The 115,343-nt window shown below is 54.7% G+C and carries 96 protein-coding genes, 2 tRNA genes and 5 pseudogenes (1 of these 103 running past the window's edge); 44 read left to right on the top strand and 59 right to left on the bottom strand.

Annotation, left to right across the window (positions count from 1 at the left end):
* Together LEPIL_RS00610 and LEPIL_RS00615 are read right to left on the bottom strand one after the other, a co-directional pair.
* Window positions 1–11,461, bottom strand: an 11,461-nt coding sequence (locus tag LEPIL_RS00610; RefSeq protein ID WP_002768919.1) for a coiled-coil domain-containing protein, incomplete at its 3' end; no start/stop codon positions are given.
* A gap of 37 nt (window positions 11,462–11,498) precedes the next feature.
* Window positions 11,499–12,164 (bottom strand): hypothetical protein, encoded by a 666-nt coding sequence (locus tag LEPIL_RS00615; protein WP_246811964.1) that lies wholly within the window; start codon window positions 12,162–12,164, stop codon window positions 11,499–11,501.
* A 423-nt stretch (window positions 12,165–12,587) separates the two neighbouring features.
* Between LEPIL_RS00615 and LEPIL_RS00620 the strand changes: the two genes are divergently transcribed.
* Window positions 12,588–13,199, top strand: coding sequence for a CDP-alcohol phosphatidyltransferase family protein (locus tag LEPIL_RS00620; RefSeq protein WP_002768923.1), 612 nt, complete (start codon window positions 12,588–12,590; stop codon window positions 13,197–13,199).
* A 211-nt stretch (window positions 13,200–13,410) separates the two neighbouring features.
* Entirely contained in the window at window positions 13,411–14,523 is a 1,113-nt protein-coding gene (gene recA / locus LEPIL_RS00625; protein ID WP_002768925.1) for a recombinase RecA, read from the top strand.
* 87 nt (window positions 14,524–14,610) lie between these two features.
* Here the strand turns inward: recA and LEPIL_RS00630 are convergent, their stop codons facing one another.
* Entirely contained in the window at window positions 14,611–15,585 is a 975-nt protein-coding gene (locus LEPIL_RS00630) for an NAD-dependent epimerase/dehydratase family protein (RefSeq protein ID WP_002768927.1), read from the bottom strand.
* A gap of 189 nt (window positions 15,586–15,774) precedes the next feature.
* On the opposite strand from LEPIL_RS00630, the gene argC reads away from it, so the two are divergent.
* From argC to LEPIL_RS00645, 4 genes and pseudogenes are all read left to right on the top strand, one after another.
* Window positions 15,775–16,818, top strand: coding sequence for an N-acetyl-gamma-glutamyl-phosphate reductase (argC, locus tag LEPIL_RS00635; RefSeq protein ID WP_002768929.1), 1,044 nt, complete (start codon window positions 15,775–15,777; stop codon window positions 16,816–16,818).
* 139 nt (window positions 16,819–16,957) lie between these two features.
* A pseudogene (locus LEPIL_RS23860) lies at window positions 16,958–17,241 on the top strand (DUF1564 family protein); the annotation flags it as partial.
* 111 nt (window positions 17,242–17,352) lie between these two features.
* Complete coding sequence (locus LEPIL_RS00640) at window positions 17,353–17,922, top strand: hypothetical protein (protein WP_143464634.1); 570 nt, start codon at window positions 17,353–17,355, stop codon at window positions 17,920–17,922.
* Window positions 17,923–17,965: 43 nt separating this feature from the next.
* Window positions 17,966–18,706, top strand: a complete 741-nt coding sequence (locus LEPIL_RS00645) for a YwaF family protein (RefSeq protein WP_002768935.1) — start codon at window positions 17,966–17,968, stop codon at window positions 18,704–18,706.
* Here the strand turns inward: LEPIL_RS00645 and LEPIL_RS21395 are convergent.
* The 22 genes from LEPIL_RS21395 to LEPIL_RS23740 form a co-directional block, all read right to left on the bottom strand.
* Window positions 18,663–19,115 carry a DUF1569 domain-containing protein gene (locus tag LEPIL_RS21395; protein WP_002768937.1) on the bottom strand — a complete coding sequence of 151 codons (453 nt, stop codon included), beginning with the start codon at window positions 19,113–19,115 and terminating at the stop codon, window positions 18,663–18,665. The two genes, LEPIL_RS00645 and LEPIL_RS21395, sit on opposite strands and share 44 nt — an antisense overlap.
* Complete coding sequence (locus tag LEPIL_RS00655; RefSeq protein WP_002768939.1) at window positions 19,112–19,495, bottom strand: arsenate reductase family protein; 384 nt, start codon at window positions 19,493–19,495, stop codon at window positions 19,112–19,114. Before LEPIL_RS00655 ends, LEPIL_RS21395 begins: the two co-directional genes overlap by 4 nt.
* Window positions 19,496–19,548: 53 nt before the next feature.
* Window positions 19,549–20,820, bottom strand: coding sequence for a tryptophan synthase subunit beta (gene trpB, locus LEPIL_RS00660; RefSeq protein WP_002768940.1), 1,272 nt, complete (start codon window positions 20,818–20,820; stop codon window positions 19,549–19,551).
* Window positions 20,821–20,904: 84 nt separating this feature from the next.
* Window positions 20,905–22,686: a proline--tRNA ligase gene (locus LEPIL_RS00665; protein ID WP_002768942.1), complete on the bottom strand. Its 1,782-nt coding sequence runs from the start codon at window positions 22,684–22,686 to the stop codon at window positions 20,905–20,907.
* A gap of 55 nt (window positions 22,687–22,741) precedes the next feature.
* Entirely contained in the window at window positions 22,742–24,364 is a 1,623-nt protein-coding gene (locus LEPIL_RS00670) for a site-2 protease family protein (protein ID WP_002768944.1), read from the bottom strand.
* Window positions 24,365–24,427: 63 nt separating this feature from the next.
* A complete protein-coding gene (dxr, locus tag LEPIL_RS00675) occupies window positions 24,428–25,684 on the bottom strand; it encodes a 1-deoxy-D-xylulose-5-phosphate reductoisomerase (RefSeq protein WP_002768946.1) in 1,257 nt (418 codons plus the stop codon).
* Window positions 25,685–25,686: 2 nt separating this feature from the next.
* A complete protein-coding gene (locus LEPIL_RS00680) occupies window positions 25,687–26,604 on the bottom strand; it encodes a phosphatidate cytidylyltransferase (protein ID WP_002768948.1) in 918 nt (305 codons plus the stop codon).
* A 57-nt stretch (window positions 26,605–26,661) separates the two neighbouring features.
* Window positions 26,662–27,408, bottom strand: a complete 747-nt coding sequence (gene uppS, locus LEPIL_RS00685; RefSeq protein ID WP_002768950.1) for a polyprenyl diphosphate synthase — start codon at window positions 27,406–27,408, stop codon at window positions 26,662–26,664.
* Window positions 27,408–27,971: a ribosome recycling factor gene (gene frr / locus LEPIL_RS00690; RefSeq protein ID WP_002768952.1), complete on the bottom strand. Its 564-nt coding sequence runs from the start codon at window positions 27,969–27,971 to the stop codon at window positions 27,408–27,410. The genes uppS and frr overlap by 1 nt, the downstream gene beginning before the upstream one ends.
* Window positions 27,964–28,704: a UMP kinase gene (pyrH, locus tag LEPIL_RS00695; protein WP_002768954.1), complete on the bottom strand. Its 741-nt coding sequence runs from the start codon at window positions 28,702–28,704 to the stop codon at window positions 27,964–27,966. The genes frr and pyrH overlap by 8 nt, the downstream gene beginning before the upstream one ends.
* A 1-nt stretch (window position 28,705) precedes the next feature.
* Window positions 28,706–29,299, bottom strand: a complete 594-nt coding sequence (gene tsf / locus LEPIL_RS00700) for a translation elongation factor Ts (protein WP_002768956.1) — start codon at window positions 29,297–29,299, stop codon at window positions 28,706–28,708.
* A 102-nt stretch (window positions 29,300–29,401) separates the two neighbouring features.
* The gene (gene rpsB, locus LEPIL_RS00705; RefSeq protein WP_002768958.1) at window positions 29,402–30,283 is read right to left on the bottom strand and encodes a 30S ribosomal protein S2; all 882 of its coding nucleotides are present in this window, start codon (window positions 30,281–30,283) and stop codon (window positions 29,402–29,404) included.
* Between the two features lie 4 nt (window positions 30,284–30,287).
* Entirely contained in the window at window positions 30,288–30,545 is a 258-nt protein-coding gene (locus LEPIL_RS00710; protein ID WP_143464635.1) for a hypothetical protein, read from the bottom strand.
* 4 nt (window positions 30,546–30,549) lie between these two features.
* Window positions 30,550–32,265 (bottom strand): GMC family oxidoreductase, encoded by a 1,716-nt coding sequence (locus LEPIL_RS00715; RefSeq protein WP_002768962.1) that lies wholly within the window; start codon window positions 32,263–32,265, stop codon window positions 30,550–30,552.
* Between the two features lie 172 nt (window positions 32,266–32,437).
* Window positions 32,438–34,174, bottom strand: a complete 1,737-nt coding sequence (locus tag LEPIL_RS00720; protein ID WP_002768964.1) for an ArnT family glycosyltransferase — start codon at window positions 34,172–34,174, stop codon at window positions 32,438–32,440.
* Window positions 34,175–34,257: 83 nt separating this feature from the next.
* Window positions 34,258–34,524, bottom strand: a complete 267-nt coding sequence (locus LEPIL_RS00725) for a Cys-rich protein (protein ID WP_002768966.1) — start codon at window positions 34,522–34,524, stop codon at window positions 34,258–34,260.
* A gap of 114 nt (window positions 34,525–34,638) precedes the next feature.
* Window positions 34,639–34,854: a type II toxin-antitoxin system HicB family antitoxin gene (locus tag LEPIL_RS00730; protein WP_002768967.1), complete on the bottom strand. Its 216-nt coding sequence runs from the start codon at window positions 34,852–34,854 to the stop codon at window positions 34,639–34,641.
* Window positions 34,847–35,107 carry a type II toxin-antitoxin system HicA family toxin gene (locus tag LEPIL_RS00735; RefSeq protein ID WP_002768970.1) on the bottom strand — a complete coding sequence of 87 codons (261 nt, stop codon included), beginning with the start codon at window positions 35,105–35,107 and terminating at the stop codon, window positions 34,847–34,849. Before LEPIL_RS00735 ends, LEPIL_RS00730 begins: the two co-directional genes overlap by 8 nt.
* A 219-nt stretch (window positions 35,108–35,326) precedes the next feature.
* A complete protein-coding gene (locus tag LEPIL_RS00745; RefSeq protein WP_040918033.1) occupies window positions 35,327–36,094 on the bottom strand; it encodes a pentapeptide repeat-containing protein in 768 nt (255 codons plus the stop codon).
* A complete protein-coding gene (locus LEPIL_RS23735; protein ID WP_179117360.1) occupies window positions 36,095–36,241 on the bottom strand; it encodes a hypothetical protein in 147 nt (48 codons plus the stop codon).
* A gap of 117 nt (window positions 36,242–36,358) precedes the next feature.
* Window positions 36,359–36,721 (bottom strand): type II toxin-antitoxin system RelE/ParE family toxin, encoded by a 363-nt coding sequence (locus tag LEPIL_RS24145; protein ID WP_078123271.1) that lies wholly within the window; start codon window positions 36,719–36,721, stop codon window positions 36,359–36,361.
* Window positions 36,660–36,893, bottom strand: a complete 234-nt coding sequence (locus LEPIL_RS23740) for an addiction module protein (protein WP_002768976.1) — start codon at window positions 36,891–36,893, stop codon at window positions 36,660–36,662. Before LEPIL_RS23740 ends, LEPIL_RS24145 begins: the two co-directional genes overlap by 62 nt.
* Before the next feature lie 146 nt (window positions 36,894–37,039).
* Here LEPIL_RS23740 and LEPIL_RS00760 point away from each other — a divergent pair, with 146 nt between their 5' ends.
* The 3 genes from LEPIL_RS00760 to LEPIL_RS00770 all read left to right on the top strand — a co-directional run bounded on the left by LEPIL_RS00760 (window position 37,040) and on the right by LEPIL_RS00770 (window position 39,730).
* Window positions 37,040–38,551: a HEAT repeat domain-containing protein gene (locus LEPIL_RS00760; protein ID WP_002768978.1), complete on the top strand. Its 1,512-nt coding sequence runs from the start codon at window positions 37,040–37,042 to the stop codon at window positions 38,549–38,551.
* A complete protein-coding gene (locus LEPIL_RS00765; RefSeq protein WP_002768980.1) occupies window positions 38,526–39,113 on the top strand; it encodes a hypothetical protein in 588 nt (195 codons plus the stop codon). Before LEPIL_RS00760 ends, LEPIL_RS00765 begins: the two co-directional genes overlap by 26 nt.
* Before the next feature lie 125 nt (window positions 39,114–39,238).
* On the top strand, window positions 39,239–39,730 hold the full coding sequence (locus tag LEPIL_RS00770; protein ID WP_002768981.1) for a DUF4395 domain-containing protein: 492 nt from the start codon (window positions 39,239–39,241) through the stop codon (window positions 39,728–39,730).
* A 3-nt stretch (window positions 39,731–39,733) separates the two neighbouring features.
* Here LEPIL_RS00770 and LEPIL_RS00775 read toward each other — a convergent pair whose 3' ends face one another.
* Window positions 39,734–41,572, bottom strand: coding sequence for a GGDEF domain-containing protein (locus LEPIL_RS00775; RefSeq protein ID WP_169314785.1), 1,839 nt, complete (start codon window positions 41,570–41,572; stop codon window positions 39,734–39,736).
* 126 nt (window positions 41,573–41,698) lie between these two features.
* Here LEPIL_RS00775 and LEPIL_RS00780 point away from each other — a divergent pair, with 126 nt between their 5' ends.
* Both LEPIL_RS00780 and LEPIL_RS00785 read left to right on the top strand, forming a co-directional pair.
* A complete protein-coding gene (locus tag LEPIL_RS00780; protein ID WP_002768987.1) occupies window positions 41,699–43,090 on the top strand; it encodes a TldD/PmbA family protein in 1,392 nt (463 codons plus the stop codon).
* The gene (locus LEPIL_RS00785) at window positions 43,087–44,520 is read left to right on the top strand and encodes a TldD/PmbA family protein (protein WP_002768988.1); all 1,434 of its coding nucleotides are present in this window, start codon (window positions 43,087–43,089) and stop codon (window positions 44,518–44,520) included. The genes LEPIL_RS00780 and LEPIL_RS00785 overlap by 4 nt, the downstream gene beginning before the upstream one ends.
* Before the next feature lie 127 nt (window positions 44,521–44,647).
* Here the strand turns inward: LEPIL_RS00785 and LEPIL_RS00790 are convergent, their stop codons facing one another.
* On the bottom strand, window positions 44,648–47,200 hold the full coding sequence (locus tag LEPIL_RS00790; RefSeq protein ID WP_002768989.1) for a glycogen/starch/alpha-glucan phosphorylase: 2,553 nt from the start codon (window positions 47,198–47,200) through the stop codon (window positions 44,648–44,650).
* Window positions 47,201–47,264: 64 nt separating this feature from the next.
* On the bottom strand, window positions 47,265–48,260 hold the full coding sequence (locus tag LEPIL_RS00795; RefSeq protein WP_002768990.1) for a cation diffusion facilitator family transporter: 996 nt from the start codon (window positions 48,258–48,260) through the stop codon (window positions 47,265–47,267).
* Window positions 48,261–48,373: 113 nt separating this feature from the next.
* On the opposite strand from LEPIL_RS00795, the gene dusA reads away from it, so the two are divergent.
* Window positions 48,374–49,435 (top strand): tRNA dihydrouridine(20/20a) synthase DusA, encoded by a 1,062-nt coding sequence (gene dusA / locus LEPIL_RS00800; protein ID WP_002768992.1) that lies wholly within the window; start codon window positions 48,374–48,376, stop codon window positions 49,433–49,435.
* On the opposite strand, the gene LEPIL_RS00805 is transcribed toward dusA, so the two are convergent.
* The 4 genes from LEPIL_RS00805 to LEPIL_RS00820 form a co-directional block, all read right to left on the bottom strand.
* On the bottom strand, window positions 49,397–50,356 hold the full coding sequence (locus tag LEPIL_RS00805; protein WP_002768994.1) for a bile acid:sodium symporter family protein: 960 nt from the start codon (window positions 50,354–50,356) through the stop codon (window positions 49,397–49,399). The two genes, dusA and LEPIL_RS00805, sit on opposite strands and share 39 nt — an antisense overlap.
* A 1-nt stretch (window position 50,357) precedes the next feature.
* The gene (locus LEPIL_RS00810) at window positions 50,358–51,368 is read right to left on the bottom strand and encodes a response regulator (RefSeq protein ID WP_002768996.1); all 1,011 of its coding nucleotides are present in this window, start codon (window positions 51,366–51,368) and stop codon (window positions 50,358–50,360) included.
* Between the two features lie 2 nt (window positions 51,369–51,370).
* Entirely contained in the window at window positions 51,371–52,279 is a 909-nt protein-coding gene (locus LEPIL_RS00815; protein ID WP_002768999.1) for an adenylate/guanylate cyclase domain-containing protein, read from the bottom strand.
* A gap of 56 nt (window positions 52,280–52,335) precedes the next feature.
* Window positions 52,336–52,408, bottom strand: a tRNA-Ala gene (locus tag LEPIL_RS00820).
* 142 nt (window positions 52,409–52,550) lie between these two features.
* Here LEPIL_RS00820 and LEPIL_RS00825 point away from each other — a divergent pair.
* Window positions 52,551–53,387, top strand: coding sequence for an SDR family oxidoreductase (locus LEPIL_RS00825; protein WP_002769002.1), 837 nt, complete (start codon window positions 52,551–52,553; stop codon window positions 53,385–53,387).
* Window positions 53,388–53,395: 8 nt separating this feature from the next.
* Window positions 53,396–57,601: a hypothetical protein gene (locus LEPIL_RS00830; RefSeq protein ID WP_002769004.1), complete on the top strand. Its 4,206-nt coding sequence runs from the start codon at window positions 53,396–53,398 to the stop codon at window positions 57,599–57,601.
* Between the two features lie 87 nt (window positions 57,602–57,688).
* On the opposite strand, the gene LEPIL_RS23745 is transcribed toward LEPIL_RS00830, so the two are convergent.
* The 5 genes from LEPIL_RS23745 to cmoB all read right to left on the bottom strand — a co-directional run bounded on the left by LEPIL_RS23745 (window position 57,689) and on the right by cmoB (window position 61,854).
* Window positions 57,689–58,096, bottom strand: a complete 408-nt coding sequence (locus LEPIL_RS23745; RefSeq protein ID WP_002769006.1) for a hypothetical protein — start codon at window positions 58,094–58,096, stop codon at window positions 57,689–57,691.
* A 189-nt stretch (window positions 58,097–58,285) separates the two neighbouring features.
* Complete coding sequence (locus LEPIL_RS00840; RefSeq protein ID WP_002769008.1) at window positions 58,286–59,548, bottom strand: type II restriction endonuclease; 1,263 nt, start codon at window positions 59,546–59,548, stop codon at window positions 58,286–58,288.
* Window positions 59,549–59,552: 4 nt separating this feature from the next.
* Window positions 59,553–60,377, bottom strand: a complete 825-nt coding sequence (trhO, locus tag LEPIL_RS00845) for an oxygen-dependent tRNA uridine(34) hydroxylase TrhO (protein ID WP_002769010.1) — start codon at window positions 60,375–60,377, stop codon at window positions 59,553–59,555.
* A 63-nt stretch (window positions 60,378–60,440) separates the two neighbouring features.
* Entirely contained in the window at window positions 60,441–60,977 is a 537-nt protein-coding gene (locus tag LEPIL_RS00850; protein ID WP_002769012.1) for a TIGR00725 family protein, read from the bottom strand.
* Between the two features lie 34 nt (window positions 60,978–61,011).
* Window positions 61,012–61,854, bottom strand: a complete 843-nt coding sequence (gene cmoB, locus LEPIL_RS00855; protein WP_157135005.1) for a tRNA 5-methoxyuridine(34)/uridine 5-oxyacetic acid(34) synthase CmoB — start codon at window positions 61,852–61,854, stop codon at window positions 61,012–61,014.
* 164 nt (window positions 61,855–62,018) lie between these two features.
* Here cmoB and LEPIL_RS00860 point away from each other — a divergent pair, with 164 nt between their 5' ends.
* Complete coding sequence (locus LEPIL_RS00860) at window positions 62,019–62,237, top strand: hypothetical protein (protein ID WP_002769015.1); 219 nt, start codon at window positions 62,019–62,021, stop codon at window positions 62,235–62,237.
* 166 nt (window positions 62,238–62,403) lie between these two features.
* On the opposite strand, the gene LEPIL_RS00865 is transcribed toward LEPIL_RS00860, so the two are convergent.
* On the bottom strand, window positions 62,404–62,769 hold the full coding sequence (locus tag LEPIL_RS00865) for a VOC family protein (RefSeq protein ID WP_002769017.1): 366 nt from the start codon (window positions 62,767–62,769) through the stop codon (window positions 62,404–62,406).
* Between the two features lie 97 nt (window positions 62,770–62,866).
* Here LEPIL_RS00865 and LEPIL_RS00870 point away from each other — a divergent pair, with 97 nt between their 5' ends.
* Window positions 62,867–64,102 (top strand): OmpA family protein, encoded by a 1,236-nt coding sequence (locus LEPIL_RS00870; RefSeq protein ID WP_143464637.1) that lies wholly within the window; start codon window positions 62,867–62,869, stop codon window positions 64,100–64,102.
* 53 nt (window positions 64,103–64,155) lie between these two features.
* On the opposite strand, the gene LEPIL_RS00875 is transcribed toward LEPIL_RS00870, so the two are convergent.
* The 3 genes and pseudogenes from LEPIL_RS00875 to LEPIL_RS00880 form a co-directional block, all read right to left on the bottom strand.
* Complete coding sequence (locus tag LEPIL_RS00875; RefSeq protein WP_245826806.1) at window positions 64,156–64,602, bottom strand: apolipoprotein A1/A4/E family protein; 447 nt, start codon at window positions 64,600–64,602, stop codon at window positions 64,156–64,158.
* Window positions 64,603–64,665: 63 nt separating this feature from the next.
* Window positions 64,666–64,812: pseudogene (locus LEPIL_RS24150) on the bottom strand (hypothetical protein); the annotation flags it as partial.
* A 119-nt stretch (window positions 64,813–64,931) separates the two neighbouring features.
* Window positions 64,932–66,224: an AAA family ATPase gene (locus tag LEPIL_RS00880; RefSeq protein ID WP_002769023.1), complete on the bottom strand. Its 1,293-nt coding sequence runs from the start codon at window positions 66,222–66,224 to the stop codon at window positions 64,932–64,934.
* A 74-nt stretch (window positions 66,225–66,298) separates the two neighbouring features.
* Between LEPIL_RS00880 and LEPIL_RS00885 the strand changes: the two genes are divergently transcribed.
* The 7 genes from LEPIL_RS00885 to LEPIL_RS00915 all read left to right on the top strand — a co-directional run bounded on the left by LEPIL_RS00885 (window position 66,299) and on the right by LEPIL_RS00915 (window position 72,404).
* Window positions 66,299–66,826, top strand: coding sequence for a DUF4416 family protein (locus tag LEPIL_RS00885; RefSeq protein WP_002769025.1), 528 nt, complete (start codon window positions 66,299–66,301; stop codon window positions 66,824–66,826).
* Entirely contained in the window at window positions 66,823–67,353 is a 531-nt protein-coding gene (locus LEPIL_RS00890; protein WP_002769026.1) for a hypothetical protein, read from the top strand. The genes LEPIL_RS00885 and LEPIL_RS00890 overlap by 4 nt, the downstream gene beginning before the upstream one ends.
* A 77-nt stretch (window positions 67,354–67,430) precedes the next feature.
* Window positions 67,431–68,024 (top strand): bifunctional nuclease family protein, encoded by a 594-nt coding sequence (locus LEPIL_RS00895; RefSeq protein WP_002769027.1) that lies wholly within the window; start codon window positions 67,431–67,433, stop codon window positions 68,022–68,024.
* Window positions 68,025–68,157: 133 nt separating this feature from the next.
* Window positions 68,158–68,469 (top strand): thioredoxin, encoded by a 312-nt coding sequence (gene trxA, locus LEPIL_RS00900; RefSeq protein ID WP_002769028.1) that lies wholly within the window; start codon window positions 68,158–68,160, stop codon window positions 68,467–68,469.
* A gap of 4 nt (window positions 68,470–68,473) precedes the next feature.
* The gene (locus LEPIL_RS00905) at window positions 68,474–69,526 is read left to right on the top strand and encodes a suppressor of fused domain protein (protein ID WP_002769030.1); all 1,053 of its coding nucleotides are present in this window, start codon (window positions 68,474–68,476) and stop codon (window positions 69,524–69,526) included.
* A gap of 44 nt (window positions 69,527–69,570) precedes the next feature.
* Window positions 69,571–70,581, top strand: coding sequence for a potassium channel family protein (locus tag LEPIL_RS00910; protein WP_002769032.1), 1,011 nt, complete (start codon window positions 69,571–69,573; stop codon window positions 70,579–70,581).
* Between the two features lie 104 nt (window positions 70,582–70,685).
* Window positions 70,686–72,404 carry a putative bifunctional diguanylate cyclase/phosphodiesterase gene (locus LEPIL_RS00915; RefSeq protein WP_002769034.1) on the top strand — a complete coding sequence of 573 codons (1,719 nt, stop codon included), beginning with the start codon at window positions 70,686–70,688 and terminating at the stop codon, window positions 72,402–72,404.
* 50 nt (window positions 72,405–72,454) lie between these two features.
* Here the strand turns inward: LEPIL_RS00915 and LEPIL_RS00920 are convergent, their stop codons facing one another.
* The gene (locus LEPIL_RS00920; protein WP_143464638.1) at window positions 72,455–74,023 is read right to left on the bottom strand and encodes an OmpP1/FadL family transporter; all 1,569 of its coding nucleotides are present in this window, start codon (window positions 74,021–74,023) and stop codon (window positions 72,455–72,457) included.
* Window positions 74,024–74,111: 88 nt separating this feature from the next.
* The gene (locus LEPIL_RS00925; RefSeq protein WP_002769038.1) at window positions 74,112–76,379 is read right to left on the bottom strand and encodes a methyl-accepting chemotaxis protein; all 2,268 of its coding nucleotides are present in this window, start codon (window positions 76,377–76,379) and stop codon (window positions 74,112–74,114) included.
* Between the two features lie 260 nt (window positions 76,380–76,639).
* Here LEPIL_RS00925 and LEPIL_RS00930 point away from each other — a divergent pair, with 260 nt between their 5' ends.
* From LEPIL_RS00930 to LEPIL_RS00995, 14 genes and pseudogenes are all read left to right on the top strand, one after another.
* Window positions 76,640–79,111, top strand: coding sequence for a SpoIIE family protein phosphatase (locus tag LEPIL_RS00930; RefSeq protein WP_002769040.1), 2,472 nt, complete (start codon window positions 76,640–76,642; stop codon window positions 79,109–79,111).
* Between the two features lie 180 nt (window positions 79,112–79,291).
* Window positions 79,292–79,720, top strand: coding sequence for a Crp/Fnr family transcriptional regulator (locus tag LEPIL_RS00935; protein WP_002769042.1), 429 nt, complete (start codon window positions 79,292–79,294; stop codon window positions 79,718–79,720).
* Between the two features lie 4 nt (window positions 79,721–79,724).
* Complete coding sequence (locus LEPIL_RS00940; RefSeq protein WP_002769046.1) at window positions 79,725–80,138, top strand: cyclic nucleotide-binding domain-containing protein; 414 nt, start codon at window positions 79,725–79,727, stop codon at window positions 80,136–80,138.
* Between the two features lie 76 nt (window positions 80,139–80,214).
* Window positions 80,215–81,309, top strand: a complete 1,095-nt coding sequence (gene rsgA, locus LEPIL_RS00945) for a ribosome small subunit-dependent GTPase A (protein WP_002769050.1) — start codon at window positions 80,215–80,217, stop codon at window positions 81,307–81,309.
* Between the two features lie 148 nt (window positions 81,310–81,457).
* Window positions 81,458–82,900 (top strand): ATP-binding protein, encoded by a 1,443-nt coding sequence (locus LEPIL_RS00950; RefSeq protein ID WP_002769052.1) that lies wholly within the window; start codon window positions 81,458–81,460, stop codon window positions 82,898–82,900.
* Between the two features lie 203 nt (window positions 82,901–83,103).
* Window positions 83,104–85,920, top strand: coding sequence for a type I restriction endonuclease subunit R (locus tag LEPIL_RS00955; protein ID WP_002769055.1), 2,817 nt, complete (start codon window positions 83,104–83,106; stop codon window positions 85,918–85,920).
* A gap of 101 nt (window positions 85,921–86,021) precedes the next feature.
* Complete coding sequence (locus tag LEPIL_RS00960; RefSeq protein WP_002769056.1) at window positions 86,022–86,291, top strand: type II toxin-antitoxin system Phd/YefM family antitoxin; 270 nt, start codon at window positions 86,022–86,024, stop codon at window positions 86,289–86,291.
* Entirely contained in the window at window positions 86,288–86,566 is a 279-nt protein-coding gene (locus LEPIL_RS00965) for a type II toxin-antitoxin system RelE/ParE family toxin (RefSeq protein ID WP_002769058.1), read from the top strand. Before LEPIL_RS00960 ends, LEPIL_RS00965 begins: the two co-directional genes overlap by 4 nt.
* A gap of 168 nt (window positions 86,567–86,734) precedes the next feature.
* Window positions 86,735–88,216 (top strand): restriction endonuclease subunit S, encoded by a 1,482-nt coding sequence (locus tag LEPIL_RS21405; protein WP_002769065.1) that lies wholly within the window; start codon window positions 86,735–86,737, stop codon window positions 88,214–88,216.
* 80 nt (window positions 88,217–88,296) lie between these two features.
* On the top strand, window positions 88,297–88,551 hold the full coding sequence (locus LEPIL_RS00975) for a type II toxin-antitoxin system HicA family toxin (protein WP_002769067.1): 255 nt from the start codon (window positions 88,297–88,299) through the stop codon (window positions 88,549–88,551).
* A complete protein-coding gene (locus LEPIL_RS00980) occupies window positions 88,548–88,877 on the top strand; it encodes a type II toxin-antitoxin system HicB family antitoxin (protein WP_002769069.1) in 330 nt (109 codons plus the stop codon). Before LEPIL_RS00975 ends, LEPIL_RS00980 begins: the two co-directional genes overlap by 4 nt.
* Window positions 88,878–89,118: 241 nt before the next feature.
* Window positions 89,119–90,591 (top strand): GNAT family N-acetyltransferase, encoded by a 1,473-nt coding sequence (locus tag LEPIL_RS00985; RefSeq protein ID WP_002769073.1) that lies wholly within the window; start codon window positions 89,119–89,121, stop codon window positions 90,589–90,591.
* Window positions 90,551–91,087, top strand: coding sequence for an ASCH domain-containing protein (locus LEPIL_RS00990; RefSeq protein ID WP_179117361.1), 537 nt, complete (start codon window positions 90,551–90,553; stop codon window positions 91,085–91,087). Before LEPIL_RS00985 ends, LEPIL_RS00990 begins: the two co-directional genes overlap by 41 nt.
* A gap of 299 nt (window positions 91,088–91,386) precedes the next feature.
* Window positions 91,387–92,831: pseudogene (locus tag LEPIL_RS00995) on the top strand (class I SAM-dependent DNA methyltransferase).
* Window positions 92,832–93,011: 180 nt separating this feature from the next.
* Here LEPIL_RS00995 and LEPIL_RS01000 read toward each other — a convergent pair.
* Window positions 93,012–94,248, bottom strand: a pseudogene (locus LEPIL_RS01000) (IS256-like element ISLil1 family transposase).
* Between the two features lie 169 nt (window positions 94,249–94,417).
* On the opposite strand from LEPIL_RS01000, the gene LEPIL_RS01005 reads away from it, so the two are divergent.
* The gene (locus LEPIL_RS01005; RefSeq protein WP_245826893.1) at window positions 94,418–94,987 is read left to right on the top strand and encodes an HsdM family class I SAM-dependent methyltransferase; all 570 of its coding nucleotides are present in this window, start codon (window positions 94,418–94,420) and stop codon (window positions 94,985–94,987) included.
* 13 nt (window positions 94,988–95,000) lie between these two features.
* On the opposite strand, the gene LEPIL_RS21410 is transcribed toward LEPIL_RS01005, so the two are convergent.
* Window positions 95,001–95,777: a DUF429 domain-containing protein gene (locus tag LEPIL_RS21410; RefSeq protein WP_002769081.1), complete on the bottom strand. Its 777-nt coding sequence runs from the start codon at window positions 95,775–95,777 to the stop codon at window positions 95,001–95,003.
* Between the two features lie 118 nt (window positions 95,778–95,895).
* Between LEPIL_RS21410 and LEPIL_RS01015 the strand changes: the two genes are divergently transcribed.
* On the top strand, window positions 95,896–96,525 hold the full coding sequence (locus LEPIL_RS01015) for a hypothetical protein (RefSeq protein ID WP_002769083.1): 630 nt from the start codon (window positions 95,896–95,898) through the stop codon (window positions 96,523–96,525).
* An 11-nt stretch (window positions 96,526–96,536) separates the two neighbouring features.
* Here the strand turns inward: LEPIL_RS01015 and LEPIL_RS24230 are convergent, their stop codons facing one another.
* The 5 genes and pseudogenes from LEPIL_RS24230 to ftsZ form a co-directional block, all read right to left on the bottom strand.
* Window positions 96,537–97,103, bottom strand: coding sequence for a PIN domain-containing protein (locus tag LEPIL_RS24230; protein WP_002769084.1), 567 nt, complete (start codon window positions 97,101–97,103; stop codon window positions 96,537–96,539).
* The gene (locus tag LEPIL_RS01025; protein WP_002769085.1) at window positions 97,072–97,596 is read right to left on the bottom strand and encodes a toll/interleukin-1 receptor domain-containing protein; all 525 of its coding nucleotides are present in this window, start codon (window positions 97,594–97,596) and stop codon (window positions 97,072–97,074) included. The genes LEPIL_RS24230 and LEPIL_RS01025 overlap by 32 nt, the downstream gene beginning before the upstream one ends.
* Window positions 97,597–97,884: 288 nt before the next feature.
* A tRNA-Ile gene (locus tag LEPIL_RS01030) sits at window positions 97,885–97,958 on the bottom strand.
* A gap of 239 nt (window positions 97,959–98,197) precedes the next feature.
* On the bottom strand, window positions 98,198–98,635 hold the full coding sequence (locus LEPIL_RS01035; protein ID WP_002769086.1) for an NfeD family protein: 438 nt from the start codon (window positions 98,633–98,635) through the stop codon (window positions 98,198–98,200).
* A 503-nt stretch (window positions 98,636–99,138) separates the two neighbouring features.
* A pseudogene (gene ftsZ / locus LEPIL_RS01040) lies at window positions 99,139–100,098 on the bottom strand (cell division protein FtsZ); the annotation flags it as partial.
* Between the two features lie 261 nt (window positions 100,099–100,359).
* Between ftsZ and LEPIL_RS01045 the strand changes: the two are divergent.
* Window positions 100,360–101,367 (top strand): IS5-like element ISLil2 family transposase, encoded by a 1,008-nt coding sequence (locus tag LEPIL_RS01045; RefSeq protein ID WP_002769088.1) that lies wholly within the window; start codon window positions 100,360–100,362, stop codon window positions 101,365–101,367.
* A gap of 178 nt (window positions 101,368–101,545) precedes the next feature.
* On the opposite strand, the gene ftsA is transcribed toward LEPIL_RS01045, so the two are convergent.
* Genes ftsA through LEPIL_RS01060 form a run of 3 tightly spaced genes read right to left on the bottom strand, consistent with a single transcriptional unit; the run spans window position 101,546 to window position 104,831 of the window.
* Window positions 101,546–102,769 carry a cell division protein FtsA gene (gene ftsA / locus LEPIL_RS01050; RefSeq protein ID WP_002769089.1) on the bottom strand — a complete coding sequence of 408 codons (1,224 nt, stop codon included), beginning with the start codon at window positions 102,767–102,769 and terminating at the stop codon, window positions 101,546–101,548.
* A 28-nt stretch (window positions 102,770–102,797) separates the two neighbouring features.
* Window positions 102,798–103,340 carry a hypothetical protein gene (locus LEPIL_RS01055; RefSeq protein ID WP_002769090.1) on the bottom strand — a complete coding sequence of 181 codons (543 nt, stop codon included), beginning with the start codon at window positions 103,338–103,340 and terminating at the stop codon, window positions 102,798–102,800.
* 51 nt (window positions 103,341–103,391) lie between these two features.
* Complete coding sequence (locus tag LEPIL_RS01060; protein ID WP_002769091.1) at window positions 103,392–104,831, bottom strand: UDP-N-acetylmuramate--L-alanine ligase; 1,440 nt, start codon at window positions 104,829–104,831, stop codon at window positions 103,392–103,394.
* A 255-nt stretch (window positions 104,832–105,086) separates the two neighbouring features.
* On the opposite strand from LEPIL_RS01060, the gene LEPIL_RS01070 reads away from it, so the two are divergent.
* Together LEPIL_RS01070 and LEPIL_RS01075 are read left to right on the top strand one after the other, a co-directional pair.
* Window positions 105,087–105,797: an OmpA family protein gene (locus LEPIL_RS01070; protein WP_040919264.1), complete on the top strand. Its 711-nt coding sequence runs from the start codon at window positions 105,087–105,089 to the stop codon at window positions 105,795–105,797.
* A gap of 283 nt (window positions 105,798–106,080) precedes the next feature.
* On the top strand, window positions 106,081–108,363 hold the full coding sequence (locus LEPIL_RS01075; RefSeq protein WP_002769093.1) for a tetratricopeptide repeat protein: 2,283 nt from the start codon (window positions 106,081–106,083) through the stop codon (window positions 108,361–108,363).
* Here LEPIL_RS01075 and LEPIL_RS01080 read toward each other — a convergent pair.
* Genes LEPIL_RS01080 through LEPIL_RS01095 form a run of 4 tightly spaced genes read right to left on the bottom strand, consistent with a single transcriptional unit; the run spans window position 108,342 to window position 111,422 of the window.
* Entirely contained in the window at window positions 108,342–108,788 is a 447-nt protein-coding gene (locus tag LEPIL_RS01080) for a hypothetical protein (protein ID WP_002769095.1), read from the bottom strand. The genes LEPIL_RS01075 and LEPIL_RS01080 overlap by 22 nt on opposite strands.
* Before the next feature lie 22 nt (window positions 108,789–108,810).
* Entirely contained in the window at window positions 108,811–109,233 is a 423-nt protein-coding gene (locus LEPIL_RS01085) for an acyl-CoA thioesterase (protein ID WP_002769097.1), read from the bottom strand.
* A 2-nt stretch (window positions 109,234–109,235) separates the two neighbouring features.
* Entirely contained in the window at window positions 109,236–110,564 is a 1,329-nt protein-coding gene (locus LEPIL_RS01090; protein WP_002769098.1) for an SGNH/GDSL hydrolase family protein, read from the bottom strand.
* Between the two features lie 39 nt (window positions 110,565–110,603).
* Window positions 110,604–111,422 carry a hypothetical protein gene (locus LEPIL_RS01095; RefSeq protein WP_002769100.1) on the bottom strand — a complete coding sequence of 273 codons (819 nt, stop codon included), beginning with the start codon at window positions 111,420–111,422 and terminating at the stop codon, window positions 110,604–110,606.
* An 81-nt stretch (window positions 111,423–111,503) separates the two neighbouring features.
* On the opposite strand from LEPIL_RS01095, the gene LEPIL_RS23750 reads away from it, so the two are divergent.
* Together LEPIL_RS23750 and LEPIL_RS01110 are read left to right on the top strand one after the other, a co-directional pair.
* The gene (locus LEPIL_RS23750) at window positions 111,504–113,081 is read left to right on the top strand and encodes a TPM domain-containing protein (protein WP_002769102.1); all 1,578 of its coding nucleotides are present in this window, start codon (window positions 111,504–111,506) and stop codon (window positions 113,079–113,081) included.
* A gap of 35 nt (window positions 113,082–113,116) precedes the next feature.
* Window positions 113,117–113,950, top strand: a complete 834-nt coding sequence (locus tag LEPIL_RS01110) for an SDR family oxidoreductase (RefSeq protein ID WP_040918072.1) — start codon at window positions 113,117–113,119, stop codon at window positions 113,948–113,950.
* A 10-nt stretch (window positions 113,951–113,960) separates the two neighbouring features.
* On the opposite strand, the gene LEPIL_RS21420 is transcribed toward LEPIL_RS01110, so the two are convergent.
* Entirely contained in the window at window positions 113,961–114,587 is a 627-nt protein-coding gene (locus LEPIL_RS21420) for a rod-binding protein (protein WP_002769106.1), read from the bottom strand.
* A protein-coding gene (locus tag LEPIL_RS01120; protein ID WP_002769108.1) for a flagellar basal body P-ring protein FlgI crosses the window boundary here: on the bottom strand, window positions 114,584–115,343 show its 3' portion. 395 nt of this gene lie beyond the right edge of the window; only the last 760 of its 1,155 coding nucleotides appear in the window; its start codon lies beyond the right edge, outside the window; its stop codon occupies window positions 114,584–114,586. The genes LEPIL_RS21420 and LEPIL_RS01120 overlap by 4 nt, the downstream gene beginning before the upstream one ends.

The following is a 115,343-nucleotide window of genomic DNA, read 5'->3' on the forward strand; positions in this document are numbered from 1 at the left end:
CCATGCTGATGCCGGCGTTACTGGCTAACGTCTGCAGCTGGGTGTTGAATCCACCAAGCACCTCGGTTAATGCGGCTTCGCTGGCCGCTTCTGAGGCCTTCTTCTTGAGGTCGACCTCCCACTGCTCGCGGTCGGCCATGTGCTTCGCTATGCGTTCATCCCACTCTTTATTGCCGTCTTCTATCTTACGATCGAATTCTCGTTCCCAGTCTCGCCATTCGGTTAAATAGCGGTCCTCGGCGTCGGTCCACGAGCGTTTGCCGGCCTTGAGCATGGCGGCTACGCGGCTCTCCCATTCCTGACGGCGGTCGAGCAGTTCCTGTTCGCGAAGATCCCACTCCTTTTTCTGTACGTTGACTCTCTGCTGCAACTCCAGATCGAATACGGCCTGCTGGTTGGCTTCATAGTCGGCGTAGATCATCGTATAACCGGCATACTCCCGGCCGCCTTCTGCGTCGGTTTCATTGTCGGCTGCTTCCGTGAAGAGGTCCTTCATGGTGCGGTCGCGTTCTGCTAAGATAAACGACCAGTCGTTATCGCCTGCCTGCGCCTGTCCGGCGGCGAGGTAATCCTGCACGCGATCGTTTCTCAAGATGTTGCCGTGATCGACAAGAGAACGCAGGATGTTGCCGGCATGATAGACGGCCTTATCCTCGACGTCTTCATCAAAAAGGGCGAGCACATAGCTGATATTTCCGTGATGATCGGCTACGGGAATACGCGTATATTTCTTTCCGAGTAGCGATTGCAGAAAGGGGTCGGTGACCGGCGCTTCTACATACTTCTCCAATTCTTCGTCATAGATTTTCGGTGGCTTATACTGGTACACGCCGCCATCCCTTTTGAGATAAGGATATGCCGGATCACCAGCCCGTACGATCTGGTCGCGGTCATACTTGCGGCCGAAGGAATCCGTAAACTCGGCTTCTCCCTGCGAGGCTTTTGCGTCATATACCTCGGCCTTTTCTTCTTCGGTTAATTCTTGACTGCCCCCATTCGAGTCGACGCTTGTGATGTTGCCCTCTTCATCCATCTCGACGAGATAGCGCAGATCCTCTTCTGTGAGGCTGTAGAGCGAGTGGACAAGCTCCGGGTCTGGATCATCCTGCAATTCTCCGTATTTTTGCAGGCGTTCTTTGAGCGTTTTCATGTCAGGAATCTTCGTGAAATACTCAAGCTTCGCTTTTGATGCCTCATAGGTTCTCTGTCGCTCAACAACCTCGCCTATACCGAGTTTCTCTGCACCCGCTGCTTTGAGTGTATTGGCTGCTCCGATTGTCAGTAGGACATTCGCTATCAATACTTTCGCTGCCGCTGCTGACATCTGAGATGTCCCCTGACGAACGATAGCCATAAGTGGAGGAATTGCAGCCAGGCTTCCACCAAACGTAACAAAGGCGGCGGCCTGGGCGACGGCGATCGCCGCGTATGCTGCTGCAATAATCGGCGTCCAGATCATATTGACGATATCACGCTCCAGCATGGCAAGATCCCTTTGTCCGGCTGCCAGAATCATACCATAATACAGATTGGAGAAACCGGAAAATGAGCCAAAAACGGAACCGGATTTGTGAGATAACCACTCTCCAATAGAGGCGGCATCTTCTTGAGGAATGGCGCCGCCGATGAGCATGCCTGCTGCGGCGATAATGACCTGAGAGGGCGTGATCTGCGGAGCCTGCGTCATGGATTGCTGTCCGATGGAGCGCAGCCAGTCGCCACTCTTCCAGTACCATGCGGAAAGCTCTCCAAAATAATTCCCCACACCCGCTTCATACTGAGCGGCAAGACGCTGATAGACGGCGTTGCGGGCGGCTGTGGCTTCTTCGCGTTCCGCTTCATCTGCGATATTAGAAAAATCCCCGAAGTGATGAGCCAGCGAATCCTCGAACCTCTGCTTCTTCTCGGCCGTTTCCATCTCAAGTCGCCGGATCTCTGCCTGCACGAGCGTCTGCGCCTTCTGCAGGCGGATCATGCGCATCGTATGCTTGATGTAATCGGCGCGGGCTGCGATGAGCGTGCCGTATTGCTCGTAGATCTCCCGATTTTCGAGATCTTCGAGCCGGTCGATGTCTTCGTCTTTGATATCGGAATTGCGGGCCTGCCGGGCATCCTCGATCGACAGAAAGCGATACTGTCTGTAGACGAGATCGCGCAGTTCGGCGAGTTTTTTGCGCTCGTCATCGGTTAACGGTACCTTCACGGCGGCCGAGACGGCGGGATCGACGTTATCCAGAGCACCGAGCACGCGATCAAACTTCTCCATATTCGTGTCGATCTGTACGTTATAGCCGGCCGTTTTGAGCTGCGCATTGGCCTGCTCCAGTAAAAGACCCGCCCGACGGTATTCTTCGCGGGCGTCGGTGGCGTAGTCTTTGAGGGCGTCGAGACGGGCCTCTTCGCTCATAGAGGCCGAGAAGAGATACGGAGTCTCGGCATAGTCCTTCACGGCAAGACGCCGCTGTGCGTCGCCCTGCGCGCTTTCAAGGCGCCGCCACCAGGCGCTCATGTCATCGAGATGCCTTGTATACTGGCTGATGGCCGTGCTATAAGCGTCTTGCAGAACGCCGGCCTCTGTCGTCAGGGCGTCGTAGGCAAGGCGTGCGTTCTCGAACTTCTCTGCGATGGGAGTAAAGATCTGCTCCACAAAGAGGGTCTGCCCGAGCACCTTCAGATGCTTGCGACGGGCCGAGGCTCCGAACTGGTCCTCGGCCTTGCTCACCGCCTCTTCAAGACCGTCGATCTCACCTCTTTTCTCAAGCTGAGATTCGTCACCGGAGTCCGCACTGAGGGTGAGGGCCGCTGTACGGGCCGTTTCAAAAGAGGTGCGCAGCGACGCATAGTTACCCGACTGCGCCTTTGCAAGCTGGTCTTTCAGGCGATCTTCGGCGCTGCCCGTGGCGTCAACCTCCGAGGCGGCGCGGGAGAGTCCGCGCAGGGCGTCGCTCAGTCCGCTTAACGCATCCAGATAGTTGTTGGCGAGATGCGCATGATAGGCCTCAATCATCTGCTGCGCCGATGAGGCATTCCGGTTAAACGTGATACGCTGTACGGTGCGCAGCTCCACAAGACTGTCGTCTGTGGCATCGGTCGTATTCTGATCGAGAACGATGGAGTCGTAATCGCTGCGGATACGGTCGCTTACAAGGCGATTCACGAACGATCCGTCGGCAAACATGGCGGGAAGATTCGAAGCGACAAGCGCACCCTCCGTCGAATCGAGCGCACCTTCCGTCTCAAGGAGCATACCCTGACGGAATTCATGATACGTCTGCACGATCCTGCCGTCCTTATCCGTGGCCGGAGGATCCGTCTCGACGTTATAGAAGTTCACGTCAAGATAGCGATCGTCCTCTAAGACGTTCGCCAGATACTTGCGATAATCCGCTTCAAAAAAACCATTACCGTCGTCTGCATACGTGCGATAATTCACAAAACGACTCTGCGTGACGTTCGCTCCGCGAAGGGCGGCAAAAGAGGCAAGGCGGGCGGCTACGGCCTGCTTCAGACTGTAATCGGTCGCAAGATTTTCAAGGGCACGCCTGTCGGCATCGATGTGAGAGAGAAGGCCATACTGCGCCTCGGCCACGCCTTCCTGTGCAAGGGCGCGACGCTCTGCATGCATCGAACCGAAGTCGGTGAGGTCTGCCTCGCCTTTCAGGAAGTCGGCCAGATCGTTACGCAGCGCGTCGGCTTCCAGATACCTTGCGATGAAGCGTTCGAGAAGCGTCGTCTCTTTACGCAGCGTCTGCAAAAACGCCGGTTCAAGGTCCTGAAGCGTCCGGGCGATCGCCTGAGCGACGTCGTCACGCAGATCTGCGGGCACACTGTCGGGCAGGTTCGCCGCGACACCGGAAGCCGTCGGGTTATCCAGCGCCACAGACCGCATAAGCCCGACCATGAGGGCGCTCCTATGCCTGCGCGCTTCGGCGATCTTCGCGTCGGTCATTTCAGACCCGGCAAGGTTTCCGAAAATCTCAGCGTCGATCTTCTCAAAGATGCCGCTTGTGATGAGCTCCTGCGAGGAGCGCATCGCGAAATATTTCTTATATGCTGCGGCATGCGTCGCAAGAGAGGTCTTTTCTTTCTCGGTCAGAGCGTCGAAGAACGCCGTCTTGAGGTTTGCAAACGGCGTGGAAAGATCTCCCGGTACGACAAAATCCGTATCAGCGGCATAGATCAGATGATAGAAGAATCCTCCGCGGTCGTTCTTTGCAAGTTCGCGCAGACGACCGTCGGCCTTCTCGAGTTTCGAGAAAAAGATCTCTTCTATATGAGCGGCTCTTGCACCCTCGGAAGCAAGAAAGATCTCAAGGGCGTCGCGTTCCGCCTCCGTTCCATAATGGAAGTTCATGAGCGACTCCTGTCGCATCAGATCTTGCAGAGAAGCCTGCGATTGCGAGGCGGCCTGCACGATCAAGAAGCGCTTCACGTCGTCGCGAAGGCTCTGCGTTCCCGACAGATCACCGTAACCGGCAAGCGTGATGGCGCGATCAAGATCGGCATCTGAGATGTCGGTTAAAGATAAAGAGAGATACCCCGCACCTGCGCGGCGAGCGGCTTCCTCCGAGGCCTCGATACGCGCAAGTTCCTGATAGAGCCCGGGTATGCCGAAGCCGGCGGCGATCTCTTTGAGAACGGTGCGATAGTTGCGGTTTTCCAGATTCGCATAACCCGGATGATCGGTGCGGTACTGCTTCCATGCGTCGGGAAGCACCGATTCGGCCGTGGTCGCCTCGCCGAGTTCGCCGCTGCTGCGCAGCATGCGGATCACGGAGGGATCATACATCTCGACAGACGGTTGCTGTACAAGAAAGGCGAAGGCGGCGTCAAAGAAGGTCTCCACTGCATCGTCGCCGACAAGACGCTCGCGAAAGCTGAGACCTCCGTGCGCGTATCTCGCATCGGCAAGCATGGCGTCATAGATCGTGCGGTAGGCCACCTCATCCGTGGCTACAACGCCGGTAAGCGTGAAGCCGGACTGCACGGCATAGGCCTTCACGCGCTCCATGTAGATGCGACCGGTGAAGTCCGAGAAGAAAGCGCGCTCATCCAGTGAGCCGATGCCGTTCGCCGAACCGGCGGAGGTCAGCCGCAGGTATTCCTGTTGCATCACAAGCTTCACGATGTCAGCTCCGCCGCGGGGCAGAAGGTCGCCCGACGTATGGCGATCCTGCATGTACTCGCCCAGATAATCCTGGATGCTGCGGGTAGAGTTCGCCTGTGATAGATAATCTTCTATAGAGTGTGTCGATTGCCATTGCGAGAAATCACGCAGAAGAACGGAGGCGGCAAAGTCGGCCTCGATGCCGCGAAGATCAAGCACCGCAGACTCCCGTTCGCTTTCCACGTCCGAATTCTTGAGCGTCTGATAGTCCGCATAACGCTTCTCAGCGCGTTCATACTGCCGCAGCATTACAAACTCCCGGAACTCCTCGGGGATCAACTTCGCCTCGAACGTGTCAAGCGAGTCGCCCAGAGCAAGCATCGAGCGCAGCGTGCGTATCAGGATCGATTCCTTCGCCGTGAGAACCTGCTCATCCGTCGGATCGACTAACCCGGCGCCATAAGCCTCAATCGCCGCTTTGAGATCGTCAAAATCCTCGCCGTTCTGGATCATCACAAGCAGATCGCGCACCATCGACGTGAAGACGGCGTCTTTCAGCCGATCCAGAATCTCGACGCGAAGCACGTTTTTCTTATCATCAAGCGTACCCGTCGCAAGCTCGGCGGCAAGATCGTCAAAGATCGTCGCCAGCTCGGATTTCGCCGTCTGTCCCCGATTCATATAACGTCCGATAAAAAGAGAGACCTTCTCATCGACCTCGGCCTTGAGCTCGAGATCGGCCTGCATGCGGAAGCTGCCGAAACTCTCGCCTGTCAGTGCCTCAAGCGAGGCAACCATATCGGTCTCATACCCGTCGACGGCAGAAAGCAGCTGTGCTTTGAGTTCCGCACCCTGCAGCGGACTCTTTTCTATAATCGAGAGAAGATGACTGCGATACAGATAGGCCGATGCAGGAAGGCTATCAAGGGCCGCCCGGATGTTCTTCTCAAAGTCCGTATCACCGACCGACGTTACCTTCGCCCTGACGACCGTCGGATCAAGCGAGTCCATCTCTTCCAGATACGCATCGGGATCGGCCGCCACAAGCCCGCCCGTCGATCCATACTCACCGAGCGCATTCGAGAGATAAACGCCGTAGTTCTCGGCCATCGCATAGATGGCCGCATCGCTCTGCTGCCGGCGCAGACGGTCCACCGTAAGGGAGAGCTGCAGCACCCGCCCCTTCATCGTATCGTCGTAGATGCCGTCGAATGTCCCCTCCTCGTTATAGCCGTCGAACAGGCGAAAGACATACGCGTTCTCGGGCTTTTCTATAATGGCAAGGGCGGCCGACGCTACGTTCCCCTGACTCGCCTCGGCCGTCGTCATCGCCTCTTTCAGAGAGGCCTCGAACTTCGCAAAAAGCGCAAGCTTCATCTGCAGCTTCGCATAACGATCTTCATCGGCACGGGCATCTTCAGCGATCGTGTCGGAACCAACGGCCCACCGATTATTTGCAGAATCCCAGTTCCAGCCCTTCTCGATAAACGCACGGGCCGCGGCAAGCTCGATCAGCGAGGATTCGAGCTTCGCGGCCGCAGCACGTACGGCCTTCGGTGTTCTTGCAGAACGCTCCGCATCTTTGAGATAAGAAAGAATATTCTTCGCCCAGCCCTCAAGCTGCGCCGCATTGCGTCCTCCGGCAAGGACCTCATCAAGCGACGATGTCGCATCAAAGCCGAGCGCTGCAAACTCATCGCTGACGATGCCCTCTCCGTCATCCGTACGCAGGATCTTTCCGTTTGCATCGGTTTGATAAAATCCGATCATCGCCTTGAGTTCGTCGCCGGCCGTCACTGCAAGCTCGCCCGATTCAAGGGCGTCTCTCTGCTGTATGCCGTTTAAAAGCTGGGCGGCGATCATCTGTCGCGAACGCTCCACGGAAAGAGAAGAAAGCGCCGACTGCGCGAAGGCTACCGATGATCCGGGGCTCTGCAGCTCCGACACGATGGCCTGTGACTGACGCAGCGCCGCCTCTTTCTCAAGCTGCGACGTGCGCAGGTTTGACTGAAGCTCTTCAAGGCGCATGATCTCACCCAGAAGGCCCGCCGGCGGCGCCTGACCGGCTTCCAGTATCGCATCCATCTCGCGCTGCAATCGTCGCAGGGTCAGTCGTGTCGCCTCCAGTTCTTGCGATACCTCGACCAATGCCCTCTCATCAACAGAGGCCTGACGTTGCGCTGCGACGGCCAGCTCCCGCAGATACACCGACTGATAGGTCGTTTCAAGCGTGACAAGCTCCACGCGCATCGCCTGACCGGCACGGTTCAGTCCGCGGCGCAGATCGGACGCCGAGGCGATGCTCTGCACTCCATAACGCACAAGGATTTCGCGGTCCTCCGCAGTCATAGATTGATACGCCGTACGCAGACCGGCGTCAGAAGACGAAAGAACGTTATCCAGACGGCCAAGAAGATCTTCACGGTCGCTACGATACCCGACGATGCGCGCATCATCGGCCGAAAGGGGAAGATTTGATCTCAGACTTGAGCCCTTTACGGCAAGATCGTTCTGCGCCTGCACATACTCGATCAGGTCGTCCCACCGCTCCTCTTTGCTCAGAGGATTCGCCGACGTCGGCGCAGTGTTCACATACGAGAAATAGCTCTCGTTCGAGAGAATCCAGTCGCGCAGGATGCTCGCTACCTCATACTCGCGGTTCGCCTGCGACGGATCGATATAACCCGCATAATCGGATACGGACGTCGTAGTATTCACATTGCGACCTCTGGCAGACACAAGAGCGTTCGCCGATGCAAGAAGTTCGGCAAAGCCTTTACCGCGATTCGCCTCGATAAAACCGACGAGAGCGGACGACGCCTCTTTACCGATACGGATCGCTTCTTCCGTAAGCTCTCTCTGCGACTCCGCAAGGTCATCGGATAGATCCGGGGCGGCCGTTCCGTTTAAATAAGAGACAAGAAGATCCTGGCGCACCTTCGCCTCGCCGCGAATGCCGTCTATGACAAGCTCGATCGAACGATCGATGAGATCGGCCATGCGCGCTCGGCCCGATTTCAGCTTCTCGATCAATGCCTCGTTTCGTTCGGTCTTCGCCTCTTCCGTCGCAAGCTGCGCCCCGAGGCTCTGCCATTGTGCCTTCGCATAGGTCAGGTTATCCACAGCCTGTATAACGATACCGTAGCTTGCCGTTTCCCCCGCTCTCACGATCAGCTCCGGATGCGAGAGGATCGCATCGGCGCGCACCACGGGATCGGCAGAGTTCAGAGAAGAGGCAAGGCCGGGCAGAAGGCCGTCAAGAGTAGCGCGACGCTCCTTTGCCGCCTCAGCAGACGCAAGCACAGAGAGCACCTCTTCTGTATACGCGAGGTCGACCGCCGCCTGCTCCTGATCGGCAAGCAGTCTGTAGTACTCTCTGTACTTTTCTTCAAGCTGCGTCTCGGGAGCTTTCGCCTGAGCCACATCCTTCATTCCGTTCAGCAACGCGGCAAGCTCCGATGCGGCGCTCTTGATCTCCAGCTCAACAAGACTGGCCGGATCGGCCCCCGACAGAATCTGGAAATCAGTGTAGGCCTGACTGTACTCAGCCTTCGCAGCATCCAGCTGCTGACGTGCCGCCGCAAGCTGCGTGGCGTTTTCCGCAAGTGCGGCCTGAGAATCCGTCATATCCTGTAAGAGATCGGTTAACGAAGGACTCTTATAGATAGCGAAGACCTCGTTCTTCTCAGATACGAATTCCCCCGATCTGTATTCGGCCTGCAAAGAAACGACCTCGGTAGAGATCATGCCCGCCGTCTGTCTGATCTGAGAAAGCGCGCCCTCGCGCTGCTCGCCACCGATCGAGAGAAGCGCAAACAGACGATCGCCCAGAATTGCAAGACGATGCCGTTCTCCACCGTGATATTCAGTAATATATGCCGTGATGCGCTCGCGCAGATTCGATATCGTCCCCGCCGTGAGATCCGATACGTCATAGCCGGCAATCTCATCAAGCAGGGCCTTCTCGGTATCAAGGCCGTCGGCCGTCGCAGCCATCTTCGCCACATCGACGCCGCGGGACAGAAGAAGAGCCGTAAAACCCTCCTCGGTCGCGCCGTGTTCCAGATCACCCTTTAAAAGAAGATAACCCGTCTCGATCAGAAGCTCACGAGCATGCGCCACTTCAGCGCGCTCCTTCGTAACCGAGGCGACTTCAAGCGCCGCATCGTACTGCTCCGCAAGATCCGCATAACGCTTCACCTCAGCGGCTCGCTCATAACGATCGGCCACATAGTCACGCTCCCGGCGCAGAAGCTCCCACTCATACTCCGCCCGCGTCATCAGATACGGATCATTGTCGTTCTCGCTCAGATAATAACCGGCATGGGCATCATCAAAATACGCAAGCACACGGTTCTTCAGCCGCACATCCCGGTCCGTCGACAGATCAAACCAGTCGTCGATCTCTTCCTGGATCGCCTTAAGCGCCGTCGTCTCGTCGGTTACGCCGCGCGGACGGTCGATGATGCGCAGGATCTCGCTACGCTGCTCGTCATAACGCCCATCAAGCAGCGCGACCCGACGACGCAGCTCCGCTATCGTCGTGATCGACTCCGACTTCGGATTAAAGGTCGACTCTTTGAGTTCCGTAGCGCGATCCACAAAGACGGCGTTCGACGTGATCATGTCGCTCAGATCTCGACGATACAGAAGATATTTCTCCCAGTTCGCGTCAGTGCCAAGCTCGGCCTTCAGTTCGGATTCAAAATCGGATTCGGAAAGATCGGCGAGATCGGCGCGAAGATCCCCCGCGTATAAACGCCTGTCTTTCAGAAGCCCGCTTGATACGTCGCCGGAGTTCATGTTCCCGTCCAGACGACTCTCGGCAGTTGCAAGCATCGACTGAAAACGCGTGATTGTCTGCAACATCTCATCACGCTGCTTGATATAGAAATCCTTCAGCTTGCGCTCCGGTGAACCCGCCGGACCGTCCGGAGCCTCTTCAGCCATGCGCTTGAAGAAACGATATGATTCCTTCGCCTGAGCAAGCGCAGCTCCGCCTCCCTTCACCATGTCGCCTAACTGTGAGAGCGTGCTGTCGCGGCGGGATTTCTCTTCTTCTACGAATTTCGCAAGCTCCTTCTCGGCATTCTCGCGACTCTCGTAAAAAGCCTGAATCTTTCCCTCCCAGGCCGTGCGACCCGTCTCGATCTTCTCCTGCACCTGCTTCAGCCAGGCCTCGCGCTGCTTCTTCAGCTCGTCGTGATTCTTCTTCCATATCGCCTCGGTCTCTTCGCGGCTCTTCTTCGAGGCGTTCATCCATTCAAGGCGCTTTTCGTATAACTCCTCCTCGGCCTGCTGCCAGCGATACAGGCCCGATTCGATCATCGCCTCGACCTGCTTCTCCCACTGATCGACAAGCACGGCCTCTGAGGTGCCGTTATTAACGCCTTCCGTCATACCCGATTCAAGCGTGTTCAGAAGCTCTTCGCTCTGAGCGTTCGCCTGCTCCGTCGCATTATCAATCACGGCGTTTGCGATCGCCGTCGCCGAATTAGCGTCGGCCTCATAACGCAGGCTAAGATCATTTACCCGGCGCACGGCAATATACTGATTGCGCCCCTGCAAGAGATAAAAATTCTCCTGCGTTTCATACGTGCGACGGATCTCGCCTTCCAGCCGATCGAGCTCGGCCTCGAAGGCGGCCTGCTCTTTCGCGCTCATCGGCCCCTGATTGGCCCTGATGCCTTCAAGTGTCGTGCTCATGCCACCGTAAAACGTCGCCGCAAGCAAGGCACGCTCCGGATCGACGACAGAATCCCACAGCGCAAGATCAAGAGAGGCCGTTGCAGCCGTGGCCTCCTCTGCTTCATCCACAAGATTCTTAAACGACTGGATACGCTCCTCTTCCGCTCCTTCCAGCTCTGCTTTAAACTCCTGCACGGCAAGACGCGCCTTGAAACCGCCGCGCTCTTCTTCTATGTAATCAGACGCCTGTTCTTCCCATTTCAGGCGGGCAGCCTCAAAATCCGCATAATAACGATCGCGATTCGCCTCCCGCTCTTCTTTGCCTACCTCGGACTGCTCCTGTTGCCGCAGCTCTTTGCGTATCTCTTCTAAAGCCTCGGACTCCCATAAGGCCTGTTCATGCGCAACGCCCGTCTCAACGTAGTTCGTCCAGCTCTGTTCTTCTGTAAGACGGTTCGCACGGTTGATATACTTCTCCGTCTCGGGACGGCCGCGCTCCTGAAACTCGCGAAAGCGCGGATCGGAAAGCAGACGAGAAGACGGCAAGAAAAATGAATAGAATAACGACAGAAGTACGACAGAAGCAGTCCATCGTTCCCATCGCCGAAATCGCGCCCGATGACTCATGAGCGTCTTCGACGTTGATCCATTCTTCTTCAAGTTCATACCGTTCTCCCTTCTCAGCAACAAAAAACGGGGGCCTCTATACAGAGAACCCCCGCACCTTTGCTATGATCGATATCTTATCAGCGACGTCAGGATTTGAATAACCCTGACGGATCGAATAATAACTCAACGATAATATGCTATTTCTACACACTTCTGTCGGGTTAAAGATTTGCCTGATGCCAACCAACCACATTGCACCACGGTCGATAAAACCGACGACCAGTCCACCCGATGATCCGCTGGAAATGCCCGTTACGCTTGCTTTCTGGCCTTCGAAACCCTGCCTCGAAGGTCTTGATGATGAAATAGACGCTCCCGCATGCCGTTTGGAATTCTCTTCATAGTGCGCGACATAAAGCTCGATGATAACCTCTTCCTCGGTCAGTTCCCAGGAGGTCGAAGACGAGAGTGGCCCGGAAATCCGGTCGTTTATAGCAGAACTTGATTCGGTTACAGGCACGCCCAAATCCAGACGAGGTCGCAGATCATCAGATACCGAAAGGCCGGTCGACACGGGCATTTCCACCAGCATGACAGGGCCGACCGGAATAAGAAACACCAGAAACAATAGTGAAAATCTGACCGCTTCGCACAGCGAACAAAACCTCTGGACGGCATGCACCATTTTACTCAACGGCTCCGAAAACAAAACAATGTCCCCGAAAAATTCCGTCAATACTTTTTGCTCCTCTATGCGCACAAAATTGTCCTTTTTGTTTTTTCCCCGGATCCGCACCCGGTCCGATTTTTTTGAGAAATTCTACCGATCCGGAACTATCAAGGGATAGCTCTGCACCCCTGAACGAAAAACAAGATGTCAGGCAAGCGGAGGATTACTTCAGGCTGTCCATCACATGCCACCGGGTTCGTACCTGCAAACTCCTTTAGCCCTTGACGTCTGTCCTTGGTTACGGTCACCTTCCTTTCGTGGCCCCCCACGCAGGAAAGGATCATTCGTGATACCTACTCCGACAGAGAAGAGGTGCCGCACGAGAAAGTTGCGAGCATCCTTTCCTCGCTCCCTCAACGCCCGCCACCGTCTCCCCTGACATCCAAAACCCGCTCGCTCACCACACTTCCATTTTCCTTGACCTGCAAATCGGCGACATAAACCTAAACGGTCATGGATTGGAAGCAGGCCTTTGACGAGCCCTTTGTGAACGTGTCGAACCTTCTCTCCGTTTTGCGCGTCCTGCTTCTGCCGCCGTTTGTGTATGCCTCCTTCGAATATCTGAGCCAGCCCGGACTGTTCTGGCTCGGCGTTCTTGTCGGTCTTGCCGCTCTGGCCGCCCTCACCGATTTTCTCGACGGCTTCCTGGCCCGCATTCTGCACCAGGAAACCATTGTCGGACGTTATCTTGATCCTATCTGCGACAAGCTCGTCATCCTCGGAGCGATGACGCTGCTTGTGCTCTATTTCGATTTCCCTCCGTATATATACGGATTCTATATTCTGCGAGAGATTCTCGGCGTCTGGATGGGCACCTTCCTTTACTTCAAGCGGGATCGGCAGGCCCGTCCGAATATCTTTGGAAAGGTGGCAGTCGGAGTGGCAGCCATTGTGACTGTCTGGTACTATGCCATCCCGTATCTGCGCACGAAACTCGACGAGACGGACTGGCGTCTTGATCCGACGCCGGCTGCATGGGGATTCGTGCTGATTCACATCCTCGGCATGATCGGCTACGCTCGCAGCTACGGGAAAATTATTCTTGAAAAAAATCCGGCCCAATGATAACCGTCTTTTGATTAGGTATCAGGTGTAGGCAATTTTGTTTTTCACTATGCAGTGCAGCGAGCGGGATTTTTTTATAATAAGACTTATGTCTCTGTCCTGCTGCTGTGCTACAAAGTATATGTGCGAGGGATTTTTTTCAGTACGTTCCGACCAGAACGACACCCTTACACCATAGAAACGAGGAATATTCAACGAACGAGGTAGAATCATGGCAAAACGTAAGATTGAGAAAAACCCTGTAAGCGCAGAGAAGCCGGTCGATGCAGACCGTGCCCGGGCCGTCGATGGCGCCATCCAGCAGATCGAGAAGCAGTTCGGCAAAGGCTCCATTATGAAGCTCGGCGACGATCGAGCGGCCTCAAAGATTGAAGCGGCGCCGACCGGCGCTCTGACGCTTGATCTTGCCCTTGGCATCGGCGGACTTCCGAAAGGCCGCATCGTCGAGATCTACGGGCCTGAGTCCTCCGGTAAAACAACGCTCTGTCTCTCAACGGTAGCCGAGATCCAGAAGGCCGGCGGTGTGGCTGCCTTTGTCGATGCCGAGCATGCGCTTGATCCCACCTTTGCGAAAAAGATGGGCGTGAATATCGACGAGCTGCTTGTGGCACAGCCCGACAACGGCGAAGAGGCCCTTGAGATCACCGAATCGCTCGTGCGCTCCAATGCCATCGATATCATCGTCGTCGACTCTGTCGCCGCTCTCGTGCCTCGTGCCGAACTGGAAGGCAACATGGGCGACGCACAGATGGGACTCCAGGCCCGACTGATGAGTCAGGCGATGCGCAAGTTGACAGGAACGATCTCCAAATCGAAAACCGTCGTCATCTTCGTTAACCAGATCCGCAATAAGATCGGCGTCATGTTCGGCTCGCCTGAAACGACGACCGGCGGTAACGCTCTGAAGTTCTACGCCTCGGTTCGTCTTGACATCCGACGCACCGAAACGCTGAAGAAGGCCGATGAGGCCTATGGCAACCGCGTGCGCGTGAAGGTCGTGAAGAATAAGGTCGCTCCTCCGTTCCGCCAGGCCGAGTTTGAGATCCTCTTTAACAAGGGCATCAATAAAGCCGGCTGTATCCTCGACTCCGCTCTCACACAGGGCATCGTCGATCGCTCGGGCACGTGGTATTCCTACAAAGAAGCGAAGATCGGCCAGGGACGCGAGAATGCCTGCACGTATCTTGAAGAGAATCCCGAGATCCTGAGCGAGATCGAGGCAGAGGTGCGCAAGCAGATCCTTGAAGGGAATGCAGTAGCGCCCGTTGCAGAAGAAGAGAACATCGATCCAGAAACGGGAGAGATTCTCGAATCTGCGGTTTGATCGGCGAGACCGGGGCTCAAAAGCCCCACTCAGAGTCGCTAAACGGCTCTGAATAACCGCACAGCCTATAACGCGACACAGGGCCTGCTACAGCAGGCCTTTTTCTTTCAGATGTGCGATCGTGCGGCTCAGGCCTTCTTCGATTCCGACAGACGTCCAGCCGAGCACGTCTCGCGCATGATCGCTGTTCGGGCGGGCTTGCCATAAGAGAAAGGTTAGCTGTCCGCGCGGAAGCAGCGGCGGTCGTCCCGTTATCGAAGAAACGGCCTCACCGGCGACGGCAAAGGCCCGAGCAAACCAGAGCGGCATGACGGGAGGGATTTTCTTAATCGGATGCAGGCGATGCACGATGCCGGCAAGCTCGACAAGACTGTAATAAGCATCGCTCAGAATAAAGCGATCCCCCGCCTTTGCCTTCATCGCAGCCATGATATGCCCCTGAGCACAGTCATCGGCAAAGACGACGGGAAAACCTCCGGGCAATAGCATCGGTATCTTTCCACGAATCAGATCAGCGACAAAATCGTTGATTCCCGGCGATGTCGACGGGCCCGGACCATATAGGCCAGCCGGATGCAGGAATACGATGTCCATTCCGTTTTCGAGATAGCTCACGGCCAGCCGATCGGCCTTCTGTTTGGATCGTTCGTAATGCGTTCCTTTAGGTGCGGGATCGATGATGCTCTCGTTATAGCTCTGATGCACATCGGCCTGAAAGACGTCGATGGTGCTCGTATAGACAACCCTTCGAACCCCTGCCTTTTTTGCTGCTTCAAGGACGTTGCGCGTTCCCTGCACATTCACTTTTTCGAAAACAGATACGTCTTTCAGCCACTGCTCGGGTAATCCTGCTGCATGAAATACAAGTTCGCATCCGTTGACCGCTGCTTCGAGGCTGGACGGATCGGTTACGTCGCCCGGCACCAACCGGCACTGTGCCGGCAGGACGGATCGCGCTCGACTCTCGTTTCTTACGAGTGCGTGCACTTCATGCTGCTCTACCAGCCTGTTGACGATGGCTGCTCCGACCATACCGGTCGCTCCCGTTACGAGAATCTTCATCTGCGTCGTTACTCCTGTTGCTTGCAGTCCGGTGTTGCAAAGCGGCTGCAAATGGACTGTACATCATTGCGCTCTTTCGTCGTCACATCCGGTCAGAATTCGTATATTGTCATCAACCGTTACAGAAAGTGAGTCGACGCCGACCGGCTTTAGCACGGTTTGAACCTATTCCCTTTCCGGTAGAAGAAGATGAACAGCAGAATCGATGTGGCAATCCTTGGAGCAGGCGGACTGACGGGCCGCGAACTGCTGCGCTGGATGCTGCGGCATCCGAATCTGCATCCTGTTCATATCACAAGCGATCAATGCGCAGGTCAACCCGTAAGCGCCGTTTTTGCGGAGCTTGATGAGCCCGCCTATGCCTCTTTACGCTTTTCAAAGCATGCCGATGCGCTGCCGTCGGGCATTCCCGTCTTCCTTGCTACTCCGAATAAGGATTCGGCCGAGCTTGCTCCCCGATTCCGCGAAGAGGGACGTGCCGTCGTCGATCTGAGCGGCAGCTTTCGCCTGCATGACGCATCTGTATTCGAGAAGGTCTACGGATTCGCTCATCCGCATTTTGACTGGGCTTCCAAATCCGTTTTCGGCCTTCCCGAGATGTTTCGCGAAGAAATCCGCTCCGTGCATAGTGAGGGAAAGATTCTGGCGAATCCGGGTTGTTATCCGACGTCGGTGCTCGGCGCCCTCGCCCCCCTTGCGCCAGTGCTGGGCAAAAGCAGCTGCATCATCGTCGATGCAAAATCGGGCGTGTCGGGAGCGGGCGGACGCGTCGAAGATGCCGGCTTCTCATTCGGCGGAGTCTACGAAAACTTTCGCGCCTACAAGATTCTCAAGCACCAACATGAACCCGAGATCGTCGAGCATCTTGGCCGGGCCGGCCAGTTCACGCCCGATCTGGTATTCACGCCGCATCTGCTGCCGACATTCCGCGGAATCCTCTCGACGATCGTCATCGTCTGGAACGATACGCCCGATGCACACCTGCTTGAAGCGATGGTCCGCGAGCATTGCGAGGCCGAGCCGTTTTTACGCTTCCGTTCGACTCCTGAAGAGGTGGAGCTGAAGCGCGTGCAGAACACGAACTTCATCGATATCGGCATTCGCAGCCGCGGCAACAAAACGGTCGTCGTCAGCGCCCTGGATAACCTTGTCAAAGGTGCGGCCGGCCAGGCGATCCAGAACCTGAACCTGATGCTCGGATTGCCCGAAACTGCCGGACTGTTACTGCAATAGTGTAAACAGAAGTCCGCTAATAGGCCCTTTCATTGAGATCGGGCCGTTTTCTCTGGATCTGTCCTGGCGACTGTACACAGATACATCTGAATCAGGGAAATTTTTGCAGCAATTCAGCCACTTCTCGACCTCCGTTTGGAGGACTGGCAAGTGGAAGAGACAGTAAAGGACAGAGCCTGGTGCGCGTGAATTTTTTATCCAGATGACAGGGACTGGGGGCGTCTGTCTGCGGTTGCCCATGCGACCGGGTTTTCCATGTGCTATATCTTCGTCTACCTGCTGCTCGTCGCCATGGGAGTGATATCCCTGGAGAATGGAGGAACACAACCAGTCAGGGTAAGCGGACATTGGAATCCCATAATCATTTGCTCTGTTTCTGTCGATGCAATCACCAGAAACCTCACAAGAATCCTCCAGACATAGCCTTCGACCCTTCAATCAAGATCCAACTATCGGCTCATGCTCTTTCTCAAAAAAAATCTTCGACCAGACTTTTTTTTGAGAAAAACGACCTATTACCTTGTAAGCATAGATATGGAACCGACACGCAAGGCCGTACTGGCTACGGCCTGCCTGCAAGCGCATGAGGACGATTACGGCATCGCCATTTCACCTCTGATCGTGCAATCCTTTCTCAAGAACCTGGAGAGAGCAGACCGGTATCTATGGAATAGCAATACCGCCATTGCAGGTGAACAGGGCACGGTCCGACATTTGCGGCTGACACCTCCTTCCTGGACGATTCAGTCCGAACTCGGGCATTTCAAGTGTGAAACGGTATGTCCTGACGGGCGATGGAAAGAGGCGGCGCGCTATCTTCCCCTTTTTGAAGATACTTCCGGTTCGGTCATCGTTGTGCGCATCGACGACCCCGCCTATCCGCTCGGTTGGTTGAATCCAGTCGTGCTTGAGGCCTTCCTGGATGGTCATGACTCTTACTACGATGGAGTCATCCCGCTGAACATAGGTATCAAGGACTTCCTGGTAAACCTGCATCCCGTAAGCACAGATCGAGAATCAGCGAGCCGACCTTCGGCTATCCCATCATTTCGCACCGATCTCTGGAGCGCTATGGAGCGCTCATTCGCCGCAATGGCCAGCTGATTCCAATTGACAGCATGCAGGGCCCGGGCTCTGCTTGGTTGCGATGGAACATGGTTCGAGCCAGCACTGGATCATCCTCAGTCTCACGCTGGTGTTGAGCGTCTATGTGACGCACGTCGGTCGTCGCGACGAAACCGGCAGGCGCTCTCACCGACTGGCGTTGCTTCTGGGGCTCGGGCTGATACTAAACTACGCCTTCTATGTCTTTTATCGCGTAAGAGAAGGCTACTGGGAGCTGCGCTACGATCTTCCGATGGAATTGTGCAACTGGTCGGCATTGGCGACAAGCGTGGCCCTGCTCACTCGAAATCGACTCTCTGCAGAGCTCTCTTACTTCTGGGTGATGACGGGCTCCATCAACGGAGTGCTGACGCCCGATCTCGATTTCGACTTTCCCCATGTGCGCTTCTTTATGTTCTTCATCGGCCACTCCGGATTGATCGTCGCCTGCGTCTTCGCCGTCTTTGGTCTGAGGCTGTATCCGCGACGCGGAGCGGTGCTGCGAGCCTTTCTCTTTTCAGAGCTGTATCTCATCGTCACGCTCGCCGTGAACTTTCTCGTAAACGGCAACTACGGCTACCTCATGGCTAAGCCCGGAGCGGGAAGCCTGCTTGACTATCTGGGGGATTGGCCTGGATATCTGATCCATCTGCAATGGATCATCCTTTTACTTTTCGGCCTGGCCTATCTGCCGTTCTACAGACTTTATGCCGGACGGCCTTCTCAGGCCGTTCAGGGATTCAGGGACGCAGCAAGAAACCGAGATGGTGTGCGGCATGATTGAGATGCACCCGCTTCCACTGCTCGATCGTGAGGTCGCCGAAAAGCGCTGAGGGGTAAAGCGGGCCGCGATGCTTCTGCAGCCTTTTCAACAGTTCAATGCATTCGTCGACGGCGGCGCGATCGTCGGGCTCAGGCTCATAGAGGGATTGCTTCACCGTTCCGCCGTCGGGCTTCTTTGTGCCGGTTTTTAACGCTTCGTTTAGAGCCCATCGCCCGATCGTTACCCGCACGATCCACGGCAGCTGGAAGCCGAATCCTTCGAGAGATCCTCTAAAATAGAACGACAGATGCCGGCAGACCTGGCTGAGCGTCCACCGACCGCCTCTTCGATAACCCTGCCCGTGCAGAGTCTCGATTTCTTTTATAACTTCGGAGTAATCCGAGAAAGACAGCTCGCGTCGTTCTTTCATGCTTTTATCCAGATTTTCTCAAATAGTTCTTCATTCAGGCCGACCGTGAACCGTTCCCCGTCGGTGACCACAGGCCTCTTGATCATCTTGCTGTGCGAGGCCAGTAAGGCAAGCAGCTCGTCCTCTTTAAGCGTAGCGAGCTTCTCTTTCATATTCAGCTCGCGATAGGTCGTGCTTGATGGATTCGCCAGTTTCGCCAGAGGAATACTCCGGCTGCCGTCAGGATTTACTGCCTGCTTGAGCACTTTCTTCAAGAATGCGACCGTCGGAGCCTTCTCTGTTATATCGACGAACTCATAGTCCAGGCCGGCGTCTTTAAAGAGCTTCTCGGCCTTGTTCGACGTTCCGCACTTTCGATAACCATACAGTCGGATTCCCATAGCGACTCCTCTACAAGCTATCTCAAAAAATGAATTCTAAAAGCCGCATCGCTTCACACGTCGGGTAACTCAAGCAACCGGGCTACCTCAGCCACGTCTTTATCGCCCCGGCCTGAAAGACAGACGAGCATACGGCTGCCTTTCTTTAGAGCTGCCTCGCGACGGGCGACGACAAAGGCATGGGCCGATTCGAGGGCGGGCACAATACCTTCGAGACGCGTTACCTGAACAAAGGCATCAAGCGCCTCAGCGTCCGGAACGCGTGTGTATTCCACCCTTCCGATCTTTGCAAGATACGCATGCTGCGGACCGACGCCGGGATAGTCCAGGCCGGCTGAAACGCTGTGTACATCCTGTATCTGTCCGTCGTCTTTCTGGATAAACAGTGAGTGCGTTCCGTGAAAGTAACCCGGCCTACCTGCGAAAACGCTTGCCGCATGCTCGCCCGGTTCATCGGATCGACCGCCCGGCTCGGCGCCGATCAGACGCACGTCGCGGTCCCCCAGGAATCCGTGAAAGAGTCCGATGGCATTGGAGCCTCCGCCCACACAGGCGACGGCGATGTCGGGTAACGCACCGGCCTTCTTGAGCATCTGCTTTCGCGATTCAAGTCCTATAACCGATTGAAAATCACGCACCAGCGTGGGAAAAGGATGCGGTCCGATGGCCGACCCGATGACGTAATGCGTTTCGCCGACCGTCTTCGCCCAGTCGCGCATCGCCTCGTTTGTGGCGTCTTTCAGCGTTCCCGTGCCCGATGTAACCGGAACGACGGTGGCGCCAAGAAGCTGCATGCGATACACGTTCAGCTTCTGACGCCTGACGTCTTCGGCTCCCATATACACCGTGCATTCAAAACCGAAATGGGCGGCGACCGTTGCCGTAGCCACTCCATGCTGTCCGGCGCCGGTCTCGGCTATCAGACGCTTTTTCTTCATGCGCTTCGCCAGAAGAGCCTGCCCGAGGGCGTTGTTGATTTTATGAGATCCCGTATGGTTCAGATCTTCGCGCTTGAGCCAGATCTGCGCTCCCCATGCCTCAGAAAGCCGCGGAGCGTAGGTCAGCTTTGAAGGCCTGCCTGCGAATTCTCTTTGATATCTCTTCCACTCTTTCAGAAAGCTGGTCGACTTGAGTGCCTTCGTATAAACAGCCTCAAGCTCTTCGATGGCGGGAACAAGCACCTCGGGGCTATAACGCCCTCCAAAGGGTCCGAAGTAGCCGTCTTCGGGAAAAAAGGCCTTTTCTTTAAATGCGTCGCGACTCAGATGCTTGAGAAAGCGCCTTGTATCACGATCCTCGAACGGATTCTGTATTTCTGATCCCATAATAACCTCAATTCTATAACACGCACCGACCGTCGGCGATCTCGATTGGTTTACAGGCTATCCATATTAGAGATGGCCTGTAAGTTATCTTTCCTCATACGGAGACTCGGGCAACGCAGGCAGACGCCCGTAAAGGTCCTCGCGAATCTTTCGCAGCTCCATGACGAGCACAGAGGCGTCGATCTCAAGCTTCTCGTTATCCTGACGGATAACGACTTCCAGTTTGCCCGTTTCAAAAAACGTCTTACCCGCCGTGATACGGACGGGAAATCCGATCAGTTCGGCGTCGTTGAACTTCACGCCGGGTCGCAGATCGCGATCATCCCAGAGGATGTCGAATTCTGCGCGAAGAATGCGGTAGAGTTCACGCACGCGAGACTTCTCTTCGTCCGTTTTGCAGATGTCGACCAGCAGGAATTCAAAAGGAGCGACGCTGATCGGCCAGATGATACCCTTCTCGTCGAAGTTCTGCTCGATCACGGTCGCCATCGTCCGGTTCAACCCGATGCCATAGCATCCCATAAGCGGATGCACGGGCTTCTGTTTATCGTTCAGAACGGTAAGATTCATCGCTTTCGTATATTTATCGCCGAGCTTGAAGATGTGACCGACCTCGATGCCTTTCACATCTCGCAGCTTCCCGTCCCCATCCGGAGAAGGATCGCCGGCCACGGCAAGGGAAAGATCGACCAACTTATCCTTCCATTTCTCGTCGACAAGAACGGGATGAAAGCCCTCAAGATGATGATCGACTTCGTTAGCGCCCGTCACCCATGAAGGTCGCGTCGCACACGACCGATCGAATAACACGCGAATCTCTTTCTTGAGATTCAGAGCGCCGGCAAAACCTGCCACGCTGCCTATTTCATCGAAATCGCCGTTTGGAGCCGGAGCGACCTCAAGGGCGCCTAAATGATTCTTGAGTTTGATCTCATGCAGCTGCCTGTCGCCGCGAATCAGAATCATCACCGTCTCTGTCTTTCCGTCCACATAGTCGGCTCGGTAGAGAACCGTCTTCAGAAGCGTATCGGTGCTCTTTTTTAGAAAAGCGGCTAACTCTTCGATCGTCTTCGTATTCGGCGTATGGATCTTTTTCAGGCGCTTCTTCGCATCGGCGGCCGCGATATCGGCGATCTCGCCCTTCAGCTCTTCGTACAGAACCGGCGTCTTTTCCTGATTGGAGCGATAGCTGCCCGACTCAGAAAGCAGAAGCGTCTCTTCGCCGATATGCGAGGCGACCATGAACTCTTCTGAGCCTGAGCCACCCATAGCGCCCGTGTCGGCCTCGACGGGAATGGTCTCCAGGCCGGCGCGAGCAAAGATCCGTCGATAGGCAAGGCGCATATCGTCGTATGTGGCGTTCAGGCTGTCCTGATCGTTATGAAACGAATAGGCGTCCTTCATGATGAATTCGCGAGAACGGATGACACCGAATCGCGGACGAATCTCATCGCGAAACTTTGTGTGAATCTGATATACGTTTACGGGCAGATCTTTATATGATTTGAGAAGACCCGACATCAGCTCGGTGAAGGTTTCTTCATGCGTCGGCCCGAGAACGTTCCAGTTCTCATGCCGGTCTTTCAGGCGGAACATCTCTTTGCCCATCACATGCCAGCGGCCCGACTTCTCCCATAGGCTGGCAGGAACAAGAACCGGCAGCTCAAATTCGTAGGCACCGGTGCGGTCCATCTCCTCGCGGACGATGCGCTCGATCTTGCGCAGAGAGCGCAGTCCCATGGGCAGGATGTGGTACAGACCCGCACCGAGCTTTTCAATAAGCCCGGCACGCACCATAAGACGGTGCGAATCGACCTGCGCATCCTGCGGATCTTCACGGCGTGTGGCAAAAAGGAATCCCTTCATAATCGAGATCGTTTTCGCGACACGCGCTGCGCTTACAATCCGAAAAAAGCGGTCCTTATAGTTTCACAACGAAGAGCAGATCCCTGTACATTACAAAGAGTCCAAAGGCCACAAGCGTTAGAAACCCGAATCTGTAGAAGCCTTCAAGAATGGCCGGTGAAAGCGGGCGCTTCAGAATGGCCTCGATCAAGAAGAAGACGATATGTCCGCCGTCGACGACGGGAAAGGGCAGCAGATTCATAACCATCAGAGCGATAGAGATCGACGCCATCAGTTGAAAATAATCCCGCAGATCGGTTTTAATGACGACTCCGGCAACGGCGAACATGCCCACCGGTCCCATCGTGTTCTCGATAAATGAGATGCGTCCCGACACCAGCCTGCTCACGAATTCGGGATAAATCATGATGTTATCCACCGTGCTCTGAAAGGCATTGCCGACGATCTGCGAGGCTCCGACAGAGGCCGTTGAATACTCGGCCATCGCCAGGCTGCCCGGCCGAAATCCGATCAGGCCGGTTTTGCGCGCCTGGACGTTTGCCTCGTAGTGTTTTGCCTGATCGCCTCGACCGGTGATGACCGGAACGCGGCTGCCATCAGAAAATCGCCCGTACAGATACTCAAACGACCCGGCCGGTTCACCGCCGACACTCAAATCACCAAGAGCACGCTGATGTTCCGGTGACTGTGAAACAAGGCTGAAATCGCCGATCGGCTTGCCGTATTTTGTATCGACGATGTTTGTGAGTTCGAGTCGATACTCCCCTTTTGTCGGAACCGTTACCGTCGTCTCTTCTGTAAACCAGGGAGCCAGCCATGGCAGGCTCTGACGGCGCACCCTGATCTCGACCTCCTGTCCGTGATGTCGGCCGAGCAACTCTTGTAGCGCAAGAGGATCGCTCACTCGTTCCCCCTGCACGCTCAGGATTACATCTCCATCATCAAGGTAAGCCAGGGCTCGCAGCGACGAATCGGCATTTACGGGTTGACCGAAAAGCTTCATGATACGAGCCATCCATGCGTCGGCAAAAGGGAAATCGACTTCAATAAAGCGCTCGCCCGGAACGCGCAGGCCCACGCTGCCGCGACCGGCCGAATCAAGGTCGGGCTTAACGACGGTCTCTTTTCGCTCCCCTGCCCGTTCATAAATGACAGTCAGATCCTTTCCCCCCGAAAGCATCACCGTCTTTTGAATGTCCTGAAAGCTCTGAATCGGACGTCCGTCGATGCTCAGAATCGAATCGCCGTTTGCAAGCCCTGCTCTGTAGGCGGGGCTCTGCGTGCCCATCTCTTCCCAGAGCTGGACCTTTGCCGGAGGCAGCCCCGAGAATGCCGACAGACCGAGAAAGATAAAGAAGCCAAGAATCAGATTGAAAAGCGGGCCGCCAAGAACGGGGATGATGCGCAGAAGCGGAGGAGCCGAGAAGAACCCGCCGGGCACTTTATTGTCGGCGTCCTGCATGTCGTCGCCGTAGAACTTCACGTATCCGCCCAGTGGAATGGCCGTAATCTGATAGGTCGTATCGCCGATTTTCTTTTTCCAGATGCCGCGCCCATAGCCGAACGAGAAGATCTCAGCGCGCACGCCGACAAGCCGCCCCATCCACATATGACCGAGCTCGTGAATAACGATGCACACACCTAATAAAAAAATGCCACCGAGAATTAAAGCTATCATTCCAACTCCTCAAACAATCAGTAAAATATAACGTAGAATTATTACAACAGAACGATCGCTGTCTCATCGAGCGGATCGCTCTGCATGCTTCAGCATAAGATACTCGCGCGTCCGTCGATCGGCTTCTTGAAAAAGACCGAGCTCCCGACCGTCTTCGACGGGCAGATTCTGTAAGGCGTCATCGACAAGCTCGGGGATGCGATAGAACGGTATGCCGCCGTCAAGAAAGATGGCCACGGCCACCTCGTTTGCCGCATTCAGGATGGCCGGAGCCGTACCGCCACGACGGCCGGCCTGCATGCACAGAGAAAAACCGGGATACTTCGCCGGATCAACGGCCTCGAATTGAAGCGCCGGCCAACGAGCGCACTCGTCGTCGGCCACATGCTGCATCGGTACGGCCTCCGGATAATGCAGGGCATGGGCGACAGGAAAGATCATATCGGGGGGCGAGGCGGCGAGGATCATACCACCGTCGCTTGTTTTGACCATAGCATGAACATAGCTGTTGCGATGAATGCGCACGTCCAACTGATCGTAAGCAAGATCGAACAGAAAGTGCGCTTCGATAATCTCAAGGCCTTTGTTGATCATACCCGCCGAATCTACCGAGATTTTAGGCCCCATCTTCCAGGTCGGATGATTCAGCACCTCATCACGACTTACCGTACGAATCTCGTCCGCCGTCCTATCACGAAACGGGCCGCCGCTTGCAGTCAGGATCAATCGAGAGAGGCGGCTGCGATGCAGGCCTTCCAGTAACTGAAAGGCTGCATTATGCTCGGAGTCGACGGGCAGAAACGAAACGGCTAACCCTTTCTTCGCCGCTCGCTCCGCCTCGTACTGGATGGCCGGACCGGCCGTAACGAGCGTTTCTTTGTTGGCAAGGGCGATCTTTTTGCCGCCCTGCACGGCGGCCACGGTGGCGTCGATTCCGGCGGCGCCGACGACGGCCGTCAGCACCGTATCGGCCTGTGTTTCGCGAACAAGCTCGACGACGCCCTCCGCTCCACCATAGAATCGCACGCTGGGAAAATCGGCCTTCAGTCCGTCGACCTCAGATCGGTAGACGTCGGCGTCGCTTAACGCCGCATGTTTGATATCAGAAAATTCTACAATCAGCTCGCGAAGCAGCTTCACCGATCGATGCACGCTGACGGCATTCAGTTCGATGCGTGCTTTTTCGCGGTCGGCTACGGGTCCGCTCACCCGATCAAGCTGGCGCAGATAACGCAGCGTCGTCGACCCGACCGAGCCCGACGCTCCGAGCAGGGCGAGAGAACGAGTTCGCGATGCTACGGCTGCCTGAATCAGATCCATACTCAGACGATCATCGCTCGTATGTAGAAGTAATAAAAGCCGAAGGGAAACGTGAAGAGCATGGCATCGACGAGATCGAGTACACCGCCGTGTCCTGGAATTGTCGACGAGGAATCCTTGATGCGAGCATCACGCTTCAGGGCGCTTTCGACGAGATCTCCGAATACCGAAATAAACGAAAGAACGACGGTAAGCAGCACGGATTCAACCCAGCCCGGAACATACGCCGGGTTCGTGTCGGGAAAGAAATCAAGCCAGAAGTAGACGTAGGCCTGAACGCAGATGTTGGCGAAGATGATGCCGCCGATATATCCCTCATAGGTCTTTTTCGGGCTGACCTTCAGGCCGGCGTTGTGCTTACCGAACCAGCGACCGGCGAAGTAGGCCCCCACATCGGTCATGATCGTCGCCATAGCGATATACACGAAGACAAAGATTCCGGCATCGAGCGATAGAATGGAAAAGACCATGCCAAGCGGCAGGGCGGCATAGATCGGACCGACGATCGTCGAAGTGATCGTATGGGCCGTTCCATCCAGCGGACGATAGACCATACTGTAGCTCGAAGCGACGATCAGAAAGAGCAGAAGCACGGGCACAATCGGATTGTGCACCTGTTCGAATATCGAAAGAATAGAGAGAACGAAATCAGGCAGCGACGAGGCATCAATGCCTGTCAGATAATCGAGGTAGAGCACCACAAGAAACAGAAAGGCGAACGCAAAACCGATGCCGCGAATCGGCCGGCCATCCAGGCCTTTATCGGTCAATCTGTAGAACTCTTCGACTCCGAGCAGGGCGAAGGCGGCGATCAAAAAGAAGGCATGCAGGCCCGCCGCAAATTGATAAAAATACAGTGCGAGAATGACGACGACGGCTATGCTGAGCCCTGATACGATGCGCTTCGCTGTTTCACTCATGGCAGCATCGTTTCCATCTTCGATCTTTCCGCAAAGCACTTTTCGTCTGAATGCCGTTCATTCGGAAAGCAGGCCGCCGAACCGTCGCTGACGGCTCCGGAACCAGGTCAGTGCCTCTTCCAGATTTTCATTCGAGAAATCCGGCCAGAAAACGTCGGTGAAATACAGTTCGGCATAGGCAAGCTGCCAGAGCAAAAAGTTCGAGATGCGCGATTCTCCGCCCGGTCGGATCAAAAGATCCACCGGAGGCAATCCAGCCGTGTAAAGACGGCTCTCGATCTCGTCAGTCGTAACGGCAGCAGCAGCTTCCTGTGCATGACCCGACTGCATAAGAGCAAGGCGATCCAGCACGATACGATGGGCGGCACGGGCAATCTCTTGCTGTGAGCCGTAGTTCAGACAGAAATTCGCCGTAAGAGTGGTGCACAACGCCGTTCGTTCCGCACAGCGTTCGAGGATCTTGCGATTCACGTCAGGAAGAGCGGTCAGATCTCCCGAAGAGACGATGCGGATGCCCTTTTCGCGGCACTCTTCGATGTGCCGGTCAAAGAACTCTGCCATAAGCTTCCAGAGAAACGAAACCTCGGTTTGCGGACGCTTCCAGTTTTCGGTGCTGAAGGCATAGAGCGAAACGCATCGGATCTCTTTTGCAAGAAAGGCGTCAAGAAGCCGGTGCAGGGCCTTCCCGCCCTCTCGATGGCCTTCGGTGCGTGACAGTCCGCGGGCCTTCGCCCATCTGCCATTCCCATCGAGGATAATGGCAATATGGGCCAGCTGCGCATTGCCTTCCGGTAATACTGCCATCAGACCTTGAGGATCGAGTCCTCTTTTTCTTTTGCGATCTCTTCGGCCTTATGCGTATGGGCGTCGGTGATCTTCTGAATCTCATCCTGAAAATGCTTCTGATCGTCTTTCGATATATGGGTGAGCTTTTTTAACTCGTCGTTAGCGTCGCGCCGAACGTTACGGATGGCTACCTTCGCTTCTTCAAGTCGCTGCTTTACCTGCTTCACAAGCTCCTGACGACGATCCATCGTCATCTCGGGCAGAATCAGTCGGATAACGCTACCGTCGTTTGAAGGCGTGAGCCCCAGATCGCTCTTGAGGATGGCCTTCTCGATGGCGCTTGATGCCGATTTATCAAACGGAGAGATCAGCAGAATACGCGCCTCGGGCACGCTGATAGTCGCCAGCTGATTGAGCGGAGTGTCGGCGCCGTAGTATTCGGCATGCAGTCCGTCGAGCATGGCAGGGTTGGCTCGGTTAGAGCGGATCGTATTGAACTCGCGCTTCAGGTTCTCAAGCGTGCGATCCATGCGCGACTTCGCTTCGTTGATAATACTTTCCGGTTGTACGGGCTCACTCATATTCTACTCCAGGATTCGACGAAATCAGCGTTCCAATGTCGGCGCCGTTGATCAGGCGCTCCAGGTTGCCTTCTTTAAAGATGTCAAATACGATGATGGGGATGTTATTCTCCATGCAGAGCGCCAGCGCCGTCGCATCCATCACCTTCAGTTGCTTCTGCAGCGATTCAAAAAACGAGATCTTCTTGAAGCGCTTTGCATCGGGATTCTTAAACGGATCGGAGTCGTAGACGCCGTCGACCTTCGTCGCCTTCAGGATCACCTGACAGCTGACTTCAGTAGCGCGAAGAGCGGCCGTCGTGTCGGTCGTGAAATAGGGGTTACCCGTGCCGCCGGCGAAGATGACGATACGGTTCTTTTCAAGATGGCGCATGGCCTTGCGTCGAATGTAGCCTTCGGCGACGGCCTTCATCTCGATGGCCGATTGCACTCTCGTAATAAGACCGATCTTTTCACATGCGTCTTGCAGGGCGAGGGCGTTGATGACGGTGCCCAGCATGCCCATATAGTCGGCCGTGGCGCGATCCATTCCGGCCTCGGCTGCCGTTCCGCCTCTCAGGATGTTGCCGCCGCCGATCACGACGGCGACATTGATGCCCTGTCTTGCGCAGATGCGAATCTGCTCGGCTACCTTTAGCACCAGATCGGGATCGATGCCCCCCTCCCCCCGTTTTGCGAAGGACTCGCCGGAGAGTTTCAGCAGGATCCTTGTATACGGGAAGCGGGACGACATGTTAACCTACCTGATAACGTGTGAAGCGACCGATCGTGATGTTCTCGCCGAACTTCGCAATATGGTCTTTGATCACTTCCTGAACGGTCTTTTTATCATCCTTGTAGAAAGGCTGATTCAACAGACAGACTTCGCTATAGAACTTCGTCAGCTTGCCGGGCAGGATCTTCTCGATCTGATCGGCCTTCTTGCCTTCAGAAACAAGCTGCTCTTTAATCACCTCAATCTCGCGCTCTTCAACCGTTTTGTCGAGATCTTCGGGAGCGATGGCAAGAGGATTCATGGCGGCGATTTGAATCGCAAGGGCCTTTCCAAGCTCGGCGAAATCTTCGTTACGAGCGACGAAGTCGGTTTCGCAGTTCAGTTGAATCATGGCGCCGATGCTGCCTTCGCCGTGAATATACGAGCAAACGCGACCGACCGATGTTTCGCGGTCCATACGTTTCGCCGCTTTTGCCAGCCCTTTCTTACGAAGTTCGTCGACGGCTTTTGCCATGTCGCCTTCGAATTCTTCAAGGGCTTTTTTACAATCCATCATGCCGGCGCCGGTCATGTCGCGGATCTTCTTGATATCGTCTGATGATGCTTTATACATTGCTCGTTCCTGTTGTCGTTTTCTGCGGCCTCTGATTCACATCTGCCCGTGGCCGAACGGACAGGTCAAAAAAATCCCGGCCCTTTCAGGCCGGGCTCCTTTTCAGGCCTGCTCGGGCGCTGCATCGGCAGCGTACTGGGCAGCCTCGGCAGGAGTCTCCTCTGCCTGAACGATCGGCTCATCGGGAATGAACTCTCCCGTTTCGTCGTATTCGCCTTTATAACGAATGCTATCTTCGGTGATGCTATCGGGATCGAACTCGGCGTCGTCTTCGACGAAGTCGGCCGCACCGGCCACGCCTTCCGTTCCTTCGATGATGGCGTCGGCCATCGTCTGCAGAAAGAGTGAAATCGCGCGGATGGCATCGTCGTTACCCGGGATCGGAAAATCAATCGGCTCGGGGTTGCAGTTCGAATCGACGACGGCGAAGATACGGATGCCGAGCTTCTGCGCCTCTTGAACGGCGATACGCTCGCGATCGGGGTCGATGATGAAGATGTTCTCGGGCAGGTTATTCATGTCTTTGATACCTGCGAGATCTTTGCGAAGCTTATCGAGCTCACGCTGAAGCATGAGGATTTCTTTCTTGGTGCGAGCCTCTTGATCGAACGTTCCCGTCTCTTCCATAGCTTCGAGCTTTTTCAGGCGGGCGATGGATTTGCGTACGGTGTTCCAGTTCGTCAGAAGTCCGCCCGGCCAGCGGGTGTTGATGTAGAACATCTTGCAGCGTTTCGCTTCGCGCTCAACGGCGCTGCGGGCCTGCTTCTTCGTACCTACGAAGAGCACCTTCTCGCCGCGATGCGTATGCTCGCGCAGAGCCTCATAGGCCTTTTTCGCCATCTGCACCGTCTTCTGAAGATCGATGATATGGATACCGTTACGAGCGGTGAAGATGTAGGGTGCCATGCGCGGATCCCACTTGCGGGTCTGGTGCCCGAAGTGTACGCCGGCCTCAAGAAGCGTTTTCATTGAAATCGTGGACATTCTCTTATCCTTTTTCCTTTCTATAGAGCAGCCAGCCTGTGACGACAAGCCCGATGAGGGCAGCCGGAGTCAACTGGAGCTCCAGATTCTTCAAAATATAGAAATCTCTGATCCGGATGCCATGGCCCGGGAGGAGTTCAAGGACCAGGAAATCAAGCCCGAACACCCTGCTGATGAGCGACCCTGCAATGGCGCCGCCCAATGTTCCCAGAAGGAGCATGAGGACAGCGAAGCTGACTGAGAGCTTCTTCATCCGGTTCAATCCGTCAGACTTTCTTCGTAACGCGGTCTGTCAAATGAATTATGCCGCCCAGAAGCGATCGATCGAACTTCAGCCTCTTCTCAAATGAAAAGGTGGTCTGTCGTCCTTCTTTTGGCGGGATCAGGCTCATCGCTCGCTCGCTCAGCGCTGCAATCGTGAGCGACGGGTTCACGCCCAGATTGGCCGGAATCATCGAAGCATCGATCACGCGCAGATTCTCATAGCCGAACACCCGGTTCTCAAGGTCGATGACGCCCTCGTCTGCGCTTCTGCCCATCGTACAGCCTCCCATGATATGTCCGGTGATCGGAGCACCAAGCAGGCTGTCGTTCACCGAGCTTCGCGGGAATCCGCCGATCTTCTCGGCTACCCGGTGAGCGACCTGATTGGCGATGGGAATATAGACGGGCGACGGCTCTCCGGAGCTGAGCGTCGACGTCATCGATTTCGTAAACGGCCAGATGAGGCGGCGGCGACGCACCAGACGCAGGCCGTTCTCAAAGGTCTGCATGACAAGCAGGATGAGCGAGCGACGCGCGAATCCCACAGGGTTCATACAGCGCAGAAAATAAACCGGCCTTGTAACGGCCATGAGCAGATAACGCAGCGCCCTGAAGCGATGCCCGTCCACCATCGCCGCCGAGATCATACCGAAGAAATCCGACCCGGCCGGATAACGCACCGGCTCAATATGCGTTCCCTCTTCGGGATGAAAGCTCGAACTGATCGCCACGCCTTTCGAATAATCCGCATGGGGTTCGCGAGACGTAACGGCGAGCACCGTTTCGCTATTCGTGCGTACCCTGTCGCCCAGATGATGCGATAGATTCGCAAGCACGCCTTTATCTTTCATCTTGAGCAGCAGGCCCAGCGTGCCCATTACACCGGCTGAGAGGATGACCGAATCGGCACGCAGCTCCTTCACACCTGAAAAAAGTCTGGTAGTGCGCTTCGTGCGGATCAGCCATCCGAACCGGCCGTCGACATCGGCAGTCGCTTTGCGCACGGGCCTTCCTTCTTTATCAAGAGGCAGAAGCTCGATGGCCTTGGTCTCGGGAATAACCGTCACACCGAGCTTCTCGGCCAGATAGAGATAGTTACGATCGAGCGTATTCTTGGAGTTATACCGACATCCGACCAGGCAGCCGCCGCAATAGACGCATCCCGTACGCTCGGGTCCTTCTCCGTCGAAGAACGGATCGGCGACGCCCTGTCCCCGGCCTTTGCCGTCGCCGAAGAAGATGCCCATCGGAGTCGGGCGATAGGTTGATCCCACTCCCATCTCGTCGGCGATCTCTTTCAAGATGCGATCCGACGCCGAGACATTCGGATTCTGACTGATGCCCAGCATATAATGGGCAATATCATAGAACGGCTGAAGCGCCTTTTCTCCGCCGAGTTCGGCAAAGCCTGGGCCCGAGAGCACCGACGTCCCGGGCCGGTAAAGCGTCGCCCCGTAAACAAGGCTGCCACCGCCGACGCCGGCACCGCTCACAAGAAAAAAATCACGAAGAAGATTCAGGCGCTGAATGCCATGCATGCCCAGATAGGGCAGCCACAGATACCTGCGCAGATTCCAGTTTGTTTTCGCAAAATCCGCCGATGACCAGCGCTTTCCCGACTCCAGAACGGCGACGCGGTAGCCCTTCTGTGCCAGGCGCAGCGCCGAGACGCTTCCTCCAAATCCGCTGCCTACAATGATAAAATCGTACTTCTGCATGTGACGCTTCCTGCCTGTTTCTAAGTTATCCTGACCGTCGGGACCCGATGCGTCGGGATTCTGAGATTTTTGCAGAGAAGCAAAATTGACTGACATATCAATCAATTTTCTGAAAAGGGGCAGATTTCTGTCAGGAACCCTGAATCCTTCTGCCCGATTGTGTCAGGCAGCGTTACGGATTGCGCAGAGTAACGCGGATGAGATAAACCTTTTTTAATACGCCCGGTCGTTTCTTCTTGTTGAAGAAGGCCTGGCTGGGCATCGATACCTTGTAGGCGTCATGCTCTTCGAGGATCTCAAGATCGTACCGCCCGCCAGTAAAACCGGGAAAGTTCAGAAGTCCCTCCCCCGATAGAATCACAAGACGCGATCCGTCGGCCCGCAGATCGGCCTCGAACTGGTCCTTGCGAAAGATGTCGCGGGTCAGCCTTTTTGAGTAGAAGGCATACGATCTCTGCGAGTTCGAGATCATGAATTTATACAGAACCTCCTCGCCGGGTTCGAGTCGTCGCACCGTCTCTGCAATGCGGCTTGAGGGCTGATAGAAGATAAGAAGGCCGTAGATCAGGCAGCCAACGGTCAGATGCACGACAAGTCCGCTCAGCACGGGCACAATAAGACGATCTGAAAAATGCCGGCGCAGCACAGGCCACAGCACAAGCGGAAAAAGACAGAGAAGATAGACGAACCACTGCATGCCCTTTAAGTCGAAGGCGACGACGGGAATGGCAATATAGAAAAGCAAAAGCAGAGCCGGCACAAGATAGAAAAAGAACGCAGGCATTCGCTCGGGCTTCTCGCCTTCGGCTAATCCGCCAAACAGCAGTCGGTCAAGCACGCCGGCCATATAGATCGCTCCGCCGGGAAGGATCCAGTAGATATACTGTGGAAGCTGAAAGCGCGAAAAGCTTATAAGTGAGAGCGTGAGAAAAAGCCACAGCGGAATGACAAAATCCGCTTTGCGAAATTCATCGCTGCGCACATAGTTCCACAGAGAGAGAGGAATGCGTTTCCAGATGGCATCAGAAGAAGTGGAAGCATCACCGGAACCAGTAAGCGCCTGACGCAATCGCAGAAATACATGAACGGCAAGAGGAACAAAGAAAAGACCGAAGGCCCAGGCGAAGTTCTTCACAAAAAACAGCGGATCAAACTTCTGATTGTAGATGAAGCTGTAAAACCGTCCGAACGATTGAATGATGATAAAGAAGTTCGGCCCGTACCAGCTGAATTCCTGAAACAGAACATACGACCAGAATAGCGGCAAGGCCGCCGTAACAAAGATGCCCTGAGGAATCTTCATACTCAAGATGCCCTTCCAGTCGCGACGGATCAAGAGATCGACGCCGATCGAGATGCCGGGGATCACGACGGCAATGGGCCCTTTTGTAATGAAGCCGCATCCCATGAAGAAATACATGAGATAGAAGTAGTTCGCGTTCTTCTTTCGCGCCAGGTAGTAGGCATGATGAATAAAGATCAAAAACGAGGTCAGATAGATATCGATCAGCGGGCTGACAAGCATCGACAGAAGCCCGGGGCTGGACGCATAAAGCAGCGAGGCAAGAAGTCCGCGGCGCTCGCTCTGTGAACGAAGCACGGTGATGCGATAGATACTGTACAGCGACAGCAACGCGAAGATCAGCGACGGAAGACGGAAGGCGATGTTATTCTGCCCGAACAGCTTAAATGAAGCCGAGACCAGCCAGAAGGTCATGATCGGCTTGTCGAGATACTTGCGGCCGTTATCGCGAATAAACAGGTAGCTGTCGCTATCGGTCATCTCGCGGGCGATCTCGGCGTATTGTGCCGAGTCGATATCCATCATATCGGCGTTGATAAGCGAGACGGCAGGCAGAAGAGAGAGCAGAATCAAGGAGATAAGGATCTTTTTCTGTAATGAGTTCATGGGTTCAGCGTATTCCGTAATAAAGAGTTACAGGTCGAAGCAGAGCAGACGGTCTGACCGACATTATGCTCCGGCGATTCAGATCAATACTGGCTCATGATGGCGTTGAACATGCATTTGCCGAGCGTCTCACATTCCATATTCTCGTTATAGCATTCGAGAATATCGGCCTGATGAATCGTACAGCCATCCATGCAGGAGATGCGGACGCGCGTCTGCAATTCAGCGCCCTGATCGGATGCAGCGCATTGGACCACCTTATCGCAGATCTTCAGGCATTTCTGTTCCACCGGATCGTGACAGGCGGTAAAAAGCAGAGTGAGTATTGCAAGAACGAGAATTCGTGCCATCGCTGCATGTTTTTCAGGCCCTCCCCGCGAACAAGGAAATTTCCGGGGCTTGGAGACAGGGCGGGGACGATTGAGGCGGGCGCGCAGCGCCGGACGGGATGCGGCGGGGCGGAATCAAGCGTAGGTAAGACGACCGCGAGGTTCAGGAATCGGGCGACCTAACTCCTGAGCGGTCTCAATCCATTCACGGATAACAAGTTCGGCATTTTTCACAGCTGCCTGATAGCTCTCTCCATCAGCCATACAACCCGGCAGTTCAGGAACCTCCACTATATAAGAACTGTCCTGTTTGCTCCAGTAAATAATCATCTCGTATTTGATTTCATTCATCGCTTATTCCTCCCAGATGATGGCGGAGTATCAGATCCCGAACCTGCTTTACCTGATAAGCCTTCGCCTTAGAGCCAATTGGTTGAATATTCAGGATCTCAGGTATTCCATCTTTCGAGTAAATATGGTGGCTGCTGCGAATCCTCTCCTCAAAACCAAGATTCTTGAGTAGCCGACAGAGATCCGAGAACTCGATATTGCTGTCAGAACGCCCCAGCAGAACCTTTGTAAGCAGTTTATCATCGCGAGCCATAACTGTCCACTCTGTGTCCGCGAACGTAACCCATCGTCCACTCCTTTTTACGCACAGATTCGCAGGGCAATTGCCGACCACCGGGCTTGCCCGCACCCCATGCTGAAGCGCGCATGCGGAGCGGTGACGGTTCTCGCCCGTCTCGGGTTGCTCTTTACGAAGTTAAGCCTCTTAAGCTTGTCTTTTCGGCTCAGCTGACTCTGTGCCTTCATCTCAAAGTTACTCATTGGCGTGCTTCTTTTCACAATACTCTCTAAAAGCCGGCCCACATTCTGAATTCAGTATAATAAATCTGTGCTCATGTTTCTTCGACGGGCTATCTCGCCGACCTGTACGGCTCAGATTTGTTCCTTTGATCGTAACACCTTTTGCATCGATATATGTAAAAATGGTAGTACCAAGATCGGACTCTTCTATAAGAACATCTCGCATTACTACATCGTAGAAAACAGGAACATGGGGGCTAGTTGTCAGATTCACTCGTTTCAAATTGACTCTGTTCCATTCTGAATCCTCAGTACGGAATCCCCCCATACCTGCCTCTGTAATAACGACGTCCTCCCAATTCGCATGACTTACCGACATTTCTGAAAGATTCCCGCCTTCGATCCTTACGTTTTTGAATTGCGATCTATAGAAGCTGACTCCGTACAGGTTACAGTCCTTCATAACAACGTTTTCAAAGACGGTAAAGTGGAATTCTGTATTCTCAAAATCCAGCCCTTGAAACACACGATCCCGAATCGAGACATCTCTCACATACCAGTCGTCGGTCTGGCCTTTTGCTTCGTTCCAGCGCTCTGGATTCTGAAGCAACGTCTGGTTCAGAAGCTCGCTCGGCTTGCGATGAGTTCTCACGCAATCACGCACATAGATGAAGGCGAACATTGAGATAAGCAAGATGAGCACGCTCACCGCCGATATCGCCTTCGTCCTCTCGCGCTCTTCGATCGTTTTCACTTTAAACGGCTCGGTCATCGAATACATTCACTCCAGTATAGAATGATGCGACCTCAGTATTGCAGGATTCACTTCTTCCATCTTCACCGCAAGAGCCAGGTAAAGAAGTTCCTGTTCCTCTTCACTCAGCTGCCTGGCCGCTGCCTGGACCTCTTCCAGCGTCATCTTGCCCACCCTCGTTTGCCTCGCTCCTTTATTTCTTTAAGGGAACCTTCCAGATCTTGCATATATTCATGGTAATTATGGCCGACGCCGCTTCCTCGAGTGAGCGGTGTATCGTAAGAAACAGAGTTATTCTGCATTATCTTTCAATCGCTCTTTCCAATAATCCGGATGACGGCGCTGATGTAATACTGCCAGAATGTGGATACCATCTTCCGTTTCGCGGTAATACACAGTAAAAGGATACCTGTCCATGAAATACCCTCGATAGGGCTTCGCTATATATGCGTAAAGGTCAGGTTGCTTCGCTACCTGCCTGAGGGCAGTTTGTACGAATTCACGGAATATCTTACCCAGTCCCTGTCTCTCTCGATTGTAAAATCTGGAAGCCTCGGCAATGTCCTGTATTGCCGCCGGATCTACAGTAACCTTACGCATCCTGAATATCGTCAATCGCCTGCAGGGCCTGCTCCAGAGGCACGGCCTTAACATTGCCCGATGTAAAATCAATCCACCGCTTCTCCAGTATGGAATGATGCGACCTCAGGATTGCAGGGTTCACTTCTTCCATCTTCATCGCAAGAGCCAGATAAAGAAGCTCCTGTTCCTCTTCACTGAGCTCCCTGGCCGCTGCCTGGACCTCTTCCAGCGTCATCTTGCCCATCCTCGTTCACCTCGCCTCCTAACCTCTTCGCTTCCCGGCTCTCCGTCCACTCCTTTTCCACGCCCCGATTCGCCGGGCATTGCCGGCCGCCGGGCTCTCCAAAAAATAAAGTGTGCCGCCCCGCTCCGTCCGATACTCAAAGAGGTATGAGGCGCATTTTCTCCATTTCTAAGTATCCTTTCAAATACCTGCTCATGGCAGTCGTCCTTCTTCTGACGATGACCCGCTGTGCCAGTACGGTCAGCCGATCCGAGCTCGATACGGCGCAGAGCCTGGCCGAATCGGGACAGGAGCAGGCACTCCAGGAGCTTTTTGAACGGCGCCAGAATGTGCCCGAAAAAGACAAAGAGCGCTATGTCGAGGTGATCGGTGAAGGCAAATCCGACCAGTCCTCGGTCATGCTGCGAGAGCTCTACAGAGATCCAGGATACGAAACGCAGCGGCCCGCCATCCTGAAAGAGCTCATCGAACGTCCGGGAGAAACCGACGCGCAGTTCGTCCGCAAGAGCGTCACCGCGAATCCCGAACTCTTCGGACCCGAGCTTGAGGCGGCCCTTTTGCGTCGTGCCGATCGACCGAGCGCCGAAACGCTGCTTTCGATGATTGAGGCTGGGCGCACCACTCTGAAGCCCGAGTCCATTCGCCTCTTCGGTGAGACCTCATTGCAACAGGCCCTGCCCCTGCTGATCAAGCATGCCGATGCCGGCAACGATACCGGTATCACAATGCAGTCCATTGCCCGCATGTCAACGCCTGAATCCGGACAGTACATCATGGCTACGGCGCAGAAAGGCGATCATCCGGCCCGGCTTGATGCCATACGACAGCTCGCCGCCGCCCCTGATCAGGATGAGGCGCGCGCCCTTCTGCACAGCCTGATCGAACACAATCCAGATACGCATGTCGCCGCTCTTGAGGCGTTAGGCGGCATGGGATTCAACGAAGAAAGTTATGACATCGTAGCCGCCCTGTATCATCAGAGTGACGACGAAACGACTCGCCAGGCTGCCATCCAGACCATGGCGGCGATGCGACAGATCGACCCGGAGGCCCTGGCCGCGGAGCTGAACCGAGGCAAAACGGAAGTTGAAGAGAGCGAAGAAACAGAGGAATCTACAGAAGAAAAAATCGTCAAACGTGTAGATAGGGATCAGCGTTCTCTGAAAGATGCCTACAGAGATCCGAGACGGTTAACCGATATCGTAAAAGACAACAACCGCCAGAAGCAGATCGTTAAAGAGGAGAAGCCCGTCGCCATCAAAAAGAAGGCCCTGTATCGCCTCGATGAAAGCGCCGCTGCCTCGCGTCGCTATGCCGCTCGCCTGGATCGCTCCTTTCAGAGGCTTTTCGGAAAGGATGCCGGCGACGTAAGATTGAAAATCCATAACGGCCTGCTCACCTATGCCGGCTCGAATAGCAATAACGCCGCCTTTATACAGCGTTCCTATCAAAAAGGATTTGGCGTCGAGGCAGATCGTTCTAAAGAACTGCTCAAACAGGGACTGCGACTGCAACACAGCCTTGATGCCGTCATTACCAATATCACGCGAGAGTATGCGCGAAGAGATCTCCAGGTCTATGCCCTGAGCAGCTTCTTTGCCATCAAACGCAAACAGGCCGAGGCCCTGCTTGATGCGCACAGAAGACGCGCCCTTTAAGGGAAGCTCTATTATATCGCTTATGAAAAAGCTGCTGATTCTCATTCCAGGATTGCTGGCTCTGCTCGTCTCCTGTTCGCAGGAGATCAAAGGAGAGTTTGCCTGGAATACGTTCTACGACCAGGACCTGCCGCCGCTGGAGCGGTCGCTTCTACAGCCGACACAGTTTCGCTTCGGGCGGGAGCATCTTTATTTCAGCGACCAGAATACGATCTGGTGGATGTACCGCATCGATCAGGTCGGATTCGGAACGCGCTCCCTGCTTGTGGCGCTCTACTCCGTTTCGGGCAGCCCCGAGCCGGTCGAGATCGATCTTCGAGAGGTGCCGGTTGAAACGTCGGGCGATATCCGACTGTTGCGCCAGTATTACAATCCGCTGCCCGTCGGCGACTACCGCCTGAAGATCGCTCATCAATCTCTTCCCATCGATGAAGTAAGTTTTTCGGTCATTCCCGACGACGAGCTGGCCATTGCCTCGGGACCGCTGCCAGGCGACGAATACAGGGATTCCTTCAGCGACAGTTCAGATGATGATATCGAGAAATATTCCTCTCCGTACTGACGGAAGGGAAGCGAGCAGATACAGAGGAAGCGGACTGCACCAATCGGTGCCAATCCCTACTTTTTTGATCTGATTTGTCTGTTTTTTGATTGTCAAGAAAGGAAAGCTGCCCTTCTCTGTTCTCTATGGAACAGGTTTCATTCTTCAGAGCTTCATTTCCGTCTCTTGTGAACCGCCGGGTAGCCCGCTGGACGGCCCTTCAGGTCAGTGCGATCGCTAGCCTGGGCGCAGTCGGTGTAAGCCCTGCCCTTCTGTCTATCTTTCTGCTCGTGGACTTTGCCCTTCGTAGCCTGCTCGGCCCAAATGCCTCTGTCCTTGTGCACGCAGGGCGCAGCATCTTCCGGTTTACGGCAAAGAGATTCGGCGTCAGTGAAGAGCTTGCCTCCATTCGTCCGGCACGCTTTGCCTGGCTGTGTGGCCTTCTTTTCAGCCTGCTGGCCGTCGCCGGAGTCTTCTCGGGCCAGGCGCTCCTGACATCGATCGCACTGGGAACGCTCGCCCTTTTCAGCGGTCTTGAGGCGCTTTTCGGGTTCTGTGTGGCCTGTTACATGTTCGGATGGGCGCAGCGCTTCGGATGGATCTCGCCCGACGTCTGTGTGGATTGCCGTCGCCCCTGACGCCTAAACGTCGGCCATGCTGGCATCGCCGACGTGCTGGATCTCTGCGCTGCCGGAAAAGGTGCGAATGAAGATGCCGCTTCGTGCGCTCTTTGCCTCGCTCTTCGTTTCGGCAACAAGCCGCGAAATGTCGGTTAACGGAATACGCCCCTGAGCGAAGAAAAGAAGGGCCGCCGAGATCACCGGAAGCGGGAACCGCTGCATCTGACCGTAGCGATTCTGCGCTTCCATATAGTCTCGCTCCACGTCTGCCGGTTCAAGAAAGCTGTTGCGAGCCCTTTCGAAAGATTGCTGCAGCCTTCGGATCTCCCGGAACACGGAGCGCACGGTATGACGACGAAAGCCGAGAAAGAAGTCGTCGCCGCCCACATGGCCGACAAAGATATTACGGCTGCCGCCTGCAAGATGCTTCAACGACTCGCCGATGCTCAGAAGGGCAAGGTCGCCTTTCTGAAAGCCGTAGCGATCGTTAAAAGGCTTGAAGTTATCCAGATCAAGATAAACGATAATGGTCGGATCAAGCCTGTGTGCGGCGTCTTCAAGGAATCGAAGAATGGCGCGGTTGCCGGGAAGGCCGGTTAACGGATTCTCTTCGCGCGCCGACTCGATGCGTTCCTGGTAAACGTAGCGCAGCATGGCCGTCGACGAGAGGAATCCGCTGTAGCGCCCCCGGTCGGTGATCAAGATGCCGTCTCGCGATCTCATCGAATCCTGTAGCGAGAATATCTTGAGTATCTCATCGGCGTCGGCATGCAGGTCGGCCACATAGCACTTGCGAATATGATGTGAAAGGAAATCTTCCATATCTCGATTATGAAGAAGATCCTTTCCGTACGGAGAATAGGTTATACTTTTCAGGCTGGATTCATGCAGCAGGCCCAGAGGCTCTTCAAATTCGTTCAGAACGGGGAATAGCGTAAACTCAGGGTTTCTCTTGAAAAGCTCGACGATCTGCGCGAATCCCATGCCTGGCCGCACCGGCTCGATACGCTGCATCTGCAAACCCGGCTTGAGGTGCGGAATGGCGCTTTCGCGATCGGCATGCAACAGATCACGAGCCGTCGAATCGCTATGAGTTCGAATCGAGTCTTCGATGAAAAGAGGCCTGCCCACAAAATAGCCCTGAATCAGATCGCAGCCGATGCGCACGCATGCTCTGTATTCGTCTTCTGTTTCGACGCCTTCGGCGACGACCATTCCGCCCATCAGATGCGAGAGCTGGATAACGTGCTGTAAAAAAAGCCGCTTCTTAGGATCGCTGTCGACTCCCTGGATAAAGAAGCGATCCAGCTTGACGATATCGGGTTCGACGCTATAGATCAGCTGCAGGCCCGAGAAGCCGACGCCGTAGTCGTCAAGAGCGATGCGGTATCCCTGCTGACGATAGGTATCGATCATGCTTTTCATTCGCTCGATCGAATGGAACTGATGTCTCTCTGAGATCTCAAACACCATCGTCGATGCCGGAAGATCAAACTCTTCAAGTACGCGATGAGTATTGCCCTGCCTGTAATCGGGCATCTCAAGCAGTCGGTTATCAAGGTTATAAAAGAGCCGCCTTTTGCGGGCATCGGGAAGCTGCAAAAAGCGCTGCAGGGCAAGACGACGCAAGAAGAGGTCAAGCGTGTAAAGAGCTCGATTCTCGACGGCATAATCGAGCAAGGCGAAGACGCTTTCAAAGCCGGCGCGATCATAGTTCCGCAGCAGCGCTTCATAGCCGTAAATACGGCCGGATGCCACGTCGAGGATGGGCTGAAAGGCGAAATCAAGCTCGCGGAGGATGTCCTCCCAGATCATATCGCCCTGCTTCATACCCGTCTCAGTCCAAACGACAACCGTCACAACGCTCCACCTTACGCAGGCGCCGTTACGTTTTCGTGTCCGGACCATAACTTTTTGTATCAGGGGTACTGTCAAACCGGGGTTTTTGCCTTTCCCGATTTCCCGTTCTTTTTTCTTTAGAGCAATATGATCGATTCACGTCTTCGCCGGCTGGTAGCCGGATCGCCGCACTACATTGAAATCCGTTATCACAATCGACGCAGTCGATCTCTGGGAATCCGCAAGGGAACGCCGATTGAACTGGCCTCAAAGCATACGGAGGGCGTCGGTATCAGGGTACTTTTTAACGGAGCCTGGGGCTTTGCTGCGACCTCTGATATGGGCGAGGCCGCACTCGAACGTTCGTTACGCAGCGCCTTTGAGGGAGCACGTCGGCTTTCTGAACTGCGACGACATCGCAGCGCCCTCGCCGAAACGGATCGCCTCGCAACAGGCGAGTTCGAATTGCCGGGATACAGCGAACTGCTGTCCATTCCCTTAAGTGAACACCGTGAAACCGTCGAAGATGCAGAGCGCCGGCTTCGTAGCTCATCAAAGTCTATCGACACGGCACAGTGCCAGTACACCGAAGTCTTCGAAGAGAAGTTCATCGTCACGTCAGACGGAGCCGACGTCTGGCTGCGCCTTGTAAGGCCTGAGCTGCGTTTCCTGGCCTTTGCAAAAGACGGCTCGAAGATGAGCCGCGGCTATGATTCCGTCGGCGCAACCGGCGGCTGGCAGTGCATGTTCCAGAACCGATCCCTTGACCGTTATATTGAAACGGCGGCCGCCAGTGCCGTCGATCTACTTGCAGCCGCGGCCCCCGAAGGCGGACGAAAAAAGGTTATCCTGGCCCCCGCCATGGTCGGGTTGCTTGCTCATGAGGCCATCGGGCATACGGTCGAGGCGGATTTTGTTATTTCGGGGTCGGTGGCTCGCGATCTTCTCGGGCAGCAGGTCGCCTCTGAAAAGGTGACTCTATGTGATAGCGGGCGCTCCGAGCATGCTCCTTATGCCGGCGGAGAGCTTCCCGTCGACGACGAAGGCGTGTATGCCGATAGAACCGTATTGATTGAAAAGGGCAAGCTCGTCGGTTACCTGCACAGTCGCGAAACGGCAAAACAGTTCGGAGTGAAGCCGACGGGTAACGCCCGCGCATGGGAATTCAGCGACGAACCGCTCATCCGAATGCGCAACACCTACGTCGAGCCAGGAACCGATGATCTGAACGATATGATTGCCGGCATCGAGGACGGCTTTTACGTCGACGGCCCCGAAGGAGGCCAGGCCGATGCTACCGGTGAATTTATGTTTGGAGCTTCACGGGTGCGGCGCATCAAAAACGGAAAACTTGCGGAGGTCGTTCAGAAGGTAACGCTTTCGGGCAACGCCTTTGACGTCTTGCGTTCTGTGGACGCCGTCAGCTCCGATTTCAAGTGGGATCTCGGATCAGGCCATTGCGGTAAAGGACAGCCCGCGAAGGTCGACGCCGGCGGGCCGTTCCTGCGATGTGAAATCCTTGTCGGAGGCGAAGCATGAGCGCCACCTACGCCGATCAATCCATCGAACGCCTCAAGAACGCAGCCGACCGTTTGCTCTCGACCAATCGCCCCGCCGGTTCGCAACTTGAAGTCTGTGCAAGCTCTGAATCTGAACGCCGTCTTGTTTTCGAGAACGACGACCTTTCCGTCGTCTCTGAGACGTCCGGCGACAGGTTCGGGCTGCGTCTTCTGCATAACGAGCATACGGGATTCGCGACGACGAATTCCGCCGAGACAGGCCGTCTCTTACATACCCTTCATGAGGCCGAATCCCTTGCCGCCACCGCGCCTCCCTCCCCTTTTGACGCCCTTGCCGTTCCGACAGAGGCCCATCGTACGACTGTGTATAACCTTGATGCTCTGCACGGGCGTTCGGGCGAAGATTCCGACGAATTCGCCGGCGACGATCTTCCCTTTGAAGCGATGCAGAGAATCCTCGCCGAGGCAAAACGAGACGCACGCGTCGCCATCGATCGCGTCGAATTCTCGTTCAGCGACAGCGTGCGTACGGTCGTGAACAGCCATGGTATCCATCTCACGCAAAAAGAACAACTGGCGTCATGGTTCATCATGGGTATGGCCCGCGACGGCGCGCAGGTAACAAGCTTCGATTACGACGGCGGATCGGCCGCCACTGTAATAGACTTATTCGAAGACATCACCAGGCGAGTGGCCGATTTTCGCGATTCGGTCATCGGCTCGTTGAATCCGCGCAAAGGCCGAACCTACAAAGGCCCGGTTCTCCTGCACCCTTATGCCGTGCTTGACCTTCTTGTCGGAACGGTGTCGTTTAACGCGAAATCAAGGGCGCATCTGGACGGCATCAGCCCCTGGGTCGATCGCTACGCCGGTGACGGACGTCTCACCGAGCCGGTCGCTCATCCGTCGCTTCTGCTCTACGAAGATCCGCATGACCTGAGTCGTCCGGCCGGCACGCGCTTCTTTGACCGAGAGGGGAACCTTACGGCGCGCCATGAAATAGTGAAAGACGGTCGCCTTATCTTTCTCGCCGAGAACTGTCATACGGCGAAACGTTCGGGACGCGCCATTACTGGCAATGCGACCGGCGACGGAAGATCGTTACCCGACCACGGCTTTTCAAATCTGACGCTTGACATCTCGCCTGACGGCATCATCAGACCGCAGCCTCTTCCGGAATTGCTTCGAACGATGAAAGAAGGGCTGCTGCTGAAGCGCTTCAGCGGTAACGAAGATCCGATCTCAGGACGTTTCTCGGGCGTGGCGAAGAATTCGCGCTGGGTAGAGAACGGCGAGATATGCTTCGGCGTGCAGGAGGTGATGGTATCGGGCGACCTGTTCGGTCTTCTTCGCGACGTCATCGCCGCCTCCACCGAACGCATGGTCGCCTCCGGTGGATGGTCGGCTCCGTATCTGCTTGTTGATGGTTGCAGCGTCGTCTTCGATTGAGAGGCGCTGACGATTGCCCGTTAAGAATGCAGCGAGCATAGACGGGGCGGCCGAATGCTACCCGCCGCCTGTCCCTCGCGTCCTTGCAACCGACAGATCGCCCCCCTGAAGACTCTCAATAATCCCCTCACTCTCGCAGAGGAGGCCCGAAAAGAATCGATCCGCCAGGAGCGGGCTTAACCGGCTTGATGCCCCAGATCTCTTTCGCGTATTCATCAATCGTTCGATCAGAAGAGAACTTACCCGAGCGGGCGATATTGAATATAGCCTTGCGCAGCCACGCCTTCCGGTCGCGAAAGTCGCGCGAGATCAATCCCTGGATACGACGGTAGTCCTGAAAGTCGGCCAGATGGAAGTAGTGATCCCCTCCATAGGTAAGAACGTGAAACAGTTCCTGAAACAACCCTGGAGAGAGCGGGTTGAAATAATTCTGATGAATCGAAGAGAGAACGGCATGAATCAGCGGATCCTTCTCGTAAATGGCCACCGGATCATAGTTCGGCCGGATGACGTCGAGCTTTTCCACCGTATTACCGAAGATATAAAAGTTTTCGTCGCCGGCCTCTTCGCGCATCTCGATATTGGCGCCGTCAAGCGTGCCCACCGTCAGCGATCCATTCAACATGAACTTCATGTTCCCGGTTCCCGACGCCTCCGTTCCTGCCGTCGAGATCTGCTCCGACAGATCAGAGGCCGGGAAAATGCGCTCCGCCAGCGAAACGGAGTAGTTTGGTAGAAAGACGACCTTCATACGATCGCGCACATCGCGATCGTTGTTGATCTTTTCGCCGACGCTATGAATGAGCTTGATGATGAGCTTGGCGCGATGATACCCGGGAGCGGCCTTGCCCGCGAAAATAAACGTGCGCGGCGTATATTCGGCCTCACGATTATCTTTCAAGAATTGATAGTCGCCGATAATACGAAGCACGTTCAAAAGCTGACGCTTGTATTCGTGGATGCGCTTGATCTGAACGTCGAACATACTTTCCGGATCGACGACGACGCCGGTCGTATGGTGAATGATCTTCACAAGCTTCGATTTGTTATACTGGCGTATCTTCTGAAAATCTTCCTGAAATGCGGCGTCTTCGGCAACCTTTTCAAGATCTCGCAAACGGCTCTGATCGAGCAGCCAGCGCAATCCGATGGAATCATTGATCAACGCCGTGAGCTCGGGGTTCGCCGCGATCAACCACCGGCGAAAGGTGATTCCATTCGTCTTGTTGATCAGCTTCCCTGGATACAGACGGTTAAAGTCGGCAAAGATGGTGCGCTTGATGATATCGGTATGGATGGCCGAGACGCCGTTCACCTTCGTAGAACCGATGATGGCAAGATTGGCCATACGAGCGCGCTTATCTGCTCCTTCTTCAATCAGCGACAGCTTCGCAATTACGTCCTCGGGCTCGCCCTTCTGGCGCAACTCTTCAATAAAGTAATAGTTCAGCTGATAGATCAGATCAAGATGACGGGGCAGCAGGCTGGCCAGCAGGTCGACGGACCATCGCTCCAGGGCCTCGGGCATCACCGTATGGTTCGTGTAAGCGAAACATCGCTGCACGAGCCCCCAGGCATGATGGAATTCAAGATTATGCTCGTCGACGAGAATACGCAGAAGCTCGACGACAGCCAGAGCCGGATGCGTATCATTCAACTGAAAGAAGATACGGTCGGGCATCTCGTCGTGCGACTTCGGCCCCTGTTCAAAGAATTCGCGAAGGGCATCGCGAATCGTCGCCGAAACAAGAAAGTACTCCTGCTTGAGACGAAGTTCTCTGCCCTGCGTGACGTTCTCATTCGGATAAAGGACGTGCGTGATATTCTCTGAAAACACCTTATCTTCGACGGCTCTGATATAGTCGCCGTGGTTAAAGTATTTGAAGTCAAAATCTTCGGTGGCCTCTGCCTTCCAGAGACGCAGATTATTCACCGTTCGCGTGCGGTAGCCGGGCATCAGAATATCGTGCGCTCTTGCAAGAACCTGATCTCCGGGCAGCCATCGCTTGCGTATGTTGCCTTTATGATCGGTGTATTCTTCGACGTAGCCGCCGAAACCTACGGGATAGATGAGGTCGCTGCGACTGATCACCCAGGGATTCGCGATATCAAGCCAGTTATCGGGGGCCTCCACCTGATTGCCGTTTACGATGCGCTGGCGAAAGATACCGAAGTTATACAGAAGCCCACATCCGCTCGAGGGAAGGTCGAGCGAACTCATGCTATCAAGAAAGCAGGCGGCCAGCCTGCCGAGACCTCCGTTGCCGAGACCGGCGTCAGGCTCCTGCGCACAGATATGATCGAGATCATAGCCGAATTCTGCAAGCGCCTCGCTGGCAAGATCATAGGCGTTCAGGTTGACCAGATTCGATTTCAACATCTGCCCGATAAGGAATTCCATCGACAGATAGTAGATCTTTTTCGCCTTCTCTTTACGATAATGTTCCTGCGTTTCGTTCCAGCGATCGATCAGGTAGTCACGCAGAGTAAAGGCCAGGGCGAGATATATGTCGGTGTCGGTCGTGTTATGCGTATACTTGCCGACGCTGTATTCGAGATGATGCGCAAAATGGCGAATTAGAGAATCGCGATCTTCGTTGGATTGCCGGCTGATCAACTCATGTAACTTCGAATGATCGGGCGCTATTTTCAGATCGGAGGGAGAAAACCTGTAGGTCATAGCGCAAGTGTATCAGATCGGCCGGGCCTCAGTCAACAAGAATCTGCAACGGAACAGGGAATCGTCAGACCTCAAGCACGCGGCGCAGATGCCCGTCGGGCCAGGAAACGGCCGTCTCCACGACAAAGTCCGGCCTCTTTTCAGTGCGAGGCTCCTGACGGATCGGACACTGCTCGACCGAACAGTGTGAGCAGTACTGTCTCTTGCATGGATCTACATGCGAGTGAAACTCGCCGCGCATACCCGCTTCGGAAAGCACATTGTGCTCGAAGGCGTGTACGATCTCGTTTGCCCTGCCGATATCATAGACCTCGGGCAGCACGATATGGATATCGACGTGTGTGTAGTCGCCTAAATGCATCGTTCGCAAGGCATGCACGGCAAGCACATTAGAATCGCCTACAGAATTCATAGCCGAAACCAGACGGTTGAGCAGCTCGGGATTCTCGGTATCCATCAGACTCATAACGGAACGAAAAAGAACGCGACCGCCGGCATAACCGAGCCAGAGGCCGAAAACCAGCGCTATGGCGGGATCAAGCCAGCTGATTCCCGTGAAATGAACGGCAAGAAGACCTCCGGCTACGCCGAGAGTCGTGATAAAATCTGAAAGCAGATGATGACCATCGGCCTCGATTGCGGCGGATCGCTTCTTCTTACCCATGTGAATCAGCCACATGCCGAGAATGCCGTTCATGGAGCCGGCGCCGAAGTTAATCAGCAAGCCAAGACCCAGTCTTTTCAGTTCGATGCCGCGAATCAGATTTTCGATCGCTTCGTAGCTGATGAGTACTGCAGCGAGCGTAATCAGGCCGCCCTCAAAAAAAGAAGAGACATACTCGATCTTTCCATGACCATACGGATGATCGCGGTCGGCGGGTTTACGAGCATAAAGGACGGCAAACGATGCGAAGCTGCCCGCCAGAAGATTCACCAAGCTTTCGAGAGCATCAGATTTCAACGCCATCGAATTCGAGATATAAAAGGCCGCCAGTTTGAGAAGCAGGATCAAAAAGCCTGCGATAAGAGCGACGAATAATGGATAGACCCGGCTGAACATGCCCGAATAAAGAAGCGAAAGAATCCCCTTTGAGTCAAGTTTAAGAGCAGAAAGACGGCCTCACAGATATGTTTTTATTTGAAACAGATACCCGATCTCAAAAACCGGCATGTATGGGCCTTCTCAGCGTCGCCCCGATGATGGATTACACGGATCGGCATTACCGATTCTTTCTTCGACTGCTGTCGCGGCATACGACCCTGTACACTGAGATGGTTCCCGATACGGCCATTCGCTTCGGGAATCGACATAAGTTCCTGCGTTATGATCCGTGTGAGCATCCGGTCGTTTTGCAGCTGGGCGGATCGGATTCGGTGGCGCTGGCCGAATCTGCTGCCATCGGCGAAGAGTACGGCTACGACGCGATCAATCTGAATTGCGGATGCCCGAGCGAAAGGGTAGAGCACGGCAATTTCGGTGCATCCTTGATGACCGATCCCTTGCATGTACGGCGTATCGTTGAGGCCATGAATCAGGCCGTCTCTATTCCTGTAACGGTGAAGCATCGCATCGGTATTCGCGAGCGCAGCGGAGTCGGACGCGAAAGCTACGATGAACTAAAACAGTTCGTCTCGGCGTGCGTCGACGGCGGCGTGAGCCATTTCATCGTGCATGCGCGCATCGCCATTCTCGGAAAGCTTAACCCGGCGCAGAATCGAAGCATCCCGCCTTTACAGTATGATACCGTCTACCGGTTGAAGCAGGACTTTCCCGAGCTTTTCATCGAGATCAACGGCGGTATCCGTACGCTCGATGAGGCTGAGTTACATCTGAAACACGTGGACGGCGTCATGATCGGACGGGCGGCCTGCGATACTCCGTTTCTCTTCGCTGAGGCCGATCATAGGATCTACGGCACACAGAATCCCGAAACGGCCGAATCAGAAAAGGCCGTCGTGCGAGCCCTTCTGCCCTATCTGCATCGTCAGATGGACGAAGGTATTCCCGTTCATCACGTTCTGCGGCATGCGGCGAATCTTTTCTACGGGCGTCCTGGAGCACGTTTGTTTCGACGCCGTCTTGCCGAAGAGATTTTCATTCGCAGGGACTGGACGACCGCGACGATCGACGAGGCGATCGAAGAACTGCTCTCGTGCATACCGGACGATGCGGTCCCTTTGCGTGACGACGAGCAGTTAGCTTCTTCGTTCTTTACGCCGCCGGTCGATCGTTAACCAGATCGCGGCGAGAAGACTGCCGATCAGCGAATGTACGACGCTGGATACGGCAGGCGGCAGCGCAACAGCCGGATCGGCAAAATGGTTTCGCGCAAGCACGACGCCAAGTCCTGAATTCTGCATACCGACCTCGATAGAGATCGTGCGCGAACGCGTCTCGGCAATCTCACGCTGTTCTCTGTACAAGAGAAGAACAAGACGCGATAGCAGGTATCCGAAGCCGAAACCCGATACATGAAGAAGTATGGCAGACAGGATAACGATCGGGCCCGAAACGAGAAGTTCCGCCCTTCCCTGCCCGACGATCGATGCGACGATCAGAACGATCAGAATGACGGCAACGGGCGGACCGAACGGCTCGAGTCTCGCCGAAAGTTTCGGGAGCCGGCGCCCCAGAAGCAATCCGGCCAGAACGGGAAGGATAACGACCTGAAGCGTAGACATCAACAGTCCGGCCGCATCGACGGCAACGACGTCTTCAAGAAGCACTGAAGTGAGAAGCGGCGTGAGAAACACGGCCAGCAACGTCGATATGGCCGTCATCGTTACCGACAGGGCGACGTCGGCCTTCGCCAGGTAGGCGATTACGTTCGACGCCGTACCGCCCGGGCAAGCCGACACAAGCACAAGGCCGGCCGCAAGCGAATCTGGAAGACCGAGAAGCTTCGCTATGGCCCAGCCCGAAAAAGGCATCACCGTGTATTGTAAGAGGATTCCGACAAGAACGGGCACCGGCATCTGAAAAACACGCCGGAAGTCTTCGACGCGAAGCGAGAGGCCCATAAAGAGCATGATGCCGCCAAGGCCGATCGTTATCATCTCTCCGCGAAACCAGGCAAATGAAGGCGGATGATACAGCGAGACGGCCACGGCAAGTATAAGCCACAGCGGAAAAAGCAGAGAAAAGCGTGCCAGCATATCAGGCCGTATATTCGAAAGAATGGATCAGATGACCTTCGAACTGCTTCTCGACTCGAAAGAAATACTTCTGTGCCCGCTTTGAAAGCTTCTGAAACAAGGCATCGGTCAGCAGAATGCCTCGTTCGAAGCTGGATTTCTCGGCCATATGAGCCGTGAGATTGATGGCCTCGCTAATCAGCTCGCCGTGTTCCTTTGTATAGACGACCTGACCCGTATCCATAGCGTACAGCGCCGTCGGTCGTTCAATGTACATGCGACTCGATAGGTCGATCAGCGCAGTCTGCCCCTCAATAGCTGAGATGAATGCGTTTTGAGCATCTTCTTCTGCGAAGATGCAAATATTCGCGTTCGTCTTTCGAGTCCAGACCATGCCGCCATGAGCCGAAACGATGGCGCCCAGACGGTCCAGCATGAGATTCATATGGTTCTGCTTCGCCTCGTCGTCCATAATAATGGCCGATGGCGAACGAACCGAGCAATATTGAAAGATCAGTTTGTAGGATCGTCCCGGAATCAGATCAAGGCCGGCGCGTCCTCGTTCCTGGACCGTATCCATTTCGAGCACAAAACGCTGCAGATCGCCGTTGAACTTCTCATACTGCGCATACTTCGGTCCTTCGTTCAGAGCACGCTGCATATGCTGCCAGCGCGGAACCTCAAGAAGCGCCCTTGCCAGCACCTGCTTCAGATATCCGAGTTTGATGTTCTTTTTGGCGACGAAATCAAGCGCTCCGTTCTTCAACGACTCGACGATGACGCGTTCTTCGTCGCTTCGCGCTATGACGATGAACGGTCGCACCGGAGCGGTCAGCTCCTGCATGAACAGAAACGGCTGGTCGAGGCTGAAGAAATCGAGAATGATCAGATCGGGCGATACGTTCTGGATCAGAGAGCGACCCGATTCGGCATTCTCGGCATGCCTTATGTTCAAACCTGGAAAGATGGAGCTGAGAATACCCGCATAGACGTTTCGCGCCCCGACGTCGGAATCAACAATGAGTATATCCATGATTACAGCCGGATATTCCGGTACAGTCGAAGCTGACCGTACTGCCCATCCTCTGTAAAGAATTTTTTTGTCTCGGGAGAGGCGAGAAAGAACGCTGATTCCGAAACGAAGACGGCATTCGGTTCGCCGTGTTTCTGTTCGATATTGATGGTCTCGCTAATATCATCGCTCTGAATGCGCGCCGTATCAGAGGTATAGCGGGCCGTTCCGTAATGAATACCGATTCGCACTCTTAGATCGTTCTCGTAACGCAGCTCGTTCTGACTGATGTTGAACACGGGAAGCAGGGCGATTATTTTCAAAGCAGATCGAAGAGCGGCGCTTACGCCCTCCTCTTCGAGGTAGGCAGCCAGACCGCCATCGCCATGCCAGTACCAGAGGCGTCCGTTCTCGGCTTCTATTATCGAACGAATCCACAGGCGAAAGCTGCGCAGCGTATTCTCGATGTCGACCTTGAGATTCGTCTGCACAAGCTCGGAACTGCCTACGACATCGATGCTCATAAAGGCCAGGCGATACTCTTCGTCGTTTTTCAGATACCCCCAGTCGCCCGTCTTGCGCCCTTCCTGGGTCTGTACGAAACGTTGCAGCTCGGAATCAAAGCGGAAGCCGGCCTCTTCGAGGGCAAGCTGTAGCGGACGAAATCCTTTCAGCTCGATGATGCCGCCGCTTCCTCCGCGACCATTCAAATGGAAAAGGACGCTGCACAGGTGAACGATGCGTTCGCGATCATCGAAATACTCAACAAGGGCGTCAGCGGCCACTTTTCTTGGAATAACGATATGACCGCCAAAGCCGGTCACCTCTTCGAGGTTAAACGCCGGATCGGCCTCACGGCCGATATAGGAAATCTGTTGGGTGTTGAGGGTGATGGCGAGGAGCTCTTTCAGATGCCGCTTGATCTTCTTCATCGGAGCTCCTGTCTATTTTATCGAAACGGCGTGAGTATAAAAAAATTCCAGTTTTGTGGAGGCTATCGGGATCGAACCGATGACCTTCTGCGTGCAAGGCAGATGCTCTCCCAGCTGAGCTAAGCCCCCGAGTGGTGAGCCAGACTGCAGCCCCCCGGCCTGCCAGTAAAGTAAAAAATGCATTCAAGGGCCGCACGCCGGGGCTATCATAGAAAAATCTATGATTTGCGTCGGGAGTTGACGCACAGCACAATCTGACAGAAAAGGAGATGTGAAAACGGCACTGATCACGGGAATCAGCTCGGGAATCGGCTTCCACCTGTCGCTGCAGCTCGCGCGCGAAGGCTGGTCCGTTTTCGGCGTGGTGCGTAACAGAGAAAAACTCGATCACTCTCTCGCTGCCATCGAGGCGGAGCGACCCGAACGACTGCATGTTATCACAGCCGACATCGACCGGGCCGACGAGCTCTCTGCCGCTTTGAGAGATCTTCCGGCACCCGACGTCCTGATCAATAACGCCGGCTACGGCCTTTACGGTCCATTTGAAGAGCTGAGCGACGAGCAGCTGCGAGCTCAGTTTGAAACGAACTTCTTCTCTCCGTTACGGATCATCCGCCATTATCTGCCTGCGATGCGCGAACGGCAATCGGGCCGGATCGTTAACATCAGCTCCATCCTCGGGCAGATGGTTATACCGACCGGCTCGGCCTACTGTTCATCGAAATGGGCTCTTGAGGCCGCCTCCGAGGCGATGCGCTACGAACTTGCGCCTTTCGGCATAGAAGTCTGCCTGGTCGAACCGGGCCTCATCAAAACGAACTTCAAAGAGAACATGAAGTTAAACGCCACGCTTGAGGCCGAGCATTCTCCGTATCGTTTTCTCAATCGGCTGATCGGCCGCGAGATCAAACAGTATGGCCGCTTTGCAACCTCTCCTGAAAGCGCCGCCGACTCCATCGTCCGGCTTATGCGCAGGCGTCGACTGCCCGCCCGTTACAGAGTCGGCACCGATGCAGCGTTTTATAGCGCGCTAAAAAGCATTCTTCCCGGATCTTTTCTGGACGTTATCCAGAGATCCTACACAGAAAATCTGCATTCAAAGGATTGATCGATCCCATGGCTACGAAATCGGCAAAAAAGACAGAAACGAAAACGGCAAAAAAGGCGGCAAAGAAAGAGGTCGCTAAAAAGGCCACCGGCAAAGAGGCGAAACCTGCGGCGAAGAAGGCCGTAAAGTCGGCGGTCACAAAAAAAGCGGCTAAGAAAGAAATCGCGAAGAAGGAAGTAGCGAAGAAGTCCGTCATCGAAGCCGTCGCGAAAAAGGCGACGAAAAAGGCCGTCGAGCCGGCCGCCATTCGGTCCGGCGACGATATCGCCGCGCTGCTCGTTCGCGACCTTGCAAAGACGGGCTTCGACGCATCGGAGCGTGCGTTAGCCATATTCCCGGCCTTGCAGAAGCATCTCTCAATTCATAGCATCCTGTTTCTTTCGCGAAGCGATCGCAACTTCGCCGTCGAAGGCCTGCTCGACGAAGGCGGATGGCATACGGACGACTCCACAGTAGAAGGGCTTCAGGCCTCACTTTCAGGCCTTGAGCTTCCTGAATCGGCCGATACGGTGCGCGACATCGTGATTCACTCCGAAGGCCCGACAAAAGGGCTTTCTATTCCCGTTCAGCTGACGGATACGGAGCGTCTTTTCACGCTCTGGCTGTATGAGCGGGGCAACAATCCCGTTAAGAAAGACCTCGACCTGGCCGCCATCGTTCTGCCGGCGCTTGCCCTTGAATACCAGATACGCAGAACGACCGCCCTGCTCTCTCATGAACAATCGCGGCATGAAGCACGCATAGCCGAAATGCATACGCAGCTTGATGCGAAGCACAAAAAGAAACTTGATGATGCCCTTTATGCAAAAGACGCCGAGTTTCAAGAGCTTCGCGAAACGGCACATCGTATGCAGGCGGCCCACGACGAAACGGTCGCCTTACTACAAAGCGAGATATCGGCCCTCAACGAGCGGCACGAGCAGGAGCTTGCAAAGGCGAAAGAGACCGCCGCTGCCGAACAGGCCCGTGAAGCCGAGAAGCGTCTCTCCTCCTTACGAGAAGAACTGGAACTCGAGATTCAGGTTCGCGACGAAGAGATAGCAAGATCTCAGAAAAGGCATACCGAAGAGCTCGAACGGATTCAGACGGAGCTGCGCCATGAACGCGAAGAGCTTGCTCGCGAAAAGGAAAGCCTCGACACAGTGCGGCAGAAGCTCATCGACGATCATCAGAGCGAGCTGTCGACTCTGCGTTCGCAATTAGTCGAAGAGCGGGAGGCTGCTGTTCGCGACCTCGGTCAGCGGCTTGAATCCGCGCAGAGCGAGCTTGCGGCAGAAAAGAAGCGGCATGAGGCGGCGATCACCGAACAGCGAAGCACGCTGGAATCGGCGAAAGAGGATGCCGTCCGAGCACTTCGCGAAGAGCTGAGCCTTGAAATCCAGCTGCGCGACGAAGAAATCGCAGATCTCAAGAAGAAGGCTGCCGATGAGCTACAGACGCTGAAAAACGACCATGCGTCGCAACTCTCGCAACTGAACGACCGACATCGACACGAAAAGGAAGAGCAGACACGAACGGCAGAGCAGGCACTGCAGCAGTCCGAAGAACGACGCCAGCGCGAGCTTGCCGAAGAGCGTCAGAAGCTCGAAGAGAAGCGTGAGTCCGAGGTGAAGGCGCTTCGCGAAGAACTGACCCTTGAGATCCAGCTACGCGATGAAGAGATCAAGAAGATTAAATCTCTCTCTGAAAGCGGAACAAAGGAACTGCTCAATAAAATCGACGAACAGAAGCAATCCTACGAAGAGCGCATTCGATCGCTGACAGCAGAATATGAAGCGGCTTCATCACGGGCGAATAACGAACATGCCGTCGCCATCGAAGGCCTCAAGAAGAAACACGCAGAAGAGAATGCGGCAACGCAGACGGCAAGGCAGAAGGAGCTGGCCGAGCTTGAAGAAAAACGCAGAGCCGATCTTGCCGACCTCAAGGCCGAGCATGAGCTCGTTGTTGAAGCGTTGAACCAGGAACATCGACGCGATGTCGCAAAGCTCGAACAGTCTATTCAAGAGCTGCATGAGCAGGCCGAGCGAAAGGCCGAGATGGTCGCTGAGGAGAAAAAACGAGTCGAAGAGGCGCATCGTTCGCTGATCGACGGCCTTCAGGGCGAGATACGAAACCGCGAAGAACAGATGCAACAGCAGAAGGAACGCGGCATCAAGCTTCAGGAGTCCTATGAGGCCGCATTACAGACGCTGGAACGCGAACGCGAGGAATTCCAGAAGCAACGCGAGCATCTCAACGAACGCATCGCTCGCATCGAAGAAGAAAGTCTGCTCGTGTCAGAAGAATTGAACGCAACGATTCGCGAGCGTGAAAAAACGCTCCAGGCGACCGAACAGCTCCTGACCGAGGCGTCACAGCGTATCGACACACTTGAAAAACTGAAGCAAGAGCATACAGGCCACATCGATACTCTGGAGAAAGAGGCGCGGCAGAACGAAAACCGCATCATCGAGCTTGATCGAAATCTTGAAAAAGAGAAAGAAGAGCGACGCACAGAGAAGGAGCGCCTGCTTTCCGATGCCGCTGCGAAAGCAGCCGAATGGCGCGGACTTCAGGAAGAACTGCAGCAGCAGCTCTCTCAGAAGAACGCCGAAATCTCTCATCGAAACGATACGATTCAAAAGCTCGAACAGCAGCTCAGTAGAGAGACGCAAAGAGCCCATCAACTTGAAAACGATCTCGAAGAGGCGCGCAGCCGCCACAACGAACTCATCGAGCAGATCGAATCGATTCATCAGGGCCTTGCCGACGCTCAGGCAGAGAACAAGGAGCTCCAGGATCTCATCCGTTCGAAAAACGAAGAGATACGAAACTTCCATATGGAAGAGCAGAAGCTCAAGCGCTCTCTACAGGCGGCGGAAGCCCTTCAGGCCGATCTTGAAGTGAACATTGAAAAGCAGAAGCTTTCTCTTCGCGAAAAAGACGAACTCTTTCATCAAAAGCAGGAAGAGATCGGCGCTCTTGGCGAGAAAATACAGACTCTGCAGCAGGAGATCGAGAACTATCTTGGAGTCATTCAGCAAAAGAAAGATACCATCGACGGACTGCGCGCAGAACTGGAACAGGCGCGCGTCCAGGTAAAGAACTCGCGCAAAGAAGGCCATCTCATGGCCGAGGCATCGCGAGCGCTTTCCCGCCAGGAGAGCTTCGAAGATAAAATCGACTATCTTAAAGAGAACGTGCTACGTGAAATCAACATAGATCGGATCATCTTCTACTCTATCGACGAGAACGATGATCTTGTTCCGACCTACTGCTCGCCGTCTCTGGATTTCGCCGCCACGCGCTTGCGCCTCGGTGATACGTATTTCGGTCAGGCCCTTGCGTCGCAGAAACCGGTCATTCTGAATAAGAAGGAAGGCGAGCTACCCTGTGATCTGCCCGCACCCGAAGCGCTGCGCTTTGTAGACGATGACGCTACTCACTTCAGCCGATATCAGGAAATGTTCGCCTCGTCAAAAGACGGCATTGAATCGACGATCGTGCTTCCTCTTGTGCTTGGCTCGCATACGGAGGGCATTCTCGCTCTGACGACGCAGCAGCACATCTCGGCGGAGCGCACCGACATGGCGCTGCTCGAACATCTTCTGCCCTTTGTCGCCGCCGCCTATCATGACGAAAAGGATCGTCGCGCCGTGCAAACGCTCGCCCTCGCCAACGAACAACTGAGGTCGGTCAGACGTTATATCGAAAAGCGTAGCTCTGATCTGCTGCTTTCTCAGTCCGATGCCATGGCTGACGAAGAGCGTGCAGCATTGCTCGTACGCACTCGTTTTGTCCCTCATCTGCTCGGTCTTGCTGGTGAAAAAACCACAGTCACCGATCTCGGTCCGTTTTTAGCGCAGCTGGAAACTCAACTGAAAGAAACCGCGCTCTACCCGGATTTCCGAGTAGAATCCGACCATGTAGCGCGCTTGATTTCTGGTGACGATGCGGGCCTTCTTCTCTGGTTCATATCAGAGGCGGTGGCCAATGCGATCGAGCACAGTGAAGGGCGCCGATTGCTCATTCAAAGCGCCGAGAACAGAGACGTCGTTTCACTGATCATCGAAGACGACGGTGAAGGCCTGATTCGTAAAACGGGATCCATGACTCCTTCCGGAGACGGCTTTTCCTTTTTTCAGGCAGCTGCGGGATTGCTCGGGCTCGAGCTTCGTATCGGCAAGGGAGAAGGCGGACTGGGAACTTCGCTGAAGTTGTATCGACGTTAACAATTGGTTTGGCGGTCAGGAGAAAGATCGGACCGATTCGGAAATAAAAGAGGCCCTGCCTGATATACAGGTCGGGCCTCTTCTTTATCAACGCTTTGCTTTCTTCGAGCTCTTTTTCGACGACTTCTTTGCCGTTTTTTTGCTCTTCTTTGCTGCTTTCTTCGCTACCTTTTTTTTGGCCGCTTTCTTTGTTACAGGCTTCGCCGCAGGCTTCACAGAGGGCTTTTTCAGTTTTCCCTTCGCTGCATCGCCTTCGACTCGAGCTCGACCGATGTAAACCGTCGATTTGTAATAGTTGTTTCGATAAAAATCGACATCCTTCTGACTGAGACTATCGAGCCATTGAACGCATTTCTTTTGAAATCCGTTAATCATCTTCTCGTTGAAATCAGCCGTCGCATGGCCGAAATGAAATCGAACGCCATAACGACTCAGAATGAACTGACGTCGACCGCTACCCTTCGATTCTTTCTTATCGTATACGAAACTTGCCATCACAACTCCTCGGTTAATCAGATTCAACCTGATTGTATTTCTGATTAACCCGTTAACAGCAACGGTTTATTTTTGCAACCGCTTTCCTGTTTTTTTCAGTATACGACATTTTTAGAAGAAAACCGAGAAAAAAGTGAAAAACGATGCAACTCGCATGTTAACATGTGATCGAAGGCTATGAACGACTGTTTATCCGAATAATCCGGCGCTATCATGCGACTCACAGCCTGACTGACGCAACTTCTCGATAAATTCGGCAAGCGACATGATGCGCCCTCGATTCTGCGCATCAAACTTTCGTCTGTAGCTTTCGGGCATAACGACCGTTACCCCCTCATCGCTCATCTCGTCGAGCTGTGCCTTCGAAATAGCCTGTTGAAGGGTAAACAGATAACGGCGATTCACGCCCGGCGCTTCGGTCAGTATCTGTCTCCATCGATCCTTGCATGTGGTCTTTGCTGCGAGAAAGAAAACGCCCTCAGCATCTGACGACGAAACGTTATTCTCTGCTTCTCTATGTCGCACTCTGTATGACTCATAGGCATCAAGGGAGGGAAAGAGGAAATCCGGGCGTCGTTGATCAGAGGTGATCACACCGTGAGCGCAGGCGATACGACTGCGATCAAATACATATTTAAGGTGAATTTCAAGGGAATTTCCCGCCCTGCTCTTGCGTCGATTGTGTATTTCCAGGGAGAGCGAGAGAAAATCGTCGATACGCTGGAATCCTTCTTCAATTAAAGGCTGGTAATGCTTTCTTTCAAAATAGCGAAAAAGGGAATACTCAATCTCTATCAATCGAAGAAGCATATCATCAACGCCTTCTTCAAGGGTTCCGTACAGCCTTTCGTAAACGGACTGCGAGCGCCGTGCGATCTCACCGCCTGACGGGAACTCATTCACTGAAGCATTGAGGCGTTCAAACTCGGGCAACAGACGTTCGTTCAGATCAAAGCGCAGGCGCTGATTCGTTTCGGCAGGAGTGATGCCGAGAAAATCAAGAACAGCTCTGATCTCATCCTCGCTTTCGATGATCCAGCATTGAAACAGGGAATCGTTCTCAAATAACGAATCGGGCCTATCGTCAGGGACCGCCGCAAGAATGAACAGCGACCCTTCAAGCCTGGCCGGATCAGGACGAAACAAAGGAAGGATGCGGGTCAGACGGCACTCGCTTTTCGCCTTTCCGTACCACACAAACCGGGCGGCCACGTTGCCACCACGAAAACGTATTCTCACCTCTCGTTCGACGTTCTCTCCTTTCTCGACGGTTTTTCCTTCGAGAAAGAGCGGAGCGGATTCGCGTGAAAGATAGATGCCGGCCTGATGTGATCCCGTCAGGCCCAGATCGTTAGGCGAAAGAAATTTCAGATAGGCGTCCGAAGAGCCGGCCAGGGCTCTGATCGCCTGTTCGAGCTGCGCCTCGTCTGCAAAGAGATCGAGCTGACCCACCGAATCAGCCCATCTCTTCAGGCTCAAGACCGCAGGCGGCGGGCGTATAATCTGACGTTACTTCGGTGTGCCCGCAGGAGACGCAGGCGCCGTTATAGACGGGCTGGCGACACCGAGCACAGGGCCGGGCCGTTCCCTGCGATCCGTCGGGGCGAATGGAATAGCGATCGTCGAAGACGAAGCATTCGCCCTCCCAGAAGCCGTCGGGATATTGATCGAAATAATCCTGTATACCGCCTTTGATCTGCCATACCTTCGTAAAGCCTTTTGATCGTAAAAAGGGAACGACCTTTTCACAGCGCACGCCTCCGGTGCAGAACGTGACGATCTCCTTCTCGCGCAGAGGCTCGACGACGTCCAGATGATCGGGCAGCTCTGAAAACGTATCGATGGGCCAGAGCACGGCTCCGCGAAACGTACCGATCTTTGATTCGTATAAATTGCGTGTGTCGACGGGAATCACCTCGCCTCGCTGCATACGTTCATGGAATTCCGCCGGCGTGAGAAAGTGGCCTTCGTTAAGCGAAGTATCGATGTCCTGCTTGAAGGTGATGATCTCCCTGCGCTCTCTGATGCGCAGGCGTCGATACGGCATGAACTCGACGGGAAAAGAGCGGCTCACTCCGCGCGGATCGGGAGGACATGGACAATCGTCATCGTGCACGCGCCTCATAAAGCGCTCGATCGCCGCATCTTCGCCGGCAAAGGAAAGATTGATGCCTTCGGGAGCAATCAGAGCCGTGCCTTTCAGTTCGGCGGCCGCTTCCTGAAACCACTGCACGGCAGCGGGCACGTCGGCCACATTCAGGAATCTATAATACTGGAACATCCTCACAGTGCAAGGCTCGAAAAGCGGGCCGTGCTGACAAGTTCATTCACGGGCTGCGGCCGCCTATTCACCCGCACTCGTAAAACGCTTCTTCAGTTCGTCGCGGATCTGCTCCATTGAATTGACGGCGACGAGAAGCTGCTCCATGCGATCATCGAGCGCTCGACCGGCAAGATCGGCCGACCATCCCGAGAACTGCGTGCAGCAGAGTACCGTCTTTCCCGTCTGCCAGGCGTAGCTGATCTCAGACAGCGTTCCGGCGCCGCCGCCGACGGCGATAAGAAGATCAGACGTATTCACGAGCAGGATGTTGCGCGCAAGGCCCATGCCTGTCGGCACGACGATATCGCAGAACGGATTGGCGGCGTTTTTGTCGACCGAAGGGATAAAGCCGATCGTCGAACCGGTCACATACATCGGAGAATTGCGCGCCCCTCTGCATACGGACTCCATGACGCCGAACATGCCTCCGCTTGCGACGATGTAACCGTCATCGACAAGACGGCGACCGAGCAGCAGACCGAAGTCATAGATCTCGCGGCTGCATACGGGCTGGTTCGGCCCGATGACGCCGATGACGGGCTTGCGGATCACGCTCATGGCCCCTGTATGCCTGCATCCTGCAACGCGGCAATCACTTTTGCGCGATAACGAAGGCGCGCTGCGGCGCAGGCAATCCTTCGATGGTTCGGGTTATGTCGTTCTCATCAAGCATCTCGCGAAATGAAGGGAAGTCGCCAAAGCGCTTCTGTTCGTCGATGGCGGAGCGCACAGAGGCAAGCTCCACCTTCTGCCATCCCGTGCGACGCATCAGAGCAAGCAGAGCATGCACGTCGGGTACAAACCAGATGCCCTTTGCCCCCGCATAACGCCCGGACGGAACGATGGCATATGGCACGCCGTCTTCGCGCGACGGAACGACCATCGTTTCAAGGATCAGTCGCCCCCCTTTCCGCAAAGAAGATCGCAGCGTGCGCAGCATCTCAGCCGGATCCGTATGATGATAGAGAACGCCCATACAGAGCACGATATCGAAGGCATCATGCTCCGAAAGGCTCTGCCATCCGGCCCTCTCAAAGCGAAGCGGATAATGCGGAAGCAGGCCGTGCAGGAATCGAAACTGTGCTTCAAAATCGGCCACCGGATCAAAGGCCGTACATAGCCTGTCGCCTTCGGCCCAGGTCGGATCAAGCCCGAGCATCCAGTCGACAAGACGAAAGAGATAATAGCCGTTATTCGAGCCGACATCGGCAAGACGCACCCTGCTCTCGCGCAAAAGAGGCAGCAGGCCTTCAAGCATGGGAAGCAGCACCTTCCATTTCAGATCGCTGTTCCAGTGCGAGTCGATAAAGACGCCATCGATTAAGAAAGGGCCTTTACGGAAAGGGCCGAGCGAGGGCAGAATGTTGCGAACGCCCACAGCATCGGGCAGATCGCGCTCTATGACAAAACAATCATCCTGCATGTAGGTTCGCATCAGGAGCACGGCATTCCGTACCGGATGACTGTCAAGAGGCATAATACCCAAGCGCCCGCCCGTCAGGATGAATCCAGGCCTTACTCGGCTTGAGCATGACGAAACTTGAGTCAGGGATTCATTTTTTATTGACAGCAGCGCAGAAAAAGGGTAGATTTGGGTTTATGGATATCCGTACATCCCCCGAACTGGGATTGAGAAACGCCGAATCGTACAGGCCTTTAAAGCAGGGCCCGAACGTCGAGAATCCGGCATCGATCCCCGGCAGTGACATGGCAAACAGGCAGCGACAGCAAGAAGATCAGGCTGCTTCTGCTGTGCGGCCCGGCGATGCTCAGACCGTTTACAAAGTGCAGGGAGCTCATATCGATACGCAGGCCTGATCCGTCGAACTCGCTGTACATGACAAAAGGCCGGTGTATTCCGGCCTTTTTCTGTTGAAGGGCATTGCCCGTTGAGCCTTCTTACTGGAAACCTTTAGCAGCTTCGCGTCGCCGTCAGGGCTCTCGGGCTAACAAGCAAATCGGCTTGCTGGCATCCTTCTTTGAATCACTCTTTATAGAAGAGTTCGATCCAGTTACCGCCAGGATCACGGATGATCATCGACTCGCCGCCTTCGATAACGACAGGGCCGACCACGATCTGAATCTTCTTCTCTTCAAGCTCAGAGATTGCATTGGTAAAATCATCGACGTCGACAATGAACGACAGCGAAAAGGCCGAGGGATTGTCCTGCTGGCAAACGTAGCCATCGATATGATTGAGGCGCAGGCTGAAATGATCGAGCTGCAGGATGGCAAAGCGATCGGTCTCTTCAGCGACTTCAAAATCGAGAACATCGACGTAGAATTCGATAGATTTCTTCAGATCCGAAGAACCGAGAGAGATATGATCCAGGGATTCAAGTACGATCATTGCTTACTTCCAGGGTTTTATGTCTGTCGTCATTTTCCGGGCAAACCGCAGATTATCAATTCATTTCCCGCTCCGGACGCTCCGTTAAGCTTTTTTCTTGCTTACCGATATTCAGGACATGCGAATCAGGCTTCTCACTCTCGTTTTTTTTCTTCCCGCCGCAATTTTTCCACAGGAACAGCCTGTCAGCGTCGATCCGAATACGCCGGCAAAAAGCGCCTTTCAGATGCAGCTCGAAAAAGACGATGTGCTCATCGTTCGCAAAGAGCAGGAAATCCTCATCGGCCGTAGCGGCGCCGGACGAGACGAGCGCAACCGCATCGTGCTCAAGGCCGTAGAATCCGACGAAAACGGCGCCACAATGGAAGGCACCTTCCTGACCTATTTCAGAATGCCGGCCGGGCGCGGCGCCTTCCAGAAAGATCGGGATTATCATAGCCGCTTTCGCATTCTCAAAAACGGGCAATACGACGTTCCCGATCGGTATATCATGCCCAACCTGCGCAGCCTGCCCTCCTTCCCCGCCCGCCCGCTGACCCCCGGTGAGGTCTGGGAGGAGCCCGGCATGGAAACGATCGATCTGCCCGGCCTGAAGATCAAGATTCCTCTGCAAGTGCGGTATAAATACGTCGGCCCCGAAACCGTAAAAGACTACTACGGTAAAGAAAGACGGGCGCATAAGATCGTCTTCGTCTATGAATTAAATCACAAGGTCGTTCCGGGCAACGGACCTGTGTCCATTATTCAGGGCCGCTCCACCGATGAGATGTGGTTCTCAGAGGAGGATGGCATCCCCGTTTATGATGTGCAGACGATCATCTACCGCTTCACCATGAAAGACCGAACGGAACGCGAATCGGCCTATCGCATCAAATCATGGTATGAGAAGATCCGTCGCATCACACCCGACGAAAAGAAAACGATGACGGCCGATATCAAGCAAGAAGTGGAAGATGCAAAGAATCTTACCGTTCGAGAAACGGACCAGGGAGTCGTGCTTGATCTGAATAACATCCTCTTTGATGTCGACTCCGATCAGCTGCGTCCCGAGGCGCTCGAAACGCTTGAGGCCGTTAAGAAGATCCTTGAAAAATACCCGAATCGAGAGATCCGCATTCAGGGGCATACGGATAACACCGGCGGCAAGAAGTATAATATCGATCTATCGACGCGGCGTGCGAAGTCGGTGCTCAACCGCCTTGTCGAGCAGGGCCTGAACGGCGATCGTATGAGCTACAAGGGCTTCGGCGAAACGAAGCCGGTCGCTCCGAACGATACCGAAGAAGGGCGGGCACAGAACCGCCGCGTCGAGATACTTATCGTTACGGAATAGTCGCCCCGAGTTCTACGGCATTGAAATCAGTTGTTTTCTTCCGACTCCTTCCATCAGGGAAGGAGTCGAAGCAACAGACGATTGACGATGGGATACAGAGTGACCGCAAGAGCCAGGCCGGTTAAGATCCACTTCGTCTGAGAGGATATCTCTTTATGCACGCCGGCAAACTCTCTTTGCACATTGACGAAGCCTCTTAGCATTTCGCTCTGCAATTCAGCGAATCGGTTCTGTGTGTCAGCCCGCAACCCGGCAATACTGCCTTGCGTTTCAGCTCGCAACTCGGCAATACTGTTTTGCATTTCGGCTCGCAACTCAGCAGTACTGCTCTGCATTTCAGTCCGTAATTCAGCCATACCGGTCTGCATTTCGCTCCGTAGCTCGGCCCGCAATTCGGCGATACCGGTTCGCATCTCGCCTCGCAGCTCCGCAATCTCTGTTTTTGTTTCAGTGCGAAAATCGGCGACCTGCGTACGCAGATCAGAAAAATCCGATCTCAAATCAGCAAATTCCGTCCTGAGTTCAGCGAACTCAAGCCTCAGTCCGGAGACTTCCTGCGTTAATCTGCTTTCAAATCTCTCTACAGACATAGAGGTAAGACTCTCTTCCTGAAGAGAATGAAGATGGACGAGATAGTCAAACAATTTTATCGAAGCCGTTTCTCCGAGAACGGTGACGATTTCCTGTGGCAACTGAGGAAGTGTTTTCAAGCGGCCCCTCCGTAGCCTTTAAGGTGGCAGATGAGCCGATTTGATTCATATTTTTTCGCATTCTCGCAAGATTTTTCCCTCGGGGGATCTGAGAGGACTCTGCGACAGCGTGCGGTCTCTCACGAATGCAGCTGAAGCCATTCGATGTCGCGGATCTTTTCGCGCACGAGTTCGAGGTACGTAGAGGCCGGAGGCGCCGACGCCGCGGCCTTCTCAAGTACAAGATGCCGGGCCCAGCGCCGCTCAGCCATCTGACAGATGTCGCGGATGTTGCGCCCCGATAATCCTTCGCCGAGTTCTGACAGGCCCTTCAGTTCGGCGTCGTTCAGATGATGCACATACTGCCTGAAAATCGCCTCGCGTTCTTTTGCATCGGGCATGGGGAAGCGAAGGATCGTATCAAAACGCGACAGCAGAGCCCGATCAAGATCCATGGCGCGATTGGTCGCCCCGATCGTGAGAATGCCGTTTTTACGCTCAAAGCCGTCAATCTTACGCAGCAGAACGGATAACACCCTGCGCGTCGCCTCGATCAGTCCCTCTTCGCGCGAACCGGCCAGCGAATCGATCTCGTCAAGAAAGAGGATGGCTCGTTCGAAGACCTCGCAGGCGTCGAAGATGGCGGCCATGTTCTGCGCCGATTCGCCGTAGTACTTCGACAGAATGTTCTCAACGGGAACATAGACAAGCGGCAGACCGGCCTCTTTCGCCAGGATACGCGCCATCGTCGTTTTACCGACGCCGGGCGGTCCCTCGAAGAGGATGGCGCGCGGCAGTCCTGCCGATGCTCCGCGCGAAAGACGGGAGACCTCGTGAAAGACCTCGGGATGCTGCAGCGGCATGAGGATGGTCTCCTGCACCTCCTGCTTCGTCTTTTCGTAGCCGCCGATCGAATCCCATGTTTCGGTGAGCGCCGTGCGTTCTTCATCGCCGGGCAATCCATAAACGCTTGCACCGAGCTTCGAAAGCACGGCGGTAGGATTCACCTTCGCCACAGCCGGATGAAAGAGCTTGAAAAGGCCGACAATGGCCTGGATCTCTTCCTGGACGAGATTGCCGGGACGCGAGATCTCGACGCGCGGATAACCAATATCGATGAACTTGAATTTGATGCCCTGACTGAAATACTTCGTCTCATAGAGATTCGATCCCATCGACTGGAAGACGGCAAACGACGCCTCCATCGTGTGCACGCGAAGGTTCTCAATGCAGCTCTTGAGAAGCAGGAGGGCGTCGACGATATGCTCTCTATCCATGATCGGCGGAGCGAAGGTGACCTTCAGCTCGCCTTTCTCGAATACGATGCGCGGAATCTCAAGGCCTGCTCTGCCCGCCATAAAGCGTTCGATCTCGGCCTCGATCTGCTGTTTTGCCGTGATGAAGTCTATTTCTCCGGGTCGCGCATCGGTCATAACGGAAGAAGAGACACAGGCGACAGGATGTCAAATTGTATTTGACCGCAGATTTGCAGGCAGTCTTTCGAAGCATGTCGGCGAAATGGAAAGCTCCTCTCAAAGAACCTCCGGCGGCGCGCTTTTATATCGCCGTCGCCTTTGACGAAGACGAGCATTACCACGACATGAAAAAGAAGCTCGCAGCGGAGTTCGGTAAGATCGATTTTGAGACGAATCCCGATCCGCTTCTTCCGGTACCGTCGCTTTACGGCGGTCATGACTATCGCAAATTTCGCGTTATCAGCTTCGAGCGGCCTATCGCCCGCGAAGAGCTTGTCGATTTACGCCGCCGCTGCCTGGCACTGGAAGTGCGACATCAGAAGAACGGTCGCCTGCTTGTAGAGCTCGATCCCGGCTACGTTCACATCTATGGTGCGGTACGCACAGCCCTTGAAGAGGATTTTCACCGCATCTATCTCTATGGCGGCATCTACGGCGAAAGCCTCTATTATTTCGAAAAGATGTCGTATCGCCCGTGGCTGCACACTCCGGACTTTTTTCGAAGTCCTGAAATTCTCGTTGCCTTCAACGATCTGCGTCTCATCGTCAGTCAGGCATGAATCCCCGTCGCACCCTGATTGCTCTATCGGTCGTTCTATGCGCTCTGCTACTCGTTGCATGCTCTGAGGAGCCCGTGTATGCCTGCGATCTTTTCTCCAACGGAAAATGCACATTCAAGCCTGGAGACGTGTATGAGGTGCCCGCTCCGCAGAGGCCGGTCGTGACCTGGACGGATTTTTCGCATCATCTCTACTTTCATTCTAAGATCACGCCCGGATTGCGCGTGCGCAAATCTGCCATTGACGAATTGAATGAAAAGAAAGCCGGAGTCTGTCATTATCGGCTGAGCGATCCACGCCGGCAGCTAATTGCCGTGGAGGGGGAGCTGGAGGGGTTTCGCGTCGACGACGACGGTATCTGGTGCTTCGACTACTTCGGCACACAGCTGTTACATTTTGTTCGAACCAACGACATCGCCGACGAAAAGGTCGACATGGCCCTTTTTCCGCTGGAGCTTGAGATACACCTGAATTCAAAGGGACCGTCTGTGCGACGGCTGATCCGGCTGTCAGGCTGGCAGCCCTGATCGCCGGCAACCGCATCCGCTCAGTAAAGCTGTAGATTACTTGCCGAATGAGCATTCCCTGAAATCCTTGCATCTATATGATGCCGGACGACCTGATGGAAGTCAACATCGCCGACGTATCCATCACAAACGTTGGCTTTGCTCTCTTTTTCAAGCCTGTGGGCTCGACCTCGCCGAAGGTGGTGCCTATCTTTATCGGTCCGCTGGAGACCTATTCGATTTCCAGCGCCCTTGACGGAATTACTCCTCCGCGCCCGAATACGCATGACCTGATGATCAACATCTTCAAGCAGATGGAAGCCCGCCTGCTTCATGTCGTCATCAACGATATTATCGGGAATATTTTCTATGCGCGCATCGTCATCCAGCATGAGGATCGCATTCTTGAGATCGACGCACGTCCATCCGATTCCGTCGCTCTGGCCATCCGGTCAGGCTGCCCGATCTTCATGCACGAGAAGGTCTATCGCGACGCTGCCGTGATTATAGGCGAAGAAGGCGAGGCCGCAGAGACGGGCGAGAAACCGATCATAAGCGACGAGAATCAGGTAGAAGATCGCACCGACCTCGAACGCCTGCAGGAGCAGCTTCAGAGAGCTCTCGAAAACGAGAACTACGAAGACGCGGCTCGTATCCGTGATCGTATTCGCGATTTCAAGCAGGAGAATTGATGCGACATTCGTGCAATAGCCCCATGTTAACGATACGGGGCAGATTCAAGAGCGCCTGGTGGGTGAGTCGATGAATGCCTGCGACGGTCATTCTTTGAATACCTTTTACTGAATATGCCTTCGGAATATCGATATGGACAAGTTACCCGCACGTTTTGACGATCTGATTGCACAGAATCAGCTGCCCGTTCTCGTCGATTTCTGGGCTGAGTGGTGCGGCCCCTGCCACATGCTTGCGCCTGTCGTAAAAGAGCTGGCACGTCAGTGGAAGGGACGGGTAACGGTGATCAAGATCAACACCGATGAAAAACCCGAACTGTCGCAGCGCTTCGGTATCAGTTCCATACCGACTCTCATTCTGTTCAAGAACGGGCGAGAGGTGCACCGTCTGAGCGGAGCTGCCCCGATAGAACGTCTTCGCACCGAATTTGAACCACATCTGTAATTTCATGAGCCATATCCTGATCGAAGAAGAAAACCCGTATGGAAACGCCGGCGCCTTCGTCGAAGACGACGGACGCACCGTCTATCTCTACAGAGTTCCGGCCGAGGGGTCGGTTATCCAGCCCTCTGCCGTCTGGGTACGCAACCTCCTGCCCGCTCCGACCGAAGCGGATGATGCGCCGGTACGCGGCATGGCTCCGCTCATGAAGGCCGACAGCTGCAATCACGCCGGAGGCTCCCCCGCTCTGCAATCCGACGAGCTTGACCTGATCTGGTTTCCCGATGGAACGGGCGTCACGCTCTACGTAAACGGAGAGGTGGAGGCAGTCTTGCCTCCCTGGGCCGGACACGATTTCGTTCAGGGTTATGCGCGCGAGGCCCGCGGCTATGAGGCCTCGACCATTCCGCTTCCTCCGGGCGACTCGGGTTTCCATACGAGGCTTGAAGAGAACAGAGAGTTCTGGAACCGACGCACGCGAAAGGGCGACTGGGAAGAGTACAGGGATCGCATGCTTGCCTACTACGAGTCGTTTCTCGGCAGGCATTCGCAGTATTTCGCCGTCGATCAGAAGATCCCTCTGCTCGGCATCGTGCAGTTTAACGACGTACCGCTCGATCTGAAACGACCGACCTCAACAGGCGACCAGAGCAGCACCGTTCTTGTCACTCTCGGTATGGGACGACAGCCGCAACCCGGCATCGAGATGTATCATGAGAACCCCGACGAGATACTGCATAGCGAGATACTCACGTTTTTTCCCGGAGCGCCCGATTTCGCCGTTTCCCTGCTCGGTCGCATCGCCGCCTACCCCTGGAAGACCGGACGCTTCTTCGACCACGGCCACATCTACGAAAGCGGGCGCACGGAGTCCGTATGCGATTTCTTGATCAGCGCGCATGCGGCGGATGCCGGCTGGCCCGTGATTCCGACAGCTCCTCTGCACGATGATCGTTATCCGATACGCATGCTTTATGCCGTACCGGCAACGCAGGAAGACGTGCTTGTGGCCCGCGCCAGAGGCGTGGATTTCAGGCTACAGCGCATGTTCGATCGCTGACAAAACTCTTGCCAGCCCGTAGCCAACCGATGAGCTGGAGTCGAATGAGACGCTCCGGCTCAGAATGGCATGACCTGCTGCATCAGATCGACAGGCCGGTACTCTTTCTGAGCGTGCTCCTGCTGGGCGGCACGCTGGGCTACAGAGCGATCGAAGGATGGACCTATCTCGATTCGCTCTATATGACGGTGATCACGCTGACCACCGTCGGCTTCGGCGAAACCCATCCGCTCTCTGAGGGCGGACGCATATTTACGATAATCCTGCTTATTGGCGGCGTAATCTTTTATGCCACAGCTCTGAACGCCCTTGCCCAGGGATTGCTGGATCATCGCTTCGCCGAAATGATGAATCAACTTGGGATCAACAGGAAGATCGCGAGAATGAAAGACCATTACATTATATGCGGCGGCGGTCGCATGGCCTTTGCAATCGGGCTGGAGCTTGAGAAGGCCGGCATTCCGTTCATTTTTATCGAGCAGAATCCGCACTCCATCGTTACCGAACACAAGGTTCGCTGGCCCATTCTTATTAAAGACGCCCTGCTTGAAGAATCGCTGCTTGAGGCCGGCATTCAGAAGGCGAAAGGCCTGGCCGCCGTGCTGCCCACCGATGCCGACAACTTATTCGTCGTGCTCTCCGCACGCAGTCTCAACCCTTCGCTTTTTATTCACACGCGTATCGCCCTTGAATCCAGTCGCTCTAAAATGATACAGGCCGGAGCCAACAAGGTCGTTTCGCCGTATAACGCCGGCGGAGTGCAGATTGCGCGGGCCTTCTTGAATCCCGAAGTCGACGACTTTCTCTCCGTCGTTACCGACCGTGCGCACTATGACTTCGAAATGAAGATGCATACGGTATCGCCAGACGATCCCTTCTGCAATAAACCGCTTCGCCAGACGGAGTTCCGACAGGAAGGCTTCACCGTCATCGCCGTAAAATATCCGGATGGACAGATGGTCTTCGCGCCCGACGCATCGTTTTCGCTTCGCGCCGGGTATCAGATCTTTCTCATGGGGCCCGGACGACAGATCGTTCGCGACGAAGTAGAGTAGCGGGAGGATAATCTCGCGCGAAACCTGCGAGAAAAGAAGCAATAAACGAGAGATTCAAAAAAAGTCCTTGTTCTGTCGCAGCTTTTTCCTCTCTTATCTTTAAGATGGCCGGAATTCGAAGACGTCTGCTTCGCCTGCTGATGCGGCTGTACCAGCGACGAAGGTTACTCAGCCTTGGCCTGCTTTTCACGGCCCTGTATATCGGCGGGTTTGTCGTCGCTTTTCATCGATTCGGCACGGCACTGATTCTGCTCTCTTTTCTTCCTAACGCCGTCCTGTCGCTCGGTGGAAAACGCTACGGCATTCTTGCCGGCACGTTGATCGGCGCGATCAACACCATTTTCATCGTCGTCTATCTGCCCGAAATCACCGGCGAGCTCTTCTACAGCAGCGTTCTCATCGATTTTCTCGTTCAGATTCTGATCGGTCTGGGCGTGGGTCATCTTCGCGATAGCCAGCGCACGATGGAGCGCATCGTCAGGCAGAGGCAGCATGCCATTAATAGAGTGCGGCACATGGCCCTGCATGATTCGCTGACAGGTTTAGCCAATCATCGACTTCTCTATGAAGAGCTGGATCTCGAAATACGGCATGCACAACGCGATAAAAAGCGGCTGGCCGTTCTCTTCATCGACATCGACGATTTCAAGCACGTGAACGCCTCACTGGGTTATCATGAAGGCGACGAATTACTCAAGCATACCGGCAAGGCCATTCTTGACTCTCTGCGTCTCAGCGACACGGTCGCCCGCTTCGGCGGCGACGAATTCATCGCCGTTCTGCCAGGGATCGGGTCAGCAGAGGATATCCTGCCTGTCACGAATCGATTGCTCAAAGCCATTCAAACAGCATCTGCGACGGTTCGTCTTTCCATCAGCGGCGGCATCGCCGTATACCCCGAAGACGGGACAACGCCGGCCGATCTGGTCCGCAATGCCACCGATGCGATGTTTGTGGCCAAAGAAAACGGAAAAGGACTCTTTCGTTACTGGAAAGAAGTACAGCACGAAACGATCCGGCATCGTCTTGCCGTCGAAGCGGCTTTACAGAGCGCTCTGCTGCGCGATGAATTCCGACTGTTTTATCAGCCCATCCTGCATATTACGGACGGCCATATTATCGGCGCCGAGGCGTTGCTACGATGGACAAGCCCCGAACTGGGCGAGATCTCGCCCGCAGTCTTTATTCCTGTCGCCGAGAAAAGCGGCGTTATACGCGAGATCGGCCTCTGGGTTCTGGATCGCGTGCTCTCTGATCTGAAGGCTCTGAACGTGAAAGGCCAGGCCCTTGAATTTATCGCCGTGAACGTTTCCACAGTGCAGCTCATCGACCCGCACTTTCCAGCGCAGGCTCTACAGAAAATCCGGAGCGCCGGCATTGATCCGTCCAGACTTGAGTTTGAAGTGACCGAAACGGGCATAGCGCTTCAGGGCAATCCGGCGGGATTGCTTGCGCCGATCAAAAAGATCGGCGTGCGCATCGCTCTTGATGATTTCGGTACGGGTAACTCTTCGCTGCGTTATCTTTCAGATCTGCCTATTGACGTTTTGAAAATCGACGGATCGTTCGTTAAGAAGACGATGGTCGACTCCAAAGCCGCCGTGATCACGCATACGATCGTCTCGCTGGCGCTTTTATTGAATCTGAATATCGTCGCCGAATGCATCGAAAACGAAGAGGAACGACAGACCATGTATTTCATGGGTGTGGATCGAATGCAGGGATTTCTTTTCAGTCCTGCCGTAGCCTTCGAAGAATTCTCGGCCATGCTCAGCCGCAATCACTCGCTGCCTCCGATTGAAACGATAGATTCCCATCCGTAACCGAAAAAATGGCCGCCCCGCAGGGCGGCCGACCCTTCACCTTCGGTATTTCATTCGCTCCGGTGTTTGATCCCGATCGAGAATATCGTCTGTTGCATGGATACTTCGTAATTCATATAGGGGTTCTTGATGCCGTTCGCATCGAAAGAATAGAGGGCATGCAGAACGGTCCAATCCGACATCGTATCGCCTTTTACCGTCGAGAGGAAGGCATGCTCGACGGCAAAGTCGACATCAAGGCGATCGAAGCGCAGTCCCAGGCCCAGAGACGCATGATGCGTCGTAATCGCCGGGAAAAGCGGATTCACGCCCGCCGAAGTCACAGGATTCGTTCCGTAGTTATACCCGATACGATAGGCGACCGTGTCGGGCCGGTATTCGACGCCGACGGCATAGACGTTCTGGTCTCTCCATTTCATGTTGAAGGCGAGTCGATTCGTGACCAGGCCGCCCGGCATCGTCACATACGGAGCGGAAAGATCGAACTCAATCGTATTCATGACGGAGGCCCAGTTGATTCGAGAATAGGTCAGGCCTACGATCAGTCCCTTTTTATTATCGTAGGCGACGCCGACGCCGTGTTTATCCGGATAACCCATATTCATCGAAACAGTGGGCTTCAAGAAATACCGCGGATCGCCTTCATTGACGCTCATCTTACCGTCGAAGCGCAGATTGGTGCGACCCGTATATGCGTAGGACGCTGCCCAGTTTTCGGTGATTTCGTAAACAAGGCCCACTTTGCCCGCCATACCATACGCCGTATCGCTTTCGTAGCGATAGCCGGCACCGGGCATCGTCATGAAGCCTCCCGGATCTTTAAACGTCCACTCCCACTTCATCTGCGCGGCCCCGACATCGACGCCCACACCGACATGAAGGGCGTTCGTCAGCTGATAGCTGAAGCCAAACGTCGTCTTCACGAAGGCCAGGTTCGAATACGTACGCTCACGAATCTGACGCAGATCACCGATCAATGGAAGGGTTAACGTCGGATCGCCGGCAAGCCCCTGAAAGAGCTGATTCAGCGTGCCACCGTTCGGCGTCGTGCGCAGAATACCGTCAAATTCGGCACCCATACCGCCCTGAGCGTAGAAACTCACCCCCCACGCCATGCGATCATTGATCGGAGCGGCGTAACCGATATACGGTAACGGAAATAGCGACGGTTCGCTTCGCACCGAGTTGTTATAGCTGAGGTCGGCATTTCCCGGATAAAACTTATCTCTGTAGGTTAACTGAGGCGCCATCAGGCTGAGGCCGGCCTCAAAGATCGCATCGTCAAGTCGGGTTAAGTTCGAAGGGTTCGATTCAAGGTCCATCACCGACCCGCCGATGGCAAGCGTCGCACCGCCCATGCCCATATAGCGGGTACCATAGGATGTCATCAGCATTCCGTTTGTGGCCTGAAGGGAAGAGGCCAGCAGGAGAGTCGCCGTTACAAGAAGCGCCGCTCCCCCCTGTCTGTGAAGGGTAAACATAATCGCCACCTTATGAGCGGCACCGGGCCCGACGGTCAGACGCCGCATCTGGCCTGAAAGGATCGATCTGTGGAACAGACCCGCGCCATCAGGCGATTCAGAGCAGCCCGGATGATGGCGGCAGGATTCATCCTGCATGAAAAGAGTAGCATGCCACTTAAACGATACAAGCAAAATCGCAAAAAAAATCAGAATTGAGATAGGGTCGCAACACCCGCGCGCCCGGTCAGCTCGATTTGCGCGTTATCCGATCACGGATCTCGAACTGCGAGACAAGTTCCTGTAGCGATTCGGCGATCGTGCCCAGGTTGATGGCCGCCTTGCTTGTATGATGGGCGTCGCCGATCATCCGGTCGGAGCTTTCTGCAACACCCGAAACAAGCCCCGAGATGCTGCCGGCGCTGGATTCCTGCTCTTTGAGCACCTTTTCTATATTGGCCACGGCGCCGACGATAACCATGTTTGCATCGCGTATAAAGCTGAGCTCGCGATTCGCCTGTTCGGCCAGGCCGCTTCCGTTCACGGCGAGGTTTACGGTCGCGTCCATGCTTGAGGCGGCGTTCTTCGCACCCTTTTGCATACGTCCGACCATTTCATGAATCTGTACCGTCGCCTGGCTTGTGCGCGTCGCCAGCTTGGTCACCTCATCGGCGACGACGGCAAAACCGCGTCCATAGTCGCCCGCACGCGCGGCCTCGATAGCGGCGTTCAAGGCGAGCAGATTGGTGCGATCGGTGATCTCGCTCACAAGCGAAAGGATCTCGGCGACGCGAACGGCCTCCGCATCAAGCTGTCTGATGATTTCAGCCGAATCCGAAACGGCCGATGAGATGCGTCGCACCTCGTCAAGCAGCGTCTGAATCGTCGTCTCGCCGATTTCAAGACGGTTTACGGAGCTGTGCACGGTCTGTCTGGCCTTATCTGCTCGATCGCTGGCGTGTTCGATGGAAGATAACAGCTCTTCCACAGAGGCAGCCATCGTCGTCGTCGATTCCTGCTGCACAACCGATCGCTTCAGACTGCGTTCGGCGGACTCGTCGAGAGCAAGGGCCTCTTCTTTAAGACGAACGACAGTATCCTGCGTTTGATGAAGCAGCGATCGTATGCGACTGCGAAGCTCCGTATTCGCAGAGATCATCGAATGAAAATCAAAGTGCCCGCGTGATTGATCCTCTTCAAAGCCGTCGATACGCAGCTGGTTCATCTCAATACGCAGCTCGCCAAGAAGCTCCATCAGATTGTTGCGCATCATCTCAAGCGACGTCATTAAATCGGCGAACTCATCCTGGCCGCGAACCACTATGCCTTTCTCAATATCGCCGTCGGCGATGCGTCGGGCAACATCCATCGCCTCCCGTGTTACGCGAAAGAATTTGCTGCCTATGGAAAAGCCGATCGGCAGCATCACACATACAAGCAGGAGCAATACGGCGCTGAACGTTACAAGGACCGTGTTATAGCGTCCCTCAGCCGCCGCAAAATGCGCCTCAGCCGTCGATTCCTGAAATTGAGCCAGACGGTCGGCAGCCTGCATCAGATCGTCGGATTGTCGGCGACCTTCTTTTAGAAAAACGCCGAGCAAGTCAGAGGGATAACGATTCTCACGCGGACCTGCCATCGTCGCAAGGACCGTCTTTCGCCACACCGCCTCTTTCGCTCGATATTCCCTCGCAAGAGCAATTTCGTCGGCATCGTGCTGCATCGCATCGTAGGTTTTCCAGCGTGCGTCGATCTCTTTCAGAAAAGAATCGATGCGGTCCAGATGAAAAGACACCGGATGCGTATGCAGTTCTTTCGTCGCCGCATCGGGAGAATGCTGGTAGGCAAGCAGCACTTCGTTATCAGTCTGATGCTGCAACGACACGATCTCGGTAATCATACCGGCCGTCTTCATCTGCGTTTCGTAGAGAGAATGCATCGCATCGCGAGAGGCCAGCAGGCCGATCCAGGCGTATCCGAAAACATAGCTGAAAAGAGCAGTGGATAACAGAATAAATGTGAGGAAGCGCTGGCGAAGCGTAATGCGCTCCAGCCGACGGCGAAGCGCCGCCCAGCCACCTTTACGTTGCAAATGGCCACCTTCGAGAGCGACAGCGGAGTCGGTTTTCAGGCGTTCATAGAGGCGTTCGGCATCGGCGATCTCTTCGGCCGTCGCCGCGAAGCGAACGGAATGATACCCCCCACCGCGGATGGCGTTCACGTTCGCCCTCACCCAGTAATGGTCGCCGTCTTTGCGGCGATTCTTAACGATGCCCGACCAGGGTCGCCCGGCCTGTAGACTGCTCCAGAGATCGCGAAAGACTTCGGGTGGAACGTCGGGATGTCTGACGATATTATGAGCCTGACCGACAAGCTCTTCGCGTTCAAATCCGGAAACGTCCACAAAAGCGTCGTTCGCATAAAGGATACGTCCTTTCGCGTCGGTGCGGCTAACCAGGATCACATTGCCGGGGATTTCAAACTGGTGATTCGTAACCGGAACATTGTTACGCATGAAGAGCCCCTTAAGAATAGCAGAGATACGACAGTGGGGTATTTCGAAGCGCTCTGTCAAACGGAATAAAGAAAATAGAGGTCTCAGTTACCTGCCTGTTTGAGAAGGACTTACCATTCAAAGACCTCTGATAATCGTTTTAAGGATGTGGAATTTTCGTTCAGAAACAATCGCGCTGAAGCGACCGTAGCACTCCTGAAAAGGGCCGGTCCGCCACGAAACTGACTTCCCTTTGAAACGACGCTTTTGAGAATGTCTGCATGCGATTCGCGCGACCGTTGGTTCTGCTGCTTGCACTGATTACCCTTCCTCTTCGCGCCGAGTCTGTAACAGCGGATCGTCTTGCTACAGGATACGACCTCCACTCCGAACCCTACTGGCGCCTTGCCGATGGGCTCATCGATCCGCAGATGATAGAAAAAGAGCTCGCTGAGGGAAAAAAACCGTGCAGTGACGAGCGGTGGCACGTAGAAACGACGGGTCGATCCCTGCCGGGCGCCGTCGTCGGCCAGAGCGGCACCGTCACCTACTGCCGCGTATTCGACCTCGAAAAAGCCCCCGACCAGCCCATGGCCGTCAATTTAAGCGAGATCGACGACAGGGATCGCGCATTCATTAACGGCGTTCCCGTCGGCTCGACGGGAGATTTCCAGAACGCAGAGGCCCAAGCATACGATCGAACGAGGCTTTATCTGTTTAACGGCGATGTTCTGCGCCAGGGCACAAACGTCATCGTCGTTCATGTAAGCGGATTCTCGTTATCGGCGCGATGGGGCATGATCAACGAACGTACCCGTATCGGACCGGCCGAGCTTCTTCTCAAAGAGCACGACAGGCTCAATTTCACGCAGCTTTTCCTGTTAACCGTATACGCCACCGTCGGAGCTTACTTTCTCTTTCTGTTCGTGAACCGTCGGAGGGACCGCGAGAATCTCTTCTTCGCTCTATTTGCACTGGCGCTTGTACTCTATCAGTTTCTACGCACACAGATCAAATACGATCTCTTTGACTCCTTCTTCATATTGAAGAGGATCGAGTATATCGCTCTTATGACGCTCGTTCCGCTCTTCTATCTTTTCTTTCGAGCCTATTTTACCGTGCAGAACAGCCGGGCAAAACTCATACTGAACACAGGCGGAACCGTGGCCATCGGCATCGCAGCGGCGTGTATCATCACCTATCTTGTATCGCCTGATCCGCTTTTCTGGTCATCGGTAAATAAGACTTTCTATCTGCTTGGCGCCGCTCCTCTTGCCATGCTACAGATCGTCGCCCTGCTCGGTTATCATGCCTTTCAAAAGAACCGAGACGCCATTATTATGATGACGGGCCTGATCGTTCTCATGGCAGCGATGGTCGTCGATTCACTCTCGACGTTCGGGTACATTAACGTCGCGCGCATCGGCACCTATGCCTTCTTTATCTTTGTGGTCAATCTTGCCCTGATTCTCGCCAACCGCTTCGTGCGCCTGCACACGGAGGTTGAAGATCTCAACCAGAATCTCGAACGCAAGGTCGAAACCCGCACCGAAGAGCTGCAGCTCACACTGAAAGAGGTGCAGACGCTGAAAGAGAAACAGGACGGAGATTATTTTCTCACGTCGCTATTGATCAGTCCACTGGCGCGCACCGACGTAAGGTCAGAACGGATTGACGTGCAGGTGCTCACAAGACAGAAAAAGGCCTTCACGTTTAACCGCCGACAGTCCGAGATCGGCGGCGACATCTCCATCGCCGAGCGTATTCATTTACAGAGTCATCCGTATATCGTTTATATCAATGCCGATGCCATGGGAAAATCCATCCAGGGAGCGGGCGGCGCTCTCGTCATCGGCACCGTTTTTCGCGCCCTGCTCGCTCGCACGCAGAACACCGACGAATTCCGCAATCTGCCGCCCGAACTCTGGCTGAAAGAGGCCTATCGCGAAATCCAGGACGTTTTCTGTACATTCGACGGCAGCATGCTTCTCTCGGCTTCGATCGGCCTCATCGATGAGCGCGGCATCCTCTACAGCTTCAACGCCGAGCATCCGCGCACGGTTCTCTATCGAAGGGCACAGGCCTCCTTCGTCGACGCTGATCCGATGTTCTTTAAATTCGGCATCGACATCGTGCGCGAAAGCTTCTCGGTGCTCGTTCAACCGCTCGAACCGGGCGACGTGCTCATCCTCGGCACGGACGGCCGGGACGATATCATGCTCACCGAGGGCATCAACACCGATCAGGATCTGTTTCTGCGACATGTTGAAAAAGGTGATGGCAATCTCGCCGACATCATCCGTTCTATCAGGGATAGCGGTGAGTTAACCGACGACCTGTCGCTTCTGCGAATCGCTTTCGCCGGCAATACGAGCCGGCACGACGCGAAAACCGACAGCGCATACAACCGAAACAAGGCCCTGAAATTCATAGAAATCGCCGAATACGATAAGGCTATCTCGCTGCTTGAAGCGGCCGTCGACGAGAATCCCGTCGACACCGAATCGCTGTACTGGCTGTCGTATCTGCAGCGCAAGCTTGCAAAGCGCCGCAAAGATCTCGAAAAAGCCGTGCAGACGGGCGAACGCGTGCATATACGACGCCCCGACGACGTACGCAATCTCATCAATCTCATGGTCTGCTATCGCAGGCTCGGCTCGCCGGCGGCGACGATCATCGCCGAAAAGATCGTGGCCCTTGATCCGTCATCGACAAAGGCGCGGCGCCTGCTGCGCTTCGTGCATGAGGAATGAAGGCTATCACGACGCACGCTCGACTTGCCCGTCTCCAGATTTCGATGCATAATACCACTATACGCCGGTTCAGTAGAAAATCCCACTGAAGACCTATAATATCGCAATACCTCTTCCTTTACTGCGTACCGCCTCGCAAACTTCGATTGCCAGCGATGACGCCGTCCTTACAGTTGCAGCATGTCTCCTAAGGTGATTGAGATCGTGCAGAGGATTACGGCGCGGGATATTCCCGGCGGCACGATCATTTTTAAAGAAGGCGCCGAGTCGACGGATGAGATGTACTTCGTTTTCAAGGGAGAGATCAGCATCTACAAGATTCGCGACGGACAGCCAAGGGAGATCAACCGCATCAAGCCGGGTAACTTCTTCGGAGAGATGGCCCTGATTCAGTCTAAGCCGCGACTGGCGACGGCGAAAGTCGTCAGCGAGTCGGCGAAGCTCGCCATCATCGACAAACCCATGTTGCTCAAACTCGCCGGATCAAGCCCCGAATTCCTTTTTTATCTGCTGCGCCATGCCGTTTCGCGCCTGCTTATCGCCGAAGATAAACTACAGGCCGTGCGCGAAGAGCTGCGCAACGAGAAGCTGAAGAAAGGAATCGTATAACCGCATGTCGCTGAACGTATTCGAATATGTAAATAACCTGCCCGTCATGCTCTACAAAGAGAAAGACGTCGTCTTCGCCCAGGACGACGCCTCGGACGGAAAGATGTTCTTCGTCGCCGAAGGCGAGCTTGCCGTGCTTCGCCGCATCGAAGGCGATACGCATGAACTGAACCGTTTGCATCCCGGAGATTTCTTCGGCGAGATGGCCATTTTAAACAAGATGCCTCGCTCGGCGACGATCGTCGTCACCTCGAAACATGCGAAGCTCGGCTATTTAGACGAGCCTATGTTTCTCAAGATCGCCAGGGTGAATCCGATCTTTCACTATTCTCTTTTGAAACTGGTGATCCAGCGCATCGGACAGATTGAAGACGATATCGAAGAGTCTCTCGAGGAGTTGAAGAAGCTGCGCGGATAAGCGGTGATATGCATCCGACGTCAGTTGCTGAAAGCATTCCGCTTGAAAGGGTGAGCGCCCCCGACAATCTACACCCATGAAACTCGAAGACCTCGGATACAGCGAACGGTTAGAAGAGCGTCGCCAGGCTTACGACCGTGAGCACGGCCTTATGCAAGATCGTTCGGCGACGGAACCCGGCCGGATTATCGCAGAACACAAAGAGCGCTATATCGTGGCGACGGGCGGCGGCGAGGTCGAAGCAGAGATAACCGGACACATGCGCTTCGCCGCTACCGGTCGCGCGGATTTTCCCGCCGTTGGAGACTGGGTTCTCGTCACCGTCTACGATACGGACTTTGCCATCATTCACAGCATCCTGCCCCGATCCTCAATTCTGCAGAGGCAGGCCGTCGGTCAGTTCGGTGAGATTCAGATCATCGCCACAAACGTGGATTTCGCCTTTCTCGTACAGGCCGTCGATCGGGATTTTAACGTTAACCGTCTGGAGCGGTATCTCAGCATCTGTCATGCCTCAAAGGTGAATCCCATCATCGTCCTGACGAAGACCGATTTGATCGATGCAGAGCGTCTCGCCGAGCTGAGATCTGCGATCGAAGGCCGCATCCATGACGTTCCGATACTGACCGTCAGCAACGTTACACACGAAGGCTGCGACGAGCTTCGCAAGCACATCGAATACGGTAAGACCTACTGTATGCTCGGATCATCGGGCGTCGGTAAGTCAAGCCTGATCAACACGCTGACCGGCGGAGCCATTCAGAAGACCGGCGACATCAGCGAAAGCACGCATAAAGGCCGCCACGTCACCACGCATAGAGAGCTGATCGTTCTGTCGACAGGAGGCATGCTCATTGATAACCCCGGCATGCGCGAGGTGGGACTCGCCGATGCAACGGGCGGCGTCGAGGCGACCTTCGACCGCATCGCCGAGCTTTCCGTTCACTGCCGCTTCGCCGACTGCACACACACGGTCGAAGCCGGATGCGCCGTCATCGAGGCCGTGGAACAGGGGCAGATCGATCGTGCCTCGTACGAGAACTATCTGAAACTCGAAAGAGAGCGCTCGCATTTTCAGTCCACCGTTGCCGAGAAGCGCAAGAAGGATAAGGCCTTCGGGAAGATGCTGAAGAACTATCACAAGCAGAATCCGAAGCAGAGGGATTTGTAGGGCGGAGTATCGGCTTCAGGGTCGGGCAGCTTCCTTTCAGGCAGCGATCAGGAAAAGACTCTAACGAACGGACAGAAAACGATAAATTTCAGATATATATAAATTATAGATTGCAAAAATATAAACAATATGATATTCTGTAAGTATCATGAGGGATCTATTCGACTTAGAGGAGATTCTGCAAGTTCTCAACGGATTCAACCCCTGGTGGACGCAGCCCGATGTCGCCGTGCCGGCCTTCAGGAGGCTGGCCTTTCATGCGACGCGTTCTTATCTGGAGAAGAACGATCTGCGCCGGGCCATCCTGCTTTCCGGACCGAGGCGTGTCGGCAAGACAACGGTGCTGCAACAACTGGCCCGACAGGCCATCGACGACGGAAGCGAGGCAAGGTCCGTCCTTTATCTCAGCCTTGATCATCCGGTCTTGAAGCTGCTCTCGCTGCGCAAGATCCTCGCCCTCTATCATGCCCACATCCATGCGGTGGGGCGTCCGGCTCTGCTTCTGCTTGACGAGGTTCAATATGCCGCCGACTGGCAGACGGAGGTGAAGCTTCTTGTCGACCATCAGCCCGACTACCGCATCGTCGCCACCGGATCAGCCAGCGTCGTCCAGAAAGACCAGCTCGCCGAAAGCGGAACGGGGCGATGGTTAACGATCCCCGTTCCAACGCTGTCGTTCTACGAATTCATTCATATACGGAGTGAGGCCGTTCCTGCCATAGATGAAACGATTCTGCCAACCGATCTCTTTACGATGAGCGGAGCCGATCTGCTGCGGATCGCCTCGCAGCTGCGTCCGCTTCTTCCGCTGTTTGATCGCTATCTGTTAACCGGCGGATTTCCCGAAACGGCGCGACAGGAAGACATCTCATTCAGCCAGCGTCTTCTACGAGAAGACGTCGTGGAGCGTGTACTCAAGCGAGACATGACGTCGCTGTTCGGCGTGCGGAACGTGAACGACCTGGAGCGGCTCTTTCTGTATGTATGCCTGCACACGGGCAACATCCTCGCTCATAACACGCTTGCCCGCGACCTCGGAACGTCGGCGGCCACGGTGGCTAACTATCTTGAGCTGCTGCGATCCGCCAATCTGCTTTATTGCCTGCCGCCGGCCGGTCTGAGCGGAAAGAAGATTTTGCGAGCTCGCAACAAATACTATCTTGTCGACGCCGGATTGCGCAACGCCGTTCTTCTGCGCGGCGAGCAGACCCTGCTGCGCCCCGATGAGATGGGCATGATCGCCGAGACGACCGTCCTGCGCCACCTCTATGCCTATTATTACCGCGATACTCCGCAGATCGTCTACTGGCGCGATGCCCTGACCGAAAAAGAGGTCGATATCATTGTGAAGAGTCCGGCCTATCATCTGGCCTTCGAGGTGAAGTATCGCGAGAAGGCAAACATCGAAGCGAAAAGCGGCCTTGCCATATACAGTGCGGCAGAGAGGCTGGAAACGGCCTATCTGATTACGAAGCAAGAGACCGATTTCGGTGTAACGGAGCTACCCGGCCAGGCGACGCGATTCTTACGCGTGCCGGCTCATGTGCTGTGCTACCTGCTCGGGCAGGCAGAGCGAATGTTATGGGGGTAAGAGGGGGCGCGAGAACGTGTCGATAAAATGGAGAAATATCGACATGAGAGGCTTGACCTGTCGATAGAATCGACATAGCGTGGGAGGCCAACCTTCGCTAACGTCAAGTTCCTTCTTGACATTCTGTATATTCTTATAGAAATACACACCATGAGAGTATGTCCCCGTCCGGGTGTATTCTGAGCACGAGGTAGAGCGAAGGAATGCCACCGACACCAGAGGATCAGGCCCGCGAAACGATCGATGCATTGCTCATAGCGGCTGGCTGGCATGTATGCGATGTGAAGGATACGAACATCCATGCGGCTCGCGGCGTGGCGATCCGGGAGTTTCCTCTACCCGGCCATGGCTTTGCCGACTATCTGCTCTATGTCGATGGAAAGGCAGCCGGCGTTATTGAAGCGAAGCGCGAAGGCGTAACGCTGACAGGCGTTGAGATCCAGGCGCAGAAGTATACGAAGGGATTGCCGGCCGGGCTTCCTCGTGTCAGTGATCCCCTGCCCTTTGCCTATCAGTCGACGGGAACAGAGACGCGCTTCACAAACGGCCTTGATCCGCAGCCGCGTTCTCGGGCTGTGTCGGCCTTTCATCGCGCCGAGCATCTGGCGGAGCTGCTTGATGCGCCTGCAAGCTCTGAATCGATGGGCGAGCAGCGGCTGCCCTATGGACGACACGCCACGTTTCTTTCCCGACTGCAAGAGATGCCCGAGCTCAAGACCGAAGGCCTCTGGCCGGCGCAGATCAAGGCCATCCAGAATCTCGAAACGTCGCTGAAAGAGAATCGTCCCCGTGCTCTGATTCAGATGGCAACGGGCTCAGGAAAAACCTTCACGTCGATCTCGTTTATCTACAGACTTATTAAATTCGCCGGAGCGCGGCGTGTGCTTTTTCTCGTCGACCGCGGCAATCTGGGTGATCAGACGCTCAAGGAATTCCAGCAGTACGATTCGCCGTATAACAACTTCAAGTTCACCGAAGAGTATATCGTTCAGAAACTGCAATCGAATGTGATCGACCAGACGGCCCGGGTCTGCATCTGCACCATCCAGCGCATGTACTCGATCTTGAAGGGAAAGGATCTGCCCGACGATATGGACGATCAATCGCTCGAGGGACTCGGTTCTCTGTTCAAACAGGCCGAGCCCATCGAGTATAATCCGAATATACCGATCGAGGCGTTTGATATCATCGTTACCGACGAATGCCATCGTTCGATCTATAACCTCTGGGCGCAGGTGCTCGAATACTTCGACGCTTACCTGATCGGGCTGACGGCAACGCCGAGCAAGCAGACCTTCGGCTTCTTCAATCAGAATCTTGTCATGGAGTATAACCATGAGATGGCCGTCGCCGACGGCGTGAACGTGAACTATGACGTCTATCGCATCCGCACGGCTATCAGCGAGGCCGGCTCTAAAGTGGAGGCCGGCTACTCGGTACAGATCCTTGAGCGTGAGACGCGCAACAAGCGCTGGCAGGAGCTGGACGAGGACTTCAGCTATGATCCGAATCAGCTGGATCGCAGCGTCACCACGCCCGACCAGATCCGCACGATCATCCGCACCTTTCGTGAGAAGCTGTTTACAGAGATTTATCCGGGACGCACGTGGGTGCCGAAGACGCTGATCTTCGCGAAGGACGACAACCATGCAGAGAACATCGTCGAAATCGTTCGAGAGGAGTTTGGCGATAAGGGCAGCAACGAATTCTGCAAGAAGATTACCTATCGCACTTCGGGAGAAAAGCCGAAGGATCTGATCAACGAGTTTCGCACAAGCCCCATGCCGCGCATCGCCGTTACGGTTGATATGATCGCGACGGGCACCGATATCAAGGCCGTTGAGATCGTCATGTTCATGCGCGCCGTGAAGTCGCGCTCCTTCTTCGAGCAGATGAAGGGCCGCGGCGTGCGCGTGATCAAATCTGACGACTTGCTGAGTATAACGCCCGATGCCGGCGCGAAAGACCACTTCGTTATCGTCGATGCCGTCGGCGTCTGCGAACGGGATATGACCGACTCCCGCCCCATGGAACAGAAGCCGACGGTAAGCTTGGAACGGCTCATGCAGGCCGTCGTCTTTGGCAATACGGACGGCGACGTGCTTACCTCCCTTGCCGGCCGTCTTGCTCGCATGGAACATCGCCTGAGCGCCGACGATGATGAGCGCATTCGCGAAGTTACCGGCGGTCTTGGCGTGAAAGACATCAGCCATAACATCATCGCCGCCCTTGATCCCGATCGTCATATAGCACAGGCACGGGCCGATCTGCATATGGAGACGGGGCCTGTGCCAGACGAGGCCATTACAGCAGCCCGTCAGAGGATGATTCAGGAAGCCATCGGGCCGCTTCATAATCCGAAGACGCGCGAAACGCTCGATGCTATCAAAAAGAAGAACGAAATCATCATCGATACGGTGAGCAAGGATCAGGTGCTTGAGTCGTCGTTCTCGGCGACGTCTGTTGATCGTGCTCGGGCAACGGTGCAGTCGTTCGAGCTTTTTATTAAAGAGCACAAGGACGAGATTACGGCCCTGCAGATCCTATTCAGTCGGCCCTACCGCCACCGGCTAACCTTTGCTGCCGTCAAAGAACTGGCCGAGGCCATCGAGCGTCCTCCGTATCTATGGAATGAATCGCAGCTCTGGAATGCCTATGCTGCGCTTGAGTCGTCAAAGGTAAAAGGAGCAAGCGGACGGCGTATCTTAACCGACCTTGTCTCGCTGGTACGTTTTGCCATGCATGAAGATGCAGAGCTCATTCCCTTTCCCGATCGCGTGCATGCAAACTTCGAGGCATGGATGACCCAACAGCAAAGGGGCGGACGCAGCTTCACCGACGAGCAGCGTCAATGGCTGACGATGATCCGCGATCATATTGCAGCGAATCTGAGCATTGATGCCGACGACTTCGAGTATGCTCCGTTCTCGCAGCATGGAGGCCTTGGCCGACTGCATCAGCTGTTCGGCGACGGGCTCGATCAGATTCTTACAGAGCTGAGTGAGATCCTTGCGGCGTGAGGGGCCATATTCACAAAATGCCGGGCCCCACCTATACCCCTAATAAGTAAAAGCGCTAAAAAGTACTTTACTTTGCACCTATTCCAGTACTTAATTGAGTCATGAACAGCGTCCCCGCACAGGAAATCAAGCGCCGCGGCATCGCTGCCGTTGACGAGGCCCTTGCCCGGGGGCCGGTACATATCATTCGCAACAACCGTCCCGAGTACGTTGTGCTGACGGCAGAAGGCTATGAGGAATTGCTCGAAGCCCAGGAAGAGGCTGCTCTGGGGCGCATCAAGGCATCGCTCGAAGATGCAAAGGCCGGCCGCCTCAGCAGGCATGACAGCGTCGAGGCGCTCCTGAACCATCTGGAATCCAGCGACGAATGAGCTGGACGCTAACGACGACGGCCACCTTCGACCGCCGCGCCCGCAAGTTCCTCGCCAGACATCCGGACTTGAAGCCACGTCTGGCTGAGACGCTGGAAAAACTGCGCGTCGATCCGTTTGCACCCGGCCTGCGACTGCATGCGCTTACGGGCAAGCTTCAGGGCCTACAGGCCGTCAGCCTTATTTACAGCTATCGCATTACACTTACGCTTCAGATCACAGAGCGCGAGATCTTGCTGCTCGACATCGGCAGCCATGACGAGGTGTATAGGTGAAGAGCTTGGTATTATACTCAAACGCAGTAGAGAGATACTTGCAGGCTAACGGGCGAGCGGAGGAATTGGCGTGAACATGAGAGAAGGGGAACTATTAGGAAATGCCGAACAGTTTGCAGGAGAGGGAACTTGTAAGAGCTACTTACATGTTCGCTTCGAGGCGATGAAATGAGGAAAGGGAAAGAAAGAACACCTATTGAAGAGCTCGATACTGAGCGTAACTTGAATAGGATACACCTTCACGCATTGCCAGATAGTTGGGAGTGGCGGACTGTTGAAGATGCTGGGATCAATCAAAAAAATGCTATAGTTGATGGACCATTTGGGTCAAACCTGAAAGTAAGCGATTATGTTGAAGGAGGCCCCGTTCCCGTCTTAACAACTAAGAACCTTGAAGGCAACTACGATGATGTTCGATATATTTCCAATGACAAGTTTGAGGAGTTGAAACGTAGCGCAGTCCACTCCGGCGACATTCTCATGGCAAAAATTGGCTCCTGTGGAAAAACAGGAATCTATCCTCCTGAAAAGCCGCCAGCAATAATTCCCGCCAATCTATTGAAGATTACGCTGAATGAAAGATACGAGCGAAAGTATGTTTTCTACTATTTAAACTCCGAGTTCTTTCAAAGAGCATTACGTACTATTATCAAGGCAACAGCGCAACCGGCCTTTTCGGTAACAAACTTCCGCACGTTACCCTTACCTTATACTGAAGTAAGAATGCAGAAGCGCATCATTGCCGAGATCGAGAAGCAGTTCTCGCGTCTCGACGAGGCCGTTACGAATCTGAAGCGAGTGAAGGCTAACCTGAAACGTTACCGAGCTTCGGTGCTCAAGGCTGCCGTCGAAGGTCGCCTTGTAGAGACGGAGGCTGAGATTGCGCGAAGGGAAGGACGCGAATACGAGACTGGTAAACAGTTGCTGGAAAGGATTCTGGAGACACGTCGCCGTGAATGGAAGGGTAAGGGGCAATATAAGGAGCCTGCTGCGCCCGATGTTAGCGAGCTGCCTGAAATGCCGGAAGGATGGGCGTGGGGGAGTTTGAATGGTATTGCTTCACTCAAAGGTGGCATAACGGTCGACAGCAAACGAAATAAAATCAATGCTCGCTTAGTCCCCTATCTGCGCGTTGCCAATGTCCAACGTGGCTATCTGGATTTGAGCGAAATAAAACACATACCAGTAAAAGAGTCTGATATTGCGGACCTTCGGTTAGAGTATGGCGATATCCTTTTCAACGAAGGGGGAGACCGCGATAAGCTGGGTCGGGGTTGGATCTGGGAATCTCAACTCGTCGATTGCATCCACCAGAATCATGTTTTCCGTGCGCGCCTTTATTCTTCCGATATGCCGCCCTCATTCGTATCCTGGTGGGGAAACACCTTTGGTAAAGAGTACTTTTCGCGAGAAGGAAAACAATCAACGAACTTGGCTTCCATTAATTTGACAAAGCTGAGTGCATTGCCAGTCCCCATCCCGCCGCTTGCCGAACAGCGGCGCATCGTTGCTGAGGTGGACCGTCGGCTCTCGCTGGTACGCGAGACGGAGGCTCAGGTGGAGGCGAATCTTAAGCGGGCAGAACAGCTGCGGCAGGCGGTGTTGCAGAAGGCCTTTTCGGGCGAGCTGGTAAGGGATGAGGCGGGGTGATGGGAGCTGGCCCTGCCGCAATACATCCTTTCCCGGCAAAAGGGCTTGCCCATGATACCACAGTATGATACCATAGCTCTGTGAACGCGAGAAACCGAAAGACGCTTGAGGATATCTTCAAACGTCCCGTTCCCGCCAGTATTGAATGGGCCGCCATCGAATCCTTGCTCCGGGCTCTGGGCGCTGAGATTTCGGAGGGAACCGGTTCACGCGTCCGCATTAAGCTCAATGGAGTTCGCGCCGTCTTTCATCGTCCGCACCCGCAGAAGGAGACGGACAGGGGAGCGGTGACCTCAATGCAGCGCTTTCTTGAGAACGCAGGAATAAAACCATGATGGAATACAAGGGATATATCGGAACTGTTGAATTTGACGCCGATGCACGGATTTTCCACGGAGACGTGATCAATACACGTGACGTCATAACTTTTCAAGGGAAGACGGTCGATGAGATCGAACACGCCTTCAGGGAGTCCATCGATGACTATCTGGAATGGTGTGCGGTAGAAGGAGTCGACCCGGAGAAGCCGTATTCTGGTAAGTTCAACCTTCGCCTGTCGCCGGACCTGCACAAAGAAGCCGCCGTTACGGCAAAACGCCTGAAGATGTCGTTAAACAGCTTCGTTGAAAAGGCACTGAGAGACGAGCTAAAGGCCCTTTAGACCGAGGCATCGATGGAGGCGAGTCTCAAGCGGGCAGAACGGTTGCGGCAGGCGGTGTTGCAGACGGCCTTCTCGGGCGAGCTGGTAAGGGATGAGGCGGGGTGAGCGGGAGCGGCCGGTGAACTCGATCTTTAACTAAGGATCGCCGTTAGTTAAAGGAAGGGGGGTTCCTTAACTAAGGCGGGGCGCTGAATTTCGTAAGATTCTGGCAGACGAGGATTTCTGAGCTTAACAAGAACTGATGCGATTCCTTCTGGATACAAATATACTCATCCCACTTGAGGATTCGAAGCGACCTCTTGAACCCAGTCTTGCCAATTTTGTAAGACTGGCGACGAGCTATGGTCATCAACTCGTTTATCACCCGGCTTCAAAAGACGATATCAATCAAGATAAAGATCTTGAAAGGCGCAAGCAGACGCTCGATCGACTTCAGCAATACACTCCGCTTGAAAAGCTGCCGCCTTGCCCCTGGAACGTCGGCAGCACAAACAGAAACGATGTTGCTGATAACGAAATCCTCTATGCCCTGGAGATAAACGCCATTCACGGCCTTGTTACCGAAGATCAGGGCATTCATTCTAAAGCGAAATCGAAAGGGCTCGCACAGCACGTCTATACAATTCAGACAGCTGAAGACCTGCTACGCAGGCTGCACGAACGAGAATCCGTTCATCTGCCCAATATCAATGACACTCCTCTCTACAGTCTTACCCCACTCTTAGATTCACCTTTCTTTGACAGCCTGAGGGAAGGATATCCGGAGTTCGATACCTGGTTTCGAAGCAAAGCCCAGGAGGGTCGAGAAGCCTGGGTTAACTGGGAACAGGATGGCATCATTGGCGGAATCTGCATATACACATTGCAGTCAGATGAGAGAATCACAGAAGACCGAACATTGACAGGTCAAGCACTGAAAATCTCTACTTTCAAGGTGGCTGACAGTAATCGTGGGAAAAAGATCGGCGAGCTATTCTTAAAGGCTGCGTTTCGGTATGCCAGCCAGAACCGCATAGAGAGTATCTTTATTCATGGAGATATCAGCCGTCATCATTTCTTATTTGAGATGCTCGAAGACTTTGGCTTTTACAGGGTTGGATATCACCCCGGCAGTGGCGAGCGAGACGCCGTCTATCTCAAAGAACATCCGATCGAACCGCCAGTAACTGCCGATCTGACTGATTTTGAATACTCCCGGCGCTACTTCCCGCATTTTCGCAGTGACGAGCATATCTTGAAGTTCGTTGTGCCCATTCAACCTGATTTCCATCGAATTCTCTTTCCCGACTATGAATCACCGGTCGATCGCCAGCCGAGTCTCTTTGCTTCTCAAAATAGTGCTGGCAATGCCATCAAGCTGGCCTACCTTTGTCATGCTCAGACAAAAGACATGCCACCCGGATCGGTCGTACTTTTTTACAGATCTGGTGATGAAAGGGCAATTACCAGTCTCGGCATCGTAGAAAGCTATGAAACATCGATCGATGCCGACGAAATTGCCGCAAAAGTCAAACGTCGAACAGTCTATACAATGCAAGAAATCAAAAGAATCGCCGAGAAACCCACAAGAGTTATGTTGTTTCGGTTGATAAAACATTTCAAGGATCCACGACAACAGCAGTGGCTGATTGACTCAAAAATCTTAAGAGGGCCGCCTCAGAGTATTACACTCATTGATCACGAGAAATTCACGAGAATCAACGCCCATGAATAGCAAAGCAGTCCTCATCTCCATTCATCCAGAGCATGTAGCGAAGATTCTTTCGGGTGAGAAACGACTTGAGTTTCGCCGTCAGTGGGCCGCTCAGCCCATTGACGTTCTTGTCATCTATGCCACGTCGCCGGTTCAGAAAATCATTGCTATCACTCGTATTCAGAATGTCTTTCGCGGCAGCAAAACTCACCTATGGGCGCTGGCCCAGGAAAAAGGCGGGGGTATTAGCAGAAAGCAGCTCTTTGATTATATGGATGGCAAAGACGAAGGCGTTGCTATCGAGCTCTCCCGACTTCTAAAATTGAAGGACGGCGTTCATCTCAGCAGTGTCTTCGGCGAAAACTTCAAACCTCCACAATCGTTTCGATATCTGACGCCGAGTGAACTGGAAAGACTCATACGGTTAACGGAGGCAGACAAAAGCGAAGCACCTCCACTTTCCCGATCCGATACCAAGCAAGAAAGGCAATATGCACTGTTTCCTGCTGCTCAGTGAATTGGCTGTCGGACCACTCCCATGACCACGGTACAAACAATCGCCCATCCCCCGTGTCGGCTCATCAGCCTCCAGAATTCGCCGGCAAATTCGCCATCAGATGAACAAATATGCGCCATGTTCGATCGATTAATCGGTCCCCGACCAAAAGATACTCTTGCCGGCGCAACCGGCCGCAACGTGGAAAAAGAAAGGGTAATACCCTTAAATAAGGGTAATAAAGAGGGTAATAACGCATGACTCCTGCAAATATCGTACAGAAACTCTGGAACTACTGCAACGTGCTGCGTGATGACGGCATGTCGTACGGCGATTATGTGGAGCAGTTGACCTATCTGCTCTTCCTCAAGATGGCGGACGAGCGCACGAAGGCGCCGTACAAGCAAAAAAGCCCGGTGCCCGACGAATACAGCTGGCCCAGCCTGATCAAGAAAGACGGCGACGACCTCTTCGATCATTACCGCCACACGCTTGAAAAGCTCGGTAACGAGAAAGGCCTGCTCGGACTGATCTTCAACAAGTCGCAGAATAAGTTTCAGGATCCGGCGAAGCTGCGTCGGCTTGTCGTCGATCTCATCGATAAAGAGCAATGGGTGTCGATGAGCGCCGACGTCAAAGGCGATGCCTACGAAGGCCTGCTTGAGAAGAACGCACAGGATACGAAATCGGGCGCCGGTCAGTATTTCACGCCCCGTCCGCTGATCCAGGCCATCGTCGATGTGATGGCTCCGAAGCCCTCAGCGATCCGGCCTGTGGCACAGGCGGATTTCTGTTAGCCGCTCATGATTACGTCGTGCGTAACAATCCGAACATGACGAAGGCCGAGAAGACGAAACTCAAAGAAGAAACGTTTAAGGGATGGGAGCTCGTTCAGGCGACGGCTCGTCTCTGCGCCATGAACATGCTTCTTCATGGCATCGGCAGCCTGTCTGCCTCCGATGCAAAGAACGACTCTTCTCGTTCGCTTCCTATCATCGTTTCGGATTCGCTCGGCGCCGATCCGGGAGATCGCTTCGATATCGTGTTAACCAATCCACCCTTTGGCAAGAAAAGCAGCACGACGATCGTCGGCGAAGAAGGCAAGGTCAGCAAGGAACGCGACACGGTAGAGCGCGGAGATTTCTGGACGACGACGTCGAACAAGCAACTGAACTTCGTGCAGCATGTAAAAACCTTATTGAAGCAAAACGGACGAGCAGCCGTCGTCGTTCCGGATAACGTTCTTTTCGAGGGCGGCGCCGGTGAAACCATCCGACGTAAACTTCTGCAAGAGTGCGACGTGCATACGCTGCTGCGGCTGCCTACGGGGCTCTTTTATGCACAGGGCGTGAAAGCGAACGTGCTCTTTTTCGACAAGAAGCCGGCCAGCGAAACGCCATGGACGAAGAAGCTCTGGATCTACGACCTGCGCACAAACATGCACTTCACGCTGAAGACCGATCCTCTGAAGCGTGAAGATCTCGACGAGTTTGTGAAGTGTTATAACGCTGCGAACCGTCACAGCCGCAAGGCCACGTTTAGCGAGAAGAACCCTGACGGTCGCTGGCGAGCTTATGCTTACGACGAGCTGGTGGCCCGCGATAAGGCCAGCCTTGATATCTTCTGGCTGAAAGATGAGTCGCTTTCAGAATCTGACAACCTGCCCTCGCCCGACATCATCGCTCTTGAAATCGTCGAAGATCTGGAAGCGGCTCTGGCGCAGTTTCGCGAGATCGCGGGCGATTTGAACGGGAATGGGGGGTGAGATGGGATGCTCGTTTAACCTATGAGGTCTGAAGAATGGACAGCAACGCTATTACAGCCGTCGCAACGGTGTTTCTTGTTATTGTAGGGGTTCAGCAAATACGCATACTGCATCTTCAGCACAGGCAGGACTATGTCCCAGTGATAGTTAGACTTTGAGGCGGGACCCACTGAATGCATCCTATGCCGAGATCCGCTCGTCTAATCTTTTTATCCAGGAAGGTGTTTAAGAACTCATGGATATGAGTGTATGACCGCACCTTACGGAATTGTTCCTCCTGTGATAGCAGGAGACTACCGACCCATCGGAGCACCTGGTCTGTCTGCGGCCTTGACCGTTTAACCCGGTTAAGCTGAGACCTGGGATTCGAAAATGCCGAATCGATCAGATTGGTTGTGTAGAAGGATGTTCTCAACTTCGGCGGCATATTGATGCGATGCAGCGTTAACAGCGTCTCTAAGCCCTCCTGAAGGCTCTGGGAGGCACTGTAGCTGATGGATTCGAGCCATGATAGCACGGACCGCATCTCGCTTGCGACATCTTCGTAACTGTTCGCGCTGAATGCCTGCTTGTATCTCTTGCAGAATTCTGCATGATACTTCCGTGGGAGTTTTGCAAGGACATTTCTCTGTTTATGCAAGTAGCAGAGTTGAATTTCAGCTCTGCTACCGAAGAACTCTCTGGCCGCTTTTTCAAGAGCCTTTGATCCATCCATGACGACAAGCACACGATCTGTGAAGCGGATATCACGGCTCTCGATTGATTGAAGGACACTGAGTGCGCTATCAGCATTCTCTGTAGACCCCTCAGAAATGCCCAGAAAATGCTTGTTTCCGGCCGTATCGACCCCGAGAGCAACGATTACGACAGAGCCGCCGAATACGATGCCATCAAGAACAATACACCAGAATGTCTGATCAGGAAACCTGCGTGAATTCAAATGATTGAGCGACTCACGGCTGGACTTCACAAACTCCCGCGAAACCGCACTCCGCGAAAGGCCGAGAGAGGCTTCTGTCTTTCTCAGCGTCTTTTCATAGTTCCGGGTGCTGATGCCTGCCAGCATCAGGCGCTCAACATGCTCGCGAAGATCAGAGCGATCCTGAAGGATCTCATATCGCTCCAGCTTCACTTCCTTGCCATTGCTTCGAGCTCTGGGCCTCTGGATGGCCACCCTTTCACCATCGAGCACAATGGAACCACGCTGGCTGCCGCCTCGATGGGCAAGACCACGGCCTCTCTTATGCTCCCCTGTCTTGCCGCATAACGTTTCGATTTCTTCGAGAATCAAAGCTCCTACGTAACCGAGTGCAAATTCGCGCACTCGAGCATCGAGGCTGGTTCGAATATAATCCCGAAAACCTTCGGCCGTAAGGCTTTGTGTTTGACTGGTTTCTGCCCGTTCGTTCTTCTTCATCTGGAACCCTCCGTAAGGGAATGTGGTGTTCGGCCCACTTTGGGCCAGGGTTCCGCCTTTTCAAACTCTAACTAAATTCGGGACATAATCACGCGACACAGTAGAGCGCGGGGATTTCTGGACGACGACGTCGAACAAACAACTGAACTTCGTCCAGCATGTAAAGACGCTGCTCAAGCAGAATGGTCGAGCAGCCGTCGTCGTTCCGGATAACGTTCTTTTCGAGGGAGGCGCCGGCGAAACGATCCGCCGTAAACTGCTGCAAGAGTGCGACGTCCATACGCTGCTGCGTCTGCCTACCGGTCTCTTTTATGCACAGGGCGTTAAGGCCAACGTAATCTTCTTCGATAAGAAGCCGGCCAGCGAGACGCCATGGACGAAGAAACTCTGGATCTATGACCTGCGTACCAACATGCATTTCACGCTGAAGACCGATCCTCTGAAACGTGAAGACCTCGACGAGTTTGTGAAGTGTTATAACGTTGCGAACCGTCACAGTCGCAAGGCCACGTTTGGCGAGAAGAATCCCGACGGCCGTTGGCGAGCCTATTCTTACGACGAGCTCGCGGCCCGCGATAAGGCCAGCCTCGATATCTTCTGGCTGAAGGATGAGTCGCTTTCAGAATCTGACAACCTGCCCTCGCCTGATATCATCGCCCTTGAAATCGTAGAAGATCTGGAAGCGGCCCTGGCTCAGTTTCGCGAGATCGCAGGCGATTTGAATGGGAACGGGGTGTGAGGGCGCTGGCTCTTCATTCCCCCCGCGGAAACCAGGTCCACCCCTCTCTCACCAGCGCATCAGCATCAAGCGCCGCTTCGCCTTTAGCTTCCTCCGGATCGTAACACTTGCCGGCAAGAAACAGCATGCCCGTGAAAACGCAGATCGCGGCGTCGCGAGCATCGTCAGTCATGGGATCGGTCGGCATATTAATCGTTATACTATTGCCAATGAGCGTTTGCACCCGCTCCCCCAGTAGCTCCAGCTTCAGCTCCCCTTTTCCATTATCGTTCATCAAAGCGAGGCGAGTCGCCGCCGGGTAAACCTCGATAGCCGAGAGTTTCGTCGTTAGCTCCTCCCTCCGTAATATCAGTTTGATCTCGTCAACGTTATCGAGTTTATTCAGTTGGCCGAGTATCCAGAGCGCCTGGTGAGCCGTAGCTGCAATCAGGCTGGCGCCTACACGCAGTGGATTCTTTTTAAGAGTATCTCTGGCAAAAAGATCCGTTTTCCGATAGAAAAAGTGATCACGATCGATGTCATCGCTGAAAGGGGCGCCGGCCTTATGCCCGTGTAGAGCATCTGACATCGTCCTGGGCCATCCCATCGGCGCATCAAGGCAGAGTAGGACGTTGCTGCTTGCCTGCTTTATCCAATCCGTGACCTTTTCTACCACTTTACCTTCGTCTGCTTGTGGTTCGGCAATTTCGACATTCCACTGCGTTCCATTCTGCGCTGCACAGGCAAGCCCGACTTTTTTTGGGTGTGTCGAGCAATCGATTCCGATGATGGTATTTACTGATTCCTGCATCCCCTCTCCGCACACCCTACCACATCATCCGGACACGCATGCGAGCAACATACCTCCACTTCTAACAGATAAATCGGATTTGACAGCTGCATCCTCCTCACGCAACATCTGTTTAGCCATGAAACGCATCTTCGCCCTTCTTTTGCTTTTCGCCCTCCCCCTCTTCGCGCTCTTCGCCGACGAGATCACCTATGGCATTCTCATGCCCGATCCGCCGGGTCCGGCGATTATACACGGCCTGCCGCCGGGCTATAAGTATGGCACGAATCAGGAAGAGCGAGTGATGGTGATCGTGCGCGAAGACGAGGATTATTATACGGCTACCGTGCGCTGGAAGATCCAGGCCTTTGCCGATCGAAAAGGCAACAGCGCCGTCGAGCAGCTTGCCCTGCATACAGAGCAATGCAAGGCCGAGCCCGATGCCTGCCGCATCGTCGAAACAAAATCCTGTAAAATCAAGCGCGCCGAAAAGCATGTAACCGATTGCCGGCTCATCGCTCAGGTATTCAAAGACGAAGAGGCAAGCTACTACGTGCAGCGTATCTTTGTGGACTATCAGGGCTCCGTCGGCCTGCCCGTTTCGTATCAGAGCACGCTCATGACCCGGGACGCCGACCTCTTTAAGAGCCACAGAGCACTTCATCTTCAGATGACCGAAGACACCTTCGAGCCGCGCTATGTGATGCGTATTCAAGACTCGAGCAATAGGACATACGACGAGAAGCAAGAAAGCGAACCTGCGAAGTAAGCGGAGTGGCGTTAGAGTAACAGCCGGCCTGCCTGCACTTCCTTTTCAATGGAACGGTAGGCAAGCCCAACAATATCGTTCGAGAACCGCTTCCCTTCACGGCGCAGGAAACTGACATCTTTTTCGTATCTTTTTCTGTCGGGAAAGCGCAGAGCGGCGAGAATTCTCAGAGTGCCGTTCGTTGACAGACTCTGTGATCGGGCAATCCTTCGAGCATATTTCTCATCGAGTCCACAGACGACGGTATCCGGACCGTAAAGCTCTCTTTCCAGCTTTCCGCATTGTGCCAGCATCTCCGTTTCACCCTCGTGCATCTTTTGGTCGGCTGCCAGGATAGCCATCAGATCCGAATCATACGTCTGACATGGTTTCATCCACGGGAATTCTTCGAAGGCTCGCCATAAAAAAGAAAAGCGTTTATCTGCATCGGAATTTCTTTCACTGAGAAACTCTTTACGGACGCCGATTGGAATCAGAACCTCGACATACAATAAACTCAGGTACCGAACAAGTTCGAGCCGGTACAACGAATCAAGAATCGAATTATCAACGACGAGTCTTTTGGGGTTCGTCTTCATTCAGCGCCCAGAGCATGAACAGGCCTAAGCCGATACCGATTACAGCAGAGAGAGCCGGATTCGGACTCGATGCATTTTCAGGCAAGCGAGCATTCTGAACGATACCTCCACGATCAAAGGCCTTTTGAAGAATGGCAGCCGGAGTATCCTTGTAAGGGTCAAAAAGGACATCGACCAGTTGTCCTTCGGAGGCGCTGATCTTAATTCGCTTACCCGTAGTGGAATCATGAAAGATCACTACACGCTTATTGTTATGAAGAGCAAATCGCACCTCTTCCATGACCGTTTTAGACAGGCCGCTCGTTGCAAAGAGAACAAAGGCATGCGAGTCCAGGATTCGCTCTTCGGTCTCTTTTTTAAGAGAGGTCCCTCCCAGTCGATCCGGTAAATAGACCGTAGCACCATACAGGCTTGCAATCGTTTGCAGTCGAAGCGCTGTAGACTGCTCCATCTCAACGCCCGGATTATAGGAAACAAAGATCTTCGGGTGCATGAGAGATCCTCCCTGAACTTCACTTCATACTATCATGTTAGATACAATTGCAAACTTAATTTTCTATTTTCACCTACTCCGGTGAAGCAGGCTCCCGCAGCCTACAAACATCAGTCACAGCATCTCAGGCTCTTCTGAACGAGATCGAATGACGCTTCTATCGCAGTCAACCCCTTCCTTATCAGAGAAGTGCTCTAACCAATTGCGCCGCAGATTCTTATAGATGCTTTGATTGTTTCGGGATTCTTCGAAGTGGACGCCCTCTGTTGCGAAGGCTTTCGAAGAATGTGGGCCAGGGAAGACTCGAACTTCCGACCCCTTCCTTATCAGAGAAGTGCTCTAACCGACTGAGCTACTGGCCCGAACGAGAACCAAACTGCGAGGGCGAAGCTCTCCGTCAATGCCGTTTTTGCTCCGTTGCCCTATCGCCGCTGCGTTTTTTTTAGCTTAGAGCAAGCTTCAAAACCCATCCATGGGTTTTGAAGCGAAACGGCAAATGATAGCGAAGCTACCATTTGCCTCACGCCTTAACTCAATTTTCTGACGAAAATTTCGCGGCGCAAAGTCATCCTGACTTTGAAGAGCCGGTTCCAGAACCGGCTCAAATCGGCTCTACGTAAACCGTCAGGTTTTCGCGGCGCACCACCCTGATCTGCACGCCTTCGGCGATGGTCTCGCCCGTATGCGAGAGTGCCTTCCACGTCGTTCCCTGCACACGCACACGGCCCGATTCGTTTTTCCCGTCGACGACGCCGAGCGTGACGCCCGTTTCATCGACCATGTCGTCGGCCGTTTCTTCTTTCTTTTCGAGAGCAGGAAAGATCTTCGCGGTCTGTCGACGCAGGGCGAGCACGAATACAAGCGACGAAACGACCCAGACGAGCAGCTGCGATGTAAGCGATGTGGTGATGCCGAGAAAGGTTAGCCCGGCGACGACGATCGCTCCCAGTCCAAAAAAAATGATGATGAGCCCTGGAATGAAAACCTCCAGGACCATCATCACAAGGCCGGTCAGAAGCCAGTAAAGCGCCGAAATCACGTTTAACGACTCCGACGGCGCAGGTAGGCAGGAGTCTCAAGGTCATCATAGTCCGGTTCGATATACGTTCGACCCGGACGCAACGGTATAACGGGGGTTTCGCGTTCCTCGTATGCGGCACGTTCGTAGGCGGGACGATCATAAGACGGCTTTTCGTATGCCGATCGCTCAGACGATGCTCTTTCATACGCCGGACGTTCATACGTCGCCGTGCGCTCGGTGCGATCCGAGCGTTCGTAAACGGGGGCCCTTTCGCGCAGCGGACGTTCATAGGCCGGTGTGCGCTCTTCCTGATACGCCACACGGGACGGATAACTTTCGCGTGCCGGACGTTCTTCGGTTTCGGATTCCTCTTCAACAAAATCCATGCGGATGCGTTCGGTACGCGGCACGATACGGGCGGCGGGCTCTTCGGTTCTTCCGGGCAGAGGAAGCGCAAATCCGGGATCGGCCGATCGCGGAATAAAGGGCGATTCTGCCTGACGGGGCGCTTCGCGCTTCGGCGCCTTCTTCTGAAAGCCTGTGGCAATGACGGTGACGCGGATGCGTTCTTTCAGTTTCGGATCGATGGTCAGTCCGATGATGATGTTCGCGTTCTGATCGACGGTTTCGGTGACGAGCTCCGAGACGTCCTTCCAGTCGACGATGCTCATGTCTTCGCCGCCGCAGACGTTAATCAGGACGCCGGTGGCGCCTTCTATGCTCAGCTCGTCGAGAAGCACGTTATTGATGGCCTGGTTAACGGCATCCATGACGCGGTTCTCGCCGTATCCTTCGCCCGCTCCCATGAGCGCCTCGCCCGACTGATTCATGACCGATTTCACGTCGGCGAAGTCGACGTTGACGAGTCCGGCGGTGTTGATGAGATCCGATATACCGCGAACGGCGTTTAACAGGATGTCGTCGATTAAACGGAAGGCGACGTTAACAGGCGTGGCCTTGTCGATGATGCGAAAGATATGATCGTTCTTGATCGTGATGAGCGTGTCTACATGCTGTCGGATCGCTTCGAGGCCCATGCGGGCGTTGCGATTGCGCGAAGCTCCTTCGACGACGAAGGGCATGGTGACGACGCCCACAGTGAGAATGCCCATGCCTTTTGCGACCTCGGCGACGATCGGAGCGGCTCCGGTGCCCGTTCCGCCTCCCATTCCGGCCGTGATGAAGACCATGTCGGCGCCGTTCAACGCCTGCGAGATGCGGTCTCTGTCTTCGCGAGCGGCCTTGAGGCCGATGTCGGGATTGCCGCCGGCGCCCATGCCGCGAGTCGTCTTCTGTCCGATGACGATCTTCGTTTCAGCCTGTGAAAGGCGGATCACCTGCTCATCCGTATTGATAACTATAAATTCTACGCCTGTCAGCCCCGCATCGATCATCCGGTTAACGGCATTCATGCCGCCGCCTCCCACTCCGACGACCTTGATCGACGTGGGCGATGTGCGCTCTTCTTCAAACTGTATCATTCTGTCGCTCCTGTTTCTGACGGGGGTCTCTATATATTTATTTTTCTGGAAGCCACCGGCCTCTATCCCGTTCATTCCCCGATGCGGAGCCCGTTGCAGTCTTTCTAATCCTTCGATTTATGGGTACAACAATTTTTCCCCTATCGGCCTTTTTTTTTGAAAAAAATCCTTCCGCGACATAAACAGGCGTTTGGTAGAATGCGAAGGCTTTGTTGTACTGAAAATGCTTGTACCCTGCAATGAGTCGTATAAACTGAACGCATGGCCCGGAAAAAAGCTGAAACACAGACCGAAGCAAAAGAGAAAACACGTTATCGTGTAAAGAACTGGCGGGAATATAACCAGGCCCTCGTGAACCGGGGAAGCCTGACCGTATGGATCTCAGATGATATCAGCACGACCTGGGCAGCGGAATACCGTCATAGAGGACGCGGCCATCAGCCTGTTTATTCGGACCAGGCAATTGAGTTCATGCTGACTCTCCGGGGCCTGTTCAAATTCCCTCTTCGCCAGACCACCGGTTTTGTAAGGTCGCTATTCACGATGCTAAAGCTGGATCTGCAAGTGCCCGATTATTCACAGGTTTGCAGAAGACAGGCGGGGATCAAGATGAAGCCGATCAATGCCTCAAAGGCTATGAAAAAAGGCGTGGATCTGGTTATGGATTCGACGGGGCTGAAAGTCTATGGCGACGGTGAATGGATGACCAGAAAGCATGGTCCCTCAAAACGTCGTACGTGGCGAAAACTGCATATCGGAATCGACGTTAATTCCGGCGAGATAGTTTATGCCGAGTTAACAAGCAATAATGAGGATAGCGGCGACAGCAAAGAAGCGGTAAAGGCGATGCGAGATTTGATTTCGTCAGGCGTGAAAATAAAGTCGTTCAGGGGCGACGGAGCCTATGATACTCATGCTGTTTACAATACCGCCCGCATCAACGGAATCAATGTGATCGTTCCACCCCGCGAACATGCAGTGACGCTCGATGAAAAGTATTCAAATGCGGAAAGGTTCAAGATATCCTGGCAGAGGGATGATACTATCAGGGCTGTGAGAGAGAAGACCCGAGCAGCATGGAAGAAGGAAAGCGACTATCATAAGCGATCACTCGTAGAAATGACTTTCTTTCGTTACAAAACAGTATTCGGAGAAAGGATGGCCGCTCGTAATTTCCCAAACCAGCAAGCCGAAGTTCTCTTGAGAAGCCGGTTGTTGAACAAGCTCAATCAGCTCGGCAAGCCCGTTTCTGTTCCGATAAAAACCTGAAGACTCAATGTTAAAACGACTGAGCATGGAAGTTCGCACTCTACTGACCGTTTCAATACAACAAAGCCGAATGCGAAAATAAAAATATTATGTCGCGCCCGGGATAGTGGCCGACAGAAACTCCCGTCCATGTCGCGCCCGGAGTACTGGCCGACAGATACTCCCTCTCTCGCTCCGCTCAGAAGTTATCGGCCAGCCAGGTCTTCAGACGTCCGAAAATACTTTCGCCGCGCGGACCGGCGCTGACGCCATGCGAGCTGCCCCCGCCCTGCTTCATCGAGAACATGAGCATGCCGACGCCCGTTGAGAATTCCGGACCGGCGACGCGCTCGTATAACCCGCCCGTTTCGCGCGGCCAGGCGACGGTGACGGGAAGGCCGAAGATGTCACGGGCCAGCTCGGCGACGCCGGCAAGGCGTGATCCGCCGCCGGTGAGCACGATGCCGCCACCCAGCATGTTCTTTTTCACGGCGCGGCCGATCTGCTGATCGACAAGCTCGAAGATCTCGGCCATGCGCGGCTCGATAATGGCAGCAAGGTCGCGCTGAAGCGCCCATGCCGGCGGACGTCCGTAAACCGAGGGGATCTCGACCTTCTCGGTGGGGTCCACGTCTCGCTCACGGGCCTGGCCATGACTGCGTTTCAGCTGTTCGGCGGCCTCCGCTGAGATGCGAAGACCGAGCGAGAGGTCGTTTGTTACGTGTGCTCCGCCAAGAGGCACAACGGCCGTATGATAGAGGCCGCCTTCGACGAAGACGGCGATGTCGCAGACGCCTCCGCCTATGTCGACAACGGCGACGCCCATCTCTTTCTCGCCGGGCTTGAGCACGGCCTCGGCCGAGGCGATGCCCGATAGGATAACATGCTCGGCATGCACGCCTGCTCCGCTGATGACGCGCTGCAATCCGGTCAGATGGGTGCGTGGAGCGGTAACGAGATGCACATCCACCTCAAGGCGCACGCCCGACATACCGACGGGATCGGGGATGCTCTCCTGATCGTCGACGGTGAATTCACGGGCAAGGACGTGCAGAAGCTCATGGTCCGAGGGAATGCGACGGTTACGCGCATTCTCGACGACGCGAAAGACGTCGGCTTCGGTGACGATGCGATCTCTGTTCGTGACGGCGACGACGCCGGTGGAGTTTTCTCCCTGTATGGAGCGGCCCGAGATGTTGACGATGGCCGACTGCACGTTCAGGCCGCTCATCTGCTCGGCCTCGGCGACGGCGCGGTTCAGGGCGCGGATCGTATGCTCGCTGTTCAGGATAGAGCCGGCGCGCACGCCATCGGAGGGGATGACGCCGACGCCGACGATATCAAGGTGCTGGCCGTCATGCTGGCCGATTAAAACCCTGGTGAAGCTGGAACCTATATCAATAGAACAGATCGTATCTCTCATATGTAAGAACTCTCGGGCCGCCTCTTTATTATCGGGCCTGAATCAATAATGCATCTTCATCTTTCAGGTCTACAAAGCCCCGATTCCATCCTTTTGCCTCAGCTGCCTGAAGCAGAGGCAGAAGCGTATGCGGCCAGGTGCGTACCCCGGCCTCAAGCTCGATGCGCAGACGGCCTTCGCTGGCGAAGAAAACGGCGTCTCCGTTCCGGCGCAGCTCGATCTCAGAAAGGCGGTCGGGCAACTGCGGATGCAGGGCGACGGCCTCCTTCCATCGGTTCAGGAAAGGCCGGAACTCCGGACGGTCCAGCAATTCTCCTTCGCCGTAGCGAAGAAGCGGACCGGGACGGCACTGCACATCCTTATAGGGAACAAGCGTCAGGCTCTGATCAAGCACCATCCAGCCGTCCGTTGTCGCGACGATGCCCAGACAGGCTCCTCGCTGCGTGAAAGTGCCCGTAAACGAGCTCAGCACGATGATGAGCCCTCCCGTAAAGGCAAGCAGGCCGCCGATAAGCAGAAAGATCTTCGCAGGCGGATTTGCTTTGCCTTCCTCTGTGGGCTCGGATTGCACGGCTCTTCTTGTCTCCTTTGAACTGTATGACAAGATAAAAAAGAAAGGCCTTCAAAAAACCGACTTCGGGCTTCCGCGACGGGCGACGTATTCTCGCCCCATCGACGATACGGAGCCCGCTCCAAGAAAGAGCACGGCGGCCGGATTCTGCTCGAAGACCATATCAAAGCGCACCGGGTCGATGATCTCGGCCTGCATGCGATCGGCGATGCTTCGCGAAGACACGCCTTCGATGGGCGTCTCGCCCGCCGAATAAAGCGGCAGCAGATAGACGTGCTCGGCGGCTGCCAGCACGTCTGCGAACTCGGCGGCAAGCTCCTGCGTGCGCGTATAACGATGCGGCTGAAAAACGACGCTGAGCGGACGGGCTCCGCGGCGCTGCAGGGCGTCGATGACGGCGCGAATCTCAGTCGGATGATGGCCGTAGTCGTCGTACACGGGAATGCCGCGTACCGTGCCGATGCGCTCAAGACGCCGCTCCACTCCGGGAAAGGCGTTCAATATCTCGATCAGTTCAAGCAGCGTCTTCGGGTTCTCGGGATCGAAGCGTCGCTGCAATGCCGGCTCTTTTGCAATGGCCGCATGGATCAGGGCGATGACGCCGAGGCCGTTCATGGCGAAGTGGCGTCCAGGCAGCGACAGATGAATGACGGCGTTTTCAAGTTCCCGCGCGTACTGCGCCTTGCCGTCAAGAAGCAGACTTACGACAAGCGCATCGTCGTCGAGAAACCGCCCGGCATAATAACGTCCCGTAAAGAAGAGATCCGTATTGTGGAGTTCTGTTACCTCTGCCTCAGGCGGGCCGAAGGCAGCCATTGGTCTCAGGCCTTTGCAGATGCTTACAAGATGCGCATCGCCGGCGAAGATCACCGTATCTGAGGCGGCGGCAAAGTCGCGAAAGGCCTCGCTCAGTCTGTCGAAGCTTCCGTAATGATTGAGATGATCGCGGTCGACGTTGAGGATCAGCCGGTAGCCATCCTCGGTTTTCAGGAACGATGCGTCGGATTCGTCGGTCTCGTAGACGGCGACGTTAGCCGAACCGTTGCGACATCCCTCTTCGAGATAAAGCGGATGTCCGCCGGCGATGATGGTCGGATCAAGACCCGCCTGAAGCAGGATCCATCCGGCCATGGAGGTGCTGCTTGTTTTGCCGTGTGTGCCGGCAAGGGCGAAGCGCACCGGCGACGGACGCACAAGCATGTTTAACAGATCCATACGATGCAGAATACGTATGCCTGCCTTCTCGGCGGATAGGCGTTCGGGATGCTCGGGTCGAATCGCCGAACTGTATACATAATAGTCGGCCGTGGCGGCCTTTTCGGGCTCGGGTTGTGTACCGCCGATTACGCCGAGCTTTGTTAAAGAAGACGATTGCTGTTCCCAGTTATGATCGGTGCCGACGACACGGTAGCCCTGCTGTGCGGCGATGGTGGCCAGCGGTTTCATGCCCGATCCGCAGATTCCGCTGAGAAAGATCGTCTTCGTCTGCATCTGTGAGGTCACGATTCGGCGGCAACGTCCTCTGTAAAGCGAGAGAGGTGCGAACTCTTACAGGCCCCGATAACTGGAAAAAAGGATTGCTTGCCGTCCCTCTCTTGAATAACATACGGGCACGTAAAAAAATCGATCCTCCGACGGCAGATGCCGTCAGAATGCAGGATCGGTTTCAGGCGTGCGGATGATGCCATCCGACTCATCTGTAAAGAAGAATCTTCAGATGACCTCTCAATAGAAGGAGATTGAATGATGAAACGTACAATTACGGGAGCGACCCTCCTGATCTTCAGCGCAGGCGCGTTTTCAAGCTGCGACACAATGCAGAAATACAAGAAAACGATCATCGCCACAGGCGTGGGTTGCGCCATCGGCCTCGGTGCCGGCGCCATCTATGACGAAGCACAGCGCAAGAAAGACTCGAAGGATCGTCGTAACGACGTATTCGCCATCTTCAAAAAGAAGAAATCGCAGAACCAGGGTAAGATCGTCGGTCTCGGCGTCGGCTGTCTGGCCGGTCTTGGCGTCGGTCTCTATCTCGACCTGATGTATGACGATATGTCGAATCAGTTCGGCGGCCGCGGCATCCAGCTTGAAAAAGTAAAGGATGAAAACGGCGAAACCGAAGAGCTGCTTGTGAAGATGGACGGCGACATCAACTTCGCAGTCAATCAGGCGACTCTTGCAGGCACGGCGAAAAGCAACGTAGCCAATCTGAAAGAGGCTCTCGCCGGCTATCCTGAAACAGGCGTTCGTATCTGGGGCCATACAGATAAGTCGGGTCAGCGCGCCTACAACGAAGCGCTGAGCCTCAACCGTGCGCGCACCGTGCAGGGCGAGCTTGCGCTTCCCTCGAATCGCGTGATCGAAACGAAGGGATACGCATGGGACAAGCCTCTTGACGGAACGGGAGCCAGCCCGACGAACCGTCGCGTTGAGGTGCGTATCGTTCCGGCCAACTGATCGACGATCTTGATATCCGTTCTCAAACACGTCGCCGCGTAAGCGATGCACGGATGAGAGCGGTCAGCACAACGGAAAAGGGGCTATATGGCCCCTTTTCTTTTTTTAGGCCAGCACAGATGCGCGAAAGTATGGAATGAGTGGAAATTTGTCTGGAAATTCTCTTGCGCCGGCGAACCGCACTCGGTGCTCTTCGGTCCTCTTTCGAGTGTGACAGAAATTCTCAAACGGAAGTCGAAGAAAATACTGGATCACGTAGCCCGTATCTGCGTCTTATAGCTCGATGCGTACATGGTTCTCTGGCATTCTTCTATTCCTCACTGCGGTATCAGGCTCCGCTCTTTTCGCGGCTCCGGAATTACGTCGCTTCACCGTTACGGCTCGAGTGCAATGCCTTGATACGCCTGAAGAACTGCGCCGCGGAATCGAGGCGTTGATTCACGACGATCTCTATGCGCTGAGCGCCGTTGATGTCGTTGAAGGCCGGGATCTTGAAGAGCTACAGCGCTCGCTTTACACAGGCAGCATCGAAGAAACGTTGAAGGCCGGCGGCGTGGATTATCTGATCGATGTGCGTTGCCGTCCCGGAAAGTCGGGCCTTGTATTTCAAGCATCGCTCAAGCAACTACAGACCGGCGCTTCTGTCTCGATGGAAGAGCAGACGCTGCCGCAACGACAGGCCGGACAGATTCCCTTCATCGTTATACGCGGGCTCTTTCTTCGCGCCTCAGAGAAGGGCCTGATCCCCTCCTCCGTCGTCGCCGCATCAGAACAGAGCCGGCTGTCGTCGGCCGTACGTCCGCAATTCGATACGCTTCTTGCGTATGGCCGGGCCCGTCAGTTCGAGCATGTCGATCCGGTGCGCTCCACATCTTATCTGCGAGAGGCGATGGTCATCGATCCCGACTTTCATCAGGCCTATGCTCGACTTTTCTTTTCTTATTACGCGAATCATACGATCAGCAGGCCGGCCGAGATGGATCTGCAGAGCCAGCGTCGCGTACGCACGGACGGCCTTGCCGGCATCTGGCTGGCGCGGGCCTTTTATGATCTGGGCGTGCGCGCACATACGATGGGCAATATTCCTAACGCCGCCGCCTATCAGCGCATCACGAATGGCCTGCTTTCAGGCGCCGGACGCAGCCGCTCCCTGCTTGCCGCCCTAAACCTGCATCGCACAGGACAGATACAGCTTCTAATGATACAGCCCTATCAAGCCCACTACTCGTTTCAGACGGCGAGAGAGATGCTTGAATCGGGCGAGCAGCAGAATACCTTCTTTTATGCGGCTAACCTTCTTCCGTTAAGCGCCGCCTATGCGGCCGACGGCAAGCCCGATCTCGGGCTGCGCCTTCTCGAACGAGCACAGCGATCGGATCGCCCCACCCTTTTCACCGCTCTTGTTCAGGCGAATACGGCCTTGATTCATGCAAAGGCCGGCGATACCGCCTCGGCGCTTGAGAAATTCCGGAATGCGCGCAAGATCCTCGACGACGAAGGGTTCGCATCTTCGACGCTTTATATGAGCATCCTGGTTCAAGAGGCGAATCTGCTTCGCTCTACGGGCGAGACGCGGACGGCCGAATCGATCTACTCTGAAATATTGCTGCGCTCCCGCATTCTCGGTATGGACGCCTCGCGGGCGCAGGCCGACGCCTTCTCGGGGTTAGGCATGACGCGCATGGCCCGCGGAGAATCGCAGACGGCCCGACATTATCTACAGAATGCCAGCTTCATGCAGCTGCGACTGGGGCCGAGGCCTGCCTTCGATAGCTTCACGACATCGCAGCTTCCCGAACGCACGCCGGCCGGTTTCACGACCGAAGAGCGCAATCGCGTCGCCTCGTACACGGGAGCGTTCCAGTACAGCCGCCATGCGCGACACGTGCAGGCCCGTACGTATGCCGGACGACTCGACGACACAAACGTCATCCTGCGAGATCTTTTTGATCGCACGATGACGGGCGATACCGCTCTCAATCACCTTCGACAGGAGTGGCTGAACGGCAGGTCTCAGGATGAGGTGCATTTCATCGATATCGGTCCCGCCATCGCAAACAGGCAATCGCCGGGTGTGACGGCCGTTTCTCTTGCGCGAGACTTTCCCGAAATGAAAGTCATCGCCCTTGATCTTCCCGAGCAGGTGCAGATCTTTGAACGCGATGTAAGTCCGGTTCTGCGGCGGCGTGTTCTTGACTTTCCGAACTTTCATATACTTGCCGGTAACGGCGTGCATCCGCTCCGCAAGCAGATCCTCGGAAGCAACTGGGTCGAGCGATCGAAGAAGCGCCGCACCCTCGCTACGGGCGACGCCATAGCTATACGAGCGGCGAACTCTATAGATATCTACGAAACCTGGCCCGTCATCGAACGACATCTGATCGACATCGGCGCCGACTTCGAGGCGAATCCCGTTCTTTATCTGTTTAACCGATCGATTCTTTTCAAGCCGGCCGGTTCGAGGCAGTTCCGCATCGCCGGTATGATCTCACGAGCGGGCTTCGACCACATGTATGAGACGTTTAACAGAGCGGGCGAGCCAGCTTATACGTTGATGCCTCGGTGATGCATTACGTGGCGAACAAAGAGAAACAGCAAATAACCATAAACACTGCAACAAACGATCGCCCCGGTCAATTCCGCAATAGCCTTGCTTTCCTCGGGAAAGAAGGCCTTGAGCGCCGGCATAAGCAACTTGAATCCAGCGGAGTACAGGCCAACGTAAAATCCGCTCAGCAGTAAGAGTGGAATCACTGGAATAAGAGACCGCCATCCATGCAAAAACAGGAGAATCAAGGCAAGAACACATGCTGTAGCGAAGGCAAATAGCACAAGAGCAAAGAACCACATCATGGCGAAACCGGCCATTGGATTCAACGATAGATCCATCTCGCCGTCAGCGGGACTCATGATAATCGAAAGCATTCGTAGATGGAAATCCATCACAGGAAGCATTCCTATTCCGATTGTGAGGTAGATGGCAGTCTTCATTCCGTTCTTTCATTGAGGATTTTCATTCAAAAATCCTCAAAAAGGCTTCGGGAATAGCTACCGGCTCACGGGACTCATAGTCAAAAAAGACGATGCCAGTCTTCGCGCGCACGACCTCGCGGTCATCATCGACTCGGGATACTCTGTAAACAAGATCGCATCCTTTTGTCGAAAAATCACGGGCCGTTATCTCATAGCGCAGCATATCGCCGTGAAAGGCCTCGGCTAAATACATGATGCCGATGTCGGCCATGATAATTCCTTTGCCCTCTATGTTGAGCTCATGCCAGCCGTATTCCTTGAAGAAAAGGGCCCGTGCCTCATGCAGTAGAGTGACGATGGCGTCATGCGCAAGGTGATTTCCAAAATTGATGTCGCCGATGCGAACAGGGAATTCCGTTTCGAAATGCCAGCGTTCGGGTAACTCGATACGAATGCGTGCCATACTTATCTTCCTGTTTTCCGGGCGCAGCCCGCTTCTGGATTTTTTTCAAGATACTTCTTTAAGCCCATCCAAAGGGCGTAGTGGATGCGACGGCCCAGATAGGCGCCGCCTTCCTGACGCAGATGCACGAGATCCCACTGCGCCCAGCCCTTCTTATAGTACTGAGCGATGACGGCCTCGCCGCCCATGGCGCTCTGCAGATCCCAGTAAGCGGTTTTGTTGGCGATGGCGATGTCGCGCTTCTCTTTCTGCACCTGCTTCATACGCCAGTGCGTTTTCGTATCGGTAACATGATCGATGAATCCCGGCGGACTCATAAGCAGAATGGATCGGCCGGGTAACGCCTCCCGGTGACGCTCGATCAGATCCTTCATCCACATCGGATGCCCACCCGGATTCCACATATTCGATCCTGTTAACCACATCACCAGATCGTAGTTACGACGACGCAGCGTTTCAACGACGACGGCCCGGTCCTGCTTCACCTGCATGAAGCAGTTCAGAGCGCCGACGCCCAGCGAGTCGACGACAAAGCCCGGACGTGCGCGCTCAAGGGTCACTCCGAACAGGCGCACCGGCTTCGGTCCCGACACAAATTCAATACGATGAGCGGCGTCGGGTAACGTAAAGCGAAATACGGCGGGCTCGGGAACCGGCGCATACGAATCGATGGTATGGATCAGCTCTCTGTCTGCGCGAATCTCAAACGTGCCGTAGCCGGGCTCCTTCATATAATAAAGGTCGAAGACCTGCGCCGTCAGCCCGACCGGAGACCCCTCGGGAGCCGTCGCCACATAGGTAACGGCGCCGGGCCGAATGCTGTGCGCCGAGATCCCGGCAAAGCCGTACCGTATATCGGGTGCCCGATTGGTCGATACGGTGTAAGAGATCCAGCCTGAATCGACGTCGTGCTGTACGTCCATATGCTTGTACCACGACCAGGGGCGACCGAGGGCCACATAACCATGACCGGCATCGCCATAGCCCAGCTGTAACGATCGTCGCAGCTCGCCTGAGATAAAGTCCATCGTCATATTGGAATCGCCGTAGAAGGCGATCCGTATCGGCTCTTTGCGACGTCCTCGCAGCAGGGCGGCAGCCTCTTCGTAGAAGTGCGTCATATCGTTAGCCTTATCTTCGATCTCGGGGATCGGAGTATCCCACTCCGCTTCGATGAGTTCGGGCATCTTAACGTCGAGAACGGAGCATCCCTGAAAGGCCGTCGCCGAAGCGCAGGAGGCCGAGAGCAGCACGGCCGGTACGCTGCATGCGAGGATCAGGGTGAGACGGCGAAGGGAAGCGGACGATAGAAAGGACGATAGAGCAAGCACGACGCAGAATTTGCCGGCTTGCTCAGAAGGCAATGAGAATCAGATAAAGACGACATCGGAGCGCAGTTTCTTGAAACGATAGCGCTCCCACTCGTTCAGCGAGCGATGCTCGGCGATGCGTTTCAAGTGAGGCATCTTTACAAGGGCAAGCAGGCCAAGCGGCTCGGTCAGCGCATAGCAGTGAAGCTCTTCCATATTCGAAAGAGCGGCCAGAGGCGTGAGGTCGCGGATCTGCGTTCCGCTGATATCGACAAAGCGGATCTGTGATTGTTGCTCCGACGGCAGACTATCGACGACCGCTTGAAGGCAGAGGCTTTGCGGATCGCTGACATGCAGAATCTCTGCCGTCGAATCAACGGCCGATCGGTTCTTCCTGTACTGTTCGCATGACAGATCGAACCAGGTCAGAATCCGCGCAGCTGCCTCCCCTTCAGGCGTAGCGTATCCGCGAAAGGGACGCAGGTCGTCGAGCAGGCGACGACGAAGATCCATATCTGTAACGCAGTAGATTTGATGAAAGAGAGTCTCGGCCTTCTGCAACCTGCCCTCGCGCAGATACGCCAGACCGAGCAACGAAAGCAAGAGCGGATCTTCGCGGAGTGAGCGCGGCTGCTCTTCTTCAAGACGAGCGATCACTCGTTCGGGCGAACGCATTCTGTTCCAGTAGATTTCGCGACAGAGCAGCGTCAGGGCCGCTCGGTTTCCCATTCGGATGCCCTGCTGGCAGGCGGCCTCGGCAGAGGTCAGGTCTTGTTGATTCAGGAAGAAACGCGCCAGCTCAATCCAGGAATTCGTCCTGTTTTTTTCGACAGACGTTGATCCGTTCGGAATCTCGCGTATCGCATCCACCGTGAGCATAGGTCTCTTCGAGATAAACACTGCGGCGGCTTTTTTTTCCGTTTTTTCTTTACATATCTGTCATAAAAAGAAGATGGAAGGGTGAAGCAGAACATACGAATCCCTCTCCTCTCTCTCTTTTTCATACTGCTCTTTCAGTTTTCGGGTCCTACGCTCTTCGCTCAAGAAAGCTATACCGTGAAGACGGTACCGAACCCGAAAACCGCCGATAATACCTGGGTCAGCGATCCGGCGAACAAGCTCAGCGGTGAGGATCGTCAGCGCATCAACGCTCTCATCAACAGCGTCGAAGACGGCACGACGGCAGAAATCGCCGTCGTGATTCTGCCGTCGATCGGCGAGCAGGTTCCAAAAGAGTTTGCCGTCGAGCTTTTCAACACATGGGGGATCGGCAAAAAAGGAAAGGATAACGGCCTTCTGCTGCTTATCGTGCTCGATCAACGTCGCTGGGAGTTTGAAACGGGCTATGGTCTTGAAGGCGATCTGCCCGATGCTACACTGAAACGCATCGGCGAAAACAAGCTTGTACCTGGCCTTCGCGCAAACCGCATGGGGGATGGCATTTATGACGCTCTCGTAGCCGTTGCCGACAAGCTCGGCGCCGCGCAGCTAACGGGTGAAGATACGCCGACGCAGCATACGACGCCCGGCGGAGTCGGCGGCGACGTCTCGGATGGAGGCTCGGCCGATTCCTATGAGGACTCTTACGCAGAGTCCGATGTTGATAACAGTCCATTTTACAGGACGTACGAATACAGACACAACATTATGGGACTGGATACAGGCGAGCAGATGATGATGACCGTGCTCGCGGGCTTTTACGCCGTCCTGGTCGGAGTGGTCACCGTCCTGGTCTTTCGCTCGGCGCGCAAGAAGGACGCTAAAGCATCGGGATGGAAGTACGCTCGCTACGCTGCCTACTGGCTCATTCCTGGCATTCTCTTCCTGTCGTTTGTTTACTTTGAAAAGCCCGACTGGCTCGCTTATGTTTATTATCCGATCGGAGCGCTCTGGGCAGGCATTCAGCGCATATTCAAGAACCGCAACCTGCTTGCAGGCGGTGGCGAACCATACGAGATTTACAAGCGCTTTCGGGCCGACCACGGCGGACTTTTTTATACGAGCATCGTTCTCTTTCCGTTTCCGATGGCTCTGCTGGCCCTCTTCTTCGGCTATAAGCTGAAGGCGCTTCGCAACGAACCACGGCCCTGCCCGCATTGTTCCTCTGAGCTGACGCGTCTCGACGAAAAAGGCGACGACCTTTTTCTTGATGAAGGTCAGCGTAAAGAGGAACAACTCGGTTCGGTCGACTATGACGTTTGGCATTGCTCGAAATGTGATCATGTAAAGGTATTTCCCTACGATGCCTTCTTAACGAGCTACAACGCCTGTCCATCCTGTTCGTATAAGACGTATCATACCGTAGGGGATCGCACTCTCGTCTCGCCAACCTGTTCCAGTTCCGGTAAAGGAGAGCGGGACTATAAATGCGAACACTGCGGTCACAGCCGCACCGAGAGTTATACGATTCCAAAACGAGATTGCAGCAAATCATCGTCTTCATCGGGTGGTAGCTCCTACCGTTCATCGGGTGGCGGCGGCGGAGGCAGCTTCGGCGGTGGTCGCTCGGGCGGCGGTGGAGCGGGTGGCGGTTGGTAAGGCCGCAATGTAGCAGGAAGCCACGAGAGAGTAGCATGAAAACGATTCAAGGAAAGCGAATCCTTATCACCGGAGCGGCGATGGGAATGGGAAGGCTTTACGCGCAGTTAGCCGCCCGCGAAGGAGCCGCTGCGATTGCCCTGTGGGATGTAAACGAGACGGAGCTCAAGAAAACTACCGAAGAATTGCAAAAGTTAGTTCCGGCCGAATGTCGCCTGCTCCCGGCCATTGTCGACGTTTCGAGCGCTGCGCGAATCGACGAGGCAGCCGGCGACGTGAAACGCACGATCAGCTCCGTCGACATCATCATCAATAACGCCGGCATCGTCTGCGGAAAATACTTCTGGGAACACGACGCACGCAAAGACATCGAACGCACAATGGACATCAATACGATGGCTCCGATGCTCATCACAAAGGCCTTCTTATCAGAGATGATCGCCTCGCGCGACGAATGCCGCATCGTTAACATCGCCTCGGCCGCCGGGCTGCTTTCCAATCCGCGCATGAGCGTCTATGCCGCCTCGAAATGGGCTCTGATCGGCTGGTCGGATTCGCTGCGACTTGAACTGCAACAGGCCGGCTACCGCCATGTTCGGGTAACGACCGTTTGCCCGAGCTACATCAGCACGGGTATGTTCGACGGAGTGAAGGCGCCTTTTCTCACACCTATACTCAAACCCGAGACGGTCGTCCGTCGCACATGGGCGGCCATGAAAAAAGGCAGGCCACAGCTGCTCATGCCGTTTATGGTGAAGATGTCGGTCGTTCTGAAAGGCCTGCTTCCGCTGCCTCTCTGGGACTGGTTTGCCGGGCGTCTTTTCGGAGTGTACTCATCGATGGCGCATTTTCACGGTCACGATCAATGACGGCCTTCTGTTAACGCTTCCACTCGCGCTGGATCTGATCGGTCGATACGGTAGGCGGCACTCGCTTCAGGTTGTTCTCGTAAGAGTCGGCCGCTTCCTGTTCCTGGATCATCGGCGCCATCTGCAAATAGATCTGCTCTGCAAGCGGAAATCCGCCGTGTTTCGAGAAGCTTTTCGCTCTCTCGTCATACAGCATATCTTCAAAGATCTCCTGCGTTTTCCCGCCATGAAGCATATCGTTTTCGGGTTTGAGCGTGCTGCGCATACCCTTCAGCATCATGTTGATAAACAGAGATTGGAATTCGACGGCGGTATCATAGAGACGCTTGCGCTCCCCTGTTAAAGTCGACGGATCGGGCATCTTCTCAAGCTTGAATGCCGAGGACGGCATCCGCCCTTCGTCGATGCCCGGAAAGAACTTGCGCACCTCATCGGTAAAGAGCGGTTTGGCGCCCGGCGAAACTCTCTCGGTATCGCTCGATTTTTCCTGGGGCGACTTCTCGGGCGACAGCCTTTCGCGGGGCGATTCTTTCAGATCGGGCTTTGATGTCGATCGCTGCAGGCGTCGCGACATCTCGTCCAGACGATGCTCTGAATAACTTTTTACGGGCATCTGAATTCTATCGATTTCGCTCACAGGATTACGACCTCCGCATGAAGGGCTCCGCTATCGCGAAGCGCTTCCAGTATCGAGATAATATCACGCACGCCGGCGCCGAGTTTATTGAGAGCGCCGACAAGCTCAGCCACCGACGAGGCCTCAATCTGCTGCACCGTTTCGTCTTTCTGCTGTCCGCCTGGAGAGCGCACATAGATGCCCTGATAGGCCTCCTGACGCTGCAAGCGGAACCGACCGTTACCCGAAGGCGGACGGCTGACGGCGACCGGGTCGATACGCACGTCTCCTCCGAAAACGATCGTTCCCGTTCTCTGATTGATAACGACGCGCGCCTTGTAGGACGGTTGCACGCGCAGATTCTCGATGCGCGAAAGCAATCCGATGGGTTCGACGTTTTCAGGCAGCGTTACAAGGACGGAGCCGCCTTCGATCTTCGCCTCCATTCCTTTCAACGTCTCTTCCTGCGTCAGCGGCAGAATGGCCTGATGCACGCGACTGAGCGTCGTAAAGTCAAAATCACGCAGCTGCACGCGAAGACGACGGTCGGCCAGCGTCGTTTCGCGCAGATCTTTCTCGATGAGAGCGCCGCCGGGAACGACGGCAACGTTTTTCGGCGAATCGTTCGAACGCCCTTCTCTGGCCGCCGATAGCAACGGACCCTGCGCAACGGCATAGAGTTCGCCGTTACCTGCCTGTAAAGGGGTTTGTACAAGCACTCCGCCATCAAGAGACTTTGCATCGCCGATCGACGATACGACGACCGTGATGCGATCG

The sequence above is a fragment of the Leptonema illini DSM 21528 genome (assembly GCF_000243335.1).
Classification (GTDB): domain Bacteria; phylum Spirochaetota; class Leptospiria; order Leptospirales; family Leptonemataceae; genus Leptonema; species Leptonema illini.

Coding starts and splice junctions, on each gene's coding strand:
- LEPIL_RS00620 (WP_002768923.1), top strand. CDS start 12,588: ATGGATTGGAAGCAGGCCTTTGACGAGCCCTTTGTGAACGTGTCGAAC.
- recA (WP_002768925.1), top strand. CDS start 13,411: ATGGCAAAACGTAAGATTGAGAAAAACCCTGTAAGCGCAGAGAAGCCG.
- LEPIL_RS00630 (WP_002768927.1), bottom strand. CDS start 15,585: ATGAAGATTCTCGTAACGGGAGCGACCGGTATGGTCGGAGCAGCCATC.
- argC (WP_002768929.1), top strand. CDS start 15,775: ATGAACAGCAGAATCGATGTGGCAATCCTTGGAGCAGGCGGACTGACG.
- LEPIL_RS00640 (WP_143464634.1), top strand. CDS start 17,353: ATGGAACCGACACGCAAGGCCGTACTGGCTACGGCCTGCCTGCAAGCG.
- LEPIL_RS00645 (WP_002768935.1), top strand. CDS start 17,966: ATGGAACATGGTTCGAGCCAGCACTGGATCATCCTCAGTCTCACGCTG.
- LEPIL_RS21395 (WP_002768937.1), bottom strand. CDS start 19,115: ATGAAAGAACGACGCGAGCTGTCTTTCTCGGATTACTCCGAAGTTATA.
- LEPIL_RS00655 (WP_002768939.1), bottom strand. CDS start 19,495: ATGGGAATCCGACTGTATGGTTATCGAAAGTGCGGAACGTCGAACAAG.
- trpB (WP_002768940.1), bottom strand. CDS start 20,820: ATGGGATCAGAAATACAGAATCCGTTCGAGGATCGTGATACAAGGCGC.
- LEPIL_RS00665 (WP_002768942.1), bottom strand. CDS start 22,686: ATGAAGGGATTCCTTTTTGCCACACGCCGTGAAGATCCGCAGGATGCG.
- LEPIL_RS00670 (WP_002768944.1), bottom strand. CDS start 24,364: ATGATAGCTTTAATTCTCGGTGGCATTTTTTTATTAGGTGTGTGCATC.
- dxr (WP_002768946.1), bottom strand. CDS start 25,684: ATGGATCTGATTCAGGCAGCCGTAGCATCGCGAACTCGTTCTCTCGCC.
- LEPIL_RS00680 (WP_002768948.1), bottom strand. CDS start 26,604: ATGAGTGAAACAGCGAAGCGCATCGTATCAGGGCTCAGCATAGCCGTC.
- uppS (WP_002768950.1), bottom strand. CDS start 27,408: ATGGCAGTATTACCGGAAGGCAATGCGCAGCTGGCCCATATTGCCATT.
- frr (WP_002768952.1), bottom strand. CDS start 27,971: ATGAGTGAGCCCGTACAACCGGAAAGTATTATCAACGAAGCGAAGTCG.
- pyrH (WP_002768954.1), bottom strand. CDS start 28,704: ATGTCGTCCCGCTTCCCGTATACAAGGATCCTGCTGAAACTCTCCGGC.
- tsf (WP_002768956.1), bottom strand. CDS start 29,299: ATGTATAAAGCATCATCAGACGATATCAAGAAGATCCGCGACATGACC.
- rpsB (WP_002768958.1), bottom strand. CDS start 30,283: ATGTCCACGATTTCAATGAAAACGCTTCTTGAGGCCGGCGTACACTTC.
- LEPIL_RS00715 (WP_002768962.1), bottom strand. CDS start 32,265: ATGCAGAAGTACGATTTTATCATTGTAGGCAGCGGATTTGGAGGAAGC.
- LEPIL_RS00720 (WP_002768964.1), bottom strand. CDS start 34,174: ATGAACTCATTACAGAAAAAGATCCTTATCTCCTTGATTCTGCTCTCT.
- LEPIL_RS00725 (WP_002768966.1), bottom strand. CDS start 34,524: ATGGCACGAATTCTCGTTCTTGCAATACTCACTCTGCTTTTTACCGCC.
- LEPIL_RS00730 (WP_002768967.1), bottom strand. CDS start 34,854: ATGAATGAAATCAAATACGAGATGATTATTTACTGGAGCAAACAGGAC.
- LEPIL_RS00735 (WP_002768970.1), bottom strand. CDS start 35,107: ATGGCTCGCGATGATAAACTGCTTACAAAGGTTCTGCTGGGGCGTTCT.
- LEPIL_RS00745 (WP_040918033.1), bottom strand. CDS start 36,094: ATGTATTCGATGACCGAGCCGTTTAAAGTGAAAACGATCGAAGAGCGC.
- LEPIL_RS24145 (WP_078123271.1), bottom strand. CDS start 36,721: ATGTTAAGGCCGTGCCTCTGGAGCAGGCCCTGCAGGCGATTGACGATA.
- LEPIL_RS23740 (WP_002768976.1), bottom strand. CDS start 36,893: ATGGGCAAGATGACGCTGGAAGAGGTCCAGGCAGCGGCCAGGGAGCTC.
- LEPIL_RS00760 (WP_002768978.1), top strand. CDS start 37,040: ATGAGGCGCATTTTCTCCATTTCTAAGTATCCTTTCAAATACCTGCTC.
- LEPIL_RS00765 (WP_002768980.1), top strand. CDS start 38,526: ATGCGCACAGAAGACGCGCCCTTTAAGGGAAGCTCTATTATATCGCTT.
- LEPIL_RS00770 (WP_002768981.1), top strand. CDS start 39,239: ATGGAACAGGTTTCATTCTTCAGAGCTTCATTTCCGTCTCTTGTGAAC.
- LEPIL_RS00780 (WP_002768987.1), top strand. CDS start 41,699: ATGATCGATTCACGTCTTCGCCGGCTGGTAGCCGGATCGCCGCACTAC.
- LEPIL_RS00785 (WP_002768988.1), top strand. CDS start 43,087: ATGAGCGCCACCTACGCCGATCAATCCATCGAACGCCTCAAGAACGCA.
- LEPIL_RS00790 (WP_002768989.1), bottom strand. CDS start 47,200: ATGACCTACAGGTTTTCTCCCTCCGATCTGAAAATAGCGCCCGATCAT.
- LEPIL_RS00795 (WP_002768990.1), bottom strand. CDS start 48,260: ATGTTCAGCCGGGTCTATCCATTATTCGTCGCTCTTATCGCAGGCTTT.
- dusA (WP_002768992.1), top strand. CDS start 48,374: ATGGGCCTTCTCAGCGTCGCCCCGATGATGGATTACACGGATCGGCAT.
- LEPIL_RS00805 (WP_002768994.1), bottom strand. CDS start 50,356: ATGCTGGCACGCTTTTCTCTGCTTTTTCCGCTGTGGCTTATACTTGCC.
- LEPIL_RS00810 (WP_002768996.1), bottom strand. CDS start 51,368: ATGGATATACTCATTGTTGATTCCGACGTCGGGGCGCGAAACGTCTAT.
- LEPIL_RS00815 (WP_002768999.1), bottom strand. CDS start 52,279: ATGAAGAAGATCAAGCGGCATCTGAAAGAGCTCCTCGCCATCACCCTC.
- LEPIL_RS00830 (WP_002769004.1), top strand. CDS start 53,396: ATGGCTACGAAATCGGCAAAAAAGACAGAAACGAAAACGGCAAAAAAG.
- LEPIL_RS23745 (WP_002769006.1), bottom strand. CDS start 58,096: ATGGCAAGTTTCGTATACGATAAGAAAGAATCGAAGGGTAGCGGTCGA.
- trhO (WP_002769010.1), bottom strand. CDS start 60,377: ATGTTCCAGTATTATAGATTCCTGAATGTGGCCGACGTGCCCGCTGCC.
- LEPIL_RS00850 (WP_002769012.1), bottom strand. CDS start 60,977: ATGAGCGTGATCCGCAAGCCCGTCATCGGCGTCATCGGGCCGAACCAG.
- cmoB (WP_157135005.1), bottom strand. CDS start 61,854: ATGCGAACCTACATGCAGGATGATTGTTTTGTCATAGAGCGCGATCTG.
- LEPIL_RS00860 (WP_002769015.1), top strand. CDS start 62,019: ATGGATATCCGTACATCCCCCGAACTGGGATTGAGAAACGCCGAATCG.
- LEPIL_RS00865 (WP_002769017.1), bottom strand. CDS start 62,769: ATGATCGTACTTGAATCCCTGGATCATATCTCTCTCGGTTCTTCGGAT.
- LEPIL_RS00880 (WP_002769023.1), bottom strand. CDS start 66,224: ATGACCGATGCGCGACCCGGAGAAATAGACTTCATCACGGCAAAACAG.
- LEPIL_RS00885 (WP_002769025.1), top strand. CDS start 66,299: ATGTCGGCGAAATGGAAAGCTCCTCTCAAAGAACCTCCGGCGGCGCGC.
- LEPIL_RS00890 (WP_002769026.1), top strand. CDS start 66,823: ATGAATCCCCGTCGCACCCTGATTGCTCTATCGGTCGTTCTATGCGCT.
- LEPIL_RS00895 (WP_002769027.1), top strand. CDS start 67,431: ATGATGCCGGACGACCTGATGGAAGTCAACATCGCCGACGTATCCATC.
- trxA (WP_002769028.1), top strand. CDS start 68,158: ATGGACAAGTTACCCGCACGTTTTGACGATCTGATTGCACAGAATCAG.
- LEPIL_RS00905 (WP_002769030.1), top strand. CDS start 68,474: ATGAGCCATATCCTGATCGAAGAAGAAAACCCGTATGGAAACGCCGGC.
- LEPIL_RS00910 (WP_002769032.1), top strand. CDS start 69,571: ATGAGACGCTCCGGCTCAGAATGGCATGACCTGCTGCATCAGATCGAC.
- LEPIL_RS00915 (WP_002769034.1), top strand. CDS start 70,686: ATGGCCGGAATTCGAAGACGTCTGCTTCGCCTGCTGATGCGGCTGTAC.
- LEPIL_RS00920 (WP_143464638.1), bottom strand. CDS start 74,023: ATGCAGGATGAATCCTGCCGCCATCATCCGGGCTGCTCTGAATCGCCT.
- LEPIL_RS00925 (WP_002769038.1), bottom strand. CDS start 76,379: ATGCGTAACAATGTTCCGGTTACGAATCACCAGTTTGAAATCCCCGGC.
- LEPIL_RS00930 (WP_002769040.1), top strand. CDS start 76,640: ATGCGATTCGCGCGACCGTTGGTTCTGCTGCTTGCACTGATTACCCTT.
- LEPIL_RS00935 (WP_002769042.1), top strand. CDS start 79,292: ATGTCTCCTAAGGTGATTGAGATCGTGCAGAGGATTACGGCGCGGGAT.
- LEPIL_RS00940 (WP_002769046.1), top strand. CDS start 79,725: ATGTCGCTGAACGTATTCGAATATGTAAATAACCTGCCCGTCATGCTC.
- rsgA (WP_002769050.1), top strand. CDS start 80,215: ATGAAACTCGAAGACCTCGGATACAGCGAACGGTTAGAAGAGCGTCGC.
- LEPIL_RS00950 (WP_002769052.1), top strand. CDS start 81,458: ATGAGGGATCTATTCGACTTAGAGGAGATTCTGCAAGTTCTCAACGGA.
- LEPIL_RS00955 (WP_002769055.1), top strand. CDS start 83,104: ATGCCACCGACACCAGAGGATCAGGCCCGCGAAACGATCGATGCATTG.
- LEPIL_RS00960 (WP_002769056.1), top strand. CDS start 86,022: ATGAACAGCGTCCCCGCACAGGAAATCAAGCGCCGCGGCATCGCTGCC.
- LEPIL_RS00965 (WP_002769058.1), top strand. CDS start 86,288: ATGAGCTGGACGCTAACGACGACGGCCACCTTCGACCGCCGCGCCCGC.
- LEPIL_RS21405 (WP_002769065.1), top strand. CDS start 86,735: ATGAGGAAAGGGAAAGAAAGAACACCTATTGAAGAGCTCGATACTGAG.
- LEPIL_RS00980 (WP_002769069.1), top strand. CDS start 88,548: ATGATGGAATACAAGGGATATATCGGAACTGTTGAATTTGACGCCGAT.
- LEPIL_RS00985 (WP_002769073.1), top strand. CDS start 89,119: ATGCGATTCCTTCTGGATACAAATATACTCATCCCACTTGAGGATTCG.
- LEPIL_RS21410 (WP_002769081.1), bottom strand. CDS start 95,777: ATGCAGGAATCAGTAAATACCATCATCGGAATCGATTGCTCGACACAC.
- LEPIL_RS01015 (WP_002769083.1), top strand. CDS start 95,896: ATGAAACGCATCTTCGCCCTTCTTTTGCTTTTCGCCCTCCCCCTCTTC.
- LEPIL_RS24230 (WP_002769084.1), bottom strand. CDS start 97,103: ATGAAGACGAACCCCAAAAGACTCGTCGTTGATAATTCGATTCTTGAT.
- LEPIL_RS01025 (WP_002769085.1), bottom strand. CDS start 97,596: ATGCACCCGAAGATCTTTGTTTCCTATAATCCGGGCGTTGAGATGGAG.
- LEPIL_RS01045 (WP_002769088.1), top strand. CDS start 100,360: ATGGCCCGGAAAAAAGCTGAAACACAGACCGAAGCAAAAGAGAAAACA.
- ftsA (WP_002769089.1), bottom strand. CDS start 102,769: ATGAGAGATACGATCTGTTCTATTGATATAGGTTCCAGCTTCACCAGG.
- LEPIL_RS01060 (WP_002769091.1), bottom strand. CDS start 104,831: ATGCAGACGAAGACGATCTTTCTCAGCGGAATCTGCGGATCGGGCATG.
- LEPIL_RS01070 (WP_040919264.1), top strand. CDS start 105,087: ATGAAACGTACAATTACGGGAGCGACCCTCCTGATCTTCAGCGCAGGC.
- LEPIL_RS01075 (WP_002769093.1), top strand. CDS start 106,081: ATGCGTACATGGTTCTCTGGCATTCTTCTATTCCTCACTGCGGTATCA.
- LEPIL_RS01080 (WP_002769095.1), bottom strand. CDS start 108,788: ATGAAGACTGCCATCTACCTCACAATCGGAATAGGAATGCTTCCTGTG.
- LEPIL_RS01085 (WP_002769097.1), bottom strand. CDS start 109,233: ATGGCACGCATTCGTATCGAGTTACCCGAACGCTGGCATTTCGAAACG.
- LEPIL_RS01095 (WP_002769100.1), bottom strand. CDS start 111,422: ATGCTCACGGTGGATGCGATACGCGAGATTCCGAACGGATCAACGTCT.
- LEPIL_RS01110 (WP_040918072.1), top strand. CDS start 113,117: ATGAAAACGATTCAAGGAAAGCGAATCCTTATCACCGGAGCGGCGATG.